Genomic DNA, 113,162 nt, shown 5'->3' with positions numbered 1-113,162 from the left:
GATGGCGGTGGACATGGGCGGACCCGTCAACAAGGCGTCCTACGCCTTCTCTACCGCATTGATTTCCAGCCAGGTCTACACGCCGATGGCGGCGACGATGATCGGCGGCATGACGCCGCCGCTGGGTATCGCACTGGCGACATGGCTGTTCAGTAGCCGCTTCACTGCCGAGGAGCGTGGCACGGCCGGTGCCGCTGGCGTGCTTGGCCTCAGTTTCGTGACCGAAGGCGCGATCCCCTATGCCGCGCGTGATCCGCTGCGCACCATTCCGGCGCTGATCCTTGGTTCTGCCGTGGCCGGTGCGATTTCGATGGCCGCAGGCGTCGAACTGAAGGTGCCGCATGGCGGCGTGTTCGTGCTGCCGATCCCGAACGCAGTCACCCACCTTGGCATCTACCTGCTGGCACTCGTGGCCGGCGTGGCCGTCACTGCGGTCGCGCTGCGCGTGCTCAAGAAGCCGGTCACGGCTCCCACCCTGTAAAAGGAACCCGCCCATGACCTCCCCTTCCCGCCGCCTGCTGCCGACAGTGATCCTGCTGGCCCTGCCATCACTGGCCGCAGCCGCCGACGCGAGCGACGTCTTCGCTCCGAAGCTCGCCTACACCGGCGAAGCGGCCGCCACGCTCGACGGTGGCAAGCGCAGCGGCACGGCCTATGCCGGCCAGCTGATGTTCGGTGCCGACGTGGACCTGGACGCGGCGTTTGGCTGGCGAGGTGCGACGGTCAAGGCCTACGGCATCAACCGCCATGGCACCAATCTCGCCAACAGCAGTACAGGCAACAGCACCTCGGTGCAGGAAATCTACGGCGGCCAGGGCACGCGCCTGGCCAACCTGACCCTCGAACAGAAGTTGTTCAACGACCGGTTGGTGCTGGAAGCAGGGCGCAGCGTCGCCAACATCCACCACCTGGGTTCGGACCTGTGCCAATACTTCCAGGGCAACTCGGCCTGTGGCAACCCGACCTACGTATTCCGCACCAGCAGTTTCACCTGGTGGCCGGTATCGAGCTGGATGGCCGATGCCACGGCCTGGGTCACGCCCGATGTCTATGTCCGCGTCGGCGCCTACCAGGTTGATCCCAGCCAGGCCGAGGATGGCCAGCATGGCCTGAAGTGGAATACGAACCAGGCCACCGGCTGGATCGTGCCCTACACGATCGGCTGGCGCAGCCCTGCTTCGGCACGACTGAAAGCCCGCTACGAACTCGGTGGTTGGCAGGACAACTCGACCTATCGCGATCCGCTGCGCGATGCCAACGGCATTCCCGCGCTGCTCAGTGGCCAGGAGTACGCGACGCGTCACGGTCGCTCCGGTGCGTTCGCCCGCTTCGAGCAGCAACTCACCAGTGATGGTGCCGGCCGCGGCCTGACCCTTTTCGGTGCGGCGCTCAAGGGCACCTCCGGCCAGTTGATCGAGGATCATTTCCTGCAGGCCGGGCTGGTGCAGAAAGGCACGTTCGCCCGGCGGCCGCAGGACAGCATCGCTTTCGTCGTGACCCAGCAGAAGTACAGCAGCATCGCGCTGGAAGACCTGCGCCTCGCCCGCGCCGCAGCCGGTGGCAGCGGCACCCCGCACGGGAGCCAGGTGATGATGGAGCTGAGCTATGGCATCCAGCTCACCCCGCAGCTTCGTGTTGCACCGAACCTGCACTACATCGTGCACCCCGACCAGTTCAATGAGCCCGCACGCCAGCATGACCTGCCGGATGCGCTGATCGCGGGCATGCGGATCGACTGGAACCTGTAGGAAATGTCAGGTGGTCCTGGGGCGCGGCCCGTGTCAGGCACCGGGTCCCCGGCCGGTCCAGGCGGCGTACCGACCGCCCGCCATCCGGGTGATTTCCTGCCCTGGCCGGGTTTCAGGTGCTGTCCGCCGCCCACGCCAGTTCGAACGTCAACGCGAGGCGCTGGCCGGGCTCCAGCCGGTGCGGTGCCAGGGTGTAGCCATCTGGCGGGCCGCTCTGCGGCTCGACACAGGTGGCGTGCGGCGTACCATCGTAGACCACCCAGTGGTCGTGGTCCGACCTTAGCCGCAGGTGCTGGCCTTCGCGTATCAGCGTGATGTCACCGTCGGCGATGAAGCAGTCATCCCAGGGGCCGGTGGTGGGCTCCACGCGGGGCAGCGTGGCAATACCTTCCCTGTCCCGCGGATACATCGAGCGAGGACTGAACAGCAGTCGTTCCGGCTTCCGGAACCAGGGGTGCCAGCCCAGCACCGCCGGCATCGCCTGCCCGCCGGCCTGGACCGAGAGGTCCATCTGCAGGCTGTGAGCCTGCAACTGCAGGTCCAGCACGGCAGCGCCACCGAAAGGCCAGTAGCCGTCGCTCGGCAGCTCCAGCGACAACCGGGCTGCCGCCGCGTCCAAGCGGTCGATCCGCCAGGGTCGCGAGAAACCCACCCCATGGATGGCGTGCCCGTCGAAGTTGAGCGGCAGCCGATGCGGCCTGCCGTCAAAATGGAACTGTCCACGGCGGATGCGCCCGGCCCACGGCACCATCGGGTAGCAGCCCCACGCGATCGCCGCCGGGCCTGCCTGCTGCGCATCCACCAGCCATTCCACGCCCTGGTAGCGCAGGTGCGCCACGCGCCCGCCCGCCCCTGCGGCGAACGCAACCTCCAGTTCGCCGCACCTCAGCCAGTGCAGCTCGCCGGCTGGCAGCGGAGCCAGCGCATCATCCACCGGCAGCATCCGCTCAGGCCCCATACGGGTTGATCGTGCGGATGCTTCCGTCCGGCTCCATGTGCAGCGGCGTGCACTTGGCCGAGCGCAGGTGGGTGATGCCGCCGGACATCAGTGCATCGTGATAGAACAGGTACCACTGTCCTTCGAACTGGCAGATGGAGTGGTGGGTGGTCCAACCGACCACGGGGGTGAGGATCACGCCAGCGTAGGTGAACGGTCCATACGGGCTGTCGCCGATGGCGTAGCACAGCTGGTGGGTGTTGCCAGTGGAGTACGACAGGTAGTAGCGACCCTGGTACCTGTGCAGCCACGGACCTTCGAAGAAGCGGCGCGCATGGTCGTCCGCGCGCAGCGGCTGGCCATGCTCATCCAGGATCTGCACTTCGCGGGTGGGTTCGGCCAGCTCGGTCATGCCGGCATCCAGGCGGCCCACGCGCGGGCCCAGCGCCGGTGCGCTGCCCTCGGGCTCCTCGTGGGCCTCGCTGTACTGGTTGTCACGATATTTCTGCAGCTGCCCGCCCCATATGCCGCCGAAGTACAGGTAGTGGCTGCCATCCTCGTCTTCGAACACGGCCGGGTCGATCGAGTACGCACCCTTGATCGGCTCCGGCTGGGGCACGAACGGGCCCTCCGGCCGCGCACCGATCGCCACGCCGATGCGGAACCGGCCCTCGGCATCCTTGGCCGGGAAGTAGAGGTAGTAGCGGCCATCACGGCAGGCGGCATCGGGGGCCCACATCTGTTTCCGGGCCCAGGGAACGTCGCGCACATGCAACGCCATGCCGCAATCGACGGCCGTGCCGTCGGGCGTATCCATCTTCAGCACATGATAATCCTGCATGCCGAAGTGGCCACCTTCGTCGTCGAATGGCTGGCCGCCGTCGATGTCGTGCGACGGATAGATGTACAGGCGCCCCTCGAACACATGCGCCGAAGGGTCGGCGGTATAGATGTGGGTCACCAGCGGTTGCGAAATGGCGTGCGCGGTGAGCTGCGCAAGACGGGCTTCGCTGGCCTGGCCGTCTTCGCCGGCAGAGAGGTCGATCATGGTCGTCATCTTGGAGTTACACGGAGGCGTCGGCGGAACGGCGACGCAGGTGGAGGTCCTGCTCGATGCGGGTTTCGGTGCGCTTGTCGATCCTGTAGAAGACCAGCAGCGCCACGGCGAGCAGGAAAGGAAGGGAGCAGTAGACGCTTACGGTCAGGCGGATGCCCTGCACCACGGCCTCAGGCTGCTGCGCCAGGCCGGCCTGGTAGCCGTAGTGGGCGAGGATCGCGGCGACCAGCGCGCCGCCCACGCTGAGGCCGATCTTCAGCCCGCACAGCATCGCCGAGAAGATGATCGCGGTTGCCCGCCGATGGTTCTTCCACTCCGAGTAGTCCGCGACGTCGGCGATCATCGCCCACAGCAACGGGATGGTGATGCCGTAGCAGAAGCCATGCAGCATGAAGGCGCCGAACGCCACCGCCACCGCCGTGGGTGGAAACAGGTAGAAGGCAAGCAGGAACAGGGTCGAGACAAACAGGGCGCCACCGAAGACGTCGCGCTTGCCGAAGCGGTCCGCCAGCCGTCGCGATGCGCCGATACCCAGGATCATGCAGAGGATGCCGCACGCGTTGAACAGGCTGAACGCCGAGGTGGCCGCGTCCTTCGGCCAGGTGAACGCAGCGAAGCCGGCGCTGGCCAGCGCAGCATTCAACGCGCTGACCAGGCCGTTGAACCCCGAGTTTTCAAGGAAGCCGGCCAGCGCCGCTTCACTCATGTAGTACTGGAAGTAATAGATGTAGGTACCGCCCTTCAATGCCAGGTTGATGAACACCAGCACGGTCAGGGCCAGCATCACCTGCCACGGGCGGTTGTGCAGCAGGTCCGACAGGTCCTGCACTATGCCGCCGGTCTGTTCGCGCGTCGGCACGATGCGTTCGCGGGTGGTGGCGAACGTGATCAGGAAGAACGCCGTGCCGATGATGGCGAATGCGGTCATGACCTGCTCGAAGCCGCGCACCCGGTCGCCGTCACCCAGGATCAGCACCAGCGGCATCAGCAGCACCTGGATGATGAACTGCGCGATCATCACGGCCAAGAAGCGGTAGGCCGAAAGGCTGTTGCGCTGGGCCATGCTGCCGGTCAGCACGCCGCTCAGCGCCGAGTACGGCAGGTTGTTCGCTGCGTACACGCACACCAGCAGCGCGTAGGTGGCCAGTGCATAGATCACCTTTCCGCGCTCGCCCAGGTCCGGCGTGCTGAACGCCAGCAGGGACAGTACGCCAAAGGGAATGGCCGTCCACAGGATCCACGGCCGGAAGCGGCCCCAACGGGTGGTCGTCCGGTCAGCCGCGATGCCGATCAACGGCGTGAACACGAACGCACCCAGCAGGCCCACCACGAAGATGATCGTGGCCGCGGTCGCAGCTGGCAGGCGGTAGACGTCGGTGTAGAAGAACGCCAGGTAGGTGATCAGGGTCTGGAAGATCAGGTTGGCGGCGAGATCGCCCAGGCTGTAGCCGAGCTTCTCGCGTACCGATAGCGCGTGTTCAGTGCTTGCCATGCAGCGGACGTCCTGGAAAAGGGATCTGGGCGGAGGGAAATCGATGCCGGCGAGAGCGATCAGTCATGCGCGGACACCACCGTGAACCTGCCCTGCGCGCGTGCATCGGCACTGGACGCCCCCACCCTGACCTCGTAGGCACCGGGCCGCACCTCATACGCGGCGCGCGCTTCGTCATAGTGGCGCAGGGCCTGCGCTGCCTCCAGGGTGAACGTCACCGTGCGGCGTTCGCCCGGGGCCAGATGGATCCGCTGGAAGCCACGCAGCTCCTGCACGGCATCGCCGCTGCCAGCGTGCTCGCGCCGCACGTACAGCTGCACCACTTCGTCACCGCTGCGCGTGCCTGCGTTGGTCACATCGACCGCCACGCCCAGGCGGCCATCGGCCCGGAGCCTGGCTGCATCGAGGCGGAGCGTTCCATAGTCGAACCGCGTATACGACAGGCCGTGACCGAACGGATAAAGCGGCGTGCCGCGGAAGTAGCGATAGGTGCGGCCCTCCATGGCGTAGTCGTCGAATGCCGGCAACGCTTCGCCGGCCTTGTAGAACGTCACTGGCAACCGGCCGGCGGGATTGACGTCGCCGAACAGCGCCTGGCCGACGGCGGTGCCGCCGCGCTGCCCGGGGTACCAGCTCATCAGGATCGCCGGCAGATGCGCCTGCGCCCAGTCCACGGCAATGGCCGAGCCGCCGGTGAGCACCATCACCACCGGCTTGCCGGTAGCGTGCAGGGCCTCCAGCAGGGTGCGCTGCGGCGCGGGCAACCGCAGGTCGGTACGGTCGCCACCGGCAAAGCCTGGATAGTTGACCGTCATTTCCTCGCCTTCGACATCGCCGGTAAGGCCACCGACGAACACCACCACATCGGCTTCGCGTGCGGCATCGAGCGCTTCATCGAACGGCGCCTTGGCGCCGGGCATGCGCCAGCCCAGGCGCACGCCGGCATCGCGCTCGTCGTCGTAGTACTCCAGCGTCAGCGCATAGGCACGCCCGGCCTGCAGCTCCAGTTCGATGCCCTCGGCATGCAGGCGATCTGTGTTCACCCAGTGATCGATCACGCGCTTCCCGTCCAGGTACAGGCGGTAGCCATCATCGCCGGCCACCTCCAGCCGGTAGCGGCCGGACACGGGTGGCAGCAGTTGGCCGCTCCAGCGGATGCTGAAGCGGTCGTTCGGGATCCCCTGCCCCGGTGCCGCTTCGCCGCGTGCCAGCAGGTTGTCGGTCGGCGAGCCGCGGTCCCAGCGGAAGCCGATCTGCGCGTCGGTACGCACCAGGGCCGGCGTACCGGACAGGTCGGGCGTGCGGAAGTACTCGCCACGCAGGCCACGCTCGGGCGAGTCCGCCGAAGGCCGCAGGAAGGTCGGCTCGATCAACGGCGTGGCACCGGGATCGTCGCGGCCCTCCACCAGGTCCACGCCGCGGGCATAGCGAACCTCGACGCCCTTGGCCGCCTCGCGTATGCCCTGCAGGATCGTGACCGGCGCGGCCGGTGTGCCGAAGTAGTTGCCGAGCAGTGCCATGGTGTCGTCGGCAGTGGGTCCGACCACGGCAATGCGCTTGATGTCGCGTGACAGCGGCAGGATGCCGTCGTTCTTCAGCAGCACCAGCGACGCCTGCGCGGCCTTGAGCGCCAGCGCATCATGGGCCGGGGCCTGGTTCACCGAGGCCGGAATGCGCGCCCAGCGCACCCGCTCCGGCGGGTCGAACATGCCCAGGCGCATCCGTGCGGTGAACAGACGGGTCACCGCATCGTCGATCTCCGCTTCGCTGATCAAACCTTGACGCACGGCCGACGGAAGCGTGGCGTACTCCTGGCCGCATTCCAGCTCGGTGCCATTCCTGACCGCCAGCGCCGCAGCGGCTTCGCGCGTGGTCACGATATGGTGGTGCTTCCAGATGTCGACGATGGCCCAGCAGTCCGAGACCACGTAGCCCTTGAAGCCCCAGTCGCGTCGCAGCACATCGCGCAGCAGGAAACGGCTGGCACTGGCGGACTCGCCGTACACGCGGTTGTAGGCGCCCATCACAGCATCGACGTCGCCCTCCTTGACCAGCGCCTCGAATGCCGGCAGGTAGGTGTCATACAGGTCGCGCCGGCTGGGCCGTGCATCGAAGTGATGGCGGTCGGCCTCCGGCCCGCTGTGCACGGCCAGATGCTTGGCGGTGGCGTCCAGCTTGCGGTAGACGGGGTCGTCGCCCTGCAGGCCACGTACGAAGGCCACGCCCATGCGCGCGGTGAGGTACGGGTCCTCGCCATAGGTTTCCTGTCCGCGGCCCCAGCGCGGGTCGCGGAAGACGTTGACGTTCGGCGACCAGAAGGTCAGCCCCTGGTAACGGCCGTGCGCGCCTTCGCGGAGGAACTGGTGGTGCTTTGCGCGGGCCTCATCGCTGATCGTCGTGGCCACCTGCCCCATCAACGGCACATCGAAGGTCGCGGCCAGGCCGATCGCCTGCGGAAAGACCGTGGCCTGCCCTGCCCGTGCCACGCCATGCAGTCCCTCATTCCACCAGTCGTAGGCGGGCACACCCAGGCGTTCGATTGCCGGCGCGGCGTTCTGCATCTGCGCGGCTTTCTCATCCAGCGTCATCTGCGCGACGAGTGAGGCAGCCCGTTGCTCGAAGCTGGCCGAAACGTCCAGCCAGGGCCGCGGCGCGGCTGCGGATGCGGCCGCCGCGATGCAGGTCAGAACGAACACAGTGAGCCCGCGGCGCAACGTGCGGCGACGGGCGTTGGACGACAGCGACAGCCTCATTTGCTTCTCCCGGTGCGCTCATCGCGCGCGAAGGGACCCAGCAGTGCGCCTACGAAGCCGCCCGCCCGGTCCGTGCTCAGAACGGTGCCATCCACCTTGCCTGCAAGCAGTTGCCAGCCCTGCCCGTCGCCGGTATCGAACGAGAACGCGTAGTCGCCCTCGTTGCCGTCGATCTTCAGGCGCAACGCGTCCGGTGCCCGCACCTCGCGGGTCGCCACGATGCGCGTACTGCCACCGCCATCACGAACTTCCAGGAAGAGCGAAAGTCGCTCGTCCGGAAGGCTGCGAACGCCAAGGAAGTACCAGTACGCCTCGCTCTGGAACGCCGCCAGGCCGGCCGCCACGCCAGGCCCCGGCCGGCTCATCGCGGCGCTCGCCTCGAAGCGCAGGTGCTGCTGGCGTCGGCCAAGGAACGCGGGATTGCGCAGCGTGTCCAGATCCTCGGCAAGCGGGTGCACGGCCAGCATTCCCGGGCGCGTGGCCAGGTCGGCCCAGGCGTGCTTGGGCACCCGCACGCGCAGCCACTGGCGATCGAGCCTCGGTCCATCGAAGTTGTCGCGCTCGACGAAGTTGCCGGTCGAGGGGGCCTGGGATGCCTCGCCCTGCATCCACGACGGCGCCTTGACCACGTAGGGGATGGGCTGGTCGGCCGGCAGGATCCGTGGCCAGCCGTCCTGCCAGCGCACCGGCAGCAGATAGGTCTCGCGCCCGGTGTTGTAGTGCCGCGTCTGATAGTTGCGGCTGGCCAGGAACACCGCCCACCACGAACCGTCCGGGCCTTCGACCAGGTCGGCATGGCCGGCATTGGTGATCGGTAGCGGTCGGTCGTCGGGCAGCTCGCGCTGGGTCAGGATCGGATTGCCCGCGTAGGGGTCATACGGGCCCCACACGGCGCGGCTGCGCAGCACCACCTGGGAGTGCTGCGGCCCGGTGCCGCCTTCGGCATCGGACAGGTAATACCAGCCCTGGCGCTTGTAGATGTGGGGTCCTTCGATCCAGATCGGGTTCTTCGCCGGCTCCACGCCCGCGTCGACCAGCACCCGGCGCGGCCCGACCGGCTTGAAGGCAGCCAGATCGATCTGCTGCATCCAGATGGCGCGGTGCCCGTCGTAGCGCGGCGGGCCGGGCGGTGCATCGTTGTTGACCAGGTACACCTTGCCGTCGTCATCGAAGAACAGTGATGGATCGATGCCATCGATGCCGGGCAGCCAGTGCGGATCGGACCACGGACCGGCCGGGTCGCGCGCGGTGGCAATGAAGTTGCCGCCACTGTCGGTGGCCGTGGTCACCACGTAGAAGACCCCATCGTGGTATTCGATGGTGGGCGCGAAGATGCCGCGCGAGACGCTCAGTCCGTCGAAATCCAGCTGCGTGGCGCGGTCGATCACGTTGCCGATCTGCTTCCAGTGAACCAGGTCGGCACTCTCGAACACCGGAATGCCCGGGAAATAGGTGAAGCTGGAATTGACCAGGTAGAACCGGCCGTTCGCGCTCACGATGCTGGGATCGGCATGGAAGCCGGCCAGCACCGGATTGCGGTAGTGGCCGGCCGGCAGCGGCGTGTCGAAGGCCGCGTCGTTGCCGCGGTATTCGAACCAGTCGAAGTACACCGGCGGTGCGTCCGGCGGCGCGCTGGCCGGGCTGGTTGCGGCCGACAGCAGGAGTGCCGCCGCCAGCAGGTGGCGCGCCATCGACCTCAGGCCGGCCCTGTCGCGGACCGGAGGGGACTGCTTGGACAACGTCATCATCGTCGCGTCTCGGCTTCGGCAATGGGAAGTTCGAACGGGCCTGCCGGTGCCCCGCTGCGGTCGCGTAGCGTGCACACCGGGCCATCGGCCCAGCAATAGCGGACATGCGTTGCGTGCGTCGACAGCGGGCCGCGCAGCAGGATCCGGCGCCCATCCAGTTCGGCGTCGCCGTAGTCGCAGTGGCGGGTATCACCCCTGGTCCCGCACAGTTCAAAACCAATCGGACGCAGCGCGCCGGTCGCGGTGAGCACGCCTTCGACATCCTCGAACGCAATGGCCACGCCAGCGGGCGTCCGCACGGCCGTTACCGCTCGCGGACCCGACGGCGCCACGTCCTGCTTGCCGTACACCACGTGGCGCGCCACGCGCGCCAGGCGGCGCCCGAGCTCCTGCTTGTTCGGCGGATGGATGTCGTAGGCGTCGCCGATGTCGATGGCAATGGCGAGCCCGCTCCGCGCATCCTCGGCGGCGACGCGCCGCTGCGCCTCACGCACCTGCGCCCAACCGCTGGCGGCGGGCACAACCGGCGGCTGGCCGTAGCCGGCCAGCTGCACCAGCAGCAGTGGCGTGCGCGCACCGAACTGCCGCCGCCAGTCCTCGCGCAGCGCACGCAACCGCATCGCATACGCCGCACCATCGCTGGTGTTCGATTCACCTTGATACCAGAGCATGCCGCGCAGCCCGAAGCCCCCGAGCGGTGCGATCATCCCGTTGTACAGCGTCGACAGCCCGGTGGCGGCCTGCCATGGCGCGAAAGGCGGCGCCTGCTGGCCCGCCGCCACCCGGTATTTCCAGAGGCCCTGCAGTGCCACGCGCTCGCCGTTGTCGAACTGCAGGCCGTATGCCGTTGAGGGGCCGGCCAGGCCGCCTTCGCCGTAGGTGTCCAGCACGTTGACCGCAATGCTGTTGGATCCCGCCTTCAACAGGCCACTCGGCAACGGATAGCGCCTCTGGCCGGCGCCGTACTGGCTGCCGACGGCGACCCCGTTCACCCAGGTCACGTCCACCTCGTCGGCCGATGCCAGCTCCAGGGTCGCGCCGCGTGCAGCCTGTTCAGCGCTCAGCACCACCTGCGTGCGATACCAGACCATGCCGTTGTAATCGGCAAGCGCGGGCTCGTTCCACCGCTCCCATGCGCCCAGTGTGGCCGGTGCGTGCGACCATGCGCGGTCATCGGTATCCGCGCGCCAAGGTGCGTCGCCCGGCAGCGCCCCTTCGCGCGTCTCCCACCAGTGCTGCCAGTGGCGGCCCCAGGCTGCGCGTGCCTCCAGCGGATCACGGGCAGAGCGCGCGAGAATATCGAGGGCCTCGTCCATGCCACCTTGCCCGCGCAGGGCATCGGTACTGGTCCAGGCCTCGATCCGCGAGCCGCCCCACGCTGCTTGGATCAGCCCCATCGGTACGGTAACCGTGCGCTGCAGTTCGCGGGCGAAATAGAAGCAGGCTGCAGAGAAACCGCGCACCGAATCGGGCGTTGCCCGCGTCCATCCAGGGTCACCCTTGAAGCTCTCCTGCGCCTGCACGGCCGCGTCCTGCGGCACGCTGAACAGCCGGATCCGTGGCAGCGTGGTCGAGGCGATCTCGCTGGCTGCGTTGAGCGAGCGCCAGACCGGCAGCTCCATGTTCGACTGCCCCGCGCACAACCAGACGTCGCCGACCAGAAGATCCCGCGCCGTCTCACGCCGGGTCCCGGCGGTTGCCTCGAGGGTGTACGGGCCGCCTGCGGCGATGGCGGGGAACATGGCCTGCCAGCGGCCTGCCCTATCGGCCTGTGTGGCCACCGCCTGGCCCGCGAAGGTGGCCGATACCGCCTGCCCAGGGCTTGCCTGGCCCCAGACGGTGATCGGCCGGTCGCGCTGCAGGACCGCATGGTCCTGGAACAGCGGGTGCAGCAAACCCGTCGTTTCGCCGGCCGCCACCGGTGCGGCAAGCCACGCCAGCACCATCAACGCCGCCGCGCGCGCGGACCATCCGAACCGGTTCATCGTCCATCTCCGGGTGCGAAAGGAAACTGCAACGCCTGGTAGTACGACAACGGCTGTGGCGGTGGCCGTTCTCCCGCCGGCAGCGGTCGGCCGCTGACTGACTGGAAGTACGCCACACTGGCATCGCGCCACCACTGCGCTTCCTCGCGCTGGATCTGCAGGAACGCCGCCACCTGCTGGTGCCGCTGCGGATCGATCCGATCGCGCAGGCCCGCCCAGGTCGCCTGCATCGACTGCACCTGGCGCACACCCCGCGAATAGCGCCCGACCAGTTCGTCCCACAGCGTCCTGCCCGAGCGCATGCGGCGGTCCCACGGCACGTGATGGAACCACAGCAGCAGCGACTCGGGCACCCGCGCCGGATCGCCATAAACCCCGGCAACCGGCGGGAAGTACTGCCCCACGGCGTTGCTTCCGCTTGCGCTGCGGTCAAAACCGATGCCGTTGCGGTCTGCACGGTGGTAGTAGACCGACGTCCAGTCCGCACGCGGGCCGCCGTCCACCCAGGGGCCGGGACCGTAGTGATGACCGCGTGCCATGAGGTGATGCAACCCGAGCGGCGTCATGTAGCCCACTGCCGCCTCGCGCGAGTCCATCATCATCCGCAGGATCGGGCCGGTCACCTGCGGGTCGGGCGAGAAGGTCAGCGCGGCCCAGTCCTCGGCAATGCCGCGCGCGGACTGCTGCGGATTCCATGCCAGTCGCCCGAACGCGTACCAGTTGGCCTGGTCGAAATGCGAGCCGCTCCAGGTGCGGTCTACGCCAATGTTCGCAACGCCGGCGATGCCGGTCAGTGCATGACCCTCCAACGAGCCGTCGATCACGCGGGCGACCGTGGAGCCCTCGCCACGTGCATGGGTGTCGGCCTGCAGCACTTCTTCGTAAAGCGTTCCCAGGTACACCAGGTGCGTCGCAAAACCCAGGTACTCCTTGGTGATCTGCAGTTCCATCATCAGCGGCGTGCGTGGCATGGCGCCGAACAGCGGATGGAACGGCTCGCGCGGCTGGAAGTCGATGGGACCGTTCTTCACCTGCACGATCACGTTGGGGCGGAAGGCACCGTCCAGCCCGACAAACTCGCTGTACGCCTGCTTGGCGCGATCTTCGGGAACCTGGTGCGAGTACACGAAGGCGCGCCACATCACTACGCCGTTGTAGGGCGCCAGTGCCTCGGCCAGCAGGTTGGCGCCGTCGGCATGGGAACGACCGTAATCCTGCGGGCCGGGTTGCCCCTCCGAGTTCGCCTTGACCAGGAAACCGCCGAAATCCGGAATGCGCGCATGGATCTCATCGACCTTGTCGCGCCACCAGCGCCGCACAGCCGGATCCAGCGGATCAGCCGTTGCCAGGCCGCCAAGCTCGATCGGCGCACTGAAGCGCGCGCTCAGGTAGACCCGGATGCCATAGGGCCGGAACAGGTCGGCCAGCGCGGCGGCCTTGGCCAGATAGGCCGGCGACAGGCTCAGCGCACTGGCATTGACGTTGTTGAGGACGGTGCCGTTGATGCCGAGCGAGGCGTTGGCACGGGCGTAGTCGGTGTAGCGCGGGTCACGCCACTGCGGCAACGTCTGCCAGTCCCACAGCGAGCTGCCTGCATAGCCACGCTCGACGTAACGATCCAGGTTGTCCCAATGGTTGAGCACACGCAGTGCGACCTGCGGCGACTCATGCACATCCAGCGCCTGCAGTGGGGTGCCACGCTGCATCAGCCGCAGCAGATGGAACATGCCATACAGCACGCCGACATCCTGGCGTGCCGCCACAAGCAGCACATCGCGCGTCTCGATCCGGACCCGGCGGATCAGGAAGCCCTCGTCGCCCAACGTGGCGATCTCGTTGCCGTACGCGGCGACGAGTGTCGAGGATTGCGGCGTGCCCAGCACCAGGGCACGCTCGGTACTGATTGCCGTTCGCATTGGCGGCGACGCTCCCAGCAATCCAGGGAGGCTGCGCGCAAGCTCGTCGCGGGTGGCGCGCTGCATTGGCGTGCGATCCGGGGCCACCACTTCGGCCAGTTGCCGCCGGTAATCGGCAGCGACCGTTGCGGCAACCGGCTGGTAGCGCATCCACAGCGCATAGCCATCCTCCGCCCGTGCCCCGCCAACACAGGCCAGCAGCACGAGCAGGGCCCACAGGTGCGTGCCGACAGCGCGCAACAACGGCGTTAACATGCGCCTTTGTAGACTACGTCCGGGCCCGGGGCAGCGCATCATCGTCCTTCGCACCCGCGCGGCAGCGCCACCAAGAACAAAGGGATCGTGCATTGGACAAGCCGAAGAAATCGGTTCGCCGCAGAACCGCAGGCGTGACGATCGACGAGGTTGCGGCCCTTGCCGGCGTTTCGCCGATGACCGTGTCGCGGGTAATCAACCAGGGCAAGGTGCGCGACGTCACCCGCGAGCGCGTGCTGCGCGCCGTGCGTGAGCTGGGCTATACGCCCAATCTTGCCGCCAGTTCGCTGGCCGCTGCACAGCACACGCGCATTGCGCTGATCTACACCAACCCCAGCGGCGCCTACCTGCGCGAACTGCTGGTGGGCCTGCTGCGCGTCGCCTCCAGTTCCGCCATCCAGCTGGTCATCGACTACTGGGACAACCTGGATGCCGAATCCGAACGCAGGGCGGCGCGTGCGCTCGCCGGACGCGTCGACGGGGTGATCCTGCCGCCGCCGCTGTGCGAATCGCAGGCCGCCGTAAGCGAACTGGTCAAGGCTGGCATTCCGGTGGTCGCCATCGCATCGGGTCGCCTGAGCGAGGCCCTGTCCTGCGTCCGCATCGACGATTTCAGTGCGGGTAGGGAAATGACCGATCACCTGCTCCGGCAGGGACACACCCGCATCGGTTTCATCCGTGGGCGCGATGACCTGAGCGCAAGTGCGCTCCGCTACGACGGCTTCGTCACCGCCCTGCGCGAGGCCGGGCTGGCGGTGGAGCCCGGCCTGGTCCAGCACGGTGACTACACCTACCGGTCCGGCCTGGCAGCGGCCGAGAAGCTGCTGTCCCAGCGCCGGCCACCGACCGCGATTTTCGCCAGCAACGACGACATGGGCGCCGCCGCCATCTCCGTGGCGCATCGGCGCGGGCTGGAAGTGCCACGCGACCTGTCGGTGGTGGGTTTCGATGACACCTCGGCCGCCACCACCGTGTGGCCGGAACTGACCACGATCCACCAGCCCATCGCCTCGATGGCCAACGCGGCCATCGACATCCTGCTGCGCACCATCCGCCGGCCTGCGGGGGACGCAACGGTGCTGCGCGAACATGTGATGCCGCATCGGCTGATCGCACGCGGTTCGGTAGCCGCACCGCCCACGCGCCGGTAGCGAAGGCCCCGCCCTCATGCCTGCGCCTGCGCAGTAGGCGGCAGGGTGCCGGTCAGGCCGGCAGCAATCATGCGCCGCATCCAAGGGCGACCTCGGCTTCGTTCAGTGCGCCCAGCGCGACGCGTGACACGGAGATCGTCATCGCATCGGCCGTCACCACCGACCACGGTCGGTCGATCGCGTCCAGCTTTGCACCCGCCTTGGCCAGGCACTTCAGCGGCACGCCAACGCGCTTCCACTGGCCTTGTGGAAGGGCCGCCAGCGACGGCCCGATGGCGATGCGTGCCGAGCAGCCCACGCCGCAACCGACCGACAGCCACGCCTCACCCTCCGGCGCAGCGTCCACGCGCAGCGTGGTCAGCAGCATCAGGTCACCGTTGGATTCGCGCTGCAGGTCCAGCGCCGTGTGCGACTGCAGTGCAGCAACGGCCTCGCCCTTGCCCGACCAGGCCAGGCGTCGCCCATCCTCCTGCGCCAGATGATCCACGCCGGTGATCTTCAGCCGATCATCGGGCAACGCGTCCGGCACGCGGGTCACGGTCAGGCCCTGGCCTGCGGCCTGCTCAAGGCGCAGCGCCATGCCGGGGCCTGCATCACCGCGCGCGAAGAACACGCCGGTCGCGCCCTCGTTGCCGGTCACGCCCGATGCCTCCGGCAGCGCGGCCAGGTCGCCGTTGTCGGCGTAGGTCAGGCCGAAGCCGAACGCAAACAACGGATCGTAGTCCTTCTGGCCGACGTTGTTGGCGTACTGGGTGGCGGTGCGCGGCCAGCTGAAACTGAGCTTGCCCTTGAAATCGTGCTGCACCCGGCCATCGCTTCCGCGCAGCAGTACATCGGCAATGCCGGCGCCTTCCGAGCCCGGCAGCCACGCGGCCACGAAGGCATCGGCGGCATTGATTTCCCGGTTCACCCAGAGCGGCCGCCCGCTCAGGAAGACCGCGACGACCGGTATGCCATCGGCCTTGAGCCGCTTGAGCAGCGCCAGATCCGTTTCGTTGCCGGGCTTGTAGGCCAGCGTCGGCCGGTCTCCCTGGAACTCGGCATAGGGGTCTTCGCCAAACACCACCACCGCCACGTCGGGTTTCACTGCATAGCGACCGTCAACGGCAAGCACGGCTTCACCACCGGCCGCCCTGGCCTGGTGCGCGATGCCCTCATAGATGGAGTCCGCATTGGGGAAGTCCTTGCGGGTGGTGCCGGTGCCCTGCCAGTTGAGCGTCCAGCCCCCGGCCTGCTTGCCGACATCGTTGGCACCGTCGCCGGCCACGAGGATCCGCTGCTTCGGCGACAGCGGCAGGACGCCGTTCTGGTTCTTCAGCAGGACCAGCGATTCGCGCACGGCCTGCCGGGCCACCGCGCGATGTGCCGGCGCGCCGATCAGTGCGAACTGCCCGCCAACGGCCCGCGTGGACGGCCTGCCGGCCTCGAACAGCCCCAGGCGGAACTTGACCCGCAGTATCCGGCGCACCGCATCGTCCAGGCGCTGCGGCGTTATCCGGCCGTCCTTCACCGCAGCCAGCGTCGTCTCGTAGAAGCCTTTCCAGCTGTCCGAGGCCATCGCCATGTCCAGGCCCGCGTTGATCGTGGCCGGGCAGTCCGTGGTGGTGCAGCCCTTGACCTGGCCATGACCATTCCAGTCGCCCACCACGAAGCCACCGAAGTTCATGCGTCCCTTGAGCACATCGGTGAGGTAGTGCCGGTGCCCGTGCATCTTTTCACCGTTGACGCTGTTGAACGATGCCATCGCGGTCTGCGCGCCGGCGGCGATGGCCGGCGGGTATCCGGCGGCGTGGATGCGTACCAGGTCCGGCTCACTGATGCGGGTGTCGCCCTGGTCCTTGCCGTCGGTGGTGCCGCCATCACCGAGAAAGTGCTTCACCGAGGCGATCACATGGCGGCCATCGAGGAACTCCGGTGTTCCCACCCTGCCCTGCAATCCCTCCACCATGGCGCCGGCATAGCTGGCCACCACCTCGGGCGATTCCGAGTAGCCCTCGTAGCTGCGGCCCCAGCGATCATCCTGGGGTACCGCAACGGTCGGCGCGAACGTCCACTCCATGCCGGTGACGCGGGTTTCCAGCGCGGTGATGCCACCGATCTGCCGCAGCAGCTCCGGATTGCGTGTGGCGCCCAGCCCGATGTTGTGCGGGAACAACGTGGCGCCAATGATGTTGCTCTGCCCATGCACGGCATCGATGCCGAACAGCAGCGGGATGGCCTTGCCGCCTTTCGACGTGTCCATGGACGCGTCGTAGAAGGCGTCTGCCAGCGCCAGCCACTCGGCTGGCGACGCATCGTAGCGGCCACCGGGGTCGGAATTGCCACCGGCCAGGATCGAACCAAGGCGGTAGCGCCGCACGTCATCGGGGGTCAGGCTGGCAATGTCGCCCTGCACGAGCTGGCCGACCTTTTCCTCCACCGTCATGCCGGCCATCAGGTCGGTGATCCGCTTCTCCAGAGCAGGATCCGCGGCCAGTGGCCAGGTGACCTGCGGCCACGGGTCGCTGGCGGCTCCCGCAGTGGCGGCGGGCCGGTCCTGGCCGTGGCAGCCCAGCAACGCCAGCGTCAGCACGGCGACCAGCACGCCGCTGCGGGATACGGAGGTCTGCGATGTCATGGCGCTCATCCTTCCATCTGCTCCAGTTCCTTGCCCTTGGTCTCGTGCACATGCCGGACCACGAAAATCACCGAGATGATCGCCGCCACCAGGTAGATGCCATAGGTGGCCGCCAGCCCGGCCGCGGCCAGCAGCATCGGGAACGTCACCGTGACCACGAAGTTGGAGGTCCATTGCGCTGCGCCGGCGACCGCCAGTGCCGAACCGCGGATCTGGTTCGGAAACATCTCGCCCAGCATCACCCACATCACCGGCCCCCACGACAGGTTGAAGAACACGACATAGGCATTGGCCGCCACCAGCGCCAGCGTGCCCATGCGCCCGGGTAGCTGCAGATGCCCGTCGGCCAGTGAACCACTTGCAAACGCGACCACCACCAGTGCAAGCGACAGCGACATCCCGGCCGAGCCGAACCACAGCAGGGGCTTGCGGCCGATCCGGTCGATCAGCAGCACCGTGACCACGCAGGCGCCGATGCTCAGCGCGCCGGACAGCACGTTGATCAGCAGCGCGTCGTTTTCGGAAAAGCCGACCGCCTGCCACAGCACGGCGCCGTAGTAGAACACCACGTTGATGCCGACCAGCTGCTGGAAGCAGGCCAGTCCGACGCCGACCCACACAATCGGGCGGATCCGCCCGGTCGCCAGGCTCTTCAGATCGGACAGGCGCGGGCGATGGTGGTCGTTGGACAGCGAGGCATCGATCTCTTCGAGCGTGGCGCGGGCCTTGTCGTTGCCGAGCAGCCGGGTGAGCACGCGCAGCGCGTCGTCCTTGCGCCGCTTCACCACCAGGTAGCGCGGGCTCTCAGGAATGGTCAGCAACAGCAGCAGGAACACCAGCGATGGCGCGGCCTGCATCCAGAACATCCAGCGCCAGGCAGCCTGCCCGGCCCACAGCGGCTCGGTCGACGCGCCCGCTGCGGCCGCCAGCAGGTAGTTGGACAGGAAGGCAGCGGTGAGCCCGGTGATGATCGCGATCTGCTGCACCGTGGCCAGGCGGCCGCGATAGCGGGCCGGAGCGACCTCGGCAATGTAGGCCGGCGAGATCACGCTCGCCGCGCCTACCGCGAACCCACCCACCACCCGCGCCGCAATGAACCAGCCCGACGAGGCCGCCGCCCCGGCACCGAGTGCCGACAGCAGGAACATCACCGCCGACAGGATCAGCACGTTGCGACGGCCGAGGCGGTCGGCCAGGCGGCCGGCACTGAACGCGCCCACCGCACAGCCCAGCAGCATCGACGCGATCTCGAACCCCTGCATCCATTCACCGGACCGGAACGCCAGGTGCAGGCCGTCCTGGGTGCCGTTGATCACGCCGCTGTCGAAGCCGAACAGAAAACCGCCAATCGTCGCTACCACGCTGATCAGTACGATCAGCCGGGTGTTCTCACCGCTGCCTGCTGCCTGGTTCATTCCCGTCCCCTCGAGTGCACCGTTGCCGCGCTCAGCGCAGCAGGTACTGGTTGAGCAGGTTTTCGTAACGCTCCTGCTTGCCGCTGGCCTGGTGCGGTTCGCCGAGGCGGGCGGCCAGGCCCGCCAGGTCCGGCAGGCTGAGCGTGCCACGCTCGAACTCCTGGCCGGCGCCGCTGTCGAAACTCGCGTAGCGCTCCTTGCGCCATTGCTCCCAGGGCGACTCGGTCAGCAGTGCATGGGCAACCTCCAGCCCGCGTGCGAAGGCGTCCATGCCGCCGATATGGGCAATGAACAGATCCTCAAGGTCGGTCGACTCACGGCGCACTTTGGCATCGAAGTTCAACCCGCCCTCCAGCCCGCCCTGGCGCAGCACGACCAGCATCGCACCCACCGTGTCGTACAGATCGCTGGGGAACTGGTCGGTGTCCCAGCCGTTCTGCGCGTTGCCGCGGTTGGCATCGATGCTGCCGAGCAGGCCATGGTCGGACGCAACCTGCAGGTCGTGCTCGAAGGTGTGCCCGGACAACGTGGCGTGGTTGGCTTCGATGTTGAGCTTGAAGTCCTTGTCCAGCCCATGCTCCTTCAGGAAGCCCACCACCGTGGCACTGTCGAAGTCATACTGGTGCTTCATCGGCTCCATCGGCTTGGGCTCGATCAGGAAGTTGCCCTTCAGGCCGATGCTGCGGCCGTAGTCGCGGGCCATGGTGAGGAAGCGCGCGAAATGTTCGATCTCGCGCTTCATCTGGGTATTGGCCAGCGACGCATAACCTTCGCGTCCGCCCCAGAACACGTAGTGCTCGCCGCCGAGTTCGACCGTGGCCTCCAGCGCGGCCTTGACCTGCACCGCTGCGCGCGCGACCACCGCGAAGTCGGGGTTGGTCGATGCGCCGTTCATGTAACGCGGGTGCGAGAACAGGTTGGCCGTGCCCCACAGCAGCTTGATGCCGGTGGCCTCCTGGCGCGCCTTGGCCAGGGCCACCATATGCGAGAGGTTCTTCTGGTACTGGCCGATGTCGTCGGCATCCGGCGCCAGGTCGATATCGTGGAAGCACCAGTACGGCACGCCCAGCTTGGTGAAGAACTCGAACGCCGCGTCCACCTTCGCTTCGGCCGTGGCCAGTGGCGAGGCTGCCTCCCACGGGAACTGCCGGGTACCCGGGCCGAACGGATCGTGCCCGGCATTGCAGAAGGTGTGCCAGTAGCACACGGCGAAGCGCAGATGCTCCTGCATGGTCTTGCCACCGATGACCCGGTTTGCATCGTAGACCTTGAAGGTAAGCGGATTGTCCGAGCCCTTGCCCTCGAACGGAATGCGGCCGACGCCGGGGAAGTACTCCTTGGCGCCGATGAAGGGCTGCGTGCTCATGGTGCGTGCTCCTGTCGTTGTACGGGGTGTCGTGGAGGAGCCATCAGCCGCGCTGCAGCGGCGTGATGGCATCAAGATGGCTGAGGAAGCGTGCGTAGGCCCGTGCATAGGCAGCGCTGCGATCCGGATCCGGCCGTGCGGACTGCGCGGGATCGACGGTGACGTGGCGCGCGGTGATGTCGCTGATCGAGGCGGCGTCTCCCTGCGCCCGGGCGAGCGCCCACAGCGCCTGCAGTGCCGCACCAAACGCCGCGCCTTCGGCCTGCACCGGGACGTCCACCGGCAGGCCGAACACATCAGCCACCAGCTGACGCCAGGCCGCGCTGTTGCTGCCGCCGCCGGTGAGCACGATGCGATCGAACTGCATGCCCGCGCGGACGAAGGCGTCGTAGCCGTACTTCAGGCTGTAGGTCGCGCCCTCCATGGCGGCGCGGTAGAGGTGCGCCGGGGTGAAATTGGCGATGTCCAGGCCTGCCAGCACGCCCTTGCCGAGCGGCAGGTCGGGGGTACGTTCGCCATTGAGGAACGGCAGCATCACCACCCCCCCTGCGCCCGGCTGCGTCGCGTGGAGGTGCGCATCGCCGTCGCGGGTGCTGAAACCGAAGGCGCTGGCCACGCGTTCGGTGGCCACGGTGCAGTTCATGGTGCAGATCAGCGGCAGCCAGCCCCCCGTGGACGAGCAGAACGCCGCCCACGCGCCGTCCGGATCGATCACCGGCGAGCCGGAATAGGCGAACAGCGTTCCGGAGGTTCCCAGGCTCATCGCCAGCCGCCCTTCCGTGACGCAGCCGGTGCCGATTGCCGCCATCATGTTGTCGCCGCCACCTACGGCAATCTTCACGGCCGCCGGCAGCCCCAACTCGGCCGCTGCCTTCGGCGCGATATCGAACAGGGCATCGGGTGCTGCGATCGGCGGCAGGCAGGCGGCAAGATCACGATCAGGATCGGTGGCGCGCAGCAGTTCCTGCGACCAGGTGCGTGTGCGCACGTCCAGCCAGCCGGTTCCGGACGCATCGCCAAGCTCGCAGAACCGCTGCCCGGTCAACACGAAATTCAGGTAGTCGTGTGGCAGCAGGATGGTCGCCAGCCGCGCATAGGCGTCGGCACGGTGGATCCGGGTCCAGGGCAGCTTGGACGCTGTGTAGCCGGTCAGGATCGGGTTGCCCGCCAGCGCGATGGTCCGTTGGAACCCGCCCACGGCGTCCATGATCTGGATGCATTCGGCCGAGGTGCTGGTGTCGCACCACAGCTTGGCCGGCGCCAGTACCTCGCCAGCATCATCAACCGGCACGAACCCATGCTGCTGCCCCGATACCGCCAGTGCGACGATGCGAGCGCGCAGCGAGGGGTCGATCCTGGCAAAGCAGTCGCGCAGGGCCGACACCCAGTCGGCAGGCGCCTGTTCACGGCTGCCGTCGGCACCGCTGTCCAGCGCGAGCGGCACGCTGGCCGAGGCCACCACCGCCTGCGTCCGCGGGTCATAGACCAGCACCTTCAGGCTCTGCGTCCCTGCATCGATCCCTGCAACCAGACCCATCGAAACCGCCTCCGATCAAAAAAGGTAGCGCTAACATTCCGTGGACTCAAAAAGGGGGCGTGGTGTCCGGCCCCCTCGTTGCCACCGCGCGCGTCATCGCCAGCGGTGTTGCCGCACTGTAACCAGCTGCAGCGGAAAAAGCGTGCTGCAACGCAAAACCCTGTTACGCGCTTGCTGCCGTCGAACGCCACACGTCCACGCCGGACCTGCAGTACTGCGCGATGAACTCCGCCTGCGCCGGCATCTGCGCGGCAGCCTGCTGCACGGGCTGCTGGATGCCCTTCAACAGGGTGCGCAGATCGGCGTCGCTCACGGCCCGCGCCAGCGGGTGGGCGGGACCGGGCGCGATGCCCTGCCCGAGCAGCACGCTGGTCCAGGATTCCACGCGGAAAACCTCGCCGGGGTCCTGCCACGCATGTGCACGCTCGCGCCACGCGCTCAGCCGCTGCTGCAGCGATTCGGGCAAGCGCATTTCGCGACACGCCTTCCACATCGGTTCGGTGCGCTGCGTTGCGTGGTAGTGCAGGATGATGAAGTCGCGCACGTGCTCCATTTCCTGGCGGCTGACATCGTTGTACAGCTTCACCAGCGACGCACTGATGCCGTCGAACGGGAACAGCTGGATCAGGCGCACTACCGCGCTGATCGTCAGATGGATGCTGGTCGACTCCAGCGGTTCGATGAAGCCGCTGGCCAGCCCGAGCGACACCACGTTCCTGTTCCAGGCCTTCAGCCGGCGCCCGCTGCGGAACGGCACCTTCCATGGATCGCGCAAAGGTGGAGCCCCGGCATCGCGCAGCAGCTTCGCTGCGGCCTCGTCATCGGACAGGTGGCGGCTGTCATACACCAGCCCGCAGCCAACGCGGTGCTGCAGCGCGATGTGCCAGCGCCACCCCGCTTCGTGGGCGATCGCCCGGGTATAGGGCACCGGCGGCGCCACCGCTTCGGTCTGCACCGCCACGGCGCGGTCGCACGGCAGCCATTCGTGCCAGTCCTCGTAGCCGGTGCCCAGCGTCTGCTCGATCAGCAGGCCACGGAAGCCGGTGCAGTCGATGAACAGATCGCCCTCGATCACCTGGCCGTCGTCCAGTACCAGCGCCTGCACCGAACCGTCGTGCGCGTGCTGCCTGACCTGGGCGATCCTGCCTTCGATCCGGTGCAGGCCGTGGGCCTCGGCCCTGCGGCGCAGGAACCGCGCATACAGGCTGGCATCGAAATGATACGCATAGCTGGCCTGCGGCTGGGTATGCAGCGAGAAGCGGTCGCCATGCGATGCGATGCTCTCCAGGCTGAAGTCGCCCAGCTCCGAGGGCATGCCGCGGCGCAGGCTGTCCAGCCAGAAGTGATGGAAGGGTGCCGCCCAGGTGCCATGGCCGATGGTGCCGAACGGATGGAAGAAGCGATCCCCCGGCAGGCGCCAGTTCTCGAACGAGATCGACAGCTTGAAGGTGCCGGCCACCGCGCGCAGGAACTCCTGCTCGTCAATCTGCAGGAAGCGATGGAAGGTGCGGATCGGCGGCACGGTGGACTCACCGACGCCGACCGTGCCGATCTGCTCGGACTCGACCAGCGTGATCTGCAGCTGGTCACGGAACTGATGCGCCAGCGCGCAGCCGGCCAGCCATCCCGCTGTACCGCCACCGGCAATGACCACCTTGCGGATGCGCCCTGCAGGCGTGCTCTGGGTATCCAACACGGTGCCCTCTCTCAACGGTTGAGCCTGCCCAGCAGCATCGCGCGCATGCGGCGGGCGCGCTGCTCGTCGAACGGTGCCAGATCCCCGCGCGCCGTGTCAGGCAGGTGTTGCCCGGCGCGCTCGCCGGGGCCGAATACGTAGTAACGGAAGAGCCCTTCCCAGGCCTGCTTCTCACGCGCTGGCAGGTCGCGCACGGACCACATCGCGTGCTGCAGCGCCGCCAGCGGCGACCCCAGCCAGGCCGGTGAGCTTCGCCACCAGTAGTTCACCAGCACGTTGAACGGTTCCAGGCTGCGTACATGGTGCCACCACATGCTGGGAATGAAGATCGCATCGCCGGGCCCAAGTACCGCGCTGCGTGCATGCGCCAGCGCCTCGCGGAAACGTGGATGCCGATCGAAGTCGGGGCGCTCGAAGTCCACCACGCTGACCACCTGTCCGCCCGGCGTGGGATCGAGCGGGCCCGGATACAGGTTGTCGACCTGGGCGGGCGGGAACAGCGTGAACTCGCGCTGCCCCACCGCACAGCAGGCGAGGTTGTCGGGTGTGTCGAAATGGCACGAGGCCGTCACCCGGTTGCCGATCCAGATGCTGGCTGTGGCGTCGATGCCCTGCTTCGCCAGCCCGGCATCGTTGGCCTGCGCGAATGCCGGCAGCAGTGCCCGCGTGATCGGCAGCGAGGCCACGTAATAGGTTGGCGGCCGCGGCGCATGCAGCGTCGCGGCGATCTCTTCCAGCACCTGGGCGAGTACACCACGCCGCACTTCGAAGTTCAGCCGGGTGAAGTCCGCGCTGTAGAACGGGCGGCCCGCGATCTCGGCGCCGCCGAACGAGTACTGGATGGGCGCACCCGCATCGACGCTGCACAGGTACGCCATCGCGTCACGCACGCCACCCAGTCCGGCCCGGACCAGTGGCCAACCGCTGGCGATGCCGCGCAGTACGACCGGCTCACCGGCCTCCACCAGGGCCGCCAATGGCAAGGCAGCAGGATCGATGCCTTCCAGGATCCGTATCGGCAGGCGGGCTTGCACCGGTCAGTTCCTGACCGCCTGCGCGGTGCCGTCCTGGACGCGGAGACGGCGCTGCTTCTCGGCGATCAGGCGGCGCATGTTATGCAGCGACGCAAGCATCAGGTACGCACCTTCCAGGTAACCGGCGCGGTTCAACGCCGCCAGGCGTGAACTGTCCAGCGCCGCCAGTCGCTCGCGGTCGATGCCGTGCAATCCGCTCACGCCCACGCGGTGATGCGGCGCGAGCTGCACATCAAGCGTGACCGGCTGGATGAGGCCACAGTCGTCGAGCATCGTGAACATGCCGGCCGCGAAGGCACTGCCCTCGTGGATGCCGCGCAGCACGCCAGCGATGTGGTCCAGGTAAGGCGTGTTTCCACCCTGCGGCAGGAACACCGGCTCACCGGCGCCGCAGGTGACACGCGGATGGTCCAAGTCGACGTGCATCACCGCGTCCTGGGTGAGCAGGCCGTCCACGTAGTGCTCCTGGAAGCCGATCAGGAACGGCCCTTTTGCGGCCGCGCCGGGCAGGTAGGAGGCATTCCAGCGTCCGTCCTGCAGGTACAGGTTCTCGTGCTGCTCGAAACCCAGCAGGGCCACGGACTGCCACGCCCCGGTCCCGGCCTCCCGGCGCAGGAAGATCGGATACTCGCGCTGCAGTTCGGCGAACTCGCTGGGATAGGCCGGCACCATGCCCACCGCATCGCCGAACTGCGGCCCGAATCCGATGGCGACCTTCAGGTCCCGATGCGCGATGTTGTTGAGCATTTCATAGCGGGCCATCGAGGTATCCAGTCCAGTGCGGGGTGGCTGGCCAGCAGGGTAGCGCAGGCGCGGCAGGTGCGGCGACACCGTCCCGGCACGGCACCGCTGGCGGGCAGCGGTACCGTGCCGGACGCATCGGCAACCAGGCTCAGAACTTGTAACGGACGCCCAGCATATAGCGCGGGCTCTGGTCTGCCAGCTTGACGATCATCTGCGAGGTGCGCGAGCGCCACCGCACATCCTCGCCGGTCAGGTTGATCGCCTCCAGGCTGAAGGACCAGTGGTCATCCAGCGCGTAGTTGACGCTGAGATCCCACTGCTCGTACGGCTCCACGTAGTACGGATTGCGGCTGGAACCCTGGTTGGACAGGATCAGGTACTGGTCGCGCCAGTTCCATGCCAGGCGCACCGACCACCCGTACTTCTCGTACATCAGCATGGCGTTGGCAGTGTCGCTCAGGCCGGTGAGCGAGAACTGGTCGATACCCGGATCGCCGCCATTGTTGTAGCCGACATCACCTTTGACCACGGTGTAGTTGGCCAGCACGCCGAAGCCGGTGTCACCGAAGAAGTACTGGCCGCCCAGTTCCCAGCCATGCAGCTTGGACTTGTTCTGGTTGATCGGGCGATTGACGTTGAACTGGTACAGCGGGTCGTTGGCCTGCCCATACAGATCGTAGGCCGCTTCGGTGGCCAGTACCTGCGCATCGGTGCCGTTGTAGGCGCCCAGGCCAGCTGGATTGTTGCGCAGCAGCGCCAGTGCGGTGAACAGCGAGGTGTCGTTGGCTGAGCAGGCGGCCGCATTGGCCGGCCCGACCTGGGCCACGCAGGCGCCGCTGGTCAGGAAGTCCAACGCCGCCCGCGCATCCGGCCCGGAGGTCGGGTCGGTGAGGCCGTACAGGCTTTCCTGGACGACCGTGTTGCCGATGAAGTTGCTGACCGACTTGTTCCAGTAGGTCAATGACACATAGCTGGCGTCGGCGAAGTACCACTCCAGCCCCAGGTCGAGGTTGTCCGATTCCAGCGGCTTCAAGCTCGGGTTCTGCGAATTGCCGCTGGCGCGCGACGAGGGATCGATCAGCACCGAGCCGAACGGCTGCTGGGCACCGGGCCCTGCATACAGGTTGCCGTACGGCGCTCGGGCAATGCTCTTGCCGAACGAAACGCGGCCCTTCAGTTCCTCGGTGAGGTCGATGCTGAAATCAAGGTTGGGCAGGATGTAGCTGTACCTGGCCTTCTCGGTGAAGGGCTGCTGCTCGTCGGACAGCACGATGCGGAAATCGTTGTTGGCCTGCCACTCGATGGACTCGGGAACGGCAATGACCGAGGTCGACACCACGTCGGTGGTTTCATAGCGCACGCCCAGGCGGGTATTGGTGCGCATGCCGCCCAGCTCCCCGTCCAGCTCCACCTGGAAGTACGCCGCCTTGGTCTTCTCTTCCACGAAGTTGTCGGCTGCGCGTTGCGGATCCACGCCCAGGCCGACGCCGTACTCGCGCGACGCCCATTGCGCGAGCTGCCCGGCATTGCCGCGCCAGGCCGGCCAGCTGTTGGCACTGTAGTCATCGAACAGGCCGACGATGCTGACCGGCTGCAGCAGGTCCATCAGGCCGGCGGCGGTATCCCGGTCCACGTTGGCCACGCCCCAGTCGCCCAGTGTCGAATAGGCCTCGGCGGCCTGGATGCGGTGGGTGGTGGACTTGTTCGTATCCACGCCGAACTGGAAGCGGCCGTGGTCGAAGTTCCATTCGCCGTCGACACGCGCCTGCTTGATCTTGCTGATCTGGGTCTGCGCGTTGACGCGCAGCACCTGGGTGCCGATCTCGCCTTCCTGGAAGCCCGGGTTGACCACGCCATTGGTCCCGGCGATCGCATCGGCAGTACTGGGATACCAGACCTGGGTGCCGACCGGCAGGCCATTGTTGAAGTTCAACTCCTGTACCCAGGAGCCACCGCAATGCGGGCCACGGGTGCAGTTGTTGGTGCCGGCAATGCTCATGAAGATGGAGCCGCCGCCGGTCAGTGGGTCATTGGGGCGGCTTTCATTCTTCGAATTGTGCGCATCGAAGCTGAGCTTGAAACGGTCGCTGACATTCCAGACCGCGTTGAAGCCCAGCGAGCCCAGCTTGTACTCCTGCATGCTGCGCTGCTGTTCCAGCCCGAAGTCCTTGGTGCCGGCGATCTCGCGGATGTAGACCGGGGTGGCGACCGCACCGGAGGTGTCGAACTGGACATTGGTGTAGTTGCTGTTCTGCAGCCACATGCCCTGCTCGCCACGATTCTCGGTGATCTCGTTGGTCGAGTAGGTGTAATCCATCGTCAGGGTCAGGCTGTCCGTCGGTGCGAACTGCAGCACGGCCTGGCCATTGACTCGCTCGCGCTCGAATTCGGAGAACGCGTAGCGCAGGTCGTTGGGCCGCGCATAGAGCTGGCCGACGGCCGGGGCGTTCACCACGGTCGGGTTGCCCGGCATCGACCCCGTCCAGGGCTGCACGTTCCAGTAGTTCTCCGTGGCCTGCACCGAGCCGCCCTTGCGCTTCTGCTGGCTCGCGCTGAGGCTGACGCCAAAGGTCTTTTCCGGATTGCTGTAACTGAAGATGCCCGACAGCTCCGGCGTCAGGTCGTTGTCGAACGGCTGGCTCTGGTCGGAGACCAGCTTTGCCCCGGCATTGGCCACGATGCCGGCGTGGTCGAGCGGGCGCGAGGTCAGGATGTTGATCGTCGCGCCGATGCCACCGCTGGGCACCTGTGCCTGGCTGGTCTTGTAGACCTCGATGCCATTGATGGCCTCGGCGGCCAGCTGCGCGAAATTGAAGGCGCGAGTGCCGCCGTCGACACCGCCGATGGCCACCTGCCCGGAGGCACCGAATGCATCGGCGCCGGGCATCTGGCGACCATTGAGCGTGACCATGTTGAACTGCGGACCAAAGCCACGCGCGGTCACCTGCGCGCCCTCGCCGTCACGGCGCTCGATGGAGATGCCGGTGATGCGCTGCAACGACTCGGCAAGATTGGTATCGGGGAACTTGCCGATGTCCTCGGCGCTGATCGCGTCGACCACGCCCGCCGAGTCGCGCTTGATGTCCATGGCCTGGCTCAGGCTGTTGCGTATGCCCGTGACCTGCACTGCATCGAGCTGGGTCGGCTGCGACTGGCTCTGCGGCTGCTGCCCGGTCGCCGGTGCTGCGTCCTGCGCAAACGCAGGATTGATGACCAGGGCGCCACCCACGAAGGTGAACATGGCCCGGGACCGGAACTTCGCCAACGCGCGGCTCATGAACCGGACCTCGGGCCCGGGGTGCCACGGAAACTGCAAGTGCTCATGAAAGTCCCCTCTGACATACGATCGAATGGATGTACCGCCCCCTCCCAGGGGCACGCACGGGCGTGGCCCGCATTCCAAACCGAACAGCACGGCTGCTGGAGCACGCCGCGACTTACACTTGCTTTTCAAGCCTGCCAGGACAAACACGCGGCAAAGAAGGCAGCCCCTGGACCCTGGATCCCCGTCCGACTGGTAGCGCTACCATCGCGTTGCAGCGGAGAGTAATCACCCGGGTTCGCGCTTGTCACCATGCAGCGCAGCAAATCGGCAGCGCGCGTAGCGGCGCTGGAATCACCCCGCTACTGATGACCGGGCTGCTGCTGCATCCGGTCACCGCTCACCCGCCGCAGGAAAGGTGCCCGCGCCTGCGGGTCATCCAGAAAGGAACGCACCGTGAACGCTCTCCAGCGCATCGCCGCCGCAGTCGGCTCGCCGTACTCGTTCCGTCCGGCTCCGCCGTTTTCGCGGCCAACGCCGTGATCGTGGACGGAGCAGATGAGCCGCTCACCGTGGTGCTACGCAGGGGCTACCACTCCGGTCCCAGCAGCTTCATCACTTCGACCTCCAGTTTCTGCGCGGCCTCGTCCTGGGAGGCGACCTTGATGCACAGCCCCGACTGCGCCGGCCCGGGCATCAGCTGGTATCGGTTGATGGTGCCGCCCCCGTCGCCGTCCAGCGCCACGCGCGCCACCACCGTGCGCCCATTGGCGTGGAAGGTCCAGTCCTGGTAATCAAACATGCTTCAGTATCCCGGCGGCCAAGGGGTCATCCCACCTTAGGCGGCACGACAGTGAAGAAGGCTCCAGGAAGTTGTTCAGAGCGCGTGGACATGATGATGGCAGCACCTACTGCAGTGCCCGCGCCAATTGCAGGACATCGGCGAAGAAGGACGCGTAGTCGTCCTGTGGGGCGCGGTGGCTCTCGCGCCGATGGATCAGGCGCACTGCGACGACGCGTTGTTCCGGAACGATCATCAGGTATTGGCCCAGGTAGCCGTTGGCGGCAAAGCCGACGACCGGTCCCCGTGTGATGTCGTAGAGATCGGCGAGCTTCAGGCCGCGCGCGGCGATCTGGCTGGCGTAACGCTGCGGCCCGTCCGCACCCAACCGTTCGGTGAGGAATGCGATCAACTGCCCCCGGCTGTCGAACGTGCGCCCCGCGCTGGCCTGCACGGCGCGGCGCACGTCATCGTCAACGCCGTGCCCGGCCAGCAGGTCATCCAGCCGGGGTTTGAGCTGATAGCGTTCCCACGCTGGTATCCGCCACCACAACAGGCCCACCTCAGGCGAGCGGGCACTTTCAGCAGTGATCAATGCCACTGACCGTTCACTCAACAGTCGTTTGCCATCCGGCGCCACGCCTCCATCCAGCAACAGTTGCCCGATGGCGGCAAGATCGGCGGCACGCAGGGACAGGCCCGCCATTCCCAGCGGAGTGCCTGCCTCATCCTTCATCCAGGTGTGGTGGGCAATGCCCAGCGGCTTGAACAGGCGCGCATCCAGGTAGGCATCCAGCGGCTCGCCCGCTAGGCGCTCGACAATGCCGGGCAGCAGGTTGGTGGCCTTGTTGTTGTAGGAAAACACGGCGCCCGGGTCGTCACTCAGCTCGGCTGCCAGTGCCAGTTTGACCAGGTCCGGGGCCCCTTCCAGTTCGGCGCCCGCGTTCGCCACGTTCTGCAGGCCGGAGGTGTGGTCCAGCAGCATGCGCACGGTGATGCGGCTCTTCCTGCCCTGTTTCCATTCCGGATAGATCTGGCTGACCGGTACGTCGATCGAAGCCAGCTTTCCTTCGTCCAGCAGCAACGCAATGCCCAGCGCGACGACGGACTTGGTTGCCGACATCAGGTGCACGGATTCCTGCGCTGGGGCGGGCTTCAGCTCAAGCAGCGTGTCCCGGTCGTGCATCACGAGCACCGCATCGGTATGCGAAGCACGCGCGTTGCGCTCGATCGTGGCGAGGGCGTCGGCACGCGGCGTCGCATGGGTGGGCCCCGCGATGCCGATCACGAGGGCCAGGGCGCAGGACAACCAGCAGGACGTTGGCATTGCGTTCTCTTCCAGTGAGTGTGCCCGCAGTTTGACTACACATGTAGTCAAACTGCAGTGCCTGAAGTCATACCGCGCTTGATTGCCCATCCGCACTGGACGCCGGGTTCGTCACTAACCCGCCCGGCCCCCCAGCAGTCGCCATGCCAGTGCGCACGGTATGATGCGGCGATCCCGGAACCTGCGATGATTGCAGCGGCCGCCCATCCGCTGATCGCGTGCGCCAGGAGCACCTGCGCCGGGGTCGCTGCCGGTGCCGCTGAAGCCCCCACTCCATGCTTGCCCCCCATTCCCCCCTCGTGATCTGGGCAGCGGTCGCCGTTGCCACCATCGGCCTGCTGTTCCGTCCCTTCCGCATCCCCGAGTATGTGTGGGCGCTGGGCGCCGCCGCCCTGTTGCCGCTGCTGGGCGCGGTATCGCTGCAGACCGCATGGGGCGCGGTAGCCGAAGGCCGCGACGTCTACCTGTTCCTGGTCGGCATGATGGTGCTGGCCGAACTGGCGCGGCGCGAAGGCCTGTTCGATTGGCTGGCGTTGTACGCGGTGCGGCATGCGGGCGGATCGGGGCGACGCCTGTTCGACCTGGTGTTCCTGGTCGGCACGCTGGTGACGGTGTTCCTGTCCAACGATGCAACGGCCGTGGTGCTGACACCGGCGGTCTACGCGGCCTGCAAGGCGGCGCGCGCCAATCCCCTGCCCTACCTGTTCGTCTGCGCCTTCATTGCCAATGCGGCCAGCTTCGTGCTGCCCATCTCCAACCCGGCCAACCTGGTGGTGTACGGCCAGCACATGCCGCCACTGCTGCAGTGGCTGGCGCAGTTCGCGCTGCCGTCGGCGGCGGCGATCGGTGCCACCTACCTGGTGCTGCGCTGGGTACACCGGCGCGAAATCGCGCAGCCGCTGGTCGCCGCACCGGAACATCGCCCGCTGACCGAGGGTGGCCGACTGAGTGCATTGGGCGTGCTGTTCACCGGCAGCGTACTGCTGGTGACGTCCGCGCTGAACGGACCGCTGGGCCTGGCCACGTTCTGCGCCGGCGCGCTGAGCGTGGCGGTCGTGGTGATACGCCAGCGCCATAGCCCGCTGCCGCTGCTGCGGCATGTCGCCTGGGGCGTGCTGCCGCTGGTGGCCGGTCTGTTCGTGCTGGTGGAGGCGGTGGCGCAGACCGGCGTCATCCAGACTGCGGCAAGCGCGCTGCAGGCCATGGCGCAGGCTTCTCCCCACCAGGCCAGCTGGCTGGCCGGTGGCGCCGCTGCACTGCTGAGCAACGTAGCCAACAATCTGCCGGTCGGCCTGGCCGCCGGTTCGCTGGGCCAGATGGCTGAACTGCCCGCACAGACCCGTGCCGCACTGCTGGTCGGCGTGGACCTGGGCCCGAACCTGTCAGTGACCGGCTCGCTGGCCACGATGCTGTGGCTGGTGGCGCTGCGCCGCGAGGGCGAGCATGTCAGCGCGCTCGACTTCCTGCGCGTCGGCGCGCTGGTAATGCCGCCTGCACTCATCGCTGCGTTGTTGCTGCTGTGACCAGAATGCAGGCGGCGGCCCGGCCCTAGAAGACCAGCTGCAGACGGGTATTGAAGGTGGTGCCTTCATCCCTGCCCGCAGCACTGCCGCTGCGGTGGCGGGTCTGCCAACGCACGGCTTCGAACATCACCCGGCTGAAATCGTTGAGGTACCAGTTCGCGCCCAGTGTCCACGCGTGACCGGTACCACCACTGGGCAGTTCGGCATAGTCCACGTCCTCATAGCGGCCCTTCAGCTCCCACGCACCGCTGCCGCCGCGCGTCACCGGATCGGCCACCTTCACCTTGCCCCACGTGCCGGCCTTGCCCGAGTAGGACGGCAGCGCGCCCGCCAGGAACCAGCCGGCCGAGATCGCCCACGCTTCGTGGTCGCGATCATAGCGCCCGCTGGCATCGGCCCCGCGCAGGCTTCGCGTACCCCACTCGCCGGTTGCCCACGCCGGGCCGAAGAAGCCGGCCAGTTCCGCGCCGTAGGCGGTGCTGCGCTCGGCGCCCACCAGCGTGCCCGGTGTGATCCTGACCAGATCGTTGAAATGCCCCGCGATGGCCGAACTGCGCACCACGCCGCTGGCCCCGGCGGGAATCTTCTCGTGGAAGGCCCATGCGCCCAGATGCACCGTGGCGTCGGCGGTGTCCAGCGGATTCCAGTGGACGCGGGTGGCCCAGGTCTGGCTGTCGTTGTCGGTGCCGGCGTTGTTGAGGTCGTTGCCGGCCACCGACAGGCTGGCATGCCAGCCCCTTCCATACACCCGCTCGGTGAGCCCGACACCAAACAGGCCGCGCTGCGGCAGCAGCAGCGTGCCGACCACGTTGCGTTCCTGGAACGGCGTGTTGGAGGTGCTGCTTGAGCCATCGATACCGCGATCGTTCAAGCGGTTGCCGATCGTGAGATCGGCCGGCAGGCCGAACAGCGTGTGGTCCAGCGTGGCGTAGACCGACTTCCACGCCACCGCGTTGTCGGCGAAGTCGCCCTCCACGACCCAGCCCAGGGTGCCGTAGCGCCCCTCGGCCCCCAGGCGCACCGAACGGATCTCGGTACCCGAAACGTTGCGGTCGGCGACCGCCGAACCGTCGGTGCTCGAGGCATCGACGAACAGGCGGCCACGGGGGCGGAACACCGTCGTGCCGTCGGCACTGCTGAACTCCGGTGCACCCTTGGCCCAGGAGACCTTCGGCAGCCTGGACTGGCTGGTTTCCAGTGCGGCCACCCGCGTTTCCAGCGCAGGCGCGGGCGGCGTTGACGGTGCCCTCGCACTGCCCTGCCCGCCCTCGACGGCGCGGAGGCGTGCTTCCAGTTGCTGGATCTGCAGTGCCTGCTGCTGCACCAGGCGTGACAGCTCGGCCTGGCTCAGCGGCGCGGGCAGCGACGACGTGGACTGTGCGTCGGCATGGCCACTGGCCAACAGCAGGCCGAGCGCGACCGACAGCGCTGCCAGCGGCAGCACGTTGGAATGGTTCATGGGCTCTCTCCGGCCAGCCGGCCCCCTGGCCTGGCGCTGGCCCGTTGCGGTGGTGCGGGGGAAGATCGGGGAAGGAAGCGCGCGCCGCCGGATCGGCCCGGCGGCGCGGCAGGCGGGCTCAGCCCGTCCGGGTCAGCTGGTGGCCTGTGCCTGGGCGTTGGGACGCCAGGTGATCAGCTTGTTCTCGACCACGTCCAGCAGCGCGTCGATGACCAGCACGAAGGCGGCCAGGATGATGATGCCGGCGAACACGCCCACAGCGTTGAAGTTGCCTTCTGCCTGCGCGATCAGGTAGCCCAGGCCCGCCGAGGCGCCGAGGTATTCGCCGATGATCGCACCGACCACGGCAAAGCCGACCGAAGTACGCAGCGAAGACAGGATCCAGCTCGCCGCTGCGGGGAAGTAGACATGGCGCAGCAGGTCACTGCGGCTCGCCCCCAGGATGCGGGCATTGGCCAGCACCACCGGATTCACCTCGCGCACGCCCTGCATGGCATTGAAGAACGTGGTGAAGAACACCAGCGTGACCGCCAGCGCCACCTTCGACCACAGCCCCAGGCCCAGCCACAGCACGAAAATCGGCGCCAGCACCACGCGCGGAATCGCGTTGAAGCCCTTGATGAAGGGATCGAGGATGCGTGCCGAGCGGCGGCTCAGGCCGAGCCAGACGCCGCCGGCCACACCCAGGCCGGTGCCGATGATGTAGCCCAGCGCGGTTTCGGTCAGCGTGATGTAGACATGCTGATAGAACGACGTATCGGACAGCCAGGTCCAGGCCTGCTGCACGATGGCGGTTGGCGATGGGAAGAAGAACGGATCGATCACGCCCAGCGCGATGCCGCCTTCCCAGCCACCGAACACGGCGACCACCAGCGCGAGCTGGATGAACTTGTCAGTCTTGGCGTGCATAGCTCTTCTCCACTTCGCCGCGCAGGCAGGCCCAGATGTCGCGGTACAGGTCGGTGAAACGGTCATCCAGCTTGATTTCGGCCACGTTCCTCGGCCGTTCCAGATCCACATCGAAACTGCGCACCACGCGGCTGGCCGGGCCGGAGGACAGCACCACCACGCGGTCGCCCAGGGCGATCGCTTCTTCCAGATCGTGGGTGATCAGGATCACCGAGCGCCGGTCTTCCTGCCACAACCGCAGCAGCTCGTTCTGCATGAGGTGGCGGGTATGGATGTCCAGCGCCGAGAACGGCTCATCCATCAGGATCACCTTCGGCTCGACGATCAACGCCTGGGCCATCTGCACGCGCTTGCGCTGGCCACCGGACAGCTGGTGCGGGTAGCGATGCTCGAAGCCGGCCAGGCCGACCTTGGCCAGCCACGCGTTGGCCTTGGCCTTGCGTTCGGCCTCGGGCACACCGCGGAAGCGCAGGCCGAGTTCAACATTCTGGTACGCGGTCTTCCACGGCAGCAGCGCGTCCTGCTGGAACAGGTAGCCGACCGACTCCTGCACGCCGCTGACGGCACGGCCATCGATGCTGACCTGGCCCGACGACGGCTTCAGCAGGCCCGCCACGGAATTGAGGATGGTGCTCTTGCCGCAGCCGGTGGGTCCGACGATGGCAAGGAACTCGCCGTCACCCACCTGGATGTCGACATCGCGTACGGCGGTGAATTCGCCGAAGGACATGGTCACCTTGTTGATGGCGACCATGGTCTGTGCAGGCTCCAGCTGCGGCGCGCCATTGAACTGGCGCACGGTGGCATTGAGGGCCATGGTTTACCTCCGCTTACGGTTGGGCAGCCGGCGCCGCAGCGTTGGCACGCTCGACGAAGGCATTGGTATAGGTCCGGGACAGATCGATATCGGCCTTGGCGACATCCGTGTTGAACTCACGCAGCACCTTCAGCGGTGTTTCCAGATCGGCAGGCGTGAAGTGACCGTCCCGGGTGAAGATCGCGCGCGCGTTCTCCACCGCGCGGGCATAGGTGGCGCGGTCACCGGAGACGTAGCTGTCCGGCAGCGCGGCCACGATGTCTTCAGCACTGTTGTCGGCGATGAACTTCAAGGCCATCTGCTCGGCGCGGGCGATCTTCTCGGCCGCTTCGGGTCGCGTGTCCAGGAAGCTCTGGTTGGCGTACATCACCGAGGTCGGGTACAGGCCGCCATAGACCTGGCGGGCGCCGTCGTCGCTGCGCGCGTCGAGGATGATCCTGCCGACCTTGCGCTCGGTGATCAGGGTGGCGGCAGGATCATAGTTGACGAGCAGGTCGATCTTGCCCTGCTCGAGCGCGGCCACCGCTGCGGCGCCCGAGCCGACGCCGATCAACGAGATGCTGTCGGCCGGAATATCGTGCTGGGCGAGGAAGTGACGGACGAAGAAGTCGGACGAGGAGCCCGGCGCGGTGATCCCGACCTTCTGGCCCTTGATGGTCTCCGGGCGCGCCGGATCGAAGGTGGCATCCTCGCGGCCGGCCATCACCAGGCCGGAGTTGCGCGAGAGCAGTACGAAGGCCACCACGTCCTTGCCCTTGGCCTGCATCTGGATGGTGTGGTCGTAGAAGCCGACGGCCACGTCGGTGGAATTGGCCACCAGCGCCTGCAATACCTTGGAGCCGCCCTGGGCGAAGTTCTCGGTCTTCACCTGCAGGCCGACGTCCTTGAAGTACCCCTTGGCGTCGGCGATGAAGAACGGCAGGTTGTTGAGGTTGTAGGAGCCGACGCTGATGCGTACCGGGGCATTGTCGCCACCGCCGGCGGATGCGCCTTCGCTGCGCCCGCTGTTGCTGCATCCGGCCGCGGCCAGACCGGCCGCGCACAGCGCGGCCAAGAAGAACTGCTTGTACATCATCCCTCCCAGGAGTGAAGCATCTACGTTGTAATGGCGGGCATGCGCGTCTACGCAGGCCCGTCCGGGTTCAGATCATGCCGCTGACGTCCATTGGCGGGCTTGGGTGGCACTGGCCGTGGCGGGCGCGGGCGAAGTCGCGTACACGCGCCCCTCGAACAAGCGGCGTGCGGTGCGGACCACGCTGGCAATCACCGGCGAATCGCCCGAGCTGCGACTGAGGCCCACCTCCAGGGCCCCACTCGGATGTTCGAGGGTAATGCTGCCGGGAACGGACCGGCATCCGACCAAAGTGTGGGCCAGCGTGCCCGGCGTGACGGCGGCGGTGGCCAGGCCGACCGCACCGGTAATGGCCAGTGCGGTGTGGCATTGGTGCGGCATGAAATAGCGCACCTGCAGATCGCCGCCCTGTTGCGGCGCCGACAGCAGCACCGGCTTGGGAATGACCTTGTTGCCGGCGTCGGCGATGCCCATGCGGGCGCCCGCCTCGATGCGCAGCGCTTCCAGCCGGCGCATGAACGCCGCGTCCGCGTTCAGTTCGGCGGGCGAGGCATCACCGCGCACGCCCAGGTCTTCGGCACGCACCAGCATCATCGGCATGGCGCAGTCCACCAGGCTGGCCGGCACGCCATTGATGGTTTCCTGCGCATGCCCGCTGGGCAGCAGCTTGCCGGTGCGGGCGCCTGCCGCATCAAGGAAGGAGAGCCTGACCGGCGCGGCTGCGCCCGGCGCGCCGGCAATGCGCGTATCACCGCGGTAGGCCACAGTGCCGCCCGGCGTTTCCACCGTGGCGATGATCAGCTTGCCGGTGTTGACGTTGTGGATGCGCACCTCGGTCTGCGGATCCTGCGCCTGCACCAGCCCACGCTCGATGGCATACGGGCCCACGGCCGCCAGCATGTTGCCGCAGTTGGGCGAGGTATCCACCACCTGCTGCTCCACCCGGACCTGGGCGAACAGGTAGTCCACGTCGGCGTCCGCCCGGCTCGAGCGGTCGATGATCGCCACCTTGCTGGTCAGTGCGTTGCCACCGCCGATGCCGTCGATCTGCAACGGATGGCCCGAGCCCATCACTTCCAGCAGCAGGCGATCCCGTTCGGCGGTGTCCGCCGGCAGGTCGCTGGCCAGGAAGAACGGGCCCTTGGAGGTGCCGCCGCGCATGAGCACGCAGGGAATGCTGAGCAGATCGTTGGACATACGTGTGCTAGATTGATGCGTATAGGGGATGAATGACCCCTCTGTGATTCGATACTGGCATGACCCTAATTGATCTGTGAATTGCTGATTTTTGGATGATTGATACCCAATGAGCATCAATTGCGAAATCCTGGATCTACGCGCGTTCCTGCTGGTATCGGAGACACGCAGCTTCCATCGCGCCGCTGAAATCCTGCACGTCTCCCAGCCGGCGCTCAGCCGACGGATACAGAAGCTGGAGCAGGCCGTGGGTTCGCCGCTGCTGGAGCGCACCACGCGCAGCGTCAGTACCACCGCTGTCGGCGAGAACCTGCTGCCACTGGTGCGCCGCATGCTGGAAGAATTCGATGGCTCGCTGTTCTCGCTGCGCGGCCGCGAAGACACCCGCGGCGCCACCGTGACCATCGCGTGCCTGCCGACGGCGGCGTTCTACTTCCTGCCCAGCGTGATGGCGCGTTTCCACGAAGCACACCCGAACGTGCGCTTCCGCATTCTGGATATCCCGGCCACGGAGGGTCTGCAGGCAGTGGAACGTGGTGAAGTCGAGTTCGGCATCAACTTCATGGGCGCCAACGATCCGAATCTCGACTTCGACGTGCTGGCCGAGGACCCCTTCGTCCTCGCCTGCCGGCGCGATCATCCGCTGGCCCGCAAGCGCAAAGTGGAATGGGCTGATCTGGCCGAGCACCAGCTGATCACCGTGCATCGCACCAGCGGTAACCGCACGCTGCTGGACGGCGCGCTGGCGCGCGAGAACCTCAAGTTGAGCTGGCACTACGAGGTGACGCACCTGTCGACGTCACTGGGCATGGTCGAGGCCGGCATCGGCGTGTCGGTGCTACCGAAGATGGCCACGCCGGACGGGGATCACCCCACCCTGGTGACGCGCGCGATCGGCAACCCGGTGGTGTCGCGCACGATCGGCATCGTCCGCCGACGGGGTGCCCTGCTCTCGCCCACCGCAGAGCGATTCCTTCAGATGCTGATGAGCCAGTGGCGTGGGGAGGCGTGAGCAACCGCGCGGTTCACGCGCTTGTGCTGTCCTGGCTCCAGGCGAATGTGCTGCTGCCACCCATCAATCGGGCCGTCTGCATCGACCATTCCTGCAGAAGCTGCCGCGCGCCTGATTCGCCACCTCGCCCGATTGCCTCCAGCATCCTGTCCAGTCTTCCGCGGATCGCGCTGGACACCGGCAGTGCGAGCAGATTCTTCAGTGCAGCATCTGCGGCCGGGAAATCGCCCAGGCGAATGGTGGACAGGTACTTCACCCATTGGCAGTAATCGCCCTCGAAACCGGCCTCTTCAACATACATCAGAAGGTCCGCAGCTGTTCTCACCCCTTCGAGCATTGCGAGGTGAGCCTCGTGCGTGCCGCGGAAAAAGTCCTTTGGATCTTCCGGGCAAGCGACCCTCTGGCCGAGAGACATATGCAGGTGTGGCAGGCCGTCATAGACCGGAAGTGCGAAGGTCCATACATAGATGGAGGACGGCGCTGGGTCCATGGCAAACCCGGAGATCACATCGCGCGTGTACGAAACAATCAGAAAGTTGCCAACCACCCGCAACCCAGCCTTCCTGGCGTTCCGTTTCATTGTCCACAGATCAATGGATCTCATGCGTGCGCCCGACGGTTGGCGAGGACGCAGGACGTTCGATGTTCAACTGGATGCCCTGCACCATTCGCCTTCCGTCGCGCAGGACAACAAGGGCTCGATCCAGATCGCGCCTTGCAATGGAAATCGATCTCAGACCAAGCGATTGAGCGACCTCGCACTGCGAAAAGAAGATGTCATAGGTCTCCATCAACTCGGCATGAAACAGCTGATTGGGGGCGTTGTCGATCACCCTGGAGAGGTCCGTCATGAAATTCCATGCATCCACGACCTCCCCGGGGTCGACCTCCCGCCCTGAATCTACAGACGAGATCAGCGAGTCGAGGTCAATGACGGACTCTCCTTCCCAGTCCAGGACTCGGCCGCGCGCGGCAACCTGACCCTCCAGCCCTTCCTTGCTGCTGTCGCAGACAGGCCTTCCATTGCTGGACATCACCCGATCATGGTCACCTGATACCCAGGCAAACCAGATGATCCGCATTCCCCCTGCAACGCCGACCGGATATATCGCTTCCACTATCGATTCCTGCTCAGATGGTTCCATCCATCCCGGGCTCTCACGGGAGGTGCAGCCGCTCCGATGGTAACGCCAAACTCGATTGCCGATGACCTGCGGAGCCTCCAGCGACCGGCACTACCAGGTCAATCAACCTGCGGTTTCCAGTCCCTTCCCCGCCGCATCCATCCGCAGCGAGGCCAGGTAGCGACAGTACTTGCCCACGAAGACGCCAGTGAACCCGCCGGTCAGCAGCAGGTAGGCGGCGCTGAAGCCGGCACTGGCGGTCAGCGTCGACGACACCGCAAATGCGACCTCGAAGGCGTACTTCACCAGGAAGGTGACCAGCAGCAGCGGCAGCAGGCTGAAGTCCGCGCTGCGCCAGAGCTTGCCGGTGCTGCGGTCCAGCGTCAGCTTCAATCGACTCAACAGCAGCCAGGCAAGCGCGGCCCCCGTGGCGATGCCGGCCAGCCACTCGCTCCAGGCGATCAGCGACGCGCCGAAACGATGGCTGATCGACCACGCACCCCAGACGGCAAACAGGCCGGGCACGATCGCCAGCTTCTGCGGCGAGGTCTGGGCCGGCTTCATGGCGGCAATGCCACGGGTGACCAGGAAGGCCAGGAGCAGCCAGACCCAGATCGGCGTCTGCGAGGCGAGTTGCTGGAGCATGTTCATGAGCGGTCCCCCTGGTGAGTGGTGGCTGAGTGGTGGCGAGGTGTCCTCGCCTTGGCGCTCACTATTCGCTTCCGCCCGGGTTGCAGCCAGTGACAGCTGTCAGCCATCGCCGGTTACGCCGTGGCGAGCACGCCCTGGCCTGACCCGGCTGGGGCGGGCCAGGCCGGGCACATGCTGTTGACGGCCCTGCCCTATGCTGGTGGCCTCATTGGAGACCTGCCAGGTACGAACCATGACGAAGCTGCACACCCTGATACTGACCGGCGGCCTGCTTGTGCTGAGCCCGCTGGCCTCGGCAGAGACCGTGAATCTGACCAACAGTGCCGAGGGTGCCAACCGCGATGCCGGCATCACTGCGGTCAAGAAGAAGCTGCAGGACGCGTGTACCGAGCGCAAGGGCTCGGCCGACACCGCCTCGTTCGAGGTGGTCTTCGAGAAGACCAACCCGAACCCGAGCGTGCCCAAGCCCTACTACGTGGACGGAAAGATGAAGTGCGACCTGCCGGGCTGAGGCGATTCAACCATCGGTGCCGGAAATGCGCCGCCGGTACTGCGCCACCCACTCCAGCGACGGCGCAATACCGCCGAACGGGAAGAAATGCGGGCTGACCTGGCCATGGGCGCGGGTCAGCCCCTTCACCAGGCAATCGACGAACACCTCCGGCCCTGCCGTGCCGAGCAGCCGGCCGATCGAGATGCCATACCGGGCCAGCATCGATGCACTGGCGCCCACGCCGCACATCGCGGCGTAGCGCAGCAGGCGAGAGACGCTGGCCGGGCCCGGCACGCCGACCAGCACCGGGACGCTGATGCCACGCGCGCGCAGTGCATCCAGCCAGGCCAGCACGGCATCGGCATCGAAGGCGAACTGGGTGACGATCAAGGGGGCCATGCCGCGCGCTTCGATGCTCTGGCATTTGCGCTCAAGCGCCTGCCAGCGTTCGTCACTGCTCATTACCGGATGCCCTTCCGGGTGTCCGCCGATACCAACGACCTTGATCCCGGAGTGCTCCAGAACACCGGTCTGGATGATCGAAGCGCTATCGGCAAACGGTCCGGCGGGCGTGGCCAGGTCGCCCGCGATCAGCAGGCAACGCGCGACCCCGGCGTCGCCGGCCGCGCGCTCCAGGAAGCGTTCAAGTGCCACGTGCGACCCGATGCGCCGGGCAGAGAGATGCGGCATCGGTTCGAAGCCGAGCGCGCGCACCGTGCGTGCGGCGGCCAGGCGGGCGTCGTCATCCTCGCTGGCCATCCAGGGAATGGAGATGACCGTACCGCGCGGGATCCGATCCGCCTCGGCGCGCAGCGCAGGCATGGCCTTCGCGCTGACTTCCAGTGAAAAGGCGTTGATGAAGGATTCCGCGTGCGCTGAGGTACCGGCCGGCATCAGCGCGCCTCGCGTGCATTGCCGGCAAGCGGCGAGCTGTTGCGGGCCAGTTCGATGAAGGCCTGCAGGTAGTCGATACCGGTATCGGCCTCGCGCGCACCCAGGTAGATCTGCTTGGGGATGCCCTTGGCGCCCAGCCGTACGGGCACCACGTCCATGCGCGTGGCGTACTCCTCCACCAGCCAGCGCGGCATGGCAGCCACGCCGCGGCCGCTGGCCACCATCTGCATCATGATGTCGGTGGTTTCGATGGCCTTGTGGCGCCGCGGGGTGATGCCGGCCGGCAGCAGGAACTGGTTGTAGATGTCCAGGCGCTCGAACGGCACCGGGTAGCTGATCAGCACTTCCTGGCCGAGCTGGCGCGGCTTTACGTGGTCCACCTTGGCCAGGGCGTGGTTGCTGGCCACTACCAGCACCTGCTCGTAATCGAACACGGGGATGAACTTCAGGCCCGGCTTCAGCAGTGGATCGGGCGTGACCAGCAGGTCGATCTCGTAACCGAACAATGCGCCGATGCCACCGAACTGGAACTTCTGCTTGACGTCCACATCCACGTCCGGCCACGCCGCCAGGTAGGGAGAGACGATCTTCAGCAGCCACTGGTAGCACGGATGGCATTCCATGCCGATGCGCAGCGCGCCGCGCTCGCCCTGCGCGAACTGGCCCAACCGCTCCTCGGCCAGGTCCAGCTGCGGCAGTACCCGGTTGGCGACCGCCAGCAGGTACTGCCCGGCCTGGGTCAGGCGCAGGCTGCGGCCCTCGCGCAGCCAGACATCGGTGCCCAGCTGCTGCTCCAGCTTTTTCATGCTGTGGCTGAGCGCCGACTGGGTCAGGTTGAGCACGCCGGCGGCCGCGGTGAGCGAGCCCTGCTGTTCGACCTGCTGCACGATGCTGAGGTGGATCCGTTCCAACATGACGATGAATCTCATTCATGGATTGGTGAAGTAATACCATTTTACGTCATGGAAGGGCATGGCTAGGATCGGGTCATGCCTTCGGTTGCCTGCCAGCCTGCTGACCCAGCCGGCCTGCAGGGCTGCGCACCTGCAGATGCCCGAAGGCGCTCCCCTCCCCCGCTGATAGCGAACAGATGACCCGCCCCCTCCGTATCGTCGCCGTTTCCGGCGGACTGCAACGCCCCTCCAGGGCCGCCGCCCTGGCCGAGCATCTGCTGGACCTGATCGGCGAAGACATCCACAGCGAACAGCAGCTGATCGAACTCGGTGAGCTGGCACCGCAGCTGGCCGGTGCGCTGTGGCGCTCGCAGCTGCCCGAGGCCGTGGAGCGGCAGCTGGTTGCGGTTGAACAGGCCGACGTCCTGGTGGTGGCCACGCCGGTCTACCGCGGCTCCTACACCGGCCTGTTCAAGCACTTCTTCGACTTCATCGACCAGGATGCGCTGGTCGACACCCCGATCCTGCTGGCCGCCACCGGCGGCAGCGAGCGCCATGCCCTCGTGATCGACCACCAGCTGCGCCCGCTCTTCAGCTTCTTCCAGGCCCGCACCCTGCCCCTGGGCGTCTACGCCACCGACCGCGATTTCGCCGAGGGCCGCGTGAACAACGACGCACTGATCCAGCGTGCGCGACTGGCCGTGCAGCGGGCGATGCCCCTGCTGGCGCTGTCCCATCGCGCCGCGCCTCCCGCTACCGCAGAGGCCACCGCAACGCTTTGAATGCCAGACGCCGCCGACCTGCATCTGGATGTCACCCCGCAACCCGGAACGCCGCCATGACGACCGATACCTTCACCTTCAGCATCACGCACATCCCCTTCAACGAGGATTACCAGCCGGCCGAGGGCACGCGCATCACCACCAACTTCGCCAACCTGGCCCGTGGCGCGTCGCGGCGGGAGAACCTGCGCAACACGATCAGCATGATCAACAACCGCTTCAACGACCTGGCACATTGGGACAACCCGAATGCGGACCGCTATGCGGTCGAGCTGGACATCATCACCGTGGAGATGCACATCGACGGCGCCGACGGCAGCGATCCGTTCCCGTTGATCGAAGTGCTGCGGCCGACCATCGTCGATACGCAGACCGGCGCGCGCACCGAAGGCATCGTCGGCAACAACTTCTCGTCCTATGTGCGCGACTACGACTTCAGCGTCGTGCTTCCAGCCAGCAACGAAGGCAAGGACACCTTCGGCATTCCGGAGGGCTTTGGCGACCTGCACGGCAAGCTGTTCAAGCACTTCCTGGAGTCGGACGCCTACCGCGCCAACTTCAACAAGGGTCCGGTCATCTGCATCAGTGTGTCCAGCAGCAGGACCTACCACCGCACCGAGAACCATCATCCGATCCTGGGCGTGGAGTACCGCCAGGGTGAGCGCTCCCCCACCGACCAGTACTTCGACAAGATGGGCCTGCGGGTGCGCTATTTCATGCCACCGGGCAGCGTCGCGCCGCTGGCGTTCTACTTCCAGGGCGACCTGCTGGGCGATTACTCGAACCTGGAACTGATCGGCACCATCAGCACCATGGAAGCCTTCCAGAAGATCTACCGCCCGGAGATCTACAACGCCAATTCCGTGGCCGGCAAGGTCTACCAGCCCAGCCTGAAGCACCAGGACTACTCCTCCACCCGCATCGTCTACGACCGCGAAGAGCGCAGCCAGCTGGCGGTCAAGCAGGGCAGGTTCACCGAAGAGCACTTCATCAAGCCGTACCGCGCCGTGCTTGAGCAGTGGGCCGCCCGCTGATCCATCGATTTACCAACCGCCCCAGGACACACGACACAATGCCGACGAAGACGCTGCTCCCCACCTCCACCGCAGGCAGCCTGCCCAAACCCTCCTGGCTGGCAGAGCCCGAAACACTCTGGTCACCCTGGAAGCTGCAGGACGAAGCGCTGCTTGAAGGCAAGCAGGACGCCCTTCGCCTGTCCCTGCAGGAACAGCAGCACGCCGGCATTGATATCGTCAGCGACGGCGAGCAGACCCGGCAGCATTTCGTCACCACCTTCATCGAGCATCTCAGCGGCGTCGACTTCGAGAAGCGCGAAACCGTGCGCATCCGCAACCGCTACGACGCCAGCGTGCCGACCGTGGTTGGCGCGGTGAGCCGCCCGAAGCCGGTGTTCGTGGAGGATGCGAAGTTCCTGCGCCGCCAGACCACGCAGCCGATCAAGTGGGCGCTGCCGGGCCCGATGACGATGATCGACACGCTGTACGACGCGCACTACAGGAGCCGCGAGAAGCTGGCCTGGGAGTTCGCGAAGATCCTCAATGAGGAAGCGAAGGAACTGGAGGCCGCCGGCGTTGACATCATCCAGTTCGATGAGCCGGCCTTCAATGTGTTCTTCGACGAGGTGAACGACTGGGGCGTGGCCGCCCTGGAGCGTGCGATCGAAGGGCTGAAGTGCGAGACGGCGGTGCACATCTGCTACGGCTACGGCATCAAGGCCAACACCGACTGGAAGCAGACGCTGGGTTCGGAATGGCGCCAGTACGAGGAGTCGTTCCCGAAGCTGCAGACCTCCAGCCTCGACATCATCTCGCTGGAATGCCACAACTCCCATGTGCCGATCGACCTGATCGAGCTGGTGCGCGGCAAGAAGGTGATGGTCGGTGCCATCGACGTGGCCTCCACCACGGTGGAAACCCCGGAGGACGTGGCCAACACCCTGCGCAGGGCGCTGCAGTTCGTGGACGCCGACAAGCTCTACCCGAGCACCAACTGTGGCATGGCGCCACTGGCGCGCGACGTGGCCAGGGGCAAGCTGCGCGCACTCAGCGCGGGAGCGAGGATCGTTCGCGAAGAACTCTCGGCATAACCCTGGCTGGGGAGGAATTGTTGTTCGAATGTCGGTTTGACGGAGCCTGGCCGGGTATCGACCAGGCTCCACCCCGCCCCTGCACTTCCGGTCGGGTCTTCATCGCGGGCTGTCGCGGCGCCAGTGCCTGCTTGATCCGTACCACCTCCCCCGCCCCGGCCTCGGCCAGGCGGCGGGCCTGCTGCCGTTGTTCCCGCGAAAGCGCGGGCGACGGCGCAGCGCCTGTTTCCGGCGCTACGTCCACCAGGCGTGCCACTGCCTCGCGCAGCCGCAGCTGTGGGCAGAGCCGCGCAGCACACCAGCGCTCGGCGTAGCGCCTGGCCTGCCGCACATTCGTGGCGGCCACCACCTTGGTCTGGGACATCCTGCGTGCATCCAGGTAGACCCGGAAGCCAAGTTCGGCATGCGGCACGATGTTGGCCACCGAGCGCCCGTTCCACCACAGGTCCCAGCGCTCGCCGCTCCGTACCCAGCCGGAGGGCCGGGTGACCGTCATGAACTCTGGAAGATCGAAGGGAGGACTCATGTCGGGAAGGATACGAGCGCCCGTCGCACCGGCTGAGATCCGCACCGTGCGCTTGTTCGAGACCATGAATCGTTAAGGCGCGCTTGCTTCCGCTACGCCTGCTCCGCACCGCCGGGCTACGGGAACAAGAACTAAAGTGACGCGTCACGCTCGATGATGCTTTCGATCCAGTCGATGTAGCGGGACACACGCACGTTGTAGACCACCTGCCCATAGAAACCCGCTTCCAGCGCATGCTCGGGTACGGCGGTGATCCAGGAACCGAGGCCCACCAGCTGCCAGGCCCCATCTTTCTCGATCACCAGCGGGCCGCCGCTGTCGCCGTTGCCGAGCACGCCTTCAAGGGGAAGGCCCTGCGGAGGCGGATCAAACCGGTACCAGAGATAGCGCGTGTTGCCGCCTGTGATCGCGTTGCAGGCCCGCCGCAGCGTTGTACGATGCGGCCCGCCGGGCATCAGGCCAGTCGCACCATTGCCGGTGGCGCCTCTCCCTATCAGGGCGGCGACCTGCGTGACCTCGTCGGCGCCCCGGTAGAGTGCGACCGGCGGCACATCGCTCACCGGTGCGGCAAGTCTGATCAACGCAATGTCATCCGATGCTGCCAGGAACGCGTGGATTTTCGACGCGCTCCCGGTTGCCATCGCTTCCTTGCCCAGCGCCTCGGGCATCTTCCGGTAGCCGGGGTGCAGGAAGACACGCTCGACGCCGTAGCCGTTCCCATTGATGGTGATGGTGGCGCCCCTCCCTTCCATCGGCGCGGCATGCGCGGCGGTCAGCACCCAGCGCGGCGCGATCAGGACGCCGTGCCCCTCGCCCGGCATGTCGGCCAGCGCGGGGAAGGCCGATGCATCGATCTGATACCGGGCGTCGTCCACATCATCACGGATGACCACGGCACCGGCAGTGAACGGGAGCGTGGCCAATGCCAGGAAAATCCAGCGGTTCATGGTTGCTTGCATCCCAGCAGTTCAATCCCAACAGCCTAGGGCATGGCCCTGCCATACGGGGAGATCGTGCGACCGATCCCCGGCGATTGCCGACGAATGCGGGGAAACGGGAGTTGAAGCCAGGCGGGCCATGCCCTACCTGCGGCCGCGATAGGGTTCGCAGCCCACGCCATCATTGTCACGATCGAGGTGCGGGCCATAGCCCGGATCACCACGCCGTACCGGCGCCGCCCCGGCGGCGCGGGCCTCCGCGCAGTTGGCAAACACCCGGGAACTGCGCGCGGGCGCGGGGGCGAAACTGCTGCGCGGAGTGTCGACGTATCGAGGTGCCGCTGGAGCGCCTCGATGACAGTGATACTCACCCGTTTTCCGGTTGGTGTGGCACCCCTGCTTGTCGAGCCCGCCCGGATGCGCGAGCGCATTGGCGGACAGTGCCAGTGCGAGCATGCCGGATGCAGTCAATACGCTGGAAACGCGGCGTCGTGTGTCCATGCCTTCCCCCTGTCAGGCACTCCTGCCAAGGGGAAGGCTAGCATGGTGTCTCGACCGCCAGGCTTGACGCTGCAGCGGCTGCCACTCAACGCAGGTAGTCCTTCAGGAACAGCCAGGTGATCAGCGTCGGCAAGATCAACAAGAAGAAGCTGCGCGTGGTGCACGACCCGGAGGCAGGCGCCGGCAGTCGCTGATCCCTGGGCGGCCACGGGCTCTGCGCCAACGCGGGGAAATCAATGCACCCGCGCTCCTGTTCCGTCGGTTCCGCCGCATACATCGTGGCTGGCGCCGATCCTCCCTCGCCCCTCGCTCCTACAGTGGATTCGCGGCGACGCACGGCCTGCACCCCCGATGGCAACGTCGCCGCCCCCACCTTTCGAGCCCACAGGAGCGAGACATGGCATGCCTTTCCCGGACTATCGCTGGCACAGCGGCAATGCGCCCAGCCCCCTCCACGCAGGTTGAACGGAGGGGTGCACCATGAACCAGGTCTACGTCGCAGTCTGGGATGGAGCCCACTATCTGGTCGTCCGCAAACGGGTGCTCAACAGCTGGTGGGGCAGCAATTCCGTGGTCGTACTTTCTGCCGAGGCGATGGCCGCTGTGCTGGCCATCCGCAACGCGTCCGGCGGTGGCACAGAGCAGGACTGGGATCTGGTGAAGAAGCTGCTTTCCGGCGCCTGGCGCGCCGCAGGGTCAGTCGCCTACCGCGGCGAACGCACGCTGCCCCGCACCATGGACGCACTGGACCGGGCGCTTGAAAGCGCCGAACGCACGCATCCGCAGACCGATGACATCGCCATGGAGACGCTGGCCGCTCTGCAGAGCCTGTTCCGCGAGGACGCAAGAACCCCTCCCACGTTCAGCGCTGCGCGTGCAACCTTGCGGGAGCTCTCCATCGCGTTGCCGCCGCCCACCCGGGGTGCGCCGAACTGGGCCGCTGCGTTGATACTGGCACAACGCCTGGTGGCGGAAGTCGGGGCGTGGTCGGATGGCCTGCCCCCGGCGCTGGTGAACCAGGCGGGGCAATGGGCCCTGCCCGGCGGCGGCCGCCTGAACAACGAACGCAAGGAGCGCGCCGCGCGCCGCGAGTTCGAGGAGGAGCTTGGCATCTGGCTTGGGCAGGGACGCGCCGCATGCGATCTGCGTGCCCGGCTGTTTCCGGATGGGGGAGGCAGCTTCTCCCTGGTTCGCTTCCGCACCACGGCCGAGGAGCTCCTGCGGATGGCGCAGGAGGCCGAGAACAACGTCCAGGCCAGTGCCAGCAGCCCTACGCGCCCCCAGTCCTGCCTGGTGACCGACTGGGAGGTGGCGAGCATCGGACGGGTGCCGGTGGCCAATCTGCGCAATGTCCTCGGGGCACGTGTGGAGGTTCCGGGCGAAGGAACACTGGAGGTTGACGAGGCCCTGGCCAGCGCCAGGCCCGGTAGCCAGGAGATCGGCTGGTACCGGGAGATCGCCGCCCTGCTGTCACCCGCCTGAGCGTCCAGCGCGAACCCATGTGATCCCCTGCAAGCCCAGCGAGGCCCACCATGAAAGAGAGCACGCCCGAGCGCGAGGCCCGGCGCCACATCAGCAAGCAGCTCACCGCGCAGATCAACAACGCGCAGGCGTATCCCGACGTCCGCTCGGTCGTGGTCAAGGCCCTGTCGGACATCAAGGACCAGCTGCGCAGCCTGTCCAGCAAGGTACGGCGCGACTACAGCCTGAAGCCTGACGAGCCGCTGATGTTCTTCTACGTCAAGGGCGGCAACGCACTGGACGCACTGCTTGAACGCCCGGCCCAGCCGCCACCGACGCTGTTCGATTTCGGCCGGTCCGACTGGGATACGCAGGTGGTGATCAATCCCTGGATTCCGATCCCGGCCCAGGACGCCCTGCACGGCGGCGTGGAGGACATCGTGATCGAGGTGATGCTCGGCGCCGGCCTCAACATCGCATTGGAGATCGGCGTCTTCCCACCCAACCAGAATCCGCTGGCCGGCCAAGTGGTGGATCTTGCACCGGTGGACATCCATGTGCCGCCCGGCCAGCAGTGCCTGGTGACCTGTGACACTCCGCAGACGTTCCGGAAGGTCTACCAGCGTGACCGCGCGGGCCTGCATCTGTTCACCAGCGAACCGCTGAAGGGCATCGGCACCTCCACGGCCTTGGCCAGCCCGTCCGTGCTGCCCCCGCCGCAGCCGCCACTGCCCGTGCAGCCGCCACCTACCCCTCCGCCGCCACCCGGCATCATCCTCAACGACGGCATCAAGCCGTTCGTGCTGTACCGCATGGGCTACACCTGGCACGCGCGATGGGTGAAGGATCCGAAGGCGCCTGTCGGCGACGACCCGGTGACGCCGCGGCCGATCCTGATGGAACTGATCGATGTGACCACGCCGCGCCGCGATACCGTGGAGGCCGTGACAGTGTGGTCGGACATCATCCGCAACCATCTGGTGATTGCCGAGGATGCCGGCGCGGAAGAGCGCTGGCGGCTGCCCCTGCCCAGCATGGAGTACCACCTGTGGGAAGGCCTGACCATGCTGTGCGAGATCGCCGCCTATCCCGGCTGGCCGGGTGCGGACAAGCTGGAGAAGCGTCGCCGCAATGTGCAGCGCATCCACGACTGGTACCGCGACCAGCAGGGCGACCTGGCGACGTTCGGCAGGGTGATCGATGGCATCTCGGCGGCGCCGGTGTTCGCCGATGACAGGGACTGCATGCAGCAGGTCGATGCCTGCATGCGTGAGGTCAAAATGCGCATGCAGGCGTCATCTTCGGGATTCGATCACGGCGCCCTGTGGGCCACCCACACGCATCGCCTGCGGCAGGGGCGGCAGTGGGTCGCGCAGCGGGTCGCAACGCTGCTGCAACGCCTGCAGACATCTGCCGCATCCTGTGGCTACAGCGACGATCTGGCGTTGATCGGGACGCTGGCACAGAACCCCTACCTGGATGTCACCCAGGTACCGATCTCCGACGTCGACTGCGCGATGATCATCCGCACCGACCCTGCAACGCTGCGCAGGGCGACGGCGGCCAACTGCTTGAATGCGCTTGCCGAGGATCTCGGCGCGCACATGACCATCGAGGATTCCCTGCACTCGACCGTACGTGCGACGGGTATCAGTTACGAGCGAACGCTGGTGATCTTCGATGCGCCGCGTTCGCCGTCGGCGCGCGTGGCCAAGGCGATCCTGACATTCACCACGGCTGGCCCGGTCGGTTGCCCGTTCCGGGACAGCCCCGACGGTTCCGGGCAGGCCATCGCGCCGTTGCTGGACATGGACAACCAGCGCAAGGTGGCAGCCTCGATCGTCCAGGGTTTCGTGCAACGGGCGAATCTGTCCAGGCAGCACGAGATGATCCGGGTGCTGTTGCCGCAGGGGGAATGATCCTCCATCAGCGCAGCGCGGGCGGCGGGTTCCGATCAGGTCCGATCAGTCCCTGCCCTCCAGGATCCATGCCTCCAGCGCCTGCGTGTCCCGCATGTCCCCCGCGTAGCGGCGATCCGGCACGTAGGGCTCGTTCGAACCGCGCCCGCGACCGCGGTAGACCTTCATGGGCACCGAAATCCGGCTCAGCCCACTGGGCAATGGCTGAGGCCTGATATCCATGTAGACACTGAGGGCGCCGTCCATCTGGGAGACGAAGCCGGGATTGTGCGGGTCAACCACCCCGGAATGGCTGTCGCGCAGGGCCGCGTCAGCAGCCTCCAGATCCATCAACAGCGTGCTTGGCCAATCTGTGGCACAGCCTTGGGTGCCTGCTGCCAGTACCGCACCGACCAGCAACGATGCGAGCGCCATCGATTCACCTCTCGACTGGATTGCGCTCCAGTCTGGCAACTTTCAGGTCTGTCGTACCGCGCCCGCCGCAACGGGCGCGGCGCCACGTCAATGCAGGGGCACCTTCAGCACCGAAGGCGCGTTGGCCGGTGAACTGAAGGTCACCGCACCGCCCAGCTGGCTGATGCCTGCATAGCGCAGGTCCACGGTATCGACCACCAGGGTCAGCCGGCTGCCGGCCGGGAGGTTCCAGCTGCTGGCTTCCAGGCGGAGATCGATTGTTTTCGGCTGGCCGGGCGCGGCCCCGCGCAGGGTGTAGGGCTTGTGGCTGACCAGCTGGCCGTTGCCCAGCGCGTCTTCGGCATACAGGTAGGCATACAGCGTGGTATTGGCGCGGCTGGGCGTCACCGTCACCCGCACTTCCGGTGCGCCATCCAGGCGACGTGCGCTCCAGTAGATCGGGCCCTGCCAGACGCCGGCGGCGTTGCGGCCGACGAACGGTACATAGGCGCCGGGCGGCAGGTTGATCATCTGCAGTGCACCGGAGGCCATCACCACGCCGGAACTGGCAGCCGTCAGCAGCCCGCTGCCGATGCGGTAGCTCCAGCCGGTAGCGCCACCGTTCTCTGCCAGGCCGCCGGTGGGCAGCAACAAACCGGAGGGTGCGGTCAGGCCGTAGCTGACGGCGCCCGCATTGGTGGCCTGCCAGTCCGGATAGCGGCTCCAGCTGCCCTTCTGCGACTTCAGCTGCACCGCTGCCTGGCGATCGATGCCATTGTCCACGCCCTTCAGGTAGTGGTCGAACCAGTCGCCCACGGCGGCATAGACCTCATTGGGAATGCCGAACGCACCGAAGGCCTCGTTGAGGGCATGGTCGCCGTGGCGCAACTGCAGCTGCTTGGGCCCCTTCAGGCGGTTGAAGAAATCGACCAGCTGGCCCGGCGGGAACAGGCTGTCATTGAAGGCATTGGCGAGGAATACCGCCGGCTGGTTGGCGTTGATCTCTTCAAGGCCGCTGGCCGGGCTGCGCTGTGCGGCCACCGGCAGCAGCGAGTCCACCGCCCCCTGGTAATTGCCGACCAGCACATTGCGGTAGATGGTGGCCAGCTCCGCGCCGGGGCGGCCGGTGGCCAGGCCCGCCGCCACCAGCAGGGCGATGCCCTGGGCGCTGGGTGTGTCATGGCTGTACAGCGACGCCTGCAGGTCGGCCCAGCCACTGAGTGCGGCAACGGCCTTGATGCGGGGATCGCGCGCCGCCGCCAGCAGGCTGGTGCCGGCGCCATAGGAGATGCCCGAGACCCCGATCCTGGCCGGATCGGCGCGGGTGTTGTCCAGCGCCCAGTCGATCAGCGCGCTGACATCCTCGACCGTGGCGGGCCCGGCGATGTCGATGCTGCCACCTGACTCCCAGAAGCCGCGCGAGCTGTAGCTGATGACCACATAGCCGCGCTGCGCCAACGACTGTGCCACGCCCACGTACTCCACGCTGGGCACCGCCCAGCTGCTGGGCATGACCAGCAGCGGATAGCGCCCGCTGCCGGCATCCTGCGGCTCGATGACGAAGGCCCCGAGAGGCGTGCCATCCCAGCTGGGAATGGTGCGATGGGTGGTCTTGACCGTGGCGGCCCAGGCGGTGGGCGCCAGGCCGGCCAGCAGGATCAACAGCAGCAAAAGCTTGCGCATCGTCGTCTCTCCCCGTCGGTGGTGGTGCAACGGGTCGGACCGTACCAGTGCGAATGGTGGCTGGCACCTTGCGACGCAGCATGGCGCTTTCGGAGCCGACAGCCCAGGCGGATCGATGCGAAACCAGATTCAGGCGCGGTGGACAACCCATACCAGCAGGCCCGCCAGCGGTATCAATGCCAGCATGCCAACCACGCCCAGGCACCCGGATTGCCCGCGGCGCGACCTGGAATCCTGTGGGTGTGATCGCAACCAGTCTGCATGACACGCGCTGCAGTAGAAGCGCTGCTTCCCGTCTCGCCAGGCGCCGATGGTACGTGTGTCGTGCAGCGCCGCGCTGCCGCAGCGCCCACACTTGAAACTGCGGTATGGCGGACGCTTCTGTCGACGCAGTGCAGCCACGATCGCCATTCCGACGACGGCAACAACAGCGGCCCACGCAAAGACATCACTGCTCATCATTCCCCACGTGCCATGCCAGGGCTTTCCCAGATGCCGGCTATGGTACCGAGTCGCGCAGCCACTGCGGCACGACGCCCTATCACGCGCGCATGTCAGCCACGGACCGCGTGATCTGACAGATCACCAGTGCTTGCACCCGGTCACAGCTTCGCGTTCTCGTCGTTGACCAAAAGACGACAGCTTGTGACGCTTGCGACACCGCGCGGCCTTCCGGGCCCTCCTCATCGCGGCCTCGCTCTACTGCACTCCGCATCACCCGTATCCGCAACGCCTTCACATGACACAGGCCGGGCCTGGTCGTGGCGGGCAGCTGCGTCCTGAACTCTTTGCTGGAGAATCGCAATGCGCCTTGCAAGCTTCGTCTTTGCCTTCGTCCTCAGCGCCTTTGCCGGCGCAGCCCAGGCCCAGGTAGTCACCCTCAACAAGGGCGGCTTCGTGCTCACCTACGACTGCAGCATCCACAGTGCCACCCGCTACGAGTACACGCTCACCGCCGATACCGGTTCGGCCGCACGGCCGTCCAGCTTCTACAAGGACCCGGACCTGCCGGCCGGTTGCCTGGGCCAGACCAGCACCGCGTCCTACGCCAGCATCAAATCCGGCTATGACCGTGGCCATCTGGTCACGTCCAACCACATGGATTACGACGCGACCTACATCCGTCGCGCCAACTACATGACCAACATCGTGCCGCAGGTGTCCAGCTTCAACCAGGGCATCTGGGTGAAGGCCGAGAACGTGGCCGAGTGCTACCGCGACATCGCGCCGGTGGACGTCTACGGTGGCGTGGTCTACGGCGATGCCGCCAACGATTATTTCCTGGCCAGCCATGGCATTCCGACGCCGGAGTTCTTCTGGAAGACGATCATCACCCGCGACCCGAACACCGGAACCGCCAAGGCGATCAGCTGGATCATCCCCAACGAGGCCAACCTGGGCAGCCTGGACAACTACCTGGTGACGATTGCGGATCTGGAGGAACTGCTGGGTGCCAGCTACGTGGCGATCAACGCGCCGGCCTCGCTGAAGAACATGCTGCCGGCCACCACCTGGCCGCAGCCGGCCGGGTGTGACCTGGGCTGATCGGGGGGCAGAGGAACGTCACGATGCCTGTGCGCGCAGCCATCGTGACGCCAGCACTCTGGCCAGCAGGAACTGCACTGCGGCGCCGACGACGGTGGCAACGACAAGCCCGCGACCTGTCGTCGGCGCCCCAGCGGACAGCGCTCGCAGAAGATAAGCCATGCTGGCCAGGATGATCAGCAGCGCCGTGGCAAGCAGGATCAGCGACACCACCATCGTGCGCGCCGTCGATGCGGGTTCCGGCGACGGCGCACCGGCCCATAGGCCGGCAAACGTGGCCAGCGCGCAGGCCACCAGCAGGATCAGGCTCGCAATCTGCAGCTGCGCGGCGCCGTCGGCAACGGGCATGATGAACTCGCCGGGCGAGAATCCCACCGGCAGCTGCGCCACCAGGATGGGGAGCAGGCAGCTGCCGGCCACCAGCGCCACTGCGCCGGCGATGCCGGCACTGATGAGATGATGGTGCCTGCCCTCGGCACGTACGCGCCGCTGCATCAGCAGCGCTGGCACCAATGCCAGCAGCGTGAGGAGCAGTGCATGCGCAAGCATGCCCAGACTGATGGCGGCGACGCCGTAGACGGGAAACTGCGCCTGCGCCAGTGGAATGCGCATGGCGCGATCCAGCACGACGAGCAACCCGAAAAAGGCGATCGAAGCGATCACCGGGTGGCGGATCCGCAGCGCGCCGCGACGCCCGAACAGCAGCATCGACACCAGTACCGCCGCTCCGGCGAAGAGACTCAGCCTGAAACCGAGCTCCGCCAGCGCGTAGCCGATTTCACGTGAGGCCTCGGGCGGGCCCAGACGGCGCCCGAATTCGACCAGGCGGAGGGCTACGGGCAGATACAGGCAGAGCACGTAAAGCTTGGCGGCCATCGCGAACTGGATGGGGTACGCACTGAAGAATGATCGCAATCGGTTCAAGGCGTATTCCCGTGCAGGCGCTGGGCGGGCTGACCTGGCAGTCTAGCGTTCCTGTGGCCCGCGTGCCCCGCCCGACCCGCTATGGGAAAATGGCGGGCACGTCGCCCCTTTGGCTGTTCCCGGAGTAGTAGATGTCCCGTTTCCCCTTCGATGCCGTGCTGTTCGACTGCGACGGCGTACTGGTCGATTCCGAGCCGCTGGTGGCCCGTGTGCTCTCGGAAATGCTGACCGCACGCGGCTGGCCGCTGACCCCGGCGCAGGCGGGCGAGGTCTTCCTCGGCCAATCCGTGGCTCATCTGGCCGGGCTGATCGCAGAGCGCACCGGCAAGCCGTTCACCGAGCAATGGCTGGAGGAATTCCGCCAGCAGCGCAACCGTGCGCTGGAGCAGGACCTTGAGGCGATCCAGGGGGCGCCCGAGGCCGTGCGTGCGATTGCCGCGGCCACCGGCGGGCGGATTGCCTGCGCCTCCGGTGCCGACCTGTTCAAGGTGAAGCTGCAGCTGGGCAAGGTCGGCATCCTTGATGCCTTCGGTGCCCATGTGTTCAGTGGCCAGGACATGCCGAACACCAAGCCTCACCCGGATGTCTATCTGGCCGCCGCCGCAGCGCTGGGCGTGGACCCGAAGCGCTGCGCGGTGATCGAAGACACCGTGACCGGCGCCACCGCCGGCGTCGCGGCAGGTGCGACCGTGTTTGGTTTCAGCGAGGGCGGCCCGCACCACAGCACGCCGGAGGCCCTGCGCGCTGCGGGCGCGAAGGTGATCTTCCAGCGCATGGAGCAGCTGCCGGCAGTGCTGGCGGCCTACGCCGCCGACGCAGCCGCCTGAGGCGGCCTCAGCCCGCAGCGCCCAGTGCGGCGCCGCGGCGTTTCCCGGCGTAATGCAGCACGAACAGGTACAGGCCGGTGAACAGCTGCAGGAACAGTGGCGGCAGCGGCGAATAGGTGATCCACGCTGCAGGCTCGCCCTGCCCCAGCCCGCGAACGACGAAGTTGGCGATCACCGCCAGGGTGAAGACGATCGAGGTCCAGCGATGTACGGGCCGCGCCCAGCCACCGCGGCTCATTGACGGCGCCTCGTTTCGGAGCGCGCTTCGATCATCTTCCAGCCATTGCCGGACGGGTCGCGGAACCCCGCATCGATGGCGCCGTAGCGTTCGACCGGCTCCTGGGTGAACTCCACGCCCTGCGCCAGCCATTGCGTGTAGCGCGCCTGGCAGTCATCCACGGCCAGCACCAGCGGCGGCATTGCGCCCTTGGCCACCAGCTGCTGCAGCGCCTGCGCGGTGGCCGCATCGTGGGTGGGCGGACCGGGCACGAACAGGCCCAGCTGGAATCCGTCCTGGCCGGGGCTGCGCACCGTCAGCCAGCGGTAGCTGCCATTGCGCACGTCGGTATGCACTTCGAAGCCGAGCGTGCCGACGTAGAACGCGAGCGCCTCATCCTGGTCGCGCACATACAGGCCGACCGTGTTCACAGTGTTTGTCATGGGACCTCCCTCAGGTGGGATCCACGTTAGCAACCGCCTCGCGGCGGCGCTTCTCCAAAACTGCGATGTTCAGGTCCGGTCGCTGCGCGGCACGTGCGTGGCATTCCGGCACGCTGGCCGGCGTCGCCTCGCCGGCGCGCTCGCGCTGGCGCACATTGCCCGGGCTGTCGCCGGTGATGTCACGAAAGATGCGCCCGAAGGTGCCCAGGCTGCTCCAGCCGGTCTGCGCGGCGATCTCGGTGACCGGCAGCTCGGTGTCACGCAGCATCGCCACGGCCCGTTCGATGCGGCGGCTGAGCAGGTAGCGGTGCGGCGGCAGGCCGAATGCCTGCTTGAACGAACGCGCGAAATGCGCAGGCGATACCGCACTGACCTCGGCCAGGCGGGCCACCGGCCAGTCCTCGTGACTGGCGTGGTCCATCCGGTCCTTGGCACGCAGCAGGCGCCGCAACAGTTCCGGGCTCTGGTTCATGGCGTCACCGCGTGTGCCAGATGATGTCGCGACGCACGCCTGGCCTGCGCGGCCTGCTCGCCCAGCCAGTCACCGAATGCGATGACCTTGGTGCTGCGGCTGCGCGCCGTCGGTGCCACGAACCAGAAACCACGCCCGTCGCTGGCCACACCGGGATGTGCCTGCACCAGGCGCCCACTGTCCAGTTCGGCCTGGAACAGGATCGGCGAGCCGATGGCGATGCCCTGCCCGGCAATGGCAGCACCGACATCCAGATGCTCCATCGCAAAGGGGGTGACGAAGCTCTCCGGGTCCGGTGGCGGAACAGCACCATGTGCGGAAAACCACAGCGCCCACCAGTCAGGCCTGCCGAGCAGTGGAACCTCCAACGCCCGCCGACCGAGCCCGTCTGCCGCCGGCAGCAGCGCTGGCGCGCACAGCGGAGTGAAAATGCTGGGGAACAGGGGCGTGGCCTGCAGCCCGGGCCACGCACCATGCCCGTTGCGGATGGCGGCATCGAAACGCCCGGCGGCCAGGTCCTGCGGCTCTGCCGACAGGTCCAGTTCCAGCACGATGCTTGGATGGCGCGCGCGGAAACTGCCCAGGCGCGGCGTCAACCAGCTGGTGCCCAGCGTCGGTAGAACGGACAGGCGCAGTCGTGCCGCATCCATGTCAGCGGCGCGCATGAAACTGGCGCGCAGCGCGTCGAAGGCCCGGGTGGCCTCCACTGCGACGCTCGCACCGGCGGCGGTCAATTCCACATGCTGGGCGTGGCGCAGGAACAGGCAGGTCCCGGTCTGGGCCTCCAGCCGGCGCACGTGGTAACTCACCGATGCCGCACTGGTGTCGAGCTCCTCGGCGGCGCGGGCGAAGCTGCCCAGCCGTGCCGCCGCCTCGAAGGCGCGGATGGCGACAAGCGATGGCAGCTGGCGTTGGGTCACCATAAGTGTGGCTTAGCCTGAGCCCCGATTTCCGCGTGGTCAATCCCCCTCGCACGCGCAACGATGGAGGCACCTCCGGCGCGGGATAACGCACATGGATCGACGGCAGTTCCTGGCCACCCTGGCCGCCACGGCAGCGTCCACCGCCCTGCCCTCCGGGTGGGCCCTGGCCAGCCCCAGCGCAGACTGGAAATGGTTGCAGGGCAACTGGCAGGTCCGGCACCAACGCCTGAAGGAGCGCCTGGTGGGCGATACCCGCTGGGACGCCTTCACCGGCGCCAGCGCGGTCTGGCTCACCCTGGGCGGGCTCGGCACCATCGATGACAACGTCATGGCACTGCCTTCGGGCCCCTACAGGGGCCTGGGCGTGCGTGCCTTCGATCCGGTGTCTTCCACCTGGTCGATCTGGTGGATCGATGGGCGCACCCCTGCCCATATCGAAGCGCCCGTGCGCGGCGCCTTCGCAGGCGATGGCGGCAGCTTCCGTGGTCGCGATGACTTCAAGGGACGCCCCATCGAGGTCTGGTTCCGCTGGCATGACATCCACGGCGATGAGCCGTGGTGGGAGCAGGCGTTCTCCGACGATGCCGGTGCCCACTGGGAAGTGAACTGGCGCAACTGGTTCCGGCGCACTGCTGCGATCCCCACTCCGCTTCCGAAGCTGCCGGATGCACCGGGCGATTTTGATTTCCTGGTGGGCCATTGGAACGTGCGCCATCGCCGCCTGCGCGCTCGGCTGGCAGGCAGCGATGCGTGGGACGCGTTCAACGGCACCCTGCACAACTGGCCGGTACTGGGCGGATTCGGCAACGTGGGCGACAACCTGATGGACGTGCGTGGAGCACCGCTGCGCGGCATGGGCATCCGCGCCTGGAATGCGGCCGAGCGGCACTGGCTGAGCTGGTGGCTGGATGGCCGCGCGCCGACCCGGATCGGCGAGCCACTGCGTGGGGGATTCGAGGCCGGTGTCGGCCGCTTCTTCGGCGAGGACCAGCACGAGGGACGGGCGATCCAGACGCGGGTGATCTGGTCACGCATCACCCCGCGTTCGGCGCGCTGGGAACAGGCGGCCTCCGCCGATGGTGGACGCAGTTGGGAAACCAACTGGGTCAGCGACTTCGAGCGACAGGCATGAAGGCGCTGCTGGCCGTGATGCTGCTGGCATCGGCATTGCCCGTGCCCTCCCCGCCCGTGGTGCTGCGGATCATCGGCCCCGCCGAGCGCTTCGCCCCCGGCATTGCCTCCACACAGCATGACGAGATCCGGCTGACCCTGAGTCCGGACGGCAATACCGCCCTGTGGTTCAGCCGCAACCGGCCGGGGGAGCCTGGGGGCTACGACATCTGGATCTCGCACCGCGAAGGTGACCGCTGGCGGCCGGCCACGCCAGTGCCGTTCAACACGCCGGGGCCCGACTTCGATCCCGCATTTTCCGCGGATGGGCACGTCGTGTATTTCTGCTCGGACCGCGCAGGCGGCCAGGGCGGTGACGATCTGTATCGGGTCAGCATGGGGAGCGACGGTCGATTCGGGGAGCCAGTCAATCTTGGCCCCGCAGTGAACAGCGCGGCCGATGAGTTCGCGCCGATGCTCTCGCCCGACGGTCGTACGCTGTTGTTCTCCAGCGATCGTGCGGGCGGTGCTGGCGGCCATGACCTCTACAGCGCGGCGATGATCGGCGGCGTCGCGCAGCCGGCACGGCCACTGGCGGGAGACCTCAATACCGCAGCACAGGAGTTCGATGCCACCTTCCTGGGCGACGGCCGAACGGTGGTATTTGCCCGCGCCCAGGACTTCGGCAGCGCACCGGTGCGCCAGTTCATTGCCTACGAACGTGGAGGCCGCTATGACGCAGGCCATGCTTTGCCATCGCCCGTGAACGCGCCCAGCGGCGACAGCTACGGCGCGATGCTGGATGGCTCGCGCCGCGACACGCTGACCTACTCGGCGCGACGCGCCGGTGGTGAGGGACTGGACCTGTACCGCGTCCGCTACCGGATGATGCCGCCCTGAAGGCAGTGGGTGTCGATTTCCCACGCGCCCGTTCGTCGAGAGGTTGAGTACCCCAGGAGAAAATGCAGATGCCTTCCCAACAGTCCCTTGCCTGCGCCTGCGGCCAGGTCCGCCTGACCACCACCGGCAGCCCCATCGCCAGCGTCGAATGCTGCTGCGACAGCTGCCGCAGGGCCGGCGTCCGGATGCAGGCGATGCCCGGCGTACCGCAGGTGCTGGGGCCTCAGGGCCAGACGCATTTCGTAATGCAGCGCAAGGATCGCGTCCGCATCGATGCCGGGCATTCCCGGCTGCACGCGTGGCGGTTGTCCAGCACGGCCGGCAGCCGCCGCGTCGTGGCGGGCTGCTGCAATACGCCGCTCTTCCTGGAGTTCAGCGGTGGCCATTGGCTGAGCCTGTATGGGCTGTTGTGGCCGGACGCGATACGCCCCGCCGTGGAGATGCGGACGATGGTCAACGATCTTCCCGACGCGTCTGTCCTTCCCGGCGACGTGCCCAACCTGAAGACCCACTCGCTGCGGTTCCATGCCCGGCTGTTGAAGGCGTGGATCTCCATGGGCTTCCGCAGCCCACGCATCGAGATCACGGGAGACAGCCATGCCTGAGCCCGAGCGGATCGAGATCGAGAGCATCACCACGCCCGGGCACATCCAGCGCGTGGATCGCGCCAAGTACATGGCCATGCGCGCGGCCCTGCTGCGTGCCTTGCCCAGGCAACCTCCCGGGATGACGGTGGCGCAGGCGAAGCAGGCGCTGTTGCCGCACCTGCCCGCATCGCTGTTTCCGCAAGGCGCCACGGCCGGTTGGTGGCTGAAAGCCGTGCAGCTGGACCTGGAGGCCAAGGGCGTGATCGAGCGTCTTCCAGGCACGCCATTGCGCCTGTTCAAGCACGTGCCGGCCGGCTGATCAGCGCTGCGCCGGCAGCTCCAGCCGATGCTTGCGGCACAGCCGATACACGGTCACCCGCGAGATCTGCATCTGCCGCGCGCACTCGGAGACGTTGTAGCCGGTCTGCCGCAGCGTCTGCAGCAGCACATCACGTTCGGCCTGGCCGCGGGCATCGTGCAGCATCGCCCCCGGCGGCGCATGCACGGGCCCTCCCAGTTCGAGGTCACGCTCGCTGATCAGCTCGCCTTCGGCCATGATCGCCGCCCGCTGCACCCGGTTCAGCAGTTCGCGCACGTTGCCGGGCCATTCGAAACGCCGCATCGCCTGCAGCGCAGCGGGTGCAAAGCCACGTGCACGCACGCTGTGGCGCAGGCGGAAGCAGCGCAGGAAATGCTCGGCCAGCAGCTGCACATCAGCGCCGCGCTCGCGCAGCGGTGGCATCAGCAGGCGCAGCACGTTGAGGCGATAGTAGAGATCGCTGCGGAACCGCACCTGCGCCACCGCGTGCTCCAGTTCCACATGGGTGGCAGCCAGTACACGCACGTCCGCCCGCAGCGGCTGGCTGCTGCCGACCCGCTCGAACGTACCTTCCTGCAGCACGCGCAACAGGCTGGTCTGCGCTTCGGCCGGCAGGTCGCCCACCTCGTCAAGGAACACGGTGCCGCCGGATGCGGCCTCGAATACGCCGATCTGGCGCTTGTCGGCGCCGGTGAACGAACCACGCTCGTGGCCGAACAGCTCCGACTGCACCAGGTTCGCAGGGATGGCACCGCAGTTGACCGCGATGAACGGCTTGCCTGCACGGCCGGACAACGCGTGCAGTGCATGTGCAGCCAACTCCTTGCCGGTGCCGGTCTCGCCGGTGACCAGCACCGGCAGATCGACCGGCGCGAACTTGTGCAGTACGGTGCGCACCGCATGCAGCGCAGGACTCTCGCCGATCAATGCGCGCGGCCCCTGCCCGCTGCACACTTCGTCGGCAGACGTATCCTCCGCGTCGAACTGCTGGCGCATCGCCGCCACCAGGTCCTGCAGGCCGAAAGGCAGCGTGAACCGCGAGATGCAACGCTGCAACAAGGGCAGCCACGCGGCAGGCGTGGGCCCTGCGCCAGGCGGCAGCACCGCCAGCCACGTCAGATGCGCGTGCTGTTCGATCCACGGCGCCAGCAATTGCAGGGCCGGTGCATCCAGATGGCGAAGATCCAGCACGGCGAGCAGCCGGTCGCGCCCGCGCAGGCCGATGGCCATCGCCGGGTCGGGATGGATGCGACGCACGTACCAGCCTGCGGCTGCCAGCGCGCTGCGCTCGTTCGCCAGCGGCTCGCCGAACCAGAGCACGCATCGTGACGCAGAAGCCTCCGGGACCGCTGCCATGCTTCCCCCAGCATCCGGACACCGTCGGCGGACTGTCAGGCAATCACCGGCGTGCCGCCCCTCCGCCGGGACCTCTACGGCCACCGCGGCGGCCTTTGTTGCGCGGATCCTAGCGCTGCGCTAAACGGCGGCGCAATGAGCGGCGCGTCAAGAAAGCACTGGCTGAAGCGGCATCGTTACAGTCCGCGGCGGCACCTGTAACACCCGTGCGACAGTCGGGCGCCCGCCTTGCCCTGCGGCGCTTGGCGCTGCGCAATCCCAACATTTTTCCCACGCTGCTGTAACGACATGGCAGCAACGCCCCACGCCTGCCAGTGCCCGCCCCCCTGGCTGCCAAGACTTTCAGGGTTGGCACGGTTGATGCGTGGTTCCGCCGCACCCATCACGGGAGATCGGCATGGACGGCATCACCCCCATTCGCGGCCTGCTGGCAATGCTGGCCGTGGCCCTGCTGTCGGGCGCCGCGGGCGCCTCTGCCTCCGGTGCCCGCCAGGGCGTGAAGGCACAACCGGGCGAAATCGTCCTGTTGCGGGATGTGGCCGCGCGGCCGGCCTATCGCATGGCGCCCCCGGGCATGGCGCTGATCGCCGACCCGAAACCACAGCGCGAGATTGCGACGGCGCTCGGTGCGGGTACCCCGGCAAACGCGATGGACGAGCTGAGCGATGAGGACTATGCCGGCATGGGGGCGGGGCACACGGCTGCGACCGCGACCCCCACGGGCACCACCGTCGAACGGGTCGCCCAGCAGGCCCTGGGCGGCACGCTGGGACGCAGCAGTGACGGCATGCTCGGCAGCAGCCTCGGTGGCACACTGGGTGGCCCACTGGGCGCGGTCGGGAACAGCACCCGCGGCATCGGCGATACCGTGCGCGGCGCGCTCGCCCAGTTCCCGTTGCAGGGCCCGGCCCCGGCAGGTGGCAAGTGAAGCGGGCACGTTGGCTGCTGCTGGTCCTGTTTGCCACGCCGTTGATGGCGCAGGCCGACGACTACAGCGGCATGCTCGCCTACCTCGACGTGGCCCGCATCGACGGTCACGCCCTGGCGGGTGCAAACGGCGCCATCGCGGTGAACCAGGCGGCCGGTGACCTCAACCTGCAGGCCAACCTGCATGGCATCGCCACCGGCGAACGCGCCGACGTGTCGATCGGCAACCGGCAACTGCGGGCCGGCAACCGCGTGCTGAGCGCACCGGCGCACGCCACCGCCGTCATCGACGGCAACGCGCTGGCCGGTGCCAGCGGCATCGCATCCATCAACCAGGCCAGCGGCATCGCCAACACGACGCTCAACGTCGTCAGCGCGACGCTGGCTCGACAGGGCATACGCGAATCCGACGATACGGCCTTGGCCGCCGAAGGTTCCGCGTTGGCAGGGGGGCGGGACGACGCCGGTCGCGGCGTCGCGACCGGCACCCGCAGCGCCGGTGTCACCAGCACCGCGCTGCGGGGATTCGACGGGGTCCTGCAACTCAATCAGATCGCGGGCAGCGGCAACGACACGGCCAATGTGCTGGGCCTGGTCGTGCAGGACCGCCCGTGACAACCACCCAACCGATGCACCACCCGATGAGAGAGAGGGCACCATGAAAGCGACCGTCAAACGGACCATGCTCGCCATGGCGATTGCCACTGCCTCGACCGCCGCTGCGGCCAATGGCTGGGACAACCAGAACGCCAACGCGAACATCAACCACAACCACACCGTCAGCGAAACCCGCAACGACACCCACAACCACACCGACAACGACGTACGCAACCGCACCGTCAACGTCAATGTGCAGAAGCACAGCACCATCCAGGCCGACGAGCGCAAGGAAAAGAACAACCACGGCGTCGACGTGAACCTGGAGAAGGACCTGCGCCTCAGCACCGACGTCAATTTCTCCGGCGACCCCACCATCACCGGTGACATCGACCTCGACTCGGCGGCCATTGCGGTGATCGACAACCGCCAGTCGATCAGCAGCAACGCCACCAGCAACAGCCTGGTCACCAACAGTGCCTCCATCGGTGACAGCGTGGGTGCCGGCGCCTCCGGCAACCTCGGCTTCAACGTGGTATCGGGGGACAACAACGCCCAGGACAATGCCGCGTCATTGTCCGCTGCCGATGCGTCCTTCAGCTTCGGCATGGCCGACGCCGAGGTGTTCGTCAACCAGGCCGGCTTCGGCAACGCGACCATGAACTCCGGCGTCACCAATGCCGCAGGTCTCGGTGGCAATGCCTTCGGCGGTGCGTCAGGCAACATCGGTGTCAACATTGCTTCGGGCAACAACAACGAGCAGAAGAACGCGCTCGCGGCCTCGGTCGCAACCACGGCGGTAGCGCAGTCGAGCATCAGTTCGAACCAGGTCTCCACCGGCAACACGGTCAGCAACGCCGGCTTCGTGCAGTCCTACACGGATACCGTGCAGGTCGGCATGCGTGGCGGTGTCAGCGGCCTGACCCTGGCCTATGGCGCGGGCACCTACCGCGGCACCGGCAACGCCTACCAGATGGCGAACTACTATCTGGACACCTGGAATGGCGAACTGCCGCACCCGGGTGGCAACAGCACCGGCCACATCGACTTGGACAACCAGATCCAGAACGCCACGATGAACCCCAACCGGCCGGGGGTGGGCGGGCTGGGCTTCGATACGCGTGAAAGCGGCACCAGCCAGTTCGTCGAACTGGGCGTGGCCGATCTGTACGCCAGCCTGAGCGGCACGGTCAGCACCACGCGCTGGGTGAACGTCAACGCCACCAACACGTCGGCCTTGTCCGGCAGTGCCTTCTCCGGCGCCTCCGGCAACATCGGCGTGAACGTGGCGGCGGGCACCGGCAACCTGCAGGCCAACAGCCTGGCCCTGGCCGTAGCCCAGCCCAGCACCGGCGGTGGTGGCGGCAACGGCGAGTAAGAGCACCACCCCGGCCGTCCGCCAATGGCCGGGTTCCCGGGAGCCCCTGTTCCTCCTCCCCCTTGGGGCAGGGGCTCCCTCCTGCTGCTGGAGAACGTGATGATCGGCCACCGTCTGTCGATATGCCTGCTGGCCTGCCTGCTGTTGCTGGGCGGTGCATCGGCGCGGGCGGGCGACGTCGGCTTCGCCAGCGTGCTACCCAATGGCGCACTGCTGCAGCAGAAGGTGGAAAGCATGCAGGAACGGCGCTACCGCAACGTGGTGCGCCAGCACACCGATTACAGCTGCGGGGCGGCCGCACTGGCAACCATCCTGCGCCATGCCTATCACCTGCAGACCGACGAAGCGACGGTGATCGAAGGAATGATGGGGGTGTCCGATCCAGCACTGGTGGCCGAGCGTGGTTTCTCGCTGCTCGACATCAAGCGCTACGTGGAATCGCTGGGCATGCGCGGGCGCGGCTATCGTATCGATGAAACACGCCTGCGCACGCTTCGCGTTCCCGGTCTTGTGCTGATGGACGTGCGCGGCTTCCGCCACTTCGTGGTGCTCAAGCAGGTGCGCGACGGTGTGGTCGAGGTGGCTGATCCCATCCTCGGCAACCGCAGCCTGGCGCTGCCTGAATTCCTCGCTGCGTGGCCATCGCGTGCCGTCTTCGTGGTGATCGGCAGCGATTTCGATCGCAACACGGTTCTGCTGCAACCCAGCGAACGGCCCAGTGCCCGCGCGCTCTACGCGCGACAGGGGCCGATCACCGATGCCGAACTGGTCGACTTCGGCTTCAGCCACGCCGACCTGTTCTGAAGGAGGTTCCGCCATGTTCCGTCACCGCCTGTTGATGGTCCTGCTGCTGGCCTGCCCCGCCCTGCCCCTGCAGGCGGCGGACGCGGCGCCCGGGCGCGGCCTGAAGGAAATCCCGGATCCCGAACTGAACCTGATGCGGGGCCGTTACACCGTGGGCGGCAATACTGTCGCCTGGTTCGGGGTGACGATGGTCTCGCAGTGGCAGGCCAGCAACGGAAGCGTGTTGCAGGGTGCGTTGACCCTGGGCATGGACTTCCGCGGCGGGGGCAGCCCGAAACTGAGCTTCCAGCCCAGCGTGCACGTCACCGCCGCAGATGCGCCGCTGCCGGACACGCAGGGTCGCCACATCGACAGCAGCGGCCTGGCCAACGCCAGCGGCGTGGTGCAGAGCGTGCAGGTGGCCGGCGATGGCAACGTCGCCCGCAATGCGACCACGCTGGTGGTACACAATGGCGCGGTGCCGGCCCTGCCGGATGACGGTGCCCATTCGATCAGTGCACACGCCGCAGGCGTCTCGGCCTCTGCGGTGCTCGACGGCAACCAGGCACGCCTGCTGTTGCAGGTAGATGGCCAGGGCCTGGTCCAGCAATGGATACGCAACGGCAGCGTCGGCCAGGGCATCGCCCTGGCCGGTGACGGCCAGATCGCCAGCAACCAGCTGCGGCTGGAGCTGGTGCGGGATACCGCGGGCGGCAACCTGCCGTTGAGCCAGAACGTGGCCCAGGCGATTGCGATGAACCGCGGCATGGGGCCGGGCCGGTAGTACCACGGCACGGCGTTGGGGGAAGCGCTCCACAACGCAGGACACGAACATGCACACCCTGATGAGGATCACCCCGTTGGCGCTGGCGGCGCTGGCGGGCACCGCCTTCGCCGCGCCACCCGCGGCGGATGATGGCGCCGACGTGCAGGCGCTGGCCAGCCAGCTGGAGCAGCTCAAATCCAACTACGCGCAGGAAGTGCGGCGGCTGCGCGAACTGGACATGCAGGTGCAGGCGATGCAGGCGCGCCTGAGTGGGAAGGTTGGCCCGATGGCCCCGTCTACGGCTGCGCCCGTCGAGCATGGCTCGCCCCTGCAGACGTCACCGGGCAGCGAAGGCTATGCCAGCAGTGCCGCCGAGGCGCAGCAGGCAAAGCAGGAATCGCGGCGCAGCGTGGATGATGTGAAACAGCAGCAGTCGGCGCTGTTCTCGCGCCGCTTCACCGTCGAGAACAGCCTCACCTACGCCCGCTACGACCGCAAGCAGCTCACCCTCAATGGCTTCCTGGCGCTGGATGCGATCTTCCTCGGCAACATCGCCATCGAGAACGTCGAGTCCGATTCGCTCACCTACAATCTGGCCGCGCGCTGGGGCGTCAGCCCGAACCTGACGCTCAACCTGGACGTGCCATACCTGGCGCGGCGCACCGTCTACCAGAAGGGCGGTGCCGGCGGTGCGGCGGCCGCGATCGCGCAGGAAGAGACCAATGGCAACGGCCTGGGCGATATCGGCCTGAGTGCGAATTACCGCTTGTTCGGCGAGCGCGGCTGGCGCCCGGAAGCCGTACTCACCGCCGGAGTGACCGCGCCCACCGGGCGTGCGCCCTACGGCCTGGACTGGAAAGTGATCGAGCGCGATGACGATGACTACATCCGCTTCGCCGTGCCCAAGGAACAACCGACCGGCAATGGCGTGTGGCAGGCCAACGTCGGGCTGTCGATGGTCAAGACAGCCGATCCGGCGATCCTGTTCGCCAACCTCGGCTACGTGCATTCGTTCCCGCGTGGTTTCAGTGACATCGACAGCAACCCCGACACGGTCAACCCAGGTGACGTGAAGCTCGGCGGCTCGGTCTACTTCGGCGCCGGCGTGGCCTTTGCGTTCAACGAGCGCACCAGTCTCAGCCTGTCCTTCAGCGACCGCATCAGCGCCCGCGCTTCCACCCGTTTCCAGGGCGGGAAGTGGATGAAAGTGATTGGCAGCGACGCCAACGCGGCGTCACTGAATCTGGGTGTGACGTATGCGCTCAACCAGCACACCACGCTGGTGACCCTGCTGGGCATCGGGCTGACCCCGGATGCACCGGACTTCACGCTGGCGTTCAAGATCCCTTACATGCTCTGACCCGCCCGATCCGGCGACGCTGTGGCCGACAGCCCCTCGCCGCCGGATCGCGCTGCCCACGCGCAGGCCCTGTGTGTGCTCCAGGGCAACGCGCCAGCGCTGGCGACGACGGCGATGATCATCAGTTCCGCCGTATTCACGCCGCACCTTCACGGTGATCCCACCGCATTCTCCGTCGATTCCGCCAATCCGGCGGCGGCGCCATTTCCTACTCTGGCCCCACGGTGAAGCCCAGGCCGCTGCAGGCAACGCACCGTGACACTGGATACCACGCACTTCCACCCTTTCGCAGGAGCAGGACATGGCATTTCCAACCGCGGTAAACGACCAGATCACCGATTCGGTCACCCAGGCCAACACCAAGGTGCTGGGCGACGCGCCCGCCGTGGCAGTGGGCAATCTGTACCAGGCCACCGCACAGGCGCTGGCCAATGCCGCCCACAACGCCACCAACGCGCAGCAGCAGTCCTACGTCACCGCGCAGTCGGCCACCACCATGGGCGTGGCCACCCTGTACTCGATCGATACCGCCACCACGGCGGTAGCGAGCAAGGAAATCCTCAGCACCCGCGTCCGCGGCCTGGGCTCCTGATCTGTCGTTCCATCGCTGACCCGCCAACCTCAAGGAGATCGACATGGCATTCCCGACCGCTGTAAACGACCAGATCACCGATTCGGTCACCCAGGCCAACACCAAGGTGCTGGGCGACGCGCCCGCCGTGGCCATGGGCAATCTGTACCAGGCCACTGCGCAGGCGCTGGCCAACGCCGCCCACAATGCCACCAATGCGCAGCAGCAGTCCTATGTGACGGCGCAGGCAGCCACCACCATGGGCGTGGCCACGCTGTACTCGATCGACACCGCCACCACCGGCGTGGCCACCAAGCAGATCCTCGGCGCGTGATGCGCCGGCAGGCAAGGAGCTGAGCCATGGCATTTCCCACGGCCGTCAACGACCAGATCACCGACTCGGTCAGCCAGGCCAACCTGCAGGTGCTGGGCGTGGCGCCTGCCACGGCAATGGGCACGCTGTACCAGGCCACCGCGCAGGCGCTGGCCAATGCCGCCCACAACGCGACGCTCGCCCAGCAGCAGATGTATGTCACGGCGCAGGCCGCGACCACGATGGGCGTCGCGCTGCTCTACGCCGTCGATACCGGCGCCACCGGCGCCGCCACCCGGAAGATTCTCGGCTGATTCCATTGAGTGCCGGCAATCTCCGTTCCTGTAGTGCTGTCCACCCTAGGAGCTTCCACCATGGCATTTCCCACCGCCGTCAACAGCCAGATCACCGATTCGGTCTCGCAGGTCAACACCAAGGTGCTTGGCGATGCGCCGGCCATCGCAATGGGCAACCTGTTCGTGGCCACCAGCCAGGCGCTGTCCAACGCCGCGCACAACGCCACCAACAACCAGCAGCAGTCCTACGTGACCATGCAGGCGTCGACCACCCAGGGGGTGTCCACGCTGTATGCGATCGACACCGCCTCCAACGGCGTGGCCACCCGCGAAATCCTGGGCCTGCGCTGACGTGTCGGCCCGGCGTGACGCCAACCACCGCGCCCCCGCCCAGGGCGGCGTCACGTCGGGCCCCTGATCGATGGCCGCATCGCCCGCCACCGGCTACCTGCTGGCAACCACCAGCGCCGGATCCGGTGTGGCGATCGCCCTTGCCCCCTCGTTCGCGATGTCCGCCACCTACCTGGCGATGGCCGACAGCCTCGGCCTGGCAATGCAGAACGCGGTGGCCAACCAGCAACGCGGCCAGGTGACCGCCGGCGCAAGCCTGGCCCAGGTCCTGGCCCTGATCATCCAGAAGGGAGCCGTTCCGTCATGAGCAGTGAGAACACCGTCAACAGCCAGATCGTCGACAGCGTCAGCGCCGCCTCGACGTTGCTGGTGGCCCAGGGTCCGGCGCAGTCCTTCAGCATGCTGGACATGGTGATGCTGGAGACGCTGGGCACCGCCATGCACAACGCCGTCGCGCGCCAGCAGGGTGCAGGCATGGTCAGCAACGCAGCGGTCACCGCCACCTGCGCGAAGATGATCAACGCTCCCTGGCCGGTGCCGCCACCCGCTCCGGAACCCCCTCCGCCGCCACCACCGCAGGTCATCCCCCTGCCCGGCCCGGTGCCGGCGCCCCCTTCGCCTGCGGCGGTGATCGCCGCGGCCACCGCAGAAGGAAAGACCGCTATCAGCGTCCTGCAGGCACAGACCCACGGTGCCACTGCCGACGCTGCGGCCGCTACCAGCAGCCTGCATGCACTCCAAACGCTTGCAGGCAATGCGGCAGCGCCCGCGCCCGGTCCTGCGCCCGACCCCGCGTCCGGTCCGGATCCGGACGCAGGTCCCGCCCAGGATCCCGCGCCAGACTCCTCTTCCCCTTCCCCTTCCCCGGCAGACGACGCTGACGCCGGGGCCTGACAGACTGCAGGCCGCCTGCGGCCCCACCCGCCCATCAAGGAGCCCGTATGGACCCGAGCAACGTCAACGCCCAGATCATCGATGTGATCAACCAGGTGCAGACGGCCACCATGTCAGCGACCGTCGTGACGACCAGTGGTGCCGGCAAGGCCTACCAGTCGGTGGCCCAGTCTGCGGCGATCGCCGTACAGGATGCCGCCGACGCCCTGCGCAATGTCTCAACCATCGCGACCACCGCGGCCGGCGTGGCCATGGCCCAGTACCTGGCGACGGGGGACGAAAAGTATGCAAGGGTGCTCACGCAGGCGCAGAACATGATGCAGGGGGCCACCGCCGACTTCAACCGCGTCGGCAATGCCGCTGCGACCGTCCTCAAGGAATTTCCGGCCCAGTGAGGCCGCCAGGAGATCCACGCATGAGCATTTTCATTGCCGGTCGTTCCATCCCCCAGGCCAACCTGATCAGTCAATCCTGCAGGCATGTCCTTCAGTTCATCGACGGCGGCGAGCACTGGTTGAAGTGGGCCATGGAATCGCATGAGCACCGCTACGCCTTCTCCGACGAGGGCACGATGCTCGATGGGGTGCAACAGGGCCTGCACGGTTCGCGCATGACATGGTTGCCGCGCACCGGGTTGCAGATCGGCCCGGTCAAGCTGCTCAGCCTTGGTGCCAGCGACCTCGGTGCCCTGCGCAACATGGAGTTTGATGACGAGACACGCCTGTCGCACAACGAGGCACAGCGAGTGCTGGAAAAACACCGGCTGCTGACCAACGCCGAGCTCGGCGCCTCGCGCGCGTTCCTGGCTTCGATCGGCGCGGCCGACGCACCCCTGCTGCAGCAGCTGGACTTTCGCGAATCGGTGGCGCTCCACCAGCTGACCGGTGAGGTGGGCATGTCCGCCGCAGGGCGCGACGACCTGGCCGACGCTGCCGGCTTCGCGCTGCTGCACGCGCGCAGGCCCATCGAGTTTGCCGACTACTTCCGCTTCTACCAGCGGGTGAGCACAGGAGGTGGCAGCCGCGAACATCGGCTGACGCGTGCCACCCGTGCGTTGCAGCAGGTGCTGCCGATCCTGTTCGGCTTCCTGGACGGGCCGCAGCTGCCACAGTTGCCGTCGCCAGAGCAGGTGCGCGAGGCGATCGACGCAAGCCTGGCCGCGCACCGGCAGATCGGCTATGCCCGCATCTCGCTGGCCGCCCAGCAGATGGCGGCCTGCTTCGACGACGAACCCGAACTGCTGCAGGATGACAGCCGGTTGCGCGAGGCCGCGCGGTGGCAGCTGCGCGATGCGCAGGAATTCCTCAACGAACATCCGGTTTCCCGTGGCCGGCTGGGCCAGGACGGTGCCAGCGTGCAGTTCGCGATCGATGGTTCCAGAGCGAAGGCGCTGATACAGGTGGAGGACAATGTGATCACCCTGCAGGATTACCGCCGAACCCGCCGCCACCTGGGCGATGAAGCGCGGGTGGATTATCAGAAGGATGCAGTGTGAACCCGGCTCCGGCGCCAGATGGCGATGGCGTGCAGGCAGCAACAGAGGCCTTTGCTTCGGCAGCCGGCGCGGCCGTTGCTGCCGGACGCCTGGCGGCCCGGCAACAGGCGCAGAAGATCCTGGCCGATGCCCAGACGGCATTGCGCCACATCCTGGGGGAGCGCAGTGACGGTGTTCCCCCCTCATCCCCAGCAGGAGCACCGACGATGACCTTCCCGACCCCGCTTCCCGGCAAGCCCACTCCCGCCCATCCGGCGGGCAGAACCCCGATGGAGATCGCCCAGGAACTGGCGGACGCCGCAATGGCTGCCAGTGAAGAAGGCATCCGCGCCGCGATGAAGGTTTCGCAACGCGCGGTCGAGGCCGCCGCCGAGGCCGCGCGACGCGCGGACGAAGCGGCCGAACATGCCGTGCAGCGCGCTGCCGAAGCCAACGCGCGCTGACGCTGCGTCTGCCATCCCAACGCCCCGGGCAGGCCCGCGCCTGCACCGGGGCGTTGCTTTTACTGGTGCGGGCTTCGCCGGTAGCTGCGCGGGCTGACCCCTACCGCGCGCCGGAAGCTCTTTTCGAAGTGGCTCAGGTCACCGAAGCCGACCTGCAGTGCGACATCGGTAATGCGCAGGCGCTGCCCATCCCGCAGCAGCTGCTTGGCGTGCTCGATGCGCAGTTGCTGCAGCAGCAGCTTGAACGTCGTGCCCAGCTCGCTGCGGAACAGGAATCCCAGGTGTGACTGGCTCACATGGGCCTGACGGGCAAGGTCGCCCAGCGTGAGCGGCTCTGCGGCATGGTCCTTCAGGTAGGCCAGAGCGCGTTTCAGACCGTCGTGCAGGCCTTCATGCGCTGCCCGCGGCGTATCCGGCTGCGCGGGCGCAGGACCGACGGTCTGCTCAACCGCGGGCAGCCGTTGCGGGGCGCGCCCGACATCGCTGGCAACGTGGCCTGCAGCCAGATCCGGCGCGTGGCGTGCAAGATCCTCACGACGGATGCATCGGCCACCGGTCATCACCGCCAGCCGGACCACCACCCGCTCCATTTCCAGCAGATTGCCGGGCCAGTCGTGCGCGCACAGGGCTTCCAGCACATCGTCGCCCAGCACGCGGGGATTGAATCCATGCAGCTCCAGCGAACGCGCCGCCAGCGCGCCGATGTCCTCCACCCGTTCGCGCAGCGGTGGAATATCCACGGTCAGGAACTCCAGCCCAGCCAGCAGGGCGCGCGAGAACTGCTTCTCTCTCACCCGTTGTTCCAGGTCCGCGCTGGTCGACGCGATCACCCGTATCGGGCCGGCCGCCAGCGCGTCAGCTTGAGCGGCAGGCAGCCCACGCATGCGATGTGACAGCTGCCCCTGCAGCGGCACCGGCAGTTCGTCGACTTCGTGGAAGTACAGCGTCCCGCCCTGCGCGCGCGCGAACCAGTCGCTGGCTTCGCCCAGCGGGTGAACACAGTTCACTTCCACAAACGGGCCCTGCCGGGAAGGGCCGCCACTGTGCAGGGCGGCGGCCAGCTCCATCTTCTCGGTACCAAACTCGCCGCGCAGCAGGACCGGCAACGGGCTGGCCGCCGCGCGTTCCACGAATTCATCCATCTGCTTCAGCGCCTCGCCGGCGCCGACCAGCAACAGCGGCCGGCTCAATGCCTGTTCGGCCCAGGCCTTGGCTTCGTAGCGCTTGATCAGATGCGCGCAACGCTGGGCAAACTGCTCCCCCAGCGCCAGGGCACTACCATCCAGCCGGCCCTTCTCGCCCTCCAGGTGCAGCTCACCCAACACCTCGCCGCCATAGCGGATGGGAACCCGCTGCAAGGAAACCTCTTGCCCGGACGCAGCTGGCAACCCCGCAGCTGCCCCTGCCACCGCACCACGCAACCGCACTTGGCCACCCCGCATCACCTTGTGCTGGGACAGCTCCTTCACGAACGCGCCCAGCAGCTCGGGCAATGACGGATAGGGCCGATAAGCGCGCTGCAGCATCTCACTGACTTGCCTGTGCATCGAAACTCCCCTTTGGAATGGCGACCCGATGCATCTGCAACGGGCGATCTCGCGATGCAGGCCCTCCGGCATCATCGCGGGATGCTGCGACGTCCACGCCGCATGCCGTGCCCGCTGGTCGCACCGCTGGTGCCGTGCACGCTGTCCGCTCCCGCAGTGCCGGGAACTGCCATCGCTGCTGGAGGTCGGCAAGGCGGACGTCGTCCAGGCCGGGGTCGTGCGCCACAGGGCGGCACTGCCTGTGACGCGGCGCTCCCTGTGTTCCGGCCATCGCGTCCCTGGATTATGGGAAACGAGTTTCCAGAAAATAAGCATGATAATGACGTGAATATCCGCGCCGGATATTTGTCGCCCGCGTTTCCGTGCACCGCGCACCGCAAAGCAGGTGAAGGCAAGGCGCCGGGATTCCATCCACGCTGATGATCAACGCGTCTGAGCGAACCAGGGACGGGCACGTATTGCGCCGCCGTGACGGCTGCACCGCCTGCTCGCCCAGGCCCGCAGGCCACCGCGCCTGCCTGCCGCGGCGCCGCTCCCGATCAATGACCCATCGACCAGCAGAAGATTGCGCACCACGCACGGGTGGCATGCCTTCCGCTGCACCTGGCCTGTCGGCATACTCGCGCTCCCGACCGCAGCACGATCAAGGAGATCGACCGCATGGACCGCACCCCGCCACCCGTGCCCCCCAGGAACTACCTGATGTGGGCCATCCTGAGCATCATCGCCGGCTTCTGGCCGTTCGGCATCGTCGCCACCGTCTACGCCAACCGCAGCACGTCATTGGTCGCCAGCGGCCAGATCGGCGCGGCCACCGAGGCTTCGCGCAAGGCGCTGCGCTGGATGATCGCCTCCTTCCTCACCCTGCCACTGTGCCTGGCACTGGTGATCGGCTATGCCCTGATCGCGCGCGGCATGGCCTGAAAGCCTGCCGTCGCCGTCGCGCCATGATGAATGGCAGGCGCGCGCGGCGGTGGCGGCGGCCCATCCCGCTCCTCTATAGTCAGTCCAGCTCGGCAGGCATGGTGCCTGCCCTCGAATCACAGGGAGTTGGACATGGGTCTGGTACAGGCGGTGAAGGGTGCGGTGGGTGGTGTGCTGGCCGACCAGTGGAAGGACTTCTACACCGTGCCCACGGGCCTGCCCTCGACGGCGGCCCTGTTCGCGGCGGTACCGCGCGGCACCAATGCCGGCCGCGGCTCCAATACCAGCGGCTCGTCCAACATCATCACCAACGGCTCGAAGATCATCGTGCCGGAGGGCTACGGCCTGCTGCTGTTCCAGGACGGCGCGATCACCGCGTTCGTCGCCGAACCGGGTGGCTACGAGTGGCGTTCGGACGATCTGAACTCGCAGTCGATCTTCGCCGGCGACGGCTTGGTCAGCACGTTCATCAAGCAGAGCTGGGAGCGCTTCAAGTTCGGCGGCCAGCCGGGTTCGCAGCAGGCGGCGTATTTCGTGTCGCTGAAGGAACTGCCGGACAATCGCTTCGGTACCCAGTCGGAAATCTACTGGGACGACGGCTTCCTCAACACCCAGGTGGGTGCGGTCACGCGCGGCTCCTACACGCTCAAGATCGTCGACCCGATCCTGTTCGTGAAGAACTTCGTGCCGGCCAGCTACCTGCAACCTGGCCAGGTGTTCGACTTCACCGACCTGGACAACGCCGCCGCCAGCCAGTTGTTCAATGAAGTGGTCGGTTCGCTGGCCCCGGCCTTCAGCCTGTACACGAACGACCCGGGCAAGGGCAACCGCATCACCAAGCTGCAGCAGGATTCGCTGGGCTTTGCACAGAGCCTGTCTGCCGCCGTCGAGCAGGGCTACCAGTGGAAGTCCGACCGCGGTCTGGCCATCGTCAAGACCGCCATCGTCTCGATCGAGTACGACGCCAACACCCGCGAACTGCTGAAGACCGTGCAGCGCGCCGATGCCCTGTCGGGTTCGCGCGGCAATTCCAACCTGCAGGCCAGCGTCGCCCAGGGCATCCAGTCGGCCGGAGAGAACGGCGGAGCGGCTGGCCTGGTCGGTGTCGGCATGGCCTCGGGCATGTTCGGTGTCGGCGGCATGCAGCAGCCGGTCGCCCCGGCTGCCGACGACCCGGTGGCCAAGCTGAAGAAGGCCAAGGAAATGCTGGATCTGGGCCTGATCACCCAGGGCGACTATGACGCCCTGAAGGCCAAGGCACTGGGCCTGTAACAGCAGGACGCACAACGAACATGTCCGATCCCCGAAACGGCCCGCCGCCGCTGCCCGGATCCGCGCCCGCGACGCCGCCGCCCTTGCCGGCGGCGTCGTTGGATGGGCCCGGTTCGCCGCAGGACGTCCCTCCCCTGCCCGGCAGCTTCCCGCTGGACACCTCGAAACTGCCACAGGCCATCCGTGATGAAGTGGAAGCGCCCGACCCCGTGGCCATCGATACGTCGGCCAGCGAGCTGAAGGACGGCCTCAACCGCTGCCCGAAGTGCGGTGCCACCGACATCCGGCCCAAGGCCGGCACCGACATCCTGGTCTGCCTGTACTGCCGTCACGAATGGCATGGCGCACGCGTCGAGGAAGAGTTCGGCCTGGGCGAGGCCATCGACCAGCTGCGCGGTACGGTCATTGCCTCTGGCGCACGTGACATCGACGCCGACACCTCGGCACTGATGACGTTCAAATGCACCGGATGCGGCGCTGAAGTCACGGTCAATACCGAGAGTACGATGACGGCGCGCTGCCACTGGTGCCGCCATGTGTTCGGCGTCAACGAGCAGATCGCCAATGGCGCGGTGCCCGATGCAGTGCTGCCCTTCCATATCAGGAAGGACGATGCGGTCGCGCGCATCCGCCAGTTCGTCGACAAGCGCCGCATGTTCGCGCTGAAGGCATTCAAGGACCAGTTCACCCCGGAAAACGTGGTGGGCGTGTTCCTGCCCTACATGATCGTCGACAGCAATGTCAGCGCGGCCGTGGCCGGCAAGGGTGAGATCCAGACCCGGCAGTACACCGTGGGCAGCGAGAAGAACAAGCGCACCCTGTACGACGCCGATGTCTACCAGGTCGAGCGCCAGGTCGACTTCACGGTCGATGACCTGCCACTGGAATCCTCGGCCGAGCGCGGGAATCTCGATACCCGCGCCAACACCAACAACATCATCAACACCATCCTGCCGTTCGATACCAAGAACGCGGTGAAATGGAACGCCTCGTACCTGGCCGGCTTCACCTCCGAAAAGCGCAACCTGGATGTGGAAAAGCTGCGGCCGCGGCTGGAAGACCAGCTGCTGTCGATCGCCCGCGCACAGGTGGAAGGTTCGGTGAAGCGCTACAACCGTGGCGTGCGCTGGGAACAGGAGCAGCTGGAGGTGCATGGCACCCGCTGGGTGTCGATGTACCTGCCGGTGTGGTTGTACTCCTACCACCAGCCCGGCAAGAACGGCGGCATGCTGCACTACATCGCGGTGAACGGCCGTACCGGCGAAACCATGGGCAGCGTGCCCGTGCAGCAATGGAAGATGCTGCTGGCGGCACTGGCCACCGGCACCGTCATTGAAGCCCTCGCAATTGCCTTCCTGGTGGCATCGACATGAGCGACGACAGTGGCCTCTGGCTGTTGGCGGCAGGTCCGGCCGGCGCAACCGCGCTGTACTGGGCGCTGTACCGCTATTACCGCAACACCGACAAATCGCACTCCTTCGAGCACGAGACCGCCATCGAGGCCAAGCCGGTCGCCGGCTCGGACCAGCAGGTAGGCCGGGTTACCGGTACCGAGGAAAAGCGTATCCGCGGTGACAATGTGTATGAGTACCGGAAACGGGTGGTGCGGGTAAAGCCCGACCCGTAGCGCCAGGCCCTGCCTGGCTGCGGGTAGTGCCGGCCGCTGGCCGGCATTCCTTCGGTTCCTGGGCGCCAAGAGGGAGCCGGCCAGCGGCCGGCACTACCCTTCGCTGGGCTGCCCCAGCGCACATCCTCACACCGTCTCCCGCCCCACCGGTTCGATACTCGCGCGGTCCGCCCTTCCGAGGATGCTGCAATGGCTGCCGTGCTCGCCCGTACCTGCCTGTCCGCGTTGTGCTGCCTGGCCCTGCCCGCCCTGGCCCAGGACGCCTCGTTCGGCTTCGGCGAACAGACCACCCACACCGACCAGACCACGCAATCCAGCAGCACCCGGACCCAGAGCAGTGGCGCGGTGACCACCCAGACCACCACCAGCGGCAGCTCGCAGTCCGGGTCACGCAGCGAAAGCAAAGAGATCGACGTGGGCTTCGGTTTCCACGACGACAACGACGACTGGGGCCGCGACCGCCACCGTGGCGGCCGCGATGTGCGCGACAGCGATCTGTTCGGCAGCTGGACGCTGGGCCAGGAGAACGGCAACACCTGCTCCATCGAGCTGAAGAACATCGAGTGGTTCGGCGGCTACAGTGCCTACGTGCCCGCCGGCTGCCCGGATGGCTTCTTCTCGGCCAACCGTTGGGTACTGTCGGGCAACCAGCTGCTGCTCACCGACACCAGCAACACCGTGTTCGGGCGCTTCCGCGCGTCAGGCGGTGGGCGCTGGACGGGCTACCGTGAATCGGATGGGGCGCGTTTGTACCTCAATCCCAAGGGGCACTGATCGCGCCGTGCACGCAATGGGCACGCGCTGATCGGGAAGATCAGGCGTCCGCCCCGCCCCGCCGCCGAAATGTCCGCTCCCACCGGTTCCCGTCTGGTCATCTATGCCGCCCTCGCGGGCAACCTGGCCATTGCCATCGCAAAGTTCATCGCTGCCGGCATCTCCGGCAGCTCGGCCATGCTCAGCGAGGGCGTGCATTCGCTGGTCGACACATTGAATGAACTCCTGCTGCTGTACGGGCTGCGCCGTGCCGGCAAGGCGCCAGACCCGGTACATCCATTCGGCTATGGCCGCGAGCTGTACTTCTGGAGCTTCATCGTCGCCCTACTGGTGTTCGCCGCTGGCGCCGGCGTCTCGGCGTACGAGGGCATCCAGCACATCCGCCGGCCGGAGCCGGCCACCAACCACGCGTTGAGCTACAGCGTGCTGGGCATATCCATCCTGTTCGAGGGGGCCTCCTGGTGGGTGGCGCTGCGCGAGTTCCGGCGTACCAAAGGCAAACTTGGCTACTTCGAAGCCTTCCGCCGCAGCAAGGATCCGTCCACCTTCACCGTACTGCTGGAAGACAGCGCTGCGTTGCTCGGGCTGGGCTTCGCGTTGATCGGCCTGGTGGCCGCGCAGGTGCTGGATATGCCGGTGCTTGATGGTGTGGCGTCGCTGTGCATCGCCGGCGTGCTGGCCGCAACCGCCTTCCTCCTGGCCCGTGAAACCAAGGGCCTGCTGGTTGGAGAGCCTGCCCACCCTGCGGTGGCCGAGCGGATCATGGCGGTGGCCGAAACCGATCCGGACCTGCGTCGCGCGAACGGCGTGACCACCATGCAGATGGGACCGGAACAGGTCGTGGCCATGCTCAGCGCCGAGTTCGAGGACGATCGGCAGACCCCACAGATTGAAGCCTGCATCACCCGCATCGAAACGGCGGTAAAGCGCGAGTATCCGGAGCTGGTGGCACTGTTCATCAAGCCGCAGACGCCCGAGGTCTACGCCGCCCGGCGCGCCACGCTGGCGGCACCGCCCGCGCCGGAATGACGCTGCGTCTGCGCCCGTTTCACCAGTCCAATGCCACAGTGCCACCAACATCTGCCCGAGCCTGCCTCTACCGTGCCGGATTGGTTGCCCGCCTCTCTCCAGATCCTCCCGCGCAGCTTCTACCGGCGCCCGCCCGTCGAGGTTGCGCCCGAGCTGCTCAACAAACTTCTGGTCCGTGACGATGGCCGAACGGGTCGCATCGTTGAAGTCGAAGCGTACGCAGGCAGCGTCGATCCGGCGGCGCACTCCTATCGCGGGCAGACGCCGCGCACGGCCAGCATGTTCGGTGAGGCCGGCCACCTGTATGTCTATTTCACCTACGGCATGCACTGGGGCAGCAACGTGGTCTGCGGAGAGGTCGGTGAAGGCGTGGCGGTGCTGCTGCGGGCCGTCGAGCCGCTGGCGGGCCTTGAGCGCATGCACGAGCTGCGCCCCGCCGCGCGCCGGGATCACGATCTGGCCAGCGGCCCCGGCAAGCTCTCGCAGGCATTCGGGCTGGACCGCAGTTTCGACGGCGCCGACCTGGTGACTGGCAGCCATGGCATCGTGATCGCAAGCGATCGGACCCCACCTCCGTCCGACCCGGTAATTGGTCCACGCATCGGCATCACCCGCGCGGTCGATTTCCCTTGGCGCTGGCACATCCGTGACAATCGTCACGTATCGATTCAGCCACGGCGTACTCCCGCCCCTGCGAGGAAACGATGATGACCCCGCTCGACAAACCACTGCGACGCGAACTGGACATCGATGGCCGGCCCCATACCCTCACCGTGGACCCCGAAGGCCTCAAGCTGGTCGAAAAGGGCCGACGCAAGGGCATCACGCTACGCTGGCAGGACCTGGTATCCGGCGATGCCGCACTGGCCACCGCCCTGCAGGCATCGCTCCAGCAACACTGAGCGGGCGCGGCCACCTCACATCGGCATCACTCTGCCATGGCGATACATAACGCCGTGCGCACTAGCGTAGCGCCAGCCAGCTGCCGCAACCGCCCTCGCCACCCAGCCCTGAAAAGCGCCATGGACGAAGCCGAACGTCTGCTCGAAATCGAACGACTGCACCTGCTGGATACGCCCCCTGAGCCGGTGTTCGATGCCATCGTCGCCGCCGCCCGCGCCGCGACCGGCATGACCATGGGGCTGATCACCGTGGTGGCCGAAGACCGGCAGTGGTTCAAGGCCAATATCGGGCTGGAGGCCGTCACCGGAACGGCCCGCGAGATCTCCTTCTGCACGCATGCGATCCGCCACGACGAGCTGTTCGAGATACCCGACGCGCGCCAGGATCCTCGCTTCTCGACCAATCCCCTGGTGACCGCCGGGCCGCGCATCCGGCACTACGCCGGCATCCCGCTGGGCTCGGCCCATGGTGCACGCATTGGCACGCTGTGCCTGCTCGACCCGATGCCCGGCGTGCTGTCCCCCTCCCAGCGCGAACTGATGGTGCATCTGGCGCGGGTCACCACCCAGGTGCTGGAACAGCGCAGTACCCTGATGGCGCAGGTTGGCCAGGCGAAAGCGCTGCATCGCGAGCTGAAACGCAGCGAAGACTTCCTGGAGCGGACCAACCGCGCCGCCCGGGTGGGCGGCTGGGAGATGGACCTGGTCACCAACGAAGTGCGCTGGACCCGCGAGACCAAGCAGCTGCACGGCGTGCGCAGCAACTTTGAACCGACGCTCGACACCGCGCTGTCGTTCTATCGCGAAGACAGCCGCAACATCATCCGCGCGGCAGTGCAGCGTTGCATCGACGAAGGCACGTCCTGGGAGGTGCAGCTGCCAATGACCACCGCCGACGGGCGCGCGATCTGGACCCGTGTGGTCGGCAGCCGGCAACAGGTCGACGGCCATCCGCGCCTGGTCGGGGCGATCCAGGACATCACGGACGAGCGAGCCGCGCTCGACGCGCTGGAAGCGAGCGAGACCCGCTACCGGCGACTGTTCCACTACAGCCTGGGCCTGATCTGCACCCACACGCTGGACGGGACATTGACCTCGGTGAATCCCGCGGCGGTGCAGTCGCTGGGCTTCGAGGAAAGCCAGATGGTCGGGCGCAGCCTGTGCGACCTGATGCCGCCGGAAAAACGCGAGGGCTTCAAGGCCTACCTCGCTCGGATCCAGGCGAACCACACCGACGCTGGCGTGATCGAGCTGATTGCCGCCGACGGTACGCGCCACTACTGGGCGTACCACAACGTGCTCGACAGCGAGGCCAGCCCGCCCTACGTGCTGGGGCATGCACAGGACGTCACCGCGCTGAGGATGCAGGAGCAGCAGCTGCGCGAAATGTCCTTCAAGGATCCGCTCACGCAGTGCTACAACCGGCGTTACCTGCACCGGCTGGATGAACTGATTGATGAGCGCTGGGCCTGCGTGATGTTCGATCTGGACCACTTCAAGCACATCAACGACACCCAGGGCCACCGCCGCGGCGACGCCGTCCTGGTCGAGTTCGCCACCTTCCTGCGCTCGCCACTGGGCAAGGAGGAGACGGTGGTGCGGCTGGGCGGCGACGAATTCATGGTGGTACTGGTCGCGCCCGCGGATGGCCGGTTGAGCGAACTGGAGCACTGGTACCAGGACCACGCTGCGCTGTCGCCCAGCGCTTTCTCGATGGGTGCAGCCATCAACACGGCCGGTGAGCCTGTGGCCGACACCATCCAGAAGGCGGACAGCCGCCTCTACCGGGCCCGCGCGCGCGTGCGCCGCGAGCGGCGCGAAGGCCCCGCCGTGCGTTGATCACGCCGCCCGCACCGTCACCCACGTCGGCGCGTGGTCGCTGGCCTTTTCCTGCAGACGCACCCAACGGTCGACGCCAGCGTCCTTCAGTCGCTCCGCCAGTACGGGATTCAACAGCAGATGATCGATGCGCAGCCCACGGTCGCGCTCGGCATGTTGGCGGAAATAGTCCCAGAAGGTGTAGATCGTGGCGTCGCCGTGCACCTTCCGCAGCGCATCGGTCCAACCCTGCGCGAGCAGCCGCTCGAAGGCATCGCGAACCTCGGGCTGGAACAGCGCATCGTGGCGCCAGGCCTTGGGGTCGTAGACGTCGGCTTCGGTGGGAATCACGTTGAAATCACCCAGCAGCAGCGCCGGGTGCGGCAGCTCGACCAGGCTGCGCGCGTGCCGGATCAGGCGTTCCATCCAGCGCAGCTTGTAGTCGAACCTGGGCCCGGGCTGCGGGTTGCCGTTGGGCAGGTAGAGGGCACCCACGATGACCCCGTGCACCGCCGCCTCCAGGTAGCGGCTCTGCGTGTCGCTGGGCTCGCCGGGCAATCGGCGGCGGCTCTCGACCGGCGTGGTCCCCCGAGCCAGCAACGCCACGCCGTTCCAGCGCGCCTCACCTTGCCAGAGCGCACCGTACCCAGCCTCCTCCAACGACGCAGCCGGAAACGCCGCGTCGGTCGCCTTCAGTTCCTGCAGGGCAACCACGTCGGGCGATTCCCTGTGCAGCCAGTCCAGCAGCTGTGGCAGGCGCGTGCCGATGCCGTTGACGTTGAACGTGGCAATACGAAGCGTCTTGCGTCGGGCCATGCAGGAAGCCTCCTCGGTGCCGGGAATGAGCATTCACTCTGCGCGCCCGGGCATGCACGGGCCGTGGATGCCACGTCATGATGCGGTGCCATTCGTTTCACGAACCGCTGCCACGCGCGACAGCAGGCTGGTCACCCGTGAACAGTGCCGGAGAAGCCCATGGCGGTGCGTCCGCTGCGCGCCATCTACCAGATCGACCCCTACCTGTTCCGCGACAGCGACGGCCGCGGCTGGGGCACGCTGGATGGCATCACGGAAAAGCTGGACTACCTGCAGTGGCTTGGCATCAGCCATGTCTGGCTGCTGCCGTTCTACTGCAACGCCGGCCGCGATGGTGGCTACGATGTCAACGATCACTACCGTATCGATCCGCGCCTGGGCGACCAGGCCGCGTTCCAGCGCCTGGTCGATGCCGCCGACGCACGTGGCATCGGCATCATCGTCGAACTGGTGATGCAGCACACCGCCAGCGCGCACCCGTGGTTCGTCGCCGCGCAGCAGGGTGACCCGGCCTGGCGCCGCTGGTACCTGTGGAGCGACCACATGCCTGACGACGGCCTGCAGCCGATGTTCCCGCCGATCGAGGCCTCTGTCTGGACATGGGATGCCGAGGCCGGCGCGTTCAACCGGCACATGTTCTACCGGCACGAGCCGGACCTCGACCTGGCCCATGCGCCGGTACGCGAGGAACTGCTGCAGGTAATGACGTTCTGGCTGCAGCGCGGCGTGGCCGGCTTCCGCGTCGACGCGGTCCCGTACATGGTCGAGCGCGCCCGCCACGCGGACCCGCGCGACGACGGGCTGTGGCTGCTGGAGGCGATGCGCGCCACGGCAGACGCGCAGCAACCAGGGCTGCCACTGATCGGCGAAGCGGATGTCCGCGCGTCCCGCTACGGTGACTTCCTGTGCCACGGGCGGCGGCTTTCGCACCTGCTGGATTTCCACCTCAACAATCACTTCTTCCTGGCACTGGCACGCGGCGATGCCAGCGAAGTGGCCCGGGTCATGGCCGAATACGGCCCGCACGCGCCGCCGGACACACGCATTGCCTGGCTGCGCAACAATGATGAACTGGACCTGGAGCAGCTGGAGCCGGATGAGCGCGAAGCGGTGATGGAACGCTTCGCTCCTGAGCGTGGCATGCGCATCTATGGCCGTGGCGTCCGCCGCCGGCTGGCACCGATGCTGGACGGCGACATCGCATGGCAGGCAATGGCCTGGGCGGCGCTGCTGTCGCTGGGCCAGGTGCCGGTGATCCGCTATGGCGAAGAGATCGGCCTCGGTGATTGCCTGGAGCTGCCCGAACGCAATGCTGTGCGCATGCCGATGCACTGGCATGACGGCCCAGGGGCTGGGTTCACCGACCAATCGCGGCATGCCTGGCGCGCGCCACCGGCGGACGGCCCCTACGGTTACCGCACGGTGAATGTCGAGGCGCAACGCGCGATGCCGGACTCACTGCTGCTGCGGGTGCGCGAGCTGCTGCAGCAACGCAATGCCCATCCCGTGCTGCAGCAGGGGCCACACACGCTCGACCCACCCTCACCCGCGCTGCTGATGCTCCGCTTCGGTGAGGCACCCCATCAGGCACTGGCACTGATCAACTTCGGCGACAACCCGGTTGAGGTGGACGTACCCCTGCACGGCCCGCTGCACACGCTGGTGGTCCACGGCGCCAAACTGCAGGGTCGTCGCTGCTACCTGCAGGGCCATGGCTATACGTGGCTGGCTGCCGAGGGTGCCTGAGTGCGCAGCGCAGGCAGTACGTGTTCGGCGAAGTCGTCGATGAAGCGTTCCTGCTCGCGGTTCACGTTGTGCAGGTAGATGCGATCGAACCCCAGGGACTGCAGCTCCTGCAGCCAGGCCCGATGCTGGCCCAGGTCTGCCGAGACATGCACGTGCTCGCGCACCACCTCGGCGCTGACCGATCGGGCCTGTGCTTCGAACTGTTCGGGCTGGTCCAGGCCTTCGGCCAGTTCCGGCGGCAGCACGTTGGCGCTCCACTGCTCCATCGCGCCTTCCAGCGCCGCCTGTTCGGCGCGCGCGTAGGAGAGCTTGGCCTGCAGGTACATCGGCTTGCCCCTGCCGCCGCCGTCCTCGAACGCCGCCACCACACGCCGCAACTGCGCCAGTGGCTGGCTGATGGTGATCAGGCCATCGGCCCAGCCCCCCATCCAGCGTGCGGTTTCCTCGGTGACGGCCGCCCCCAGCAGCGGCAGGGGAAGCGCCGGGCGACTGTAGAGCCGTGCCTGGCGCACCCGGAAGCCACCGTCGTGGTCGACCTGCTCGCCGCCCCACAGCCGCCGCATCACCTCGGCCGCATCGCGCAATGCCTTCTGCCGCTCGCGCTTGGCTGGCCACGGCTGGCCGGTGATGCGCTCGTTCAGGGCCTCGCCGGTACCCAGCGCCAGCCAGATCCGGCCCGGCGCCAACTGTTCCAGCGTCGCCGCTGCCTGTGCCACCAATGCCGGGTGCTGGCGCAGCATCGGGCAGGTCACCATGCCCAGGGTCAATGCGCTCTGCACCGCCAGCGCGCCGGCCCATACCCAGCTGTGCCCGGACTGCCCTTGCGCAGTCGTCCACGGGTGGAAATGGTCCGAGCACATCAAAGCCTCGAATCCCGCCTGTTCGGCGCGCAGCGCCAGGCCCAGCAAGGTGGCGGGCGGGAACTGCTCATGCGATGCGTGGTAGCCGATGGTCATCACGGATTCCGTGCGGGGACTGGACACGATGGCAACACCCCTCCAGCTAAAACGGCGTCATGGAAACGAACACTTCCTGCATCGGGCATCGACGCTGGGCTATCGCCGAAGGCTACATTCCAGCCTGGAGCAACGGCCCGTCGCCGGAGATGCAGAGTCACGAAACCTGCTGCGTCCTCAATGCGGGCAACGAGGACGCGCATGTCACGCTGACCCTCTACTTCGAGGACCGCGATCCTGTCGGTCCCTACCGGATCACCGTGCCAGCACGACGCACCTGCCACCTGCGCTTCAACGACCTGCAGGATCCGGCGCCGGTACCACGCGGCACCGGCTTCGCCACCCTCATCGAATCCGACCAGCCGATCATCGTGCAGCACACGCGGCTGGATTCGCGGCAGCCGGCCAACAGCATCATGACCACGATCGCCCATCCCTTGTGAAGCACCGTGCGCAGTCGTCCACGCTGCCACGACACCGCGCCCTCCGGCCGTTTACCCGCTCCGAGCGAGACTGCCGCCAGGTTCCCTTTCGGAGAGTGACGATGGCCCTGCCCGACTACCCACGTCCGCCCTTCCCGGCGCAGCAGCAATCCTTCCCCGGCAAGACCGCGCAGATGCAGCCGCGGCCGGACCACGGCGAGGACAGCTACCGCGGCCATGGCCTGCTGCAGGGCAAGAAGGCACTGATCACCGGCGGTGACAGCGGCATCGGCGCAGCGGTGGCCATCGCTTTCGCGCGCGAGGGCGCCGACGTCGCCATCGCCTTTCTTGATGGCGAGCAGGACGACGCCCGCCATGTGCAGCAGCAGATCGAACAGGCCGGGCGCAAGGCCGTGCTGGTGCCCTGTGACATCAGCGACCCAGCGCAGGCGCGCTCGCTGGTAGACCGCGTGGCCAGCGAGCTGGACGGTCTCGACATCCTGGTCAACAACGCGGCCTACCAGCGCTACTACGAGCACTTCGACGACATCACCCTGGATGACTGGAAGCGGACGTTCGATACCAATGTCCATGCCGTGTTCAATCTGACGCGGTTGTGCGTGCCACACCTCCGCGGTGGCGGCGCGATCATCAACACCGCATCGGTCAATTCGAAGCGACCGACCCCGAACATCCTTCCGTACTCTGCGACCAAGGGCGCCGTCGCCAACCTGACGCTGGGGCTGGCGGGCCTGCTGGCCGAGCATCAGATACGCGTCAACGCCGTGCTGCCCGGCCCGATCTGGACACCGTTCATTCCGGCAGGCATGGCCGCCGAAGAGGTCGAGCAATTCGGCTCGCAGACGCCGTTCGGCCGCCCCGGGCAGCCCGCGGAACTGGCCTCGGCCTACGTGATGCTGGCTTCGGACAGCGCCAGTTATACCTCCGGTGCCTTGCTGACCATCTCCGGCGGCGCGGCAACGCTGTGACCGCCCATGGCCGGACTGCCTGCCTGGATAGCGGATTGGCTGCTGGTGGTGGTACCGGTGGCCGAGGTGCTGGTCATTCTCGGGGTGGCCTGGCTGATGGTGCGTGCACTGGCGTGGCTGCTCGTGCAGGCCCGGCAGCGCGGCAGGCTGGCTCCAGAGCTTCATGTGGGCCTGCGCCGCGGCGGTGCATTGCTGCTGTATCTGGCGGCCGCGCTGCTGATACTGGAGCGGCTGGGCGTTTCGCGCTCGGTGCTGTGGACCGCGCTGACCGGGTTCATGGCGGTCGGTGCGGTGGCGTTCTTCGCCGCATGGAGCGTGTTGTCCAACCTGTTCTGTTCGTTCCTGATCGTGGCTACGCGCCCGTTCCGCATCAACGACACGATCGAAGTGCTGGAAAGCGTGGACAAGCCGGGCCTGTGCAGCCAGGTGGTGGACATCAACCTGATCTACACCACGCTGAGTGACCGTGGCGAAGGCGCGCGCGGTTGCCTGCTGCGCGTGCCGAACTCGTTGTTCTTCCAGCGCATCACCCGGCACTGGGGTGACAGCGGCTATTCGCAGCTGCCGGGCAGCCTGCCGATAAAGGGCAAGGTGCGCTGAGCAGCTGTAGAGCCGAGCCCATGCTCGGCTCGCTGCGCGCAGCGCAGGGTGCGTCGCGGCCGAACGGAGCGCAGCCGAGCGTGGGCTCGGCTCAACAGGTGCCACAGCGGGCGACCCTACTCCGCCGCCAATGCCTGGATCGGGTCCAGCTGTGCGGCATTGCGGGCCGGGAAGTAGCCGAAACCCAGCCCGATTGCCGACGAACATGCCAGCGCGGCGAGCACCGGCCCTGGCGTGAACAGGAACGGCACCCCCAGCGACAGCAGGCTGGACAGCGCACCCACGGCGAAGGCCAGCAGTACACCCAGCACGCCACCGGACAGGCAGATCAGCACCGCCTCGATCAGGAACTGGCGCAGGATGTCGCCCTGCCTCGCCCCCACCGCCAACCGCACGCCGATCTCGCGCACGCGCTCCTTCACCGACACCAGCATGATGTTCATCACGCCCACGCCGCCAACCACCAGCGCCACCGCCGCGATCGCCGAAACCAGCGCCGCCATGGTCTGGCTGGATTTCATCACCGCCTTGCGGATCTGGTCGGCGTTGTAGATGAAGAAGTCACGACGGCCATGCAGGCGCTGCAGCTCGGCGCCCAGCGAGGCCTCGGCGGCATTGGTGGGTACGTTGTCGCGTACGCGCACGGTGATGCTTTCCAGCCGCTGGCTGCCCAGCAGCCGGGAGGCAGCCGACGTATAGGGAACGTAGACGGTTGGCGTGGCCCCACCGGCGAATGCATTGGCACCCACCACGCCGATCACCTCGACCGGCATGCCGCCCAGCAGCACCGTGCTGCCGATAGGGTTGCCAGCGAACAGTGCCTTCGCTGCCTTCTGGTCGACCACGCCCACTGCCCGATGCGCCTCCACCTCGGCATCGGTGAAGAACCGGCCGGCCCTCAGGCGCAGCCCGCGCACGCGCGGCAGATCGGCACCGGCGCCCAGTACCTGCGTATTGGCTCGTCGGCCGCCCTGCAGTGCTGCTACCGAACCGCTGAGGTTGGGGCTGACACTGTCCACGTAACTCAGGGCGGCCAGGTGATCGGCATCGCCTACCACCAGCGTCTCGATCTCCGCCGAGCGCGGGTCACCGAAATCGGCGCCCGGGAAGATCTCCAGCGTGCTGGCGCCCAGCTCGTTTATCTGCGCCTCGACCTGCGCCTGCGCGCCTTTGCCCAGCGCAACCACGGTCACGACCGCGGCCACGCCGATGATGATGCCGAGCATGGTCAGCAGGGTGCGCAGGCGATGGGCCAGCATCGAACGCACTGCCATGCGCGTCGCCTCGCGCACGGCATCGATGCGGGCGCGCCGCTCGGTAGCCGCCGTGGATGTGCGCGCCGGTGCGTCCGCACCCTGCCGCACTGAAGGGCCTCGCTCCTGGCGATCCGCCACCACACGCCCATCGGCGATCTCGATCACCCGTGACGCGTGGGCAGCAATCGCCGCATCATGGGTGACCAGGATCACGGTATGGCCCTGCGCATGCAGGCGCTCGAGCTCCGCCATCACCTGCCTGCCACTGGCATGATCCAGCGCGCCGGTCGGCTCATCGGCCAGCACGATCGCGCCGCCGTTCATCAGCGAGCGTGCAATGGAGACGCGCTGCTGCTGGCCGCCGGACAACTGGCTGGGCTGGTTCGCGGTCCGCTCGCCCAGGCCGAGCGTTTCCAGCAGCAGGCGGGCACGCGTGGTGCGCGTATCGGCCTCCACCCCGGCATAGACGGCGGGCAAGGCCACGTTTTCGGTGGCACTGAGGTTCTCCATCAGGTTGTAGCGCTGGAAGATGAAGCCGAAGTGCTCGCGGCGCAGGCGCGCCAGCTGGTCAGGCGACATCTGCTCGGTCGCAGCCCCCTCCACGCGATAGCTGCCTTCGGTCGGCCGATCCAGGCAGCCCAGGATGTTCATCAGCGTGGACTTGCCCGAACCCGAGGGGCCGATGATGGCGATGAACTCGCCAGGATCGATGCGCAGCGAGACCTCCTTCAGCACCACCACCTCGCCGGCGGCCGAGCGATAGGCGCGCGATACGCCCTTCAATTCCAGCAGTGCGTCGGCCATGCTCACATCCCCAGCAGGCTGGTGGGTTCGGCATCGCCACCGCTGGGCGCCTGGCCGACCACCACGTTCTCGCCCGCTTCCAGGCCAGAGAGGATCTGCACGGCGGTGGCGGTGCGCAGGCCGGTAGTCACAGCGCGCTCGTGGGCGCGGCCTTTCGCATCGACTACCCGCACGGTTGCGCCGTTGCCGTTCTTGTCGTCGGACTCGCTCAGGGCGGTCAGCGGCACCTGCAGTGCATTGGCCACGCGTGCCAGCTGGATCGTCACTTTCACCGTCATCGAAGGCTTCAGCATCAAGCCCGGATTGGCCACGTCGAACAGCCCCGCGTAGTACACCGCTTTCGGCGTCTGCGCCGATCCGCCGCTGTTGCCGCTGGACGCGTCGGCAATCGACGACGGCGCTGGCTCAAGCTGCTGCAGGTGCGATTCATAGCGGCGCCCGCTCGGTCCCAGCGTCGAGAACCACAACGGTTGGCCGGGTGCGATCAGTTCCACGTCAGCCTCGGCGATCTCGGCGCGCACCGTCATCGTGTCCATCTGTGCCAGCATCACGATGGTCGGCGTGGTCTGCATCGAGTTCAGCGTCTGCCCCGCCTTGGTGACGATGGCCACGATGTAGCCCTCGGACGGCGACACGATACGGGTGTAGCCCAGGTTGATGCGGGCGGTTTCCACCTGGGTCACCGCCTGGTCGATCTGCGCCTGCAACGCAGCGGCATCCGCGCGCGCCGCATCGCGCGCCACACGTGCCGCTTCGAAGCCTTCCTGCGAGACCAGCCGCGACGCCACCAGCTGCGATTGGCGATCGTACGTGCGAAGGGCCTGGCGGTAGCGCGCCTGGCTGGCCGCATGTTGCGCACGCAGCGCGTTGGCGGCGGCTTCGGCACTGCGCAGGGCAATGCGCTGCGGTTGTGAATCCACTTCGGCAATCAGGTCGCCGGCCTGCACGTGCTGGCCCAGCACCACATGCAGGCGCGTGACCTGCCCGGAGACCTGCGCGCCCACGGCCACCAGTTCTTTCGGATTGACCCGGCCGACCGCCTGCACGGTCTTTTCCAGACCGGCGACCCTTGCCGGTGCGGTGATCAACGCGGCATCCTCGCCATCGGCAAACGCCCACCAGCAACCGCCGCCGGCAAGAACGGCCAGCGTTGCGGCAATGATCCAGGTCCTGCGGTTGTTCATCGAAACTTCCGGGGGTGCGTGCAGTCGCCCGGTGCGACCGCCAGGGCCGCAGTCTGGAAGCCCCAGGTGGATGTTTCTTGGAGCGGCTGTGGAGATTGGATGGAGACGCGACCGCCGTTCAGGCACCGCGTCGGCGGCTGAATCCATGGCGCGGCTCCACGCAATCTCGACACAATCTCGACCAAGTCTCCATCAACGGTCGCTAGCCTCGGCGGCCTCGCCGACTGCCAGCCTGCCGTGCCCCTTTCCTACCCGGACCTGCCAACCATCGATGTGCGCCGTGCCTACCTGGCGTGGTGCGCGCCTTCGCCGTGGTTGATCGCACTGGTGCTGGCATCGACCAGCACATGGATGTGGGTCGCACCGTATCCGCTACTGCCGTTGCTGGCCGGCTTCGGGGCCGCCGCCCTGCTGGGGTTCCGCAGTGACGGGCCCGGACGCACCCGCCGCTCCGGGTCGCTCGCATCGCTGGCCTTGATCGGCCTGGCGTTCTGGTCGGCAACACCTCCGGCCGCCAACGTCAACCTGCATCTGCTGCTTGCGCCCGCCACCGCCGTGGTCGCCGCCCTGCTGGCAGTGCGCCTGCGCGCCATCGTGGGCATGGCCTCGCGGCTGCAGGCCCGGGTGAACGCCACCCCCATGGCCTCGCGCTGGAACGCGCTGCCTGCCGCGGTGTCTACCCTGACGCTGCAGCAGCTGCGCGGCGCGGGTTCGGTGGACCCCAGCCTGCAGCGCTCGCTGGTGCTGGCCACGCTGGCCTGGGCGGCCAACGAAGAGGCGCAGGCCAGGGAACGCCGACGATGACCCCGTCCCTGTCCCGCCCTGCCCGCCCTTGGCCTCGAACCTGCCGCTCGCAATGAAACACCAACTCCGTAACCGACAGCCGCCCTTGGTGCTGATTGCCGAAGATGAGGGCGAGATCGCCGACATCCTCGGTGCCTACCTGGCCCGTTCGGGCCTGCGCAGCGCACGCGCCGCCGACGGCGAGGCGGCGCTTGCCAGCCACCGCCAGCTGCGCCCGGACCTGGTGCTGCTGGATGTGCAGATGCCCAAACTCGATGGCTGGCAGGTGCTGAGCGAACTGCGGCGGCGCGGCAACACGCCGGTGATCATGCTCACCGCGCTCGACCAGGACGTGGACAAGCTGACCGGCCTGCGTGTGGGCGCCGACGACTACGTGGCCAAACCGTTCAATCCCGCTGAGATCGTTGCGCGCATCCAGGCCGTGTTGCGCCGTAGTGCCCGCGCCGTGGCCGAAGAACCCACCGGGCTGATCCGCCAGGGCCCGTTCGAGATCGACCTGCGCAGCCACGAAGTAACGGTCCGCAACGGCGAGCTGGTGCACGCACTGAACGTCACCCTCACCGAGTTCCGGCTGCTGGTGCACATGGCGCGCGCGCCGCGCCAGGTGCATGCGCGGGTGGACCTGCTGCACGCCTGCCTGCCCGAGGGCGATGCGCAGGAGCGCACCGTCGACAGCCATGTCAGCAAGCTGCGGCGCAAGCTCGAGGATGTTGGCGTGATCGGCATTCCCGCCACCATCCGTGGCGTCGGCTACCGCTTCCTGGACTGAATGATGACTGCGAAAGGCAAGAGCATCGGCCGCCAGATCAGCCTGTCGATCACCGTGGCCTCGCTGTGTTCGACGGTGCTGTCGATCAGCGGCTTCTACCTGTTCTACTACCTGCTGGAGGTGTTCTATCCGCGCTGGTATGACGAGCCGAAGTCCATGATGCCCTCCGGGCTGGAGTGGCTGTGGATCGGCCTGACCGCCACCGTGGTGGTGGCGTTGGCCACCCTGATCGCGTCTCGCCTGACCCGCCGCATCATCACCCCGTTGAATTCGGTGGCCGCAAGCCTGCGTCGCGTGGCCAGCGGTGACCTGGAGGCGCGCGCACGCGGCGGCGACACCTCGATGGCCGAGGCCGCCACGCTGGTCAACGACTTCAATTCCATGGCCGAGCGGCTCAGCCGGATGTCCGAGAACCGCGTGTTCTGGAACGCGGCCATCGCACACGAACTGCGCACGCCGATGACCATCCTGCGTGGCCGCCTGCAAGGCATCGCCGAAGGTGTATTCGAGCCGGGCCCCGAGCAGTTCAACAGCATGCTCACCCAGCTGGAGGGACTGACCCGCATCATCGAGGACCTGCGCGTGGTCAGCCTGGCCGAGAGTGGCCACCTGGATCTGCGCCTGCAACGCAGCGACGTCAGCGTGCAGGTGGCGGCGGTGGTGGAGGCGATGTCCGAGGCGCTGACCGAAAGTGGCTTCTCGGTGAGCCTGGACGCGCGGCCGTCGCTGGCGGACTGCGATCCGGCCCGCATCCGCCAGGCGGTGCTGGCATTGCTGGAGAACGCCCGTCGCCATGCCATCCCCTGCCCGCTGCGGGTGCGCGTCACCCTCGCTGAGGGGCACTGCGCGGTGGCCGTGGAAGATGGTGGCCCCGGCGTGCCGGACGACCTGCGCGACAGCATTTTCGAAGCCTTCCAGCGCACCGATGTGTCGCGCTCACGGCAGAGTGGGGGCTCAGGTCTCGGCCTGGCGGTCGTGCGTGCGATTGCCGTGGCACATCACGGAACGGCGCAGTGCCGAGCTACCGAGCGTGGCGGCAGTTCGTTCGAGATCCGCTGGCCGGTGCACGTGCGCCGTTGAGGCCGTAGGCGCTGCCCTGGTAGCGGCCCACCTTGGTGGGCACCACGCGCGTGGCTGAACGCCGCCGATTTCTCCACGCAATCTCCATCATCCCTCCATGCCCGCTCCAAAGGGCTGCAGATACTGGGCGCTACCCGGCAGATGGCAGGCATCCGTCCCCTGCCCTGTCCCCGAACCCCCCAGGCATCCCATGCAACACCCCCACGATCCAGCGGCCGCCGCCGGCAGCATCGGCCAGCAGAATGCGGCCGCCACGCTCAAGGCCATCCTGCGCACCTACCCCTGGCAGCTGACCGGCACGTTCTCGCTGGTGGCGCTGGAGAACACCCTGCTGCTGGCCTATCCGTTGTTCGCCGGCTTCGCGGTAGACGCGATCATCAGCGGCAACATCGGCCATGCCATCTCCTATGCCGGCGTGGTACTGCTGTTCTGGCTGGTGGGTGCCGCCCGTCGGGCGGTGGATACGCGCACCTTCACCCGCATCTATGCCGATCTGGCAGTGAGCGTGGTGCAGGCGCAGCGCCGGTTGGGCCAGGCGACGTCCACTTCGGCGGCACGCGTGGTGCTGGCCCGCGAGTTCGTCGACTTCTTTGAAAAGCACGTGCCGATCATCGCCACCGCGCTGGCATCGATGTTCGGTGCAGTGGCCATGCTGCTGGCGATCGAGCCGATGGTCGGTGCCGCTGGCCTGGCCACCCTGCTCGGCGCCCTGCTGGTGCTGCCCTCGTTCGCACGCCGCAACGAGCAGTTGCACGGCCGACTGAACAACCGCCTGGAACACGAAATCCGGCTGGTCGACCGGGTCAGCCCCTCGGTGCTGCGCCGCCACTACACCACGCTGTCGCGCCTGCGGATCCTGCTGTCCGACCGCGAGGCCGGCGCCTATGTGGTGATCGGCCTGGCTGCCGCGGCATTGTTCGCGCTGACCATCGGCCGCCTTGCCACCAGTGAAGGCGTTACACCGGGCCACGTCTACGCGGTGATGACCTACCTGTGGACCTTCGTCGGCAGCCTGGACGATGCGCCGTCAATGGTGGATCAGCTTGCGCGGCTGAAGGATATCGGCCGCCGCGTCAGCCCCGGCATGGACGATGCGGACCACAAGGGCGCCGCTTGACCGGTCGCTGCTCACCTTGGTGGGCACCGACGAGAGCAGCGCCAACCAAGGTTGGCGGCTACCAGGCCTGAGCAGTGCTGCCCTGGTAGCTGCCCACCTTGGCGCGCACCGACGGGAGCCAGCGCCAACCAAGGTTGGCGGCTACCGGGCCTGAGCAGTGTTGCTCTGGTAGCTGCCCACCTTGGTGGGCACCGATGGAAGCCAGCGCCAACCAAGGTTGGCGGCTACCGGGCCTGAGCGGTGTTGCTCTGGTAGCTGCCCACCTTGGCGCGCACCGACGGGAGCCAGCGCCAACCACGGTTGGCGGCTACCGGGCCTGAGCGGTGTTGCTCTGGTAGATGCCCACCTTGGTGGGCACCGATGGAAGCCCGCGCCAACCAAGGTGGGCGGCTACCGGGCCTGAGCGGTGTTGCTCTGGTAGCTGCCCACCTTGGTGGGCACCGACGGAAGCCAGCGCCAACCAAGGTTGGCGGCTACCGGGCCTGAGCGGTGTTGCTCTGGTAGCTGCCCACCCTGGTGGGCACCGATGGAAGCCAGCGCCAACCCAGGTTGGCCGCTACCAGGCCTGAGCGGAGTTGCTCTGGTAGCTGCCCACCTTGGTGGGCACCGACGGAAGCCAGCGCCAACCAAGGTTGGTGGCTACCGGGATCGATAGATACCCATGCGCCGCTTGGCGCTACAGGAACTCCGCCATGCGCTGCAGCTCGTCGTCCAGCGCGCCACGAAATACCTTGTCGCGGGCCAGCGACTTGCCGGCATAGCCCACGCTCGACACCAACTCACCCTCGCGCACGCTCAAGTTGGCCCAGCCCACCACCTGCTCATGCCACAACACCGGCAGTGCGTAGTAGCCGTACTGGCGTTTCGGTGCAGGCGTGTAGGCCTCGAACTTGTACACCCAATCCCACAACAGCTCGAAGCGGCGGCGGTCCCACACCACCGGGTCGAACGGCGCCAGCAGACGCACCTGCTCATCCGGTGCATGGCGGCGCGAGCGCGGATTCTCGTCCGCCGGCCAGTACCAGGTGGTGCCCTCCAGCGTGCAGCTGGCCAGTTGTTGCTTGGCCAGCGCCAATGCCTTGCGGGTCTGCTCGGCCAGGTGCGGCGCGCCATAGCCCAGCAGGCGCACCAGATAGGTCAGGCTGGCCGAGGGCAGCGGCGCGTACTTGCGCACCACCAGGTCGATCAGGGCGGCGGCACGTTCGATCTGCGCCTGTTCGCTGGAATCGGGCTCGGCATGATCGGCCACCGCGTAGATGCGCGTGCCGCTATCGCGCCGTTGCACCCGCAGCAGGCCGCGGTAGTGCATGCCATCCAGCAGATGCGTGCTGGCGTTGCTGGTGCCGCCCCAGTAGTTGGTCACCCGCCCATGCGCAAAGGCCTGGTCGACCTCGCGCGGGTGCACGCTGCCACGCTCGCGCACAAAGGCCAGCACGTCGGCCGCACGGCGATGGGTCTCGGCATCCCACTCGCGCTTCGAAACCCGTGGGTGCATCAGCGCCAGATGCTCGCGCGGCAGGAAGCCGTAGTTCACCAGGCAATCCTCTTCCACCGGCAGACGCGTGTAGCGGCGCTCAAGATCGCCCGCGCGGTAGTCCTTCACCCGGTGGCGCAAGGTCAGGTCCTGCGCGCGAGCGGGTGCGCGGATCGGGTCGGCCTGCACGAAGCCCAGCCGCCGGATCGCGGTCAGCAGCGTGGTCGGCTTGAACAAGGTGCGCGCCACCGCGTAGCGGCGAAGGTCATCGAGAGTGGGCGTGGCAGGCATGGCCGCATTGTATTCTCGACACTACGCGATCCGTCCAGTAGAGCCAGGCCACGCCTGGCTGGCGTCATGGTGAACGGCCGCGATCATCCACGCATGGCGTGCATCTACCGAAGCCGCGATACCTCCAGCGAACCGATCACCAGGGCCCGCATGCCCTGCTTGAACTCGGTGATCACCTGCCCTTCTTCGTCATCCGCAATCGCGTAGATGGTGTCGGCACCGGCGATGCAGTAGAACGCGATCGTGGCCAGCAGCCAGCGCGCCTTGTCCACCGGCAGGCCGAACACCTCGGCCACGTGCGCCTGGTGCGAGGCGATCTTTTCCAGCATCGGCGCGGTCGCCACCGTGCGCCGCAGCAGGTAGGGCGGTAGCCCGGGATGCGCCTTCACCACTTCGCACAGCGACTCCACGAACCCCATCAGATAGGCCTCCAGCCCACCCGGTGCGTCGACCGACGCGCGCGGAATCTGCCAGCGCTGGAACACCGCCTCAGCCACCAGGCGCTTCAACGCCTCCAGGTTGGCCACGCGCTTGTACAGCGCTGCCTGGGTCACCGCCAGTTCGGCGGCCACGTTGGCCATGGTCAGGTTGGGCAGGCCCAGGCGGATGCCGATGTCGGCCAGACGCTCCGGGGTGATGGTGGGCGGGCGGCCACGGGTCGGCGCCGTTGGATCGGGGTGCGTGCTCATACGGTGCCTGCTCTTACGGTGCGCGTCCATACCCTGCTGAGGGTGCCAGCAAAGGGACCCTCTTGTCCGCTTCGACTGATTTAGTTTACTTTACTCAACTAATTCGGAATGCGTCCGCCGCGCACCCGTAACCGAGCCCATGGCTCACCTCCCGCCAGGTCCCCACCCAGCCAACAACCCTGCGCTGCGCCCTTTCCCCGTGCTTGCCGTCGGCAGCGCGCCAGGCGCGCTCGCGCCTGCGATTCACAGGACTCTGGCATGACCGTTTTCAACTTCACTTCTGCACAGCATCGCGCTGCCGCCGCATCCTCCGGCCTGATGTATTCGCCGGGCATGGTCCGGCGCTACCGGGTGTCCGCCCTCGCGCTGGGGCTGCTGGCCTCGTTCGCCGCGCTGGCCGACGCCGCGCCGTCCACCCTTCCGTCGGTGCAGGTGCAGGAACAACGCCGGGTCACTGCAGACTATGCGGGCGGGCAAGTGGCTGCCGGCAGCCGCGTCGGCCTGCTCGGCGACAAGGATTTCATGGACACGCCGTTCAATACGGTCAGCTACACCGAGTCCTTCATCCGCGATCGCCAGGCCAAGGACCTGACCGACGTCATTGCCGCCACCGACCCCACGGTGTTCAGCAACGGCGTCACCGGTGCCTGGAGTGAGAACTACGCGATCCGCGGCTTTGCCTCCAACACCAGCGACACCACCTTCAATGGCCTCAGCGGCATGGCGCCCTACTACCGCACCTCGCCGGAAATGTTCGAGCGCATCGAGGTGCTGAAGGGACCGTCTGCGCTGCTCAACGGCATGCCGCCGGGCGGCTCGGTCGGTGGCAGCGTCAACCTGGTGCCCAAGCGCGCAAGCGAGCAACCGCTGCTGCGGGTCAGTGCCAACTTCGCCTCCGATGCGCAGTTCGGCACCCACGTGGATATGGGCCGTCGCCTCGGCGCCGACAGGCAGTTCGGCATCCGCTTCAACGGTGCCTACCGTGATGGTGACGGCGCCGTCGGCAAGCAGCGCAAGAAGGTACAGCTCGGTTCGCTGGCACTGGACTGGCGCGGCGAACGTATGCGGCTGTCGGCCGATCTGTACAGCGCCGACGACCGCGTTGACGGCCCGGCACGTGGCGTCGGCCTGGCACCGGGCGTGGCCATTCCGCGCCCGCCACGCGGCGATACGCTGATCAACCCGGATTGGGCCTACGTGGACAGCCAGGACAAGGGCGCGATGGTGCGCGGAGAACTGGATGTCAACGATAGCCTGATGGCCTACCTCGCGTACGGCACCAGCAGGACCGACTACCGCTACAACGGTTCGATCAGCGCGCAGATCCTCAATCCAGCCGGCGACTTCACCACGGTGATCGGCCAGCTCGCCTTCGACATCAAGAAGCAGTCCGCAGATGCCGGCCTGCGCGGTTCGTTCCAGACCGGCAACGTCGGCCACCAGTGGGCCGCCAACGTGACCCACTACCAGCACACCCAGAACGACTACGGCCGGCGCAGCGTACCCGGCTGGGACTGGACCACCAATGTGTACAACCCAGTGTGGGGCCCGGCGGCGCCGTTCATCGCGCCGCACATCTCGCATACCGAGCTGAAGCTGGACAGCCTCGGCTTCGCCGACACCCTCGCCTTCGCCGATGACCGCGTGCAGCTGACGCTGGGCGTGCGCCGCCAGCAGGTGGTCAGCGAGACCTTCAACGTGTCCACGGGTGCACGCACCTCGCGCTACGACGAGAGCGCCACCACGCCGGCAGCGGCCCTGCTGGTGAAAGCCACCGACACGATCTCCCTCTACACCAACTACATCGAAGGCCTCAGCCAGGGCGCCACCGCGCCGATAACCGCCGCCAATGCCGGCGATGTGTTCGCACCGTTCCGCACCAGGCAGAAGGAGCTGGGCCTGAAGCTGGACCTGGGCAGCTTCGCGCACACCTTCAGCGTGTACGAGATCAAGCGACCGAACAGCTACACCGACCCGGTCACGAATATCTTCTCGTTTGGCGGCGAGCAACGTAACCGGGGCGTGGAATGGGGCTTCTTCGGCGCACCAATGGACGGCATGCGCCTGCTCGGTGGAGCGGCCTATGTGCAGCCGAAGCTGGCCCGCACGGCCGGTGGCGTGAATGAAGGACGCATCGCCACCGCCGTGGCGCAGCGGCAGGCCAAGCTGGGCGTGGAATGGGATGTGCCGACCTTGCAGGGCCTGACCCTGACCGGCAATGCCACGGCGATGTCGAAGCAGTACATCAGTGCGGACAACCGCCTGTCGGTGCCGGGGCGTACGTTGTTCGACGTGGGGGCGCGCTACAGCACCACCGTGGCGCGTCGATCGCTTGCGCTGCGGGCCAGCGTGAACAACGTGACCAACAAGTCGTATTGGGGCATGCCGTTGTTGTCGAGTCTGGCGCTGGGTGCACCGAGGACGGTGCTGGTGTCGGCAACGATGGATTTCTAAGCTGGCGTGGAACCCCTGTAGAGCCGAGCCATGCTCGGCTCCGTTTCGTCCGCTGAGCCGAGCATAGGCTCGGCTCTACAGGACGTCGGGCAATCCGCGAACGGCATCCACGCATGGCGTGGATCTACGTGTCATTCCGGATGCAGGCGATAGATGGCGTGGCTGGTCAACGCCAATGCCGCCAGCTTCAGCCCTTCCATTACGCGATCGCCCACGTACTGTTCCGGGGCGCCATTCTGGCGGGCGCGTTCGGCCGCCAGCAGGATCTCCTGCACGATACGCAGCCCGGCCAGTGCACCGTCGGCGTCGGCCAACGCCAGGCACCGGCCCGGCAGCTGATGGCGCTCGGGCCAGGGCTGGCCGTCGGCAGCCGCGCCCAACCCGATGCGATGCAGCAGGGCCGTCAGGTTGTTGGGATCGGGCGGGATGTCGTGGCCTTCATCGGCATTGGCCGGGGCGTGCTGATGGGGGAACTCCGATGCGTTCATGGCAGGTCTCCGTGCAAGGCATGCGGGACCACCACCCTTAACAATCAAGGCGGCGGACGGTGCGTGGCTGGAAATCCCGTGAGTCAGTGCTATACCCGGGCGGTGGGCTTGCGCCCACCTCCACGCACCGCCCGCCATGGAACGCGAACGGAATGCCAGCCGACGCCGCGCAAGGCGACGCCGGCTGGCAAGCGTAAACAGCACTTACTCAACGGGGTTTCCAGGCCCCGGCCACCCTTTTTCGGTGGCACCCCATCATGTGCACAACGGGGTGGCAGGCGCCAACAACCCAAGTGCCAAGACAGCAACGTTCACGCAGTGGCAGCATTGTCGCATATCGACAATCGAGCCGAAGATTCAACAACTTGCGCCATGCCAACGGCGGCGTTCTCCACCCGCATCGGCACCACGCGTTCCTTGACCGCATCCGGCTTTCAAGACGCGCGACACGCCAGTTCCGACATTACACAAGCAGATGGGCAATCAACGCCAGCACCGCCAGATGTCCCACGTAGTACCCATAGAACATCCAGCGCCAGCGCGGCAGTTGCCACGGCACCCGCGTGGCCAGCACGACCACCGGAACGGCCAGCAGTGCCCAGCCGTTGTGGTTGGCCCAGCACGCCGCCGCAAGCGCGACCAGCAGCGGCCACCACGCCCGATGCCGGAACGCGATCCAGGCCAGCAACACGGCGCCAACGCCGGCCCACTGGTAGTCCACGAACATCGGCAGCACACCCGCAGCCAGCAACAGCAGCACAGGCCGATGGTTCGCAAGCGCATGCACGGCCACCGCCGCCAAGGTGAAGGTGAGCAGGATGTTGAGCGGCAGCCAGGAACCGAACGCGAAGGCGTGCAACGGCTGCGCGATCAGCCCCCATAGCGCCAGCCGGCGGATCGATTTGCGCAGGTCGGCGCCCGGCTGGGCCAGGTTGCAGGCCATCACCAGCGCGAACAGCGGGAAGGCGATACGCCCCAGTTCGCTGACCACCGGCACGTAGCCCCCGAAGACCACCTTGGCCATGTGGTCGCCGGTCATGGCCAGCAGCGCGATCCACTTCAACAGCTCGCGCGCGCCGCTGCCAAGGCTGAGGTTGAACGTGGACGTCGCGGTCGTGGTCGCTTGCATCGCGGAAGCTTATGCGCATCGGCCAGCGCATTTCCAGCGCCGCGCAGGAGCCCGCCACTGCAAGCCGTAGATGGCGGCGCTATGCTGGCCGCCCCTGCTTGTGAGATACCTGCCATGCGCACCCTGTACCCGGCCATCGAGCCCTACCGCGAATTCACCCTGCCGGTGAGCGATCTGCACGCGCTGCATATCGAAGAGTGCGGCACGCCGGAGGGCATTCCGGTGGTGTACCTGCACGGTGGCCCGGGCGCCGGTATCTCGCCGACCCATCGGCGCTTCTTCGACCCGGCGCGCTACCGCATCGTGCTGATCGACCAGCGCGGCAGCGGCCGTTCCACGCCGTTCGGCGAGCTGCGCGACAACACCACGCAGGACCTGGTGGCGGACATCGAAAAGGTGCGTGAGCACCTGGGCATCGAGCGCTGGCTGGTCTATGGCGGCTCGTGGGGCTCCACGCTGTCGCTGGCCTACGCGCAGGCGCATCCGGAACGCGCCACCGGCCTGATCGTGCGTGGCGTGTTCCTCGGTCGTGAGATCGAGAACCGCTGGTTCGCCGAGGCCGATGGCGGTGCGCGCTGGATCTTCCCGGAGCGCTGGGACCGCTACGAGGCTTATATCCCGGCAGCCGAGCGTGACGACATGATCGCGGCCTACTGGGCGCGCATGGATGGCCCGGATCAAGCAACCCGTATCGAAGCCGCGCAGGCCTGGTTGGGCTGGGAAGACAATGCGGCCACCCTGCAGCACGACGTGGATGCCGAATCCACCGATGATCCGCTGGATACCCTGGCGAAGGCCCGCATCGAAGCGCACTACTTCCGCAACGGCATCTTCCTGGAGCCGGACCAGCTGCTGCGCAACATTGATCGCATCCGCCACCTGCCCGGCGTGATCGTGCAGGGGCGCTACGACATCATCTGCCCGCCGCGCAGCGCGTGGGACCTGGCGAAGGCCTGGCCGGAAGCGCGCCTGGAGATGGTGACCTCCGGCCACAGCGCCAACGAGCCGGCCACGGTCGATGCGCTGGTGCGGGCGACGGATGCCTTTGCCGACCGGTTCTGAACGCCTGGGGTAGTGCCGGCCGCTGGCCGGCCCCCCCGCAACACACTCCTGCGTGCGACTACGGGTTGGCGTCAAACACCACGGTCATGTTGCCTTCCCAATGCAAGCCTGGCGCCTTCAGCATCTCTGTTACGGCGTCCCGTCCTGCGGTGAACCGCAAGGTCGACCGCCGCTGCATCAGATAGCCATCCGGTGTGAAGCGCGGCGCCTGTGCGTCGTCGGGCGACAGCGGTGTATCCTGCGCCGGGCGCCCATCGCGCAGATTGCGCATGCCGGGCAGGGTGACGTCCACATCCACCGGTACAACCTCCCCAAGCGCGTGGTTGCGAATGCCGCAGCGAGTGCCTGCGTCGTGCTCACAGCGCAGCTTCATGCTGAAGTCCATCGAGCTGGTCAGATGGAATGGCAGCTCCTGAAAGAGGCGTGCCGGGGCACGGCCCTGATCGGTCCACTGCGCCCAACCGTCCTCCGGCGCCAGGTGCACCTGCGGATTGTCGCTGGGGAAACGTACCTGGAACTGGTGGGATACCGTGAAGCGGAACTTCAACGTGATCGGCTCGGTGGTGACATCATCGCCAAAGTCGATGTCGCTGCCCGCGCCTCCTGCAGTGTAGGTCAACGCACCTTCATAGATACCATCGCTCAGGGACAGGGGCGAAGGTGCAGTTATGAGAAGACCCAAGCCGAACCAAGACATCGCATAATCGGCCGGGTGTGGAAGTGCTGCATCTCCTTGCGAGTTGCACGGCACCGGCGTCTCTGGATTGCTGACGATCCATCCGAACCTGACAAATGATCCGACGCCAGCCGTATAAACGTAGCGACAGCCTCCGCGTACTGATCGTGTGTATACGGGATTGGTTCCACCCCCAGGCGTCATATGACCGCTGACGGTGGCTATCGCGATTCGTACTTCAGCTTCAGAACCCGTGGTGGTGTTCCGTAGCATGACCGACCGAGCAGCGGGCAATCCAAGATAGAAGCGCTGACGAACGTCACCATTGTGCACGTAGGTCTTGCTCCACTGCAGCGGAACATCGACAGAGTAGGCACCATCGTCAGTGCAGAACTCTGGGCGCCAAGAGCAGTAGGTGCCGCGCGGCGTTGTATTACGGAAGACCATCCGGCCCGGGTCCAGGGCTGACGGGGCAAACTCTGCCGTGACCAGCACTTCTGCCGCAGGCGCCTGCGTTGCTGACCCCATCCCAAGCGCGACCAGCGCCGCGCCTCGCAGCGCCGCCATCAGCGAGCGGATTCTCATTTCGCATGTTCCTCGGTTCTCGCGATCGACGGCGGGCATCCCGTCGCCCCCACCATCAACACATCCCCTTCCCTGGGGTAGCGCCCCTCCTCCATCGTCAGCGTGCAGCTGACCATGTTGGGGTAACGCAACTCCACCACCGGGGCACGGGCGCTCAGTTCCAGGGTAAAGAAGCCATCCTCCTGGCTGACGCCGCGGCCGGCGTGGTTGATCACCTGCACGCCGCGCACACCGTTGCCGTCTGCATCCAGTACCTGGCCCATGACGGTGAAGGTGCGCAGCACGTCCAGCGTGGCATGCATCACGCCCCCCTTGTTGAGGTGATAGCTGACGACCGAGGGCTGCAGCGTTGCCGACGGCGCATGCCGCCCCTGGAAGTCGAACTGCACGTGGCCTGCGCGATACGCGGCCACCGGAACGAAGTTGCGGCCCGGGCGCAGCGCAACGCCGCCGCCGTGGCTGTCGTCCGCACGCAGGGCAAGATCGGGATAATCGCTGCGGACATCGACAATCAGCCCGGTGTCGGCGCTTCTGCCGCGCCCCTGCCCCAGCACGGCGGCGCGCCCACCGCCAATGACCACGGTGCTGTCGAGGTTGGCGGTGCCGCTGATGCGGCCCGACGCCGCGCTGCGGTAGACCTGCATGTCACCCTCCACAAACGCGCTCTGCAGCGAGGCACCCGCGCCTGCGCCCAGCCCGCCCCGTTCGGCGGTGACCGTGCCATTCACGCTCTGCAGTACGGCGCCGTCCACGCGCTGTGTGGAGGAGGCGGTCACATAGGTATCGCGGCGACCGGCATCGCCGGTGCGGCTGCCCAGGCTGCCGCTGTAGCTGCGTCGATCGCTGCCCAGCGAGACACTGACCGTCAGGTCGATGCCGCGTTGCCGCCGGTAGCCTGTGTAGCGGGCGCCAGGGCGGTCATAGGCGGAAACGCGCCAGTTGACATCGTGCTTGCCGAACACCGTCTCCCGGCGCCCGTAAGAGACATCGATGCCGGTCCCGCGCGTGAAGCCCGAACTGCGGGCCACGCGCACGCTGGCGGTATCACGGTGCCCGAAACGATGCGTGATCGAGACGGCCGTTGTGTCCTGCCAGCCGCCGCGGGTCTCCCAGCGTGGTGCGCTGCCGGCATCCGCCACGACGCGCTCGCGCTGTTCCACCCAACCGCGCGCATGGTTGGCCACCACCGAGCCGGCACGATAGCGGTACAGGCCCTGCAGGTCCACGCCGCGCCCGGCGTCGCTGGAGGTATAGACATTGGTGTACGTGCTGAAGCGGTCACTGGCCTGCCAGTCCATCGACACACCCGCCGAATGCCGCGCGCCGATCCGCTGCACGGTGGCCCCGGCCACCGCACGGGAGTGCAACAGGTAATTGACCACGGCACCGGCCGCGGCGCCGCCCTCGCGGGCGCTTCCGGCGCTGGCCAGCAACCCGCGCTGCTGCCCTGCGAACGCGCTGTAGCGCCACCGCCGGCTGGGATCCTGCCAGCGGCTGGGCTTGTGGATGGAGGCGCTTTCGCGGGACGCTTCGCGGCCGTCCTGGACCACCCGCAGTTCCACATCGTAGATGCCGCCGGGTAGTCGGCGCGTATCGATTTCCTGGATGCCGGGCTTGACGGCCTGCGTGGACAGCAGGTTCCCGTCGCGGTAGATCTCCACCACGCCTTCGCCGCTGGCGGTGACATAGACGGGATAGACGCTGGGGCTTCGCGTATCGGCCAGCAGTACGTCCGAGGATCCGAACATCAGGCCCAGCGCCGTATCGTTCTGCGTACCCGGTGCTCGGGGCTGACGCACAATGCCCTCGAAGGTGGGCAGGAAGTAGCCGGCGCGAACGAAGTGATCGCCCAGTTCGCGCTGGGCATACAGGGCACTGAGGTAGTGCTCGCTGCTGCCGGGCTGGGCGTAGTACTGGTAGCTGCCAACCGTGCTCCAGTGGCCGGCACTGCCGCGCAGTTCGGCGCTGTAGCGTACGGTGGCCTGCTGTTCCTGGCCGCCGTGCACGGCAAGACTGTTGCGCACGATCAACCCCCGGCTGCCCGCGTCCGGCAAGGCGATGTGGCGCCCCTCCTTCTGCGCGCCGGCAGACGTCAGCACGCTCAGCAGCGAGTTGGACAGACTGTAGTGCAGCGCTGCCATGCCCCGGCACTGCTGCCTGCATACGCCCAGCGCCATCGGTTCAGCGAGCTGCTCGCCCCAACGGGCACGCTCGGTCTGTGCCAGCCGGCTTTCGTGGCTGTCACCAAAGCCGATCACCTGCACCCGGTTGTCTTCGTGCAGCAGAACCTCGGCGTCACCCAGATACTGGCCGTCCAGCTCCACGCGCACGGTGAGCGGGTTGCCAAACAGGTGCTCGCGGAATTCGGCCGGCATGCGTTCGCGCTGCTGCAGCAGGCTGGGCAGCTCGCCCGGCGCGAGGCCGGCCGCATGCGCTGAGGTGGCAAGGACCACGGCACCGATCGCGGTCGCGAGCCGGGCCAGTCGGAATCGACGGTGGTTGGAGGACGAGAGCATGGGCGCTGTTCCGGCGTCCCCGCCGCATCATTGGATGCGACGGGGCGCCTGAAAGGACTCAGGGGGTGATGTCGCTTTCGAAGATCATGTGGAACTGGCCGCCGTAGCTGCCCTGCTTGTAGCCGCCCGTCGGCGCAGTCGGCGCAATGGCGAAGGCCAGCGACTTGCCCGCGGCGGCCTGGGCCGCGTTGGCAACGGTGATCTTGGCGGCGGCGGTTGCCGGAACCTCCACGTTGTCCAGCTTCACCACCAGGTCCACGACGTCTGCGGCCGACGCCATCTGTGCCGGCGACGTCAGGTAGGCGGTGATGGCAGCCGGCGACTTGATGTTGATGACGCGCCCGGTCAGTTCGCCCAGCGTTTCGCGCGCGGTGTCCCACGGCAGGTTCTGCGGCAGGCCTTCCCAGCCGTCAGGCGTGGACACCTGCAGGCCAGCGGTGTTCGGGACGTCGGCGGTCACGTTGACGGTGATCGACTTGGATTCGGTGGCTGCCAGGCTGACAGCCGGTGCGATGAGGGCTGCAGCGGCTGCAGCCAGGGCGTACTTCTTCAGGGACATGGAAATGCTCCGGGATCGGTGGATGGATACGATGGGATGCGACGCCAGGACGAAGACACAGCCTCCCCGCCGGGCGCCTGGCGAACCCGGTGGGGACGTTGCAGAAAGGGGAGATGGGCGGACGATCAGCGGCGCGAGTCGATGCTGCGGCGGTCGTCGCCCTCCCTCAGGTCGTAGCGGGCGAACCGGCTGTCGTCGGCCTGCAGCGCATAGGTTCGCCCGGGCCGGACATGGACGATGATGCCGGGCGTGCAGGCATCCGGACTGCTTCGCTCGCAGTACCGCAGGTTGTCCAGCACCACCGTGGCGTTGCCACCGTTGTGCACGTGACCGTCCTGCACACGGGTGTCATAGCGCGTGTTCCGCGGTGCCACGAACAGGATGGTGCCGTAGCCGGTGAACACGCGAACTGCCGAAGTCAGCCCGGTGATCTCCTGCACCTGCGCATCACTGAGCGAAAACTCCTCGGCGCTCGGCACCACCGGAATGAAGCGCAGTCGGTAGTAGCGCTCCTCATCGCGGTCACCGCGATAGACCAGGCGCGTCGCCTGTTGGCCATTGGCGGCAATGATCAGGCGGCTGGGGCTGGCGATCACCCCGTGCGCGCCAGGTGCATTGCGTACCAGCGCCACGGTGTCCACTGGCGTTTCGACAACCTTGCCGTCTGCATCGAAGTGCATCTCGGTGACCTCAACGCGCACGTATGCGGTCACACCACCGGTATTGCGTATGCGCTTGAGCAGGTTGCTGTGCGCTGGCGCAAGATGATCGAACAGGAGGCCCACATTGATCTGTGGTGTCGTGGCTTGGGCACTGCTGGCGAACAGGGCCAGCAGGAGGAGAAGGAGTGCGCGTTGCATGACGAACCCGCGGGGAGAGGCGAGCGATTAGTTTCACGGCATCTTTACAATCAGGCCATGCAACAACTTGCAAAAAGGTCAGATATTTCCGACCTCGCAAAGTGGCTCCGCCCAGGTCAACCCGGAAATCCTGTCCGCGCACTCGGCCGCGGCGGTCTGGCCCGTTGCACATCGCGACGGCACGCCCTGGAACAGCATCGGCGGCTGGTACACGCATGGGGCGTGCGGGTGAACGGTGGCCCACCGCCATCTGGCGACCCGGTCGGTTCTTCGCAGCTCGCTTACAGATCCGGGCCGAATATCCGGCCGTGGCCATCCAGACCCATGGCCCGCGCCCCCACTTCTGGAGCCTGTCATGACCGGTATTCGCTGCGTTTCTGCTGTCCTCCTCATCACCATCGGCCTGCTGCTGGGCGCCTGTTCCAGAACCCAGGAGGCGAGCAAGGCCACCGCCGCCGAGGACGTCACCGAAGTGAAGCTGATACCGCCGTATGAGTCGCTGGACAAGGACAAGGACGGCATCGTCACGCTGGCCGAAGTGGATGCCGTGGCACCCGACTGGGCCGAGCGCCTGCATGCCTGCGATACCGACCGTGACAAGACGTTGACCCGTGGCGAGTACGACGTCTGCAAGCAGACCAGCGGCACGCATTGACCCACCACTGAACCCTCGATCGGCACCGCATACGCCCGGCTATACCAAGGTATAGCCGGGCTAACCCACGGGCCTCTAGGACTACCCCATTCAGGGGCGGACAATAGCGCCACTGGCCAGGGCAACCCTGGCCGGCCCCCTCCCCTCATGGAGACGCAGATGGACCCCGACCCTGCCGGGCGCACCGCGCCCCGGATGCCCGCTTGTTGCCTGTTCCTGGCGCCTGCCCGCCGGTCCCTGCCTGCCTGAGTGACGGGGGACCGCCAGGTGCCGCCTGCCTGGAGATCACCCCCATGTCCTACAAGATCCTCTACATCACCCTGCGCCGCCTGATTGGCGAGCGCGATGTTGCCGCCCTGCGCAGCCAGCTGCTGCAGCACGGCCCGGTCATGTTCGCCCGTTCGCTGTCGCTCGGTTCGCCGCGCGTGGTGGCCGACGCGCTGTCGCTGCTGCCGATCAGCGAGCGGATCACCGTGCTGCGCCATCTGCCCTACCCGCTGCGCGATGCGATGAAGCCGCTATGCATCGGCGGCAGCCAGCGCCTGCACATGCAGCCGTGGTCGCCGGCGGTGCTGGCGATGCGCCACGCCTGATCTGTCTCACCCATTCCGTTCGTGTTCCGGCTGCGGCCGGCTCTGACATTCGAGGAGCGTCCCATGAGCCTGCTCAACGCCTGGTTCAACGCCTTCCTGCGCAGCCGTCGCGCAGGCAACCTGTTCCGCCGTCGTGCGATGCCCGAAGCCGGCTTTGGCCCGGGCAGCGCCGAAGCGGCGCCGTTCGCGCTTACCACCGGTCTGGTCACCCTTGCCCAGCAGGAAGAAGCCGAGCTGCTTGCAACGCTGGAGTCGCATGCCGATGGCCTGAGCCCGCATGAAGCCGAGGAGCGGCTGGCCACGCTCGGCCCCAACGAGGTGGATCACGAAAAGCCGCTGCCGTGGTGGCGGCACCTGTGGCAGTGCTACCGCAATCCGTTCAACCTGCTGCTGACCGTACTGGCGGCGGTGTCCTGGCTGACCGAGGACATCAAGGCCACGATCGTGATTGGTGCGATGGTACTGCTGTCCACGCTGATCCGCTTCGTGCAGGAAGGCCGCTCCAACCGTGCCGCCGAGCGGCTGAAGGCGCTGGTCGGCAACACCGCGCGCGTGCTGCGCCGCAATCCGGGCACCGAGGCCGCCGATGTGGCCGACCAGTACTTCGGCGCCCACCTGCACAGCCGTCGTCCGGCTCGCCTGCTGGACCTGCCGATCCGTGAGCTGGTGCCCGGTGACCACATCGTGCTGTCGGCCGGTGACATGATTCCGGCCGATTGCCGCGTACTGACCGCCAAGGACCTGTTCGTGGCGCAGGCCGCAATGACCGGCGAGTCGCTGCCGGTGGAAAAGTTCGCGCACCCCGGCGACGGCCTGGCTGGCCTGCTGGAGCAGCACAACCTGCTGTTCATGGGCACCAACGTGGTGTCAGGCACCGCCACCGCCGTGGTGCTGGCCACCGGCAACCGCACCTACTTCGGCACGCTGGCCCAGCGCAGCACCGCTACCGACCGTGCGCCCACCGCGTTCCAGGCCGGCGTCAACAGTGTCAGCTGGCTGCTGATCCGCTTCGCGCTGGTGATGGTGCCGTTCGTGCTGCTGATCAACGGCTGGACCAAGGGTGACTGGACCGAGGCGTTCCTGTTCGCGCTGTCGGTGGCGGTGGGCTTGACGCCGGAGATGCTGCCGATGATCGTCACCTCCACCCTGGCCAAGGGTGCGGTGCTGCTGTCGCGGCGCAAGGTGATCGTCAAGCGCCTGGATGCGATCCAGAACTTCGGCGCGATGGAAGTGCTGTGCACCGACAAGACCGGCACGCTCACCCAGGACAGGATCGCGCTGGAGCGCCACACCGATGTGTTCGGTCACGATTCGGAAGACGTGCTGAAGTTCGCTTACCTCAACAGCCACTTCCAGACCGGGCTGATCAACCTGCTGGACCGCGCGGTGCTGGAGCACGTGGAGCTGCAGAGTTCGCTGCGGCTGTCGCAGGACTACCACAAGGTGGACGAGATTCCGTTCGACTTCGAGCGCCGCCGCATGTCGGTGGTGGTGTCCGAGCGCGAGGACCACCATGAGCTGATCTGCAAGGGCGCGGTGGAAGAGATGCTGGCGGTGTGCAGCACCGTGCGCGAGAACGGCCAGGACATGCCACTGGACGAGCGCCGCCTGGCGCGGGTGCGGCAGACCACCGAGGAACTGAACGAACAGGGCCTGCGCGTGGTGGCGGTGGCGATGAAGGAGACCGCGGCCAGTCAGAGCGCCTACTCGCAAGCGGACGAGTGCGGTTTGACGCTGGTCGGCTACGTGGCCTTCCTGGACCCGCCGAAGGAGTCGGCTGCGCAGGCGCTGCAGGCGCTGGCCGCACACGGTGTCGAGGTCAAGGTCTTCACTGGCGACAACGAACTGGTGACCGCCCGTGTCTGCGCACAGGTGGGGCTGGACGCGGACACCATCCTGACCGGCCCGCAGATCGAGCGCATGGACGACGGCGCGCTGTCGCGGGCGCTGCACCACCATCGCGTGTTTGCCCGGCTGACGCCGCTGCACAAGGAGCGGCTGGTACGCGAGCTGCGGGCGCAGGGCAAGGTGGTCGGCTTCCTCGGTGACGGCATCAACGATGCGCCGGCGCTGCGCGCAGCCGATATCGGCATCAGCGTGGACAGCGCGGTGGACATCGCCAAGGAGGCGGCCGACATCATCCTGCTGGAAAAGAACCTGATGGTGCTGGAGGAAGGCGTCATCCAGGGCCGGCGTACGTTCAACAACATGCTGAAGTACATCCGCATGACCGCCAGCTCCAACTTCGGCAATGTGTTCTCGGTGCTGGTGGCCTCGGCCTTCCTGCCGTTCCTGCCGATGCTGCCGCTGCAGCTGCTGGTGCAGAACCTGCTGTATGACATCTCGCAGATCGCCATTCCGTTCGACAACGTGGATGAGGAACTGGTACGCAAGCCGCTGAAGTGGAACCCGGCGGACATCGGCCGCTTCATGGTGTTCTTCGGGCCGATCAGCTCGCTCTTCGACCTGAGCTGTTTCGCGCTGATGTGGTACGTGTTCGATGCACGCACGCCGGCCGACCAGGGCCTGTTCCAGTCCGGCTGGTTCGTGGTCGGCCTGCTGACCCAGACCCTGATCGTGCACATGATCCGCACGCCGAAGGTGCCGTTCCTGCAGAGCATCGCCGCGCCGCCACTGCTGCTGATGACCGGCCTGATCATGGCCATCGGCGTGGCCCTGCCGATGAGCCCGCTGGCCGGCTACTTCAAGCTGCAGGCGCTGCCGGCCGGCTACTGGCCGTTCCTGGTGGCGATCCTGTTCGGCTATGCGGTGCTGACCACCGCGCTGAAGAAGTTCTACATCCGTCGTTACGGCTGGCAGTAAGCACCCGCCGCTTGTCCAGGGAGAAACGCAATGGACATCAATCCCAACCTGCCGGCGTTCAACGCCGGCGCCACGCTCAGCTCGCTGATCAGCCTGTCGGTGGCATTCGTGCTGGGCACGGTCATCGGCCTGGAGCGGCAGCTGCGGCAACGCACCGCCGGCCTGCGTACCAATACGCTGGTGGCGGTGGGTGCGGCAGTGTTCGTCGATCTGGCGGTGCGCTTCCATGACCTGTACGGCGGACCACCCTCGCCGCTGCATGTGGTGGCCTATGTGATCTCCGGCGTCGGCTTCCTCGGCGCCGGCGCGATCATGAAGGACGGCGCGCAGGTGTCCGGCCTGAACACCGCCGCCACCCTGTGGGGATCGGCGGCGGTGGGAGCATGTGCAGGCATCAAGCTGCTGCCCGAAGCAGTGCTCGCAGCGGTGTTCGTGCTGGCCGCCAATACCCTGCTGCGGCCGGTGGTGAACCGCATCCAGCGGCAGCCGCTGCCGGAAGCGTTCAGCGAGGCGACCTATGCGATCAACGTGGTCTGCCAGCGCGAGCAGCAGGCCGAGGTGCTGGACCAGCTGTTGCTGCTGCTTGAGCAGGCGCATTACCCGGTGCGCGCGGTGGACCAGCGCCCGTTCGGTGAGCGCGATGTGGAGATCGAAGCGGTGCTGTATGCCACCACGGTGGATGCCGGCGAACTGGACGCTGTACTTGCGACGCTGGCGACCACGCCCGGTGTGCTGCAGGGATTCTGGAACGCCAGCCTGGAGGAGTAGTGCCGGCCGCTGGCCGGCAACACCGTGCACCGCTTTGGTAGGTGCCGACCTTGGTCGGCAGAGAACCTTCAGAGACCGTGTCCATCCCTGCGGTAGTGCCGGCCGCTGGCCGGCAACCTCATGAGCTCCGGC

105 protein-coding genes and 1 pseudogene (1 of these 106 running past the window's edge) are annotated in these 113,162 nt (G+C 67.1%); 55 read left to right on the top strand and 51 right to left on the bottom strand.

Annotation, left to right across the window (positions count from 1 at the left end; all coding sequences use genetic code 11):
* A protein-coding gene (locus VG561_RS00530) for a PTS fructose transporter subunit IIC (protein ID WP_142234745.1) crosses the window boundary here: on the top strand, positions 1-481 show its 3' portion. It extends 1,226 nt beyond the left edge of the window; only the last 481 of its 1,707 coding nucleotides appear in the window; its start codon lies beyond the left edge, outside the window; the stop codon is at positions 479-481.
* A gap of 13 nt (positions 482-494) precedes the next feature.
* Positions 495-1,748 (top strand): carbohydrate porin, encoded by a 1,254-nt coding sequence (locus VG561_RS00525; RefSeq protein WP_142234746.1) that lies wholly within the window; start codon positions 495-497, stop codon positions 1,746-1,748.
* Between the two features lie 112 nt (positions 1,749-1,860).
* Here VG561_RS00525 and VG561_RS00520 read toward each other — a convergent pair whose 3' ends face one another.
* The 7 genes from VG561_RS00520 to VG561_RS00490 are packed head-to-tail and all read right to left on the bottom strand — an operon-like array spanning position 1,861 to position 13,891.
* The gene (locus VG561_RS00520) at positions 1,861-2,706 is read right to left on the bottom strand and encodes an aldose epimerase (protein ID WP_142234747.1); all 846 of its coding nucleotides are present in this window, start codon (positions 2,704-2,706) and stop codon (positions 1,861-1,863) included.
* Positions 2,696-3,733 carry a glycoside hydrolase family 43 protein gene (locus VG561_RS00515; protein ID WP_049439693.1) on the bottom strand — a complete coding sequence of 346 codons (1,038 nt, stop codon included), beginning with the start codon at positions 3,731-3,733 and terminating at the stop codon, positions 2,696-2,698. Before VG561_RS00515 ends, VG561_RS00520 begins: the two co-directional genes overlap by 11 nt.
* 16 nt (positions 3,734-3,749) lie before the next feature.
* Positions 3,750-5,234 carry an MFS transporter gene (locus VG561_RS00510; protein WP_423179272.1) on the bottom strand — a complete coding sequence of 495 codons (1,485 nt, stop codon included), beginning with the start codon at positions 5,232-5,234 and terminating at the stop codon, positions 3,750-3,752.
* Between the two features lie 59 nt (positions 5,235-5,293).
* Positions 5,294-7,987 (bottom strand): glycoside hydrolase family 3 C-terminal domain-containing protein, encoded by a 2,694-nt coding sequence (locus tag VG561_RS00505; RefSeq protein ID WP_423179271.1) that lies wholly within the window; start codon positions 7,985-7,987, stop codon positions 5,294-5,296.
* Positions 7,984-9,678, bottom strand: coding sequence for a glycoside hydrolase family 43 protein (locus VG561_RS00500; protein ID WP_111205720.1), 1,695 nt, complete (start codon positions 9,676-9,678; stop codon positions 7,984-7,986). Before VG561_RS00500 ends, VG561_RS00505 begins: the two co-directional genes overlap by 4 nt.
* Before the next feature lie 53 nt (positions 9,679-9,731).
* Positions 9,732-11,720 (bottom strand): sialate O-acetylesterase, encoded by a 1,989-nt coding sequence (locus VG561_RS00495; RefSeq protein ID WP_423179270.1) that lies wholly within the window; start codon positions 11,718-11,720, stop codon positions 9,732-9,734.
* A complete protein-coding gene (locus tag VG561_RS00490; RefSeq protein ID WP_423179269.1) occupies positions 11,717-13,891 on the bottom strand; it encodes an alpha-glucuronidase family glycosyl hydrolase in 2,175 nt (724 codons plus the stop codon). Before VG561_RS00490 ends, VG561_RS00495 begins: the two co-directional genes overlap by 4 nt.
* A gap of 92 nt (positions 13,892-13,983) precedes the next feature.
* Between VG561_RS00490 and VG561_RS00485 the strand changes: the two genes are divergently transcribed.
* On the top strand, positions 13,984-15,042 hold the full coding sequence (locus VG561_RS00485; protein WP_014647205.1) for a LacI family DNA-binding transcriptional regulator: 1,059 nt from the start codon (positions 13,984-13,986) through the stop codon (positions 15,040-15,042).
* 67 nt (positions 15,043-15,109) lie between these two features.
* Here VG561_RS00485 and VG561_RS00480 read toward each other — a convergent pair whose 3' ends face one another.
* From VG561_RS00480 to VG561_RS00435, 10 genes are all read right to left on the bottom strand, one after another.
* On the bottom strand, positions 15,110-17,668 hold the full coding sequence (locus VG561_RS00480) for a glycoside hydrolase family 3 protein (protein WP_423179268.1): 2,559 nt from the start codon (positions 17,666-17,668) through the stop codon (positions 15,110-15,112).
* Positions 17,665-19,074: a sugar porter family MFS transporter gene (locus VG561_RS00475; protein ID WP_423179267.1), complete on the bottom strand. Its 1,410-nt coding sequence runs from the start codon at positions 19,072-19,074 to the stop codon at positions 17,665-17,667. Before VG561_RS00475 ends, VG561_RS00480 begins: the two co-directional genes overlap by 4 nt.
* A gap of 31 nt (positions 19,075-19,105) precedes the next feature.
* A complete protein-coding gene (gene xylA / locus VG561_RS00470) occupies positions 19,106-20,440 on the bottom strand; it encodes a xylose isomerase (RefSeq protein ID WP_423179266.1) in 1,335 nt (444 codons plus the stop codon).
* 43 nt (positions 20,441-20,483) lie between these two features.
* A complete protein-coding gene (gene xylB / locus VG561_RS00465) occupies positions 20,484-21,977 on the bottom strand; it encodes a xylulokinase (protein WP_423179265.1) in 1,494 nt (497 codons plus the stop codon).
* Between the two features lie 163 nt (positions 21,978-22,140).
* On the bottom strand, positions 22,141-23,673 hold the full coding sequence (locus VG561_RS00460) for a tryptophan halogenase family protein (RefSeq protein WP_227863755.1): 1,533 nt from the start codon (positions 23,671-23,673) through the stop codon (positions 22,141-22,143).
* An 11-nt stretch (positions 23,674-23,684) separates the two neighbouring features.
* Positions 23,685-24,707 carry a cupin-like domain-containing protein gene (locus VG561_RS00455; RefSeq protein WP_423179264.1) on the bottom strand — a complete coding sequence of 341 codons (1,023 nt, stop codon included), beginning with the start codon at positions 24,705-24,707 and terminating at the stop codon, positions 23,685-23,687.
* Positions 24,708-24,710: 3 nt separating this feature from the next.
* Positions 24,711-25,469 (bottom strand): SapC family protein, encoded by a 759-nt coding sequence (locus tag VG561_RS00450; RefSeq protein WP_423179263.1) that lies wholly within the window; start codon positions 25,467-25,469, stop codon positions 24,711-24,713.
* A 130-nt stretch (positions 25,470-25,599) separates the two neighbouring features.
* On the bottom strand, positions 25,600-28,728 hold the full coding sequence (locus VG561_RS00445; protein ID WP_423179262.1) for a TonB-dependent receptor: 3,129 nt from the start codon (positions 28,726-28,728) through the stop codon (positions 25,600-25,602).
* Between the two features lie 574 nt (positions 28,729-29,302).
* Positions 29,303-29,515 (bottom strand): hypothetical protein, encoded by a 213-nt coding sequence (locus tag VG561_RS00440; RefSeq protein WP_032957243.1) that lies wholly within the window; start codon positions 29,513-29,515, stop codon positions 29,303-29,305.
* 106 nt (positions 29,516-29,621) lie between these two features.
* Positions 29,622-30,803, bottom strand: a complete 1,182-nt coding sequence (locus VG561_RS00435; protein ID WP_329767914.1) for a serine hydrolase domain-containing protein — start codon at positions 30,801-30,803, stop codon at positions 29,622-29,624.
* 293 nt (positions 30,804-31,096) lie between these two features.
* Between VG561_RS00435 and VG561_RS00430 the strand changes: the two genes are divergently transcribed.
* The gene (locus tag VG561_RS00430; RefSeq protein WP_164165598.1) at positions 31,097-32,344 is read left to right on the top strand and encodes an arsenic transporter; all 1,248 of its coding nucleotides are present in this window, start codon (positions 31,097-31,099) and stop codon (positions 32,342-32,344) included.
* Between the two features lie 25 nt (positions 32,345-32,369).
* Here the strand turns inward: VG561_RS00430 and VG561_RS00425 are convergent, their stop codons facing one another.
* The 5 genes from VG561_RS00425 to VG561_RS00405 form a co-directional block, all read right to left on the bottom strand.
* Positions 32,370-33,803: a porin gene (locus VG561_RS00425; protein WP_169412699.1), complete on the bottom strand. Its 1,434-nt coding sequence runs from the start codon at positions 33,801-33,803 to the stop codon at positions 32,370-32,372.
* A 132-nt stretch (positions 33,804-33,935) separates the two neighbouring features.
* On the bottom strand, positions 33,936-34,712 hold the full coding sequence (locus VG561_RS00420) for an ABC transporter permease (protein WP_005409726.1): 777 nt from the start codon (positions 34,710-34,712) through the stop codon (positions 33,936-33,938).
* Positions 34,696-35,529, bottom strand: a complete 834-nt coding sequence (locus tag VG561_RS00415) for an ABC transporter ATP-binding protein (RefSeq protein WP_014647218.1) — start codon at positions 35,527-35,529, stop codon at positions 34,696-34,698. The genes VG561_RS00420 and VG561_RS00415 overlap by 17 nt, the downstream gene beginning before the upstream one ends.
* Positions 35,530-35,542: 13 nt before the next feature.
* The gene (locus VG561_RS00410; protein ID WP_041864185.1) at positions 35,543-36,601 is read right to left on the bottom strand and encodes an ABC transporter substrate-binding protein; all 1,059 of its coding nucleotides are present in this window, start codon (positions 36,599-36,601) and stop codon (positions 35,543-35,545) included.
* 75 nt (positions 36,602-36,676) lie between these two features.
* On the bottom strand, positions 36,677-37,798 hold the full coding sequence (locus VG561_RS00405) for a 4-oxalomesaconate tautomerase (RefSeq protein ID WP_049439659.1): 1,122 nt from the start codon (positions 37,796-37,798) through the stop codon (positions 36,677-36,679).
* 109 nt (positions 37,799-37,907) lie between these two features.
* On the opposite strand from VG561_RS00405, the gene VG561_RS00400 reads away from it, so the two are divergent.
* Positions 37,908-38,810, top strand: coding sequence for a LysR family transcriptional regulator (locus VG561_RS00400; protein ID WP_010485668.1), 903 nt, complete (start codon positions 37,908-37,910; stop codon positions 38,808-38,810).
* 13 nt (positions 38,811-38,823) lie between these two features.
* On the opposite strand, the gene VG561_RS00395 is transcribed toward VG561_RS00400, so the two are convergent.
* From VG561_RS00395 to VG561_RS00385, 3 genes are all read right to left on the bottom strand, one after another.
* Positions 38,824-39,390, bottom strand: coding sequence for a hypothetical protein (locus tag VG561_RS00395; protein ID WP_032958916.1), 567 nt, complete (start codon positions 39,388-39,390; stop codon positions 38,824-38,826).
* Positions 39,391-39,400: 10 nt separating this feature from the next.
* Positions 39,401-39,928, bottom strand: coding sequence for a hypothetical protein (locus tag VG561_RS00390; RefSeq protein WP_181160698.1), 528 nt, complete (start codon positions 39,926-39,928; stop codon positions 39,401-39,403).
* Positions 39,929-40,057: 129 nt separating this feature from the next.
* Positions 40,058-40,585 carry a DUF6622 family protein gene (locus VG561_RS00385; protein WP_423179261.1) on the bottom strand — a complete coding sequence of 176 codons (528 nt, stop codon included), beginning with the start codon at positions 40,583-40,585 and terminating at the stop codon, positions 40,058-40,060.
* Between the two features lie 232 nt (positions 40,586-40,817).
* Here VG561_RS00385 and VG561_RS00380 point away from each other — a divergent pair, with 232 nt between their 5' ends.
* On the top strand, positions 40,818-41,096 hold the full coding sequence (locus VG561_RS00380) for a hypothetical protein (RefSeq protein ID WP_197604628.1): 279 nt from the start codon (positions 40,818-40,820) through the stop codon (positions 41,094-41,096).
* A gap of 6 nt (positions 41,097-41,102) precedes the next feature.
* Here the strand turns inward: VG561_RS00380 and VG561_RS00375 are convergent, their stop codons facing one another.
* Positions 41,103-41,972, bottom strand: coding sequence for a methylenetetrahydrofolate reductase (locus tag VG561_RS00375; RefSeq protein WP_423179260.1), 870 nt, complete (start codon positions 41,970-41,972; stop codon positions 41,103-41,105).
* Positions 41,972-42,886, bottom strand: coding sequence for a LysR family transcriptional regulator (locus tag VG561_RS00370; protein WP_014647226.1), 915 nt, complete (start codon positions 42,884-42,886; stop codon positions 41,972-41,974). Before VG561_RS00370 ends, VG561_RS00375 begins: the two co-directional genes overlap by 1 nt.
* Before the next feature lie 176 nt (positions 42,887-43,062).
* On the opposite strand from VG561_RS00370, the gene msuE reads away from it, so the two are divergent.
* Genes msuE through VG561_RS00355 form a run of 3 tightly spaced genes read left to right on the top strand, consistent with a single transcriptional unit; the run spans position 43,063 to position 45,754 of the window.
* Positions 43,063-43,647, top strand: a complete 585-nt coding sequence (gene msuE, locus VG561_RS00365; RefSeq protein ID WP_049439650.1) for an FMN reductase — start codon at positions 43,063-43,065, stop codon at positions 43,645-43,647.
* 56 nt (positions 43,648-43,703) lie between these two features.
* Positions 43,704-44,681 carry a DUF1852 domain-containing protein gene (locus VG561_RS00360; RefSeq protein WP_346601068.1) on the top strand — a complete coding sequence of 326 codons (978 nt, stop codon included), beginning with the start codon at positions 43,704-43,706 and terminating at the stop codon, positions 44,679-44,681.
* Between the two features lie 38 nt (positions 44,682-44,719).
* A complete protein-coding gene (locus VG561_RS00355; RefSeq protein WP_014647229.1) occupies positions 44,720-45,754 on the top strand; it encodes a methionine synthase in 1,035 nt (344 codons plus the stop codon).
* On the opposite strand, the gene VG561_RS00350 is transcribed toward VG561_RS00355, so the two are convergent.
* The 3 genes from VG561_RS00350 to VG561_RS00340 all read right to left on the bottom strand — a co-directional run bounded on the left by VG561_RS00350 (position 45,711) and on the right by VG561_RS00340 (position 47,719).
* Positions 45,711-46,346, bottom strand: a complete 636-nt coding sequence (locus VG561_RS00350) for a hypothetical protein (RefSeq protein WP_111206846.1) — start codon at positions 46,344-46,346, stop codon at positions 45,711-45,713. The two genes, VG561_RS00355 and VG561_RS00350, sit on opposite strands and share 44 nt — an antisense overlap.
* Before the next feature lie 65 nt (positions 46,347-46,411).
* Positions 46,412-47,227: a S1 family peptidase gene (locus VG561_RS00345; protein WP_111206848.1), complete on the bottom strand. Its 816-nt coding sequence runs from the start codon at positions 47,225-47,227 to the stop codon at positions 46,412-46,414.
* 135 nt (positions 47,228-47,362) lie between these two features.
* Positions 47,363-47,719: an excalibur calcium-binding domain-containing protein gene (locus tag VG561_RS00340; RefSeq protein WP_111206845.1), complete on the bottom strand. Its 357-nt coding sequence runs from the start codon at positions 47,717-47,719 to the stop codon at positions 47,363-47,365.
* 480 nt (positions 47,720-48,199) lie between these two features.
* On the opposite strand from VG561_RS00340, the gene VG561_RS00335 reads away from it, so the two are divergent.
* Both VG561_RS00335 and VG561_RS00330 read left to right on the top strand, forming a co-directional pair.
* Positions 48,200-49,201 carry an NUDIX domain-containing protein gene (locus VG561_RS00335; protein WP_423179259.1) on the top strand — a complete coding sequence of 334 codons (1,002 nt, stop codon included), beginning with the start codon at positions 48,200-48,202 and terminating at the stop codon, positions 49,199-49,201.
* Positions 49,202-49,251: 50 nt separating this feature from the next.
* Positions 49,252-51,099 (top strand): hypothetical protein, encoded by a 1,848-nt coding sequence (locus VG561_RS00330; RefSeq protein WP_423179258.1) that lies wholly within the window; start codon positions 49,252-49,254, stop codon positions 51,097-51,099.
* Between the two features lie 45 nt (positions 51,100-51,144).
* On the opposite strand, the pseudogene VG561_RS00325 reads toward VG561_RS00330, so the two are convergent.
* Positions 51,145-51,330 (bottom strand): annotated as a pseudogene (locus VG561_RS00325) (hypothetical protein); the annotation flags it as partial.
* A gap of 270 nt (positions 51,331-51,600) precedes the next feature.
* A complete protein-coding gene (locus tag VG561_RS00320; RefSeq protein ID WP_423179257.1) occupies positions 51,601-53,175 on the bottom strand; it encodes a CocE/NonD family hydrolase in 1,575 nt (524 codons plus the stop codon).
* Positions 53,176-53,979: 804 nt separating this feature from the next.
* On the opposite strand from VG561_RS00320, the gene VG561_RS00315 reads away from it, so the two are divergent.
* A complete protein-coding gene (locus VG561_RS00315) occupies positions 53,980-54,720 on the top strand; it encodes a DNA/RNA non-specific endonuclease (RefSeq protein ID WP_014647237.1) in 741 nt (246 codons plus the stop codon).
* A gap of 18 nt (positions 54,721-54,738) precedes the next feature.
* On the opposite strand, the gene VG561_RS00310 is transcribed toward VG561_RS00315, so the two are convergent.
* Positions 54,739-55,644, bottom strand: a complete 906-nt coding sequence (locus VG561_RS00310) for a hypothetical protein (protein WP_423179256.1) — start codon at positions 55,642-55,644, stop codon at positions 54,739-54,741.
* 131 nt (positions 55,645-55,775) lie between these two features.
* On the opposite strand from VG561_RS00310, the gene VG561_RS00305 reads away from it, so the two are divergent.
* Complete coding sequence (locus VG561_RS00305; protein ID WP_014647239.1) at positions 55,776-56,471, top strand: HAD family hydrolase; 696 nt, start codon at positions 55,776-55,778, stop codon at positions 56,469-56,471.
* Between the two features lie 7 nt (positions 56,472-56,478).
* On the opposite strand, the gene VG561_RS00300 is transcribed toward VG561_RS00305, so the two are convergent.
* From VG561_RS00300 to VG561_RS00285, 4 genes are read right to left on the bottom strand one after another with little or no spacing between them, the layout of a single operon-like run.
* Positions 56,479-56,709 (bottom strand): hypothetical protein, encoded by a 231-nt coding sequence (locus VG561_RS00300; RefSeq protein ID WP_032957563.1) that lies wholly within the window; start codon positions 56,707-56,709, stop codon positions 56,479-56,481.
* Positions 56,706-57,131 (bottom strand): VOC family protein, encoded by a 426-nt coding sequence (locus tag VG561_RS00295; RefSeq protein ID WP_423179255.1) that lies wholly within the window; start codon positions 57,129-57,131, stop codon positions 56,706-56,708. The genes VG561_RS00300 and VG561_RS00295 overlap by 4 nt, the downstream gene beginning before the upstream one ends.
* A gap of 10 nt (positions 57,132-57,141) precedes the next feature.
* A complete protein-coding gene (locus VG561_RS00290) occupies positions 57,142-57,603 on the bottom strand; it encodes a helix-turn-helix domain-containing protein (protein WP_014647242.1) in 462 nt (153 codons plus the stop codon).
* The gene (locus VG561_RS00285) at positions 57,600-58,526 is read right to left on the bottom strand and encodes a LysR substrate-binding domain-containing protein (protein WP_014647243.1); all 927 of its coding nucleotides are present in this window, start codon (positions 58,524-58,526) and stop codon (positions 57,600-57,602) included. The genes VG561_RS00290 and VG561_RS00285 overlap by 4 nt, the downstream gene beginning before the upstream one ends.
* Before the next feature lie 91 nt (positions 58,527-58,617).
* Between VG561_RS00285 and VG561_RS00280 the strand changes: the two genes are divergently transcribed.
* From VG561_RS00280 to VG561_RS00265, 4 genes are all read left to right on the top strand, one after another.
* On the top strand, positions 58,618-59,658 hold the full coding sequence (locus VG561_RS00280; RefSeq protein ID WP_142234773.1) for a hypothetical protein: 1,041 nt from the start codon (positions 58,618-58,620) through the stop codon (positions 59,656-59,658).
* Positions 59,655-60,536 carry a TolB family protein gene (locus VG561_RS00275; RefSeq protein WP_423179254.1) on the top strand — a complete coding sequence of 294 codons (882 nt, stop codon included), beginning with the start codon at positions 59,655-59,657 and terminating at the stop codon, positions 60,534-60,536. Before VG561_RS00280 ends, VG561_RS00275 begins: the two co-directional genes overlap by 4 nt.
* Before the next feature lie 62 nt (positions 60,537-60,598).
* Positions 60,599-61,141 carry a GFA family protein gene (locus VG561_RS00270; protein ID WP_041863476.1) on the top strand — a complete coding sequence of 181 codons (543 nt, stop codon included), beginning with the start codon at positions 60,599-60,601 and terminating at the stop codon, positions 61,139-61,141.
* A complete protein-coding gene (locus VG561_RS00265) occupies positions 61,134-61,442 on the top strand; it encodes a DUF6958 family protein (protein ID WP_014647247.1) in 309 nt (102 codons plus the stop codon). Before VG561_RS00270 ends, VG561_RS00265 begins: the two co-directional genes overlap by 8 nt.
* Here the strand turns inward: VG561_RS00265 and VG561_RS00260 are convergent, their stop codons facing one another.
* The gene (locus VG561_RS00260; RefSeq protein ID WP_126412286.1) at positions 61,443-62,798 is read right to left on the bottom strand and encodes a sigma-54 interaction domain-containing protein; all 1,356 of its coding nucleotides are present in this window, start codon (positions 62,796-62,798) and stop codon (positions 61,443-61,445) included. It abuts the gene before it with no gap.
* A gap of 397 nt (positions 62,799-63,195) precedes the next feature.
* Between VG561_RS00260 and VG561_RS00255 the strand changes: the two genes are divergently transcribed.
* The 15 genes from VG561_RS00255 to VG561_RS00185 all read left to right on the top strand — a co-directional run bounded on the left by VG561_RS00255 (position 63,196) and on the right by VG561_RS00185 (position 72,972).
* Positions 63,196-63,726 carry a hypothetical protein gene (locus VG561_RS00255; protein WP_142234776.1) on the top strand — a complete coding sequence of 177 codons (531 nt, stop codon included), beginning with the start codon at positions 63,196-63,198 and terminating at the stop codon, positions 63,724-63,726.
* A 44-nt stretch (positions 63,727-63,770) separates the two neighbouring features.
* Positions 63,771-64,340, top strand: a complete 570-nt coding sequence (locus tag VG561_RS00250) for a hypothetical protein (protein WP_142235010.1) — start codon at positions 63,771-63,773, stop codon at positions 64,338-64,340.
* Between the two features lie 43 nt (positions 64,341-64,383).
* On the top strand, positions 64,384-65,700 hold the full coding sequence (locus VG561_RS00245) for an adhesin (protein WP_142234777.1): 1,317 nt from the start codon (positions 64,384-64,386) through the stop codon (positions 65,698-65,700).
* A gap of 99 nt (positions 65,701-65,799) precedes the next feature.
* Entirely contained in the window at positions 65,800-66,504 is a 705-nt protein-coding gene (locus tag VG561_RS00240) for a C39 family peptidase (protein ID WP_046430798.1), read from the top strand.
* A gap of 13 nt (positions 66,505-66,517) precedes the next feature.
* Positions 66,518-67,267, top strand: coding sequence for a hypothetical protein (locus tag VG561_RS00235; protein ID WP_423179253.1), 750 nt, complete (start codon positions 66,518-66,520; stop codon positions 67,265-67,267).
* A 49-nt stretch (positions 67,268-67,316) separates the two neighbouring features.
* On the top strand, positions 67,317-68,609 hold the full coding sequence (locus VG561_RS00230) for a transporter (protein ID WP_049439621.1): 1,293 nt from the start codon (positions 67,317-67,319) through the stop codon (positions 68,607-68,609).
* A 301-nt stretch (positions 68,610-68,910) separates the two neighbouring features.
* Entirely contained in the window at positions 68,911-69,201 is a 291-nt protein-coding gene (locus VG561_RS00225) for a RebB family R body protein (protein ID WP_005416648.1), read from the top strand.
* A 43-nt stretch (positions 69,202-69,244) separates the two neighbouring features.
* Positions 69,245-69,514 (top strand): RebB family R body protein, encoded by a 270-nt coding sequence (locus tag VG561_RS00220; protein ID WP_005416649.1) that lies wholly within the window; start codon positions 69,245-69,247, stop codon positions 69,512-69,514.
* 26 nt (positions 69,515-69,540) lie between these two features.
* Positions 69,541-69,807 (top strand): RebB family R body protein, encoded by a 267-nt coding sequence (locus VG561_RS00215; protein ID WP_006446865.1) that lies wholly within the window; start codon positions 69,541-69,543, stop codon positions 69,805-69,807.
* Between the two features lie 60 nt (positions 69,808-69,867).
* Positions 69,868-70,140 (top strand): RebB family R body protein, encoded by a 273-nt coding sequence (locus tag VG561_RS00210; RefSeq protein WP_005416651.1) that lies wholly within the window; start codon positions 69,868-69,870, stop codon positions 70,138-70,140.
* Between the two features lie 70 nt (positions 70,141-70,210).
* A complete protein-coding gene (locus VG561_RS00205) occupies positions 70,211-70,447 on the top strand; it encodes a RebB family R body protein (protein WP_032957589.1) in 237 nt (78 codons plus the stop codon).
* Positions 70,444-71,034 (top strand): RebB family R body protein, encoded by a 591-nt coding sequence (locus tag VG561_RS00200; protein ID WP_049420461.1) that lies wholly within the window; start codon positions 70,444-70,446, stop codon positions 71,032-71,034. Before VG561_RS00205 ends, VG561_RS00200 begins: the two co-directional genes overlap by 4 nt.
* A gap of 47 nt (positions 71,035-71,081) precedes the next feature.
* Positions 71,082-71,429: a hypothetical protein gene (locus tag VG561_RS00195; protein WP_046430815.1), complete on the top strand. Its 348-nt coding sequence runs from the start codon at positions 71,082-71,084 to the stop codon at positions 71,427-71,429.
* A gap of 20 nt (positions 71,430-71,449) precedes the next feature.
* On the top strand, positions 71,450-72,529 hold the full coding sequence (locus tag VG561_RS00190; protein WP_423179252.1) for a hypothetical protein: 1,080 nt from the start codon (positions 71,450-71,452) through the stop codon (positions 72,527-72,529).
* On the top strand, positions 72,526-72,972 hold the full coding sequence (locus VG561_RS00185) for a hypothetical protein (RefSeq protein ID WP_423179251.1): 447 nt from the start codon (positions 72,526-72,528) through the stop codon (positions 72,970-72,972). Before VG561_RS00190 ends, VG561_RS00185 begins: the two co-directional genes overlap by 4 nt.
* 59 nt (positions 72,973-73,031) lie before the next feature.
* On the opposite strand, the gene VG561_RS00180 is transcribed toward VG561_RS00185, so the two are convergent.
* A complete protein-coding gene (locus VG561_RS00180; RefSeq protein WP_423179250.1) occupies positions 73,032-74,519 on the bottom strand; it encodes a helix-turn-helix domain-containing protein in 1,488 nt (495 codons plus the stop codon).
* Positions 74,520-75,179: 660 nt separating this feature from the next.
* Between VG561_RS00180 and VG561_RS00175 the strand changes: the two genes are divergently transcribed.
* From VG561_RS00175 to VG561_RS00135, 9 genes are all read left to right on the top strand, one after another.
* Entirely contained in the window at positions 75,180-75,443 is a 264-nt protein-coding gene (locus VG561_RS00175; protein ID WP_329767839.1) for a CD225/dispanin family protein, read from the top strand.
* Positions 75,444-75,575: 132 nt separating this feature from the next.
* A complete protein-coding gene (locus VG561_RS00170; protein WP_014647262.1) occupies positions 75,576-76,715 on the top strand; it encodes an SPFH domain-containing protein in 1,140 nt (379 codons plus the stop codon).
* A 20-nt stretch (positions 76,716-76,735) separates the two neighbouring features.
* A complete protein-coding gene (locus VG561_RS00165) occupies positions 76,736-78,088 on the top strand; it encodes a membrane protein (protein WP_032956535.1) in 1,353 nt (450 codons plus the stop codon).
* The gene (locus VG561_RS00160; protein WP_329767841.1) at positions 78,085-78,342 is read left to right on the top strand and encodes a hypothetical protein; all 258 of its coding nucleotides are present in this window, start codon (positions 78,085-78,087) and stop codon (positions 78,340-78,342) included. The genes VG561_RS00165 and VG561_RS00160 overlap by 4 nt, the downstream gene beginning before the upstream one ends.
* A 189-nt stretch (positions 78,343-78,531) precedes the next feature.
* Positions 78,532-79,116, top strand: a complete 585-nt coding sequence (locus tag VG561_RS00155; protein ID WP_134808907.1) for an AprI/Inh family metalloprotease inhibitor — start codon at positions 78,532-78,534, stop codon at positions 79,114-79,116.
* A 69-nt stretch (positions 79,117-79,185) separates the two neighbouring features.
* Positions 79,186-80,145: a cation diffusion facilitator family transporter gene (locus VG561_RS00150; RefSeq protein ID WP_049439609.1), complete on the top strand. Its 960-nt coding sequence runs from the start codon at positions 79,186-79,188 to the stop codon at positions 80,143-80,145.
* A 72-nt stretch (positions 80,146-80,217) separates the two neighbouring features.
* Positions 80,218-80,853, top strand: coding sequence for a DNA-3-methyladenine glycosylase (locus VG561_RS00145; protein ID WP_329767842.1), 636 nt, complete (start codon positions 80,218-80,220; stop codon positions 80,851-80,853).
* Positions 80,853-81,047, top strand: a complete 195-nt coding sequence (locus VG561_RS00140; protein ID WP_014647268.1) for a hypothetical protein — start codon at positions 80,853-80,855, stop codon at positions 81,045-81,047. Before VG561_RS00145 ends, VG561_RS00140 begins: the two co-directional genes overlap by 1 nt.
* A gap of 120 nt (positions 81,048-81,167) precedes the next feature.
* Positions 81,168-82,886 (top strand): sensor domain-containing diguanylate cyclase, encoded by a 1,719-nt coding sequence (locus VG561_RS00135; protein ID WP_423179249.1) that lies wholly within the window; start codon positions 81,168-81,170, stop codon positions 82,884-82,886.
* Here the strand turns inward: VG561_RS00135 and xth are convergent, their stop codons facing one another.
* Complete coding sequence (gene xth, locus VG561_RS00130; RefSeq protein WP_423179248.1) at positions 82,887-83,681, bottom strand: exodeoxyribonuclease III; 795 nt, start codon at positions 83,679-83,681, stop codon at positions 82,887-82,889. It abuts the gene before it with no gap.
* Positions 83,682-83,840: 159 nt separating this feature from the next.
* Between xth and VG561_RS00125 the strand changes: the two genes are divergently transcribed.
* Positions 83,841-85,427, top strand: coding sequence for an alpha-amylase family protein (locus VG561_RS00125; RefSeq protein WP_423179247.1), 1,587 nt, complete (start codon positions 83,841-83,843; stop codon positions 85,425-85,427).
* Here the strand turns inward: VG561_RS00125 and VG561_RS00120 are convergent.
* Positions 85,397-86,383 (bottom strand): TIGR03885 family FMN-dependent LLM class oxidoreductase, encoded by a 987-nt coding sequence (locus VG561_RS00120; RefSeq protein ID WP_049406852.1) that lies wholly within the window; start codon positions 86,381-86,383, stop codon positions 85,397-85,399. The genes VG561_RS00125 and VG561_RS00120 overlap by 31 nt on opposite strands.
* 59 nt (positions 86,384-86,442) lie before the next feature.
* Here VG561_RS00120 and VG561_RS00115 point away from each other — a divergent pair, with 59 nt between their 5' ends.
* From VG561_RS00115 to VG561_RS00105, 3 genes are all read left to right on the top strand, one after another.
* Positions 86,443-86,826, top strand: a complete 384-nt coding sequence (locus VG561_RS00115; RefSeq protein ID WP_014647273.1) for a sensory rhodopsin transducer — start codon at positions 86,443-86,445, stop codon at positions 86,824-86,826.
* 101 nt (positions 86,827-86,927) lie between these two features.
* Positions 86,928-87,794: a glucose 1-dehydrogenase gene (locus tag VG561_RS00110; RefSeq protein ID WP_012480369.1), complete on the top strand. Its 867-nt coding sequence runs from the start codon at positions 86,928-86,930 to the stop codon at positions 87,792-87,794.
* A 6-nt stretch (positions 87,795-87,800) separates the two neighbouring features.
* On the top strand, positions 87,801-88,394 hold the full coding sequence (locus VG561_RS00105; RefSeq protein ID WP_423179246.1) for a mechanosensitive ion channel domain-containing protein: 594 nt from the start codon (positions 87,801-87,803) through the stop codon (positions 88,392-88,394).
* Positions 88,395-88,510: 116 nt separating this feature from the next.
* Here VG561_RS00105 and VG561_RS00100 read toward each other — a convergent pair whose 3' ends face one another.
* Together VG561_RS00100 and VG561_RS00095 are read right to left on the bottom strand one after the other, a co-directional pair.
* Positions 88,511-90,454: a MacB family efflux pump subunit gene (locus VG561_RS00100; protein WP_423179245.1), complete on the bottom strand. Its 1,944-nt coding sequence runs from the start codon at positions 90,452-90,454 to the stop codon at positions 88,511-88,513.
* A 2-nt stretch (positions 90,455-90,456) separates the two neighbouring features.
* Positions 90,457-91,638 (bottom strand): efflux RND transporter periplasmic adaptor subunit, encoded by a 1,182-nt coding sequence (locus VG561_RS00095; protein WP_014647277.1) that lies wholly within the window; start codon positions 91,636-91,638, stop codon positions 90,457-90,459.
* A gap of 237 nt (positions 91,639-91,875) precedes the next feature.
* Here VG561_RS00095 and VG561_RS00090 point away from each other — a divergent pair, with 237 nt between their 5' ends.
* The 4 genes from VG561_RS00090 to VG561_RS00075 all read left to right on the top strand — a co-directional run bounded on the left by VG561_RS00090 (position 91,876) and on the right by VG561_RS00075 (position 95,408).
* Positions 91,876-92,442 carry a hypothetical protein gene (locus VG561_RS00090; protein ID WP_423179244.1) on the top strand — a complete coding sequence of 189 codons (567 nt, stop codon included), beginning with the start codon at positions 91,876-91,878 and terminating at the stop codon, positions 92,440-92,442.
* Between the two features lie 52 nt (positions 92,443-92,494).
* A complete protein-coding gene (locus tag VG561_RS00085; protein WP_423179243.1) occupies positions 92,495-93,211 on the top strand; it encodes a response regulator in 717 nt (238 codons plus the stop codon).
* A gap of 3 nt (positions 93,212-93,214) precedes the next feature.
* A complete protein-coding gene (locus tag VG561_RS00080; protein ID WP_049406889.1) occupies positions 93,215-94,291 on the top strand; it encodes an ATP-binding protein in 1,077 nt (358 codons plus the stop codon).
* Between the two features lie 190 nt (positions 94,292-94,481).
* Positions 94,482-95,408, top strand: coding sequence for an ABC transporter six-transmembrane domain-containing protein (locus tag VG561_RS00075; protein ID WP_169411074.1), 927 nt, complete (start codon positions 94,482-94,484; stop codon positions 95,406-95,408).
* A gap of 676 nt (positions 95,409-96,084) precedes the next feature.
* Here the strand turns inward: VG561_RS00075 and VG561_RS00070 are convergent.
* Together VG561_RS00070 and VG561_RS00065 are read right to left on the bottom strand one after the other, a co-directional pair.
* A complete protein-coding gene (locus tag VG561_RS00070; protein WP_049406620.1) occupies positions 96,085-97,173 on the bottom strand; it encodes a DNA glycosylase AlkZ-like family protein in 1,089 nt (362 codons plus the stop codon).
* Positions 97,174-97,277: 104 nt separating this feature from the next.
* On the bottom strand, positions 97,278-97,862 hold the full coding sequence (locus tag VG561_RS00065; RefSeq protein WP_014647283.1) for a TetR/AcrR family transcriptional regulator: 585 nt from the start codon (positions 97,860-97,862) through the stop codon (positions 97,278-97,280).
* A gap of 258 nt (positions 97,863-98,120) precedes the next feature.
* On the opposite strand from VG561_RS00065, the gene VG561_RS00060 reads away from it, so the two are divergent.
* Positions 98,121-100,316, top strand: coding sequence for a TonB-dependent siderophore receptor (locus VG561_RS00060; RefSeq protein ID WP_197574970.1), 2,196 nt, complete (start codon positions 98,121-98,123; stop codon positions 100,314-100,316).
* A 131-nt stretch (positions 100,317-100,447) separates the two neighbouring features.
* Here VG561_RS00060 and VG561_RS00055 read toward each other — a convergent pair whose 3' ends face one another.
* Both VG561_RS00055 and VG561_RS00050 read right to left on the bottom strand, forming a co-directional pair.
* A complete protein-coding gene (locus VG561_RS00055; protein ID WP_164077680.1) occupies positions 100,448-100,804 on the bottom strand; it encodes a hypothetical protein in 357 nt (118 codons plus the stop codon).
* Between the two features lie 463 nt (positions 100,805-101,267).
* The gene (locus tag VG561_RS00050; RefSeq protein ID WP_197574972.1) at positions 101,268-101,933 is read right to left on the bottom strand and encodes a TraX family protein; all 666 of its coding nucleotides are present in this window, start codon (positions 101,931-101,933) and stop codon (positions 101,268-101,270) included.
* Between the two features lie 114 nt (positions 101,934-102,047).
* On the opposite strand from VG561_RS00050, the gene pip reads away from it, so the two are divergent.
* A complete protein-coding gene (pip, locus tag VG561_RS00045; protein ID WP_164077679.1) occupies positions 102,048-102,995 on the top strand; it encodes a prolyl aminopeptidase in 948 nt (315 codons plus the stop codon).
* Positions 102,996-103,053: 58 nt separating this feature from the next.
* Here the strand turns inward: pip and VG561_RS00040 are convergent, their stop codons facing one another.
* From VG561_RS00040 to VG561_RS00025, 4 genes are all read right to left on the bottom strand, one after another.
* Positions 103,054-104,256 carry a hypothetical protein gene (locus VG561_RS00040; RefSeq protein ID WP_164077678.1) on the bottom strand — a complete coding sequence of 401 codons (1,203 nt, stop codon included), beginning with the start codon at positions 104,254-104,256 and terminating at the stop codon, positions 103,054-103,056.
* Positions 104,253-106,772, bottom strand: a complete 2,520-nt coding sequence (locus VG561_RS00035; RefSeq protein ID WP_423179242.1) for a TcfC E-set like domain-containing protein — start codon at positions 106,770-106,772, stop codon at positions 104,253-104,255. The genes VG561_RS00040 and VG561_RS00035 overlap by 4 nt, the downstream gene beginning before the upstream one ends.
* A 58-nt stretch (positions 106,773-106,830) precedes the next feature.
* Positions 106,831-107,331, bottom strand: a complete 501-nt coding sequence (locus tag VG561_RS00030) for a CS1 type fimbrial major subunit (protein WP_049408751.1) — start codon at positions 107,329-107,331, stop codon at positions 106,831-106,833.
* A 125-nt stretch (positions 107,332-107,456) separates the two neighbouring features.
* Complete coding sequence (locus tag VG561_RS00025) at positions 107,457-108,191, bottom strand: CS1 fimbrial subunit B flags: Precursor (RefSeq protein ID WP_414611957.1); 735 nt, start codon at positions 108,189-108,191, stop codon at positions 107,457-107,459.
* Between the two features lie 355 nt (positions 108,192-108,546).
* On the opposite strand from VG561_RS00025, the gene VG561_RS00020 reads away from it, so the two are divergent.
* From VG561_RS00020 to VG561_RS00005, 4 genes are all read left to right on the top strand, one after another.
* Positions 108,547-108,846 carry a hypothetical protein gene (locus VG561_RS00020; RefSeq protein WP_262093878.1) on the top strand — a complete coding sequence of 100 codons (300 nt, stop codon included), beginning with the start codon at positions 108,547-108,549 and terminating at the stop codon, positions 108,844-108,846.
* 293 nt (positions 108,847-109,139) lie between these two features.
* Positions 109,140-109,439: a hypothetical protein gene (locus VG561_RS00015; protein WP_005413574.1), complete on the top strand. Its 300-nt coding sequence runs from the start codon at positions 109,140-109,142 to the stop codon at positions 109,437-109,439.
* Positions 109,440-109,502: 63 nt separating this feature from the next.
* Complete coding sequence (gene mgtA / locus VG561_RS00010) at positions 109,503-112,262, top strand: magnesium-translocating P-type ATPase (protein ID WP_049439576.1); 2,760 nt, start codon at positions 109,503-109,505, stop codon at positions 112,260-112,262.
* A gap of 30 nt (positions 112,263-112,292) precedes the next feature.
* Positions 112,293-113,030 carry an MgtC/SapB family protein gene (locus tag VG561_RS00005; protein WP_012511185.1) on the top strand — a complete coding sequence of 246 codons (738 nt, stop codon included), beginning with the start codon at positions 112,293-112,295 and terminating at the stop codon, positions 113,028-113,030.
* The last annotated feature ends 132 nt before the right edge of the window (positions 113,031-113,162 follow it).

This window comes from Stenotrophomonas sp. CASM110, from assembly GCF_049384345.1.
Lineage (GTDB): Bacteria > Pseudomonadota > Gammaproteobacteria > Xanthomonadales > Xanthomonadaceae > Stenotrophomonas > Stenotrophomonas muris.
This window is presented reverse-complemented; position numbering and strand designations above follow the sequence as displayed.

Bases quoted from the DNA above. Each gene is read 5' to 3' on its own strand.
- VG561_RS00225 (WP_005416648.1), top strand. From the start codon at position 68,911: ATGGCATTTCCAACCGCGGTAAACGACCAGATCACCGATTCGGTCACC.
- VG561_RS00335 (WP_423179259.1), top strand. From the start codon at position 48,200: ATGAACCAGGTCTACGTCGCAGTCTGGGATGGAGCCCACTATCTGGTC.
- VG561_RS00070 (WP_049406620.1), bottom strand. From the start codon at position 97,173: ATGCCTGCCACGCCCACTCTCGATGACCTTCGCCGCTACGCGGTGGCG.
- VG561_RS00135 (WP_423179249.1), top strand. From the start codon at position 81,168: ATGGACGAAGCCGAACGTCTGCTCGAAATCGAACGACTGCACCTGCTG.
- VG561_RS00440 (WP_032957243.1), bottom strand. From the start codon at position 29,515: ATGTTTGATTACCAGGACTGGACCTTCCACGCCAATGGGCGCACGGTG.
- VG561_RS00350 (WP_111206846.1), bottom strand. From the start codon at position 46,346: ATGGTCTCGAACAAGCGCACGGTGCGGATCTCAGCCGGTGCGACGGGC.
- VG561_RS00410 (WP_041864185.1), bottom strand. From the start codon at position 36,601: ATGTACAAGCAGTTCTTCTTGGCCGCGCTGTGCGCGGCCGGTCTGGCC.
- VG561_RS00255 (WP_142234776.1), top strand. From the start codon at position 63,196: ATGGACGGCATCACCCCCATTCGCGGCCTGCTGGCAATGCTGGCCGTG.
- VG561_RS00170 (WP_014647262.1), top strand. From the start codon at position 75,576: ATGGGTCTGGTACAGGCGGTGAAGGGTGCGGTGGGTGGTGTGCTGGCC.
- VG561_RS00405 (WP_049439659.1), bottom strand. From the start codon at position 37,798: ATGTCCAACGATCTGCTCAGCATTCCCTGCGTGCTCATGCGCGGCGGC.
- VG561_RS00505 (WP_423179271.1), bottom strand. From the start codon at position 7,987: ATGAGGCTGTCGCTGTCGTCCAACGCCCGTCGCCGCACGTTGCGCCGC.
- VG561_RS00075 (WP_169411074.1), top strand. From the start codon at position 94,482: ATGCAACACCCCCACGATCCAGCGGCCGCCGCCGGCAGCATCGGCCAG.
- VG561_RS00345 (WP_111206848.1), bottom strand. From the start codon at position 47,227: ATGAACCGCTGGATTTTCCTGGCATTGGCCACGCTCCCGTTCACTGCC.
- VG561_RS00115 (WP_014647273.1), top strand. From the start codon at position 86,443: ATGGAAACGAACACTTCCTGCATCGGGCATCGACGCTGGGCTATCGCC.
- VG561_RS00110 (WP_012480369.1), top strand. From the start codon at position 86,928: ATGGCCCTGCCCGACTACCCACGTCCGCCCTTCCCGGCGCAGCAGCAA.
- VG561_RS00400 (WP_010485668.1), top strand. From the start codon at position 37,908: ATGAGCATCAATTGCGAAATCCTGGATCTACGCGCGTTCCTGCTGGTA.
- VG561_RS00265 (WP_014647247.1), top strand. From the start codon at position 61,134: ATGCCTGAGCCCGAGCGGATCGAGATCGAGAGCATCACCACGCCCGGG.
- VG561_RS00285 (WP_014647243.1), bottom strand. From the start codon at position 58,526: ATGGTGACCCAACGCCAGCTGCCATCGCTTGTCGCCATCCGCGCCTTC.
- VG561_RS00060 (WP_197574970.1), top strand. From the start codon at position 98,121: ATGACCGTTTTCAACTTCACTTCTGCACAGCATCGCGCTGCCGCCGCA.
- VG561_RS00450 (WP_423179263.1), bottom strand. From the start codon at position 25,469: ATGGCCCGCTATGAAATGCTCAACAACATCGCGCATCGGGACCTGAAG.
- VG561_RS00385 (WP_423179261.1), bottom strand. From the start codon at position 40,585: ATGAACATGCTCCAGCAACTCGCCTCGCAGACGCCGATCTGGGTCTGG.
- mgtA (WP_049439576.1), top strand. From the start codon at position 109,503: ATGAGCCTGCTCAACGCCTGGTTCAACGCCTTCCTGCGCAGCCGTCGC.
- VG561_RS00380 (WP_197604628.1), top strand. From the start codon at position 40,818: ATGACGAAGCTGCACACCCTGATACTGACCGGCGGCCTGCTTGTGCTG.
- VG561_RS00140 (WP_014647268.1), top strand. From the start codon at position 80,853: ATGACCCCGCTCGACAAACCACTGCGACGCGAACTGGACATCGATGGC.
- VG561_RS00205 (WP_032957589.1), top strand. From the start codon at position 70,211: ATGGCCGCATCGCCCGCCACCGGCTACCTGCTGGCAACCACCAGCGCC.
- VG561_RS00280 (WP_142234773.1), top strand. From the start codon at position 58,618: ATGGATCGACGGCAGTTCCTGGCCACCCTGGCCGCCACGGCAGCGTCC.
- VG561_RS00320 (WP_423179257.1), bottom strand. From the start codon at position 53,175: ATGCGCAAGCTTTTGCTGCTGTTGATCCTGCTGGCCGGCCTGGCGCCC.
- VG561_RS00030 (WP_049408751.1), bottom strand. From the start codon at position 107,331: ATGTCCCTGAAGAAGTACGCCCTGGCTGCAGCCGCTGCAGCCCTCATC.
- VG561_RS00355 (WP_014647229.1), top strand. From the start codon at position 44,720: ATGCCGACGAAGACGCTGCTCCCCACCTCCACCGCAGGCAGCCTGCCC.
- VG561_RS00100 (WP_423179245.1), bottom strand. From the start codon at position 90,454: ATGGCCGACGCACTGCTGGAATTGAAGGGCGTATCGCGCGCCTATCGC.
- VG561_RS00150 (WP_049439609.1), top strand. From the start codon at position 79,186: ATGTCCGCTCCCACCGGTTCCCGTCTGGTCATCTATGCCGCCCTCGCG.
- VG561_RS00025 (WP_414611957.1), bottom strand. From the start codon at position 108,191: ATGCAACGCGCACTCCTTCTCCTCCTGCTGGCCCTGTTCGCCAGCAGT.
- VG561_RS00520 (WP_142234747.1), bottom strand. From the start codon at position 2,706: ATGGGGCCTGAGCGGATGCTGCCGGTGGATGATGCGCTGGCTCCGCTG.
- VG561_RS00240 (WP_046430798.1), top strand. From the start codon at position 65,800: ATGATCGGCCACCGTCTGTCGATATGCCTGCTGGCCTGCCTGCTGTTG.
- VG561_RS00165 (WP_032956535.1), top strand. From the start codon at position 76,736: ATGTCCGATCCCCGAAACGGCCCGCCGCCGCTGCCCGGATCCGCGCCC.
- VG561_RS00180 (WP_423179250.1), bottom strand. From the start codon at position 74,519: ATGCACAGGCAAGTCAGTGAGATGCTGCAGCGCGCTTATCGGCCCTAT.
- VG561_RS00270 (WP_041863476.1), top strand. From the start codon at position 60,599: ATGCAGATGCCTTCCCAACAGTCCCTTGCCTGCGCCTGCGGCCAGGTC.
- VG561_RS00375 (WP_423179260.1), bottom strand. From the start codon at position 41,972: ATGCCGGCCGGTACCTCAGCGCACGCGGAATCCTTCATCAACGCCTTT.
- VG561_RS00515 (WP_049439693.1), bottom strand. From the start codon at position 3,733: ATGATCGACCTCTCTGCCGGCGAAGACGGCCAGGCCAGCGAAGCCCGT.
- VG561_RS00330 (WP_423179258.1), top strand. From the start codon at position 49,252: ATGAAAGAGAGCACGCCCGAGCGCGAGGCCCGGCGCCACATCAGCAAG.
- VG561_RS00085 (WP_423179243.1), top strand. From the start codon at position 92,495: ATGAAACACCAACTCCGTAACCGACAGCCGCCCTTGGTGCTGATTGCC.
- VG561_RS00040 (WP_164077678.1), bottom strand. From the start codon at position 104,256: ATGAGAATCCGCTCGCTGATGGCGGCGCTGCGAGGCGCGGCGCTGGTC.
- VG561_RS00080 (WP_049406889.1), top strand. From the start codon at position 93,215: ATGACTGCGAAAGGCAAGAGCATCGGCCGCCAGATCAGCCTGTCGATC.
- VG561_RS00245 (WP_142234777.1), top strand. From the start codon at position 64,384: ATGAAAGCGACCGTCAAACGGACCATGCTCGCCATGGCGATTGCCACT.
- VG561_RS00155 (WP_134808907.1), top strand. From the start codon at position 78,532: ATGGCTGCCGTGCTCGCCCGTACCTGCCTGTCCGCGTTGTGCTGCCTG.
- VG561_RS00105 (WP_423179246.1), top strand. From the start codon at position 87,801: ATGGCCGGACTGCCTGCCTGGATAGCGGATTGGCTGCTGGTGGTGGTA.
- VG561_RS00235 (WP_423179253.1), top strand. From the start codon at position 66,518: ATGTTCCGTCACCGCCTGTTGATGGTCCTGCTGCTGGCCTGCCCCGCC.
- VG561_RS00125 (WP_423179247.1), top strand. From the start codon at position 83,841: ATGGCGGTGCGTCCGCTGCGCGCCATCTACCAGATCGACCCCTACCTG.
- VG561_RS00015 (WP_005413574.1), top strand. From the start codon at position 109,140: ATGTCCTACAAGATCCTCTACATCACCCTGCGCCGCCTGATTGGCGAG.
- VG561_RS00215 (WP_006446865.1), top strand. From the start codon at position 69,541: ATGGCATTTCCCACGGCCGTCAACGACCAGATCACCGACTCGGTCAGC.
- VG561_RS00480 (WP_423179268.1), bottom strand. From the start codon at position 17,668: ATGAGCGCCATGACATCGCAGACCTCCGTATCCCGCAGCGGCGTGCTG.
- VG561_RS00360 (WP_346601068.1), top strand. From the start codon at position 43,704: ATGACGACCGATACCTTCACCTTCAGCATCACGCACATCCCCTTCAAC.
- VG561_RS00425 (WP_169412699.1), bottom strand. From the start codon at position 33,803: ATGAACCATTCCAACGTGCTGCCGCTGGCAGCGCTGTCGGTCGCGCTC.
- VG561_RS00395 (WP_032958916.1), bottom strand. From the start codon at position 39,390: ATGAAACGGAACGCCAGGAAGGCTGGGTTGCGGGTGGTTGGCAACTTT.
- VG561_RS00500 (WP_111205720.1), bottom strand. From the start codon at position 9,678: ATGGCGCGCCACCTGCTGGCGGCGGCACTCCTGCTGTCGGCCGCAACC.
- VG561_RS00035 (WP_423179242.1), bottom strand. From the start codon at position 106,772: ATGCTCTCGTCCTCCAACCACCGTCGATTCCGACTGGCCCGGCTCGCG.
- VG561_RS00055 (WP_164077680.1), bottom strand. From the start codon at position 100,804: ATGAACGCATCGGAGTTCCCCCATCAGCACGCCCCGGCCAATGCCGAT.
- VG561_RS00300 (WP_032957563.1), bottom strand. From the start codon at position 56,709: ATGAGCCGCGGTGGCTGGGCGCGGCCCGTACATCGCTGGACCTCGATC.
- VG561_RS00510 (WP_423179272.1), bottom strand. From the start codon at position 5,234: ATGGCAAGCACTGAACACGCGCTATCGGTACGCGAGAAGCTCGGCTAC.
- VG561_RS00490 (WP_423179269.1), bottom strand. From the start codon at position 13,891: ATGTTAACGCCGTTGTTGCGCGCTGTCGGCACGCACCTGTGGGCCCTG.
- VG561_RS00420 (WP_005409726.1), bottom strand. From the start codon at position 34,712: ATGCACGCCAAGACTGACAAGTTCATCCAGCTCGCGCTGGTGGTCGCC.
- VG561_RS00190 (WP_423179252.1), top strand. From the start codon at position 71,450: ATGAGCATTTTCATTGCCGGTCGTTCCATCCCCCAGGCCAACCTGATC.
- VG561_RS00200 (WP_049420461.1), top strand. From the start codon at position 70,444: ATGAGCAGTGAGAACACCGTCAACAGCCAGATCGTCGACAGCGTCAGC.
- VG561_RS00295 (WP_423179255.1), bottom strand. From the start codon at position 57,131: ATGACAAACACTGTGAACACGGTCGGCCTGTATGTGCGCGACCAGGAT.
- xth (WP_423179248.1), bottom strand. From the start codon at position 83,681: ATGGCCCGACGCAAGACGCTTCGTATTGCCACGTTCAACGTCAACGGC.
- VG561_RS00430 (WP_164165598.1), top strand. From the start codon at position 31,097: ATGCTTGCCCCCCATTCCCCCCTCGTGATCTGGGCAGCGGTCGCCGTT.
- VG561_RS00315 (WP_014647237.1), top strand. From the start codon at position 53,980: ATGCGCCTTGCAAGCTTCGTCTTTGCCTTCGTCCTCAGCGCCTTTGCC.
- VG561_RS00230 (WP_049439621.1), top strand. From the start codon at position 67,317: ATGCACACCCTGATGAGGATCACCCCGTTGGCGCTGGCGGCGCTGGCG.
- VG561_RS00195 (WP_046430815.1), top strand. From the start codon at position 71,082: ATGGACCCGAGCAACGTCAACGCCCAGATCATCGATGTGATCAACCAG.
- VG561_RS00475 (WP_423179267.1), bottom strand. From the start codon at position 19,074: ATGAACCAGGCAGCAGGCAGCGGTGAGAACACCCGGCTGATCGTACTG.
- VG561_RS00290 (WP_014647242.1), bottom strand. From the start codon at position 57,603: ATGAACCAGAGCCCGGAACTGTTGCGGCGCCTGCTGCGTGCCAAGGAC.
- VG561_RS00160 (WP_329767841.1), top strand. From the start codon at position 78,085: ATGAGCGACGACAGTGGCCTCTGGCTGTTGGCGGCAGGTCCGGCCGGC.
- VG561_RS00305 (WP_014647239.1), top strand. From the start codon at position 55,776: ATGTCCCGTTTCCCCTTCGATGCCGTGCTGTTCGACTGCGACGGCGTA.
- VG561_RS00340 (WP_111206845.1), bottom strand. From the start codon at position 47,719: ATGGACACACGACGCCGCGTTTCCAGCGTATTGACTGCATCCGGCATG.
- VG561_RS00445 (WP_423179262.1), bottom strand. From the start codon at position 28,728: ATGAGCCGCGCGTTGGCGAAGTTCCGGTCCCGGGCCATGTTCACCTTC.
- pip (WP_164077679.1), top strand. From the start codon at position 102,048: ATGCGCACCCTGTACCCGGCCATCGAGCCCTACCGCGAATTCACCCTG.
- xylB (WP_423179265.1), bottom strand. From the start codon at position 21,977: ATGGGTCTGGTTGCAGGGATCGATGCAGGGACGCAGAGCCTGAAGGTG.
- VG561_RS00065 (WP_014647283.1), bottom strand. From the start codon at position 97,862: ATGAGCACGCACCCCGATCCAACGGCGCCGACCCGTGGCCGCCCGCCC.
- VG561_RS00370 (WP_014647226.1), bottom strand. From the start codon at position 42,886: ATGTTGGAACGGATCCACCTCAGCATCGTGCAGCAGGTCGAACAGCAG.
- VG561_RS00495 (WP_423179270.1), bottom strand. From the start codon at position 11,720: ATGAACCGGTTCGGATGGTCCGCGCGCGCGGCGGCGTTGATGGTGCTG.
- VG561_RS00020 (WP_262093878.1), top strand. From the start codon at position 108,547: ATGACCGGTATTCGCTGCGTTTCTGCTGTCCTCCTCATCACCATCGGC.
- VG561_RS00250 (WP_142235010.1), top strand. From the start codon at position 63,771: ATGGCGCAGGCCGACGACTACAGCGGCATGCTCGCCTACCTCGACGTG.
- VG561_RS00095 (WP_014647277.1), bottom strand. From the start codon at position 91,638: ATGAACAACCGCAGGACCTGGATCATTGCCGCAACGCTGGCCGTTCTT.
- VG561_RS00005 (WP_012511185.1), top strand. From the start codon at position 112,293: ATGGACATCAATCCCAACCTGCCGGCGTTCAACGCCGGCGCCACGCTC.
- VG561_RS00210 (WP_005416651.1), top strand. From the start codon at position 69,868: ATGGCATTTCCCACCGCCGTCAACAGCCAGATCACCGATTCGGTCTCG.
- VG561_RS00050 (WP_197574972.1), bottom strand. From the start codon at position 101,933: ATGCAAGCGACCACGACCGCGACGTCCACGTTCAACCTCAGCCTTGGC.
- VG561_RS00260 (WP_126412286.1), bottom strand. From the start codon at position 62,798: ATGGCAGCGGTCCCGGAGGCTTCTGCGTCACGATGCGTGCTCTGGTTC.
- VG561_RS00275 (WP_423179254.1), top strand. From the start codon at position 59,655: ATGAAGGCGCTGCTGGCCGTGATGCTGCTGGCATCGGCATTGCCCGTG.
- VG561_RS00175 (WP_329767839.1), top strand. From the start codon at position 75,180: ATGGACCGCACCCCGCCACCCGTGCCCCCCAGGAACTACCTGATGTGG.
- VG561_RS00525 (WP_142234746.1), top strand. From the start codon at position 495: ATGACCTCCCCTTCCCGCCGCCTGCTGCCGACAGTGATCCTGCTGGCC.
- VG561_RS00220 (WP_005416649.1), top strand. From the start codon at position 69,245: ATGGCATTCCCGACCGCTGTAAACGACCAGATCACCGATTCGGTCACC.
- xylA (WP_423179266.1), bottom strand. From the start codon at position 20,440: ATGAGCACGCAGCCCTTCATCGGCGCCAAGGAGTACTTCCCCGGCGTC.
- msuE (WP_049439650.1), top strand. From the start codon at position 43,063: ATGACCCGCCCCCTCCGTATCGTCGCCGTTTCCGGCGGACTGCAACGC.
- VG561_RS00415 (WP_014647218.1), bottom strand. From the start codon at position 35,529: ATGGCCCTCAATGCCACCGTGCGCCAGTTCAATGGCGCGCCGCAGCTG.
- VG561_RS00120 (WP_049406852.1), bottom strand. From the start codon at position 86,383: ATGACCATCGGCTACCACGCATCGCATGAGCAGTTCCCGCCCGCCACC.